This window comes from Pseudomonas sp. KnCO4 (assembly GCF_045344305.1).
In the GTDB taxonomy this organism is placed as follows: Bacteria; Pseudomonadota; Gammaproteobacteria; order Pseudomonadales; family Pseudomonadaceae; genus Aquipseudomonas; species Aquipseudomonas anuradhapurensis.
This window is the reverse complement of the sequence record NZ_CP174199.1, coordinates 5,034,809-5,149,342: the sequence shown is the minus strand read 5'-3', so window position 1 is coordinate 5,149,342 and position 114,534 is coordinate 5,034,809. Positions and strand designations below refer to the sequence as shown.

General features: G+C 64.1%; 97 protein-coding genes, 1 pseudogene and 2 riboswitches (2 of these 100 only partly in view). Of the genes and pseudogenes, 53 read left to right on the top strand and 45 right to left on the bottom strand.

The annotated features are described in order from the left end of the window. Nucleotides 1–2,159 carry the beginning of a hypothetical protein gene (locus tag ACJA3S_RS23785; RefSeq protein ID WP_406820202.1) on the bottom strand. Its footprint begins 2,566 nt before the window's first position, so the window shows 2,159 of its 4,725 coding nt (coding positions 1–2,159); its start codon is at nt 2,157–2,159; its stop codon lies beyond the left edge, outside the window. Nucleotides 2,160–2,342: 183 nt separating this feature from the next. On the opposite strand from ACJA3S_RS23785, the gene ACJA3S_RS23780 reads away from it, so the two are divergent. Both ACJA3S_RS23780 and ACJA3S_RS23775 read left to right on the top strand, forming a co-directional pair. Continuing rightward, nucleotides 2,343–2,762, top strand: a complete 420-nt coding sequence (locus ACJA3S_RS23780) for a phasin family protein (RefSeq protein ID WP_085621735.1) — start codon at nt 2,343–2,345, stop codon at nt 2,760–2,762. 10 nt (nt 2,763–2,772) lie between these two features. Next, entirely contained in the window at nt 2,773–3,561 is a 789-nt protein-coding gene (locus tag ACJA3S_RS23775) for a phasin family protein (protein ID WP_406820201.1), read from the top strand. A 121-nt stretch (nt 3,562–3,682) separates the two neighbouring features. On the opposite strand, the gene ACJA3S_RS23770 is transcribed toward ACJA3S_RS23775, so the two are convergent. The 15 genes from ACJA3S_RS23770 to gshB all read right to left on the bottom strand — a co-directional run bounded on the left by ACJA3S_RS23770 (nt 3,683) and on the right by gshB (nt 18,692). Further along, on the bottom strand, nt 3,683–4,297 hold the full coding sequence (locus ACJA3S_RS23770) for a TetR/AcrR family transcriptional regulator (RefSeq protein WP_170033208.1): 615 nt from the start codon (nt 4,295–4,297) through the stop codon (nt 3,683–3,685). Nucleotides 4,298–4,310: 13 nt separating this feature from the next. Next, entirely contained in the window at nt 4,311–5,993 is a 1,683-nt protein-coding gene (phaC, locus tag ACJA3S_RS23765; RefSeq protein WP_406820200.1) for a class II poly(R)-hydroxyalkanoic acid synthase, read from the bottom strand. A gap of 119 nt (nt 5,994–6,112) precedes the next feature. Next, a complete protein-coding gene (gene phaZ / locus ACJA3S_RS23760; protein WP_406820199.1) occupies nt 6,113–6,964 on the bottom strand; it encodes a poly(3-hydroxyalkanoate) depolymerase in 852 nt (283 codons plus the stop codon). Between the two features lie 60 nt (nt 6,965–7,024). Further along, nucleotides 7,025–8,704 carry a class II poly(R)-hydroxyalkanoic acid synthase gene (phaC, locus tag ACJA3S_RS23755; RefSeq protein ID WP_406820198.1) on the bottom strand — a complete coding sequence of 560 codons (1,680 nt, stop codon included), beginning with the start codon at nt 8,702–8,704 and terminating at the stop codon, nt 7,025–7,027. A gap of 270 nt (nt 8,705–8,974) precedes the next feature. Next, nucleotides 8,975–9,352 carry a gamma-butyrobetaine hydroxylase-like domain-containing protein gene (locus ACJA3S_RS23750; protein WP_406820197.1) on the bottom strand — a complete coding sequence of 126 codons (378 nt, stop codon included), beginning with the start codon at nt 9,350–9,352 and terminating at the stop codon, nt 8,975–8,977. 163 nt (nt 9,353–9,515) lie between these two features. Next, a complete protein-coding gene (gene hslU / locus ACJA3S_RS23745) occupies nt 9,516–10,859 on the bottom strand; it encodes an ATP-dependent protease ATPase subunit HslU (RefSeq protein WP_015272084.1) in 1,344 nt (447 codons plus the stop codon). Between the two features lie 76 nt (nt 10,860–10,935). Continuing rightward, nucleotides 10,936–11,466: an ATP-dependent protease subunit HslV gene (hslV, locus tag ACJA3S_RS23740; RefSeq protein WP_025340909.1), complete on the bottom strand. Its 531-nt coding sequence runs from the start codon at nt 11,464–11,466 to the stop codon at nt 10,936–10,938. Nucleotides 11,467–11,662: 196 nt separating this feature from the next. Continuing rightward, nucleotides 11,663–12,934, bottom strand: coding sequence for a dihydroorotase (locus ACJA3S_RS23735; protein WP_406820196.1), 1,272 nt, complete (start codon nt 12,932–12,934; stop codon nt 11,663–11,665). Further along, entirely contained in the window at nt 12,931–13,935 is a 1,005-nt protein-coding gene (locus tag ACJA3S_RS23730; protein WP_170033196.1) for an aspartate carbamoyltransferase catalytic subunit, read from the bottom strand. Before ACJA3S_RS23730 ends, ACJA3S_RS23735 begins: the two co-directional genes overlap by 4 nt. Before the next feature lie 13 nt (nt 13,936–13,948). Beyond that, nucleotides 13,949–14,467, bottom strand: a complete 519-nt coding sequence (gene pyrR, locus ACJA3S_RS23725; RefSeq protein WP_406820195.1) for a bifunctional pyr operon transcriptional regulator/uracil phosphoribosyltransferase PyrR — start codon at nt 14,465–14,467, stop codon at nt 13,949–13,951. 50 nt (nt 14,468–14,517) lie between these two features. Further along, complete coding sequence (gene ruvX / locus ACJA3S_RS23720) at nt 14,518–14,955, bottom strand: Holliday junction resolvase RuvX (protein WP_186672355.1); 438 nt, start codon at nt 14,953–14,955, stop codon at nt 14,518–14,520. Beyond that, on the bottom strand, nt 14,955–15,524 hold the full coding sequence (locus ACJA3S_RS23715; protein ID WP_406820194.1) for a YqgE/AlgH family protein: 570 nt from the start codon (nt 15,522–15,524) through the stop codon (nt 14,955–14,957). Before ACJA3S_RS23715 ends, ruvX begins: the two co-directional genes overlap by 1 nt. Before the next feature lie 124 nt (nt 15,525–15,648). Then, nucleotides 15,649–16,644 (bottom strand): hypothetical protein, encoded by a 996-nt coding sequence (locus ACJA3S_RS23710; RefSeq protein WP_406820193.1) that lies wholly within the window; start codon nt 16,642–16,644, stop codon nt 15,649–15,651. Between the two features lie 97 nt (nt 16,645–16,741). Continuing rightward, complete coding sequence (locus ACJA3S_RS23705) at nt 16,742–17,647, bottom strand: energy transducer TonB (RefSeq protein WP_170033188.1); 906 nt, start codon at nt 17,645–17,647, stop codon at nt 16,742–16,744. A gap of 91 nt (nt 17,648–17,738) precedes the next feature. Next, nucleotides 17,739–18,692 carry a glutathione synthase gene (gene gshB, locus ACJA3S_RS23700; RefSeq protein WP_406820192.1) on the bottom strand — a complete coding sequence of 318 codons (954 nt, stop codon included), beginning with the start codon at nt 18,690–18,692 and terminating at the stop codon, nt 17,739–17,741. Nucleotides 18,693–18,989: 297 nt separating this feature from the next. Between gshB and ACJA3S_RS23695 the strand changes: the two genes are divergently transcribed. The 7 genes from ACJA3S_RS23695 to ACJA3S_RS23665 all read left to right on the top strand — a co-directional run bounded on the left by ACJA3S_RS23695 (nt 18,990) and on the right by ACJA3S_RS23665 (nt 28,729). Then, nucleotides 18,990–19,391: a PleD family two-component system response regulator gene (locus tag ACJA3S_RS23695; protein ID WP_170033184.1), complete on the top strand. Its 402-nt coding sequence runs from the start codon at nt 18,990–18,992 to the stop codon at nt 19,389–19,391. Nucleotides 19,392–19,438: 47 nt separating this feature from the next. After that, nucleotides 19,439–19,804: a twitching motility response regulator PilH gene (pilH, locus tag ACJA3S_RS23690; RefSeq protein ID WP_170033182.1), complete on the top strand. Its 366-nt coding sequence runs from the start codon at nt 19,439–19,441 to the stop codon at nt 19,802–19,804. Next, on the top strand, nt 19,801–20,355 hold the full coding sequence (locus ACJA3S_RS23685) for a chemotaxis protein CheW (protein WP_406820191.1): 555 nt from the start codon (nt 19,801–19,803) through the stop codon (nt 20,353–20,355). The genes pilH and ACJA3S_RS23685 overlap by 4 nt, the downstream gene beginning before the upstream one ends. A gap of 47 nt (nt 20,356–20,402) precedes the next feature. Then, nucleotides 20,403–22,451, top strand: coding sequence for a methyl-accepting chemotaxis protein (locus ACJA3S_RS23680; protein WP_225931978.1), 2,049 nt, complete (start codon nt 20,403–20,405; stop codon nt 22,449–22,451). A 9-nt stretch (nt 22,452–22,460) separates the two neighbouring features. Then, on the top strand, nt 22,461–27,413 hold the full coding sequence (locus ACJA3S_RS23675; RefSeq protein ID WP_406820190.1) for an Hpt domain-containing protein: 4,953 nt from the start codon (nt 22,461–22,463) through the stop codon (nt 27,411–27,413). Continuing rightward, a complete protein-coding gene (locus tag ACJA3S_RS23670) occupies nt 27,406–27,879 on the top strand; it encodes a chemotaxis protein CheW (protein ID WP_170033174.1) in 474 nt (157 codons plus the stop codon). The genes ACJA3S_RS23675 and ACJA3S_RS23670 overlap by 8 nt, the downstream gene beginning before the upstream one ends. Nucleotides 27,880–28,111: 232 nt before the next feature. Then, the gene (locus ACJA3S_RS23665; protein WP_170033172.1) at nt 28,112–28,729 is read left to right on the top strand and encodes a hemolysin III family protein; all 618 of its coding nucleotides are present in this window, start codon (nt 28,112–28,114) and stop codon (nt 28,727–28,729) included. On the opposite strand, the gene ACJA3S_RS23660 is transcribed toward ACJA3S_RS23665, so the two are convergent. Then, nucleotides 28,730–29,449 carry a 16S rRNA (uracil(1498)-N(3))-methyltransferase gene (locus tag ACJA3S_RS23660; RefSeq protein ID WP_406820189.1) on the bottom strand — a complete coding sequence of 240 codons (720 nt, stop codon included), beginning with the start codon at nt 29,447–29,449 and terminating at the stop codon, nt 28,730–28,732. It abuts the gene before it with no gap. A 176-nt stretch (nt 29,450–29,625) separates the two neighbouring features. Continuing rightward, nucleotides 29,626–31,032 (bottom strand): adenosylmethionine--8-amino-7-oxononanoate transaminase, encoded by a 1,407-nt coding sequence (locus ACJA3S_RS23655; protein ID WP_406820188.1) that lies wholly within the window; start codon nt 31,030–31,032, stop codon nt 29,626–29,628. 270 nt (nt 31,033–31,302) lie between these two features. Here ACJA3S_RS23655 and ACJA3S_RS23650 point away from each other — a divergent pair, with 270 nt between their 5' ends. The 3 genes from ACJA3S_RS23650 to ACJA3S_RS23640 all read left to right on the top strand — a co-directional run bounded on the left by ACJA3S_RS23650 (nt 31,303) and on the right by ACJA3S_RS23640 (nt 34,535). Continuing rightward, a complete protein-coding gene (locus ACJA3S_RS23650) occupies nt 31,303–33,162 on the top strand; it encodes an FAD-dependent oxidoreductase (protein WP_406820187.1) in 1,860 nt (619 codons plus the stop codon). Between the two features lie 208 nt (nt 33,163–33,370). After that, nucleotides 33,371–33,922 (top strand): cytochrome b, encoded by a 552-nt coding sequence (locus ACJA3S_RS23645; protein WP_406820186.1) that lies wholly within the window; start codon nt 33,371–33,373, stop codon nt 33,920–33,922. 34 nt (nt 33,923–33,956) lie between these two features. Then, nucleotides 33,957–34,535, top strand: coding sequence for a YceI family protein (locus ACJA3S_RS23640; RefSeq protein WP_406820185.1), 579 nt, complete (start codon nt 33,957–33,959; stop codon nt 34,533–34,535). Between the two features lie 195 nt (nt 34,536–34,730). On the opposite strand, the gene ACJA3S_RS23635 is transcribed toward ACJA3S_RS23640, so the two are convergent. The 5 genes from ACJA3S_RS23635 to ahcY form a co-directional block, all read right to left on the bottom strand. Beyond that, the gene (locus ACJA3S_RS23635; RefSeq protein ID WP_406820184.1) at nt 34,731–36,605 is read right to left on the bottom strand and encodes a DEAD/DEAH box helicase; all 1,875 of its coding nucleotides are present in this window, start codon (nt 36,603–36,605) and stop codon (nt 34,731–34,733) included. A gap of 221 nt (nt 36,606–36,826) precedes the next feature. Continuing rightward, the gene (locus ACJA3S_RS23630) at nt 36,827–37,615 is read right to left on the bottom strand and encodes a substrate-binding periplasmic protein (protein WP_406820183.1); all 789 of its coding nucleotides are present in this window, start codon (nt 37,613–37,615) and stop codon (nt 36,827–36,829) included. 80 nt (nt 37,616–37,695) lie between these two features. Then, nucleotides 37,696–38,763 (bottom strand): hypothetical protein, encoded by a 1,068-nt coding sequence (locus tag ACJA3S_RS23625; protein WP_406820182.1) that lies wholly within the window; start codon nt 38,761–38,763, stop codon nt 37,696–37,698. A gap of 91 nt (nt 38,764–38,854) precedes the next feature. Continuing rightward, nucleotides 38,855–39,700 (bottom strand): methylenetetrahydrofolate reductase [NAD(P)H], encoded by an 846-nt coding sequence (gene metF / locus ACJA3S_RS23620; protein ID WP_085621759.1) that lies wholly within the window; start codon nt 39,698–39,700, stop codon nt 38,855–38,857. A gap of 161 nt (nt 39,701–39,861) precedes the next feature. Further along, complete coding sequence (ahcY, locus tag ACJA3S_RS23615) at nt 39,862–41,271, bottom strand: adenosylhomocysteinase (protein ID WP_170033154.1); 1,410 nt, start codon at nt 41,269–41,271, stop codon at nt 39,862–39,864. A gap of 20 nt (nt 41,272–41,291) precedes the next feature. Further along, a riboswitch (S-adenosyl-L-homocysteine riboswitch) is annotated at nt 41,292–41,388 on the bottom strand. A gap of 178 nt (nt 41,389–41,566) precedes the next feature. Between ahcY and ACJA3S_RS23610 the strand changes: the two genes are divergently transcribed. Then, the gene (locus ACJA3S_RS23610; RefSeq protein ID WP_009399312.1) at nt 41,567–41,968 is read left to right on the top strand and encodes an acyl-CoA thioesterase; all 402 of its coding nucleotides are present in this window, start codon (nt 41,567–41,569) and stop codon (nt 41,966–41,968) included. A 32-nt stretch (nt 41,969–42,000) separates the two neighbouring features. Here ACJA3S_RS23610 and ACJA3S_RS23605 read toward each other — a convergent pair whose 3' ends face one another. Continuing rightward, a complete protein-coding gene (locus ACJA3S_RS23605) occupies nt 42,001–43,236 on the bottom strand; it encodes a sodium:proton antiporter (RefSeq protein ID WP_170033152.1) in 1,236 nt (411 codons plus the stop codon). Between the two features lie 253 nt (nt 43,237–43,489). On the opposite strand from ACJA3S_RS23605, the gene ACJA3S_RS23600 reads away from it, so the two are divergent. Together ACJA3S_RS23600 and ACJA3S_RS23595 are read left to right on the top strand one after the other, a co-directional pair. Continuing rightward, complete coding sequence (locus ACJA3S_RS23600) at nt 43,490–44,323, top strand: EamA family transporter (RefSeq protein WP_406820181.1); 834 nt, start codon at nt 43,490–43,492, stop codon at nt 44,321–44,323. A gap of 28 nt (nt 44,324–44,351) precedes the next feature. Further along, complete coding sequence (locus ACJA3S_RS23595) at nt 44,352–44,738, top strand: MAPEG family protein (RefSeq protein ID WP_170033148.1); 387 nt, start codon at nt 44,352–44,354, stop codon at nt 44,736–44,738. A gap of 109 nt (nt 44,739–44,847) precedes the next feature. On the opposite strand, the gene ACJA3S_RS23590 is transcribed toward ACJA3S_RS23595, so the two are convergent. Beyond that, entirely contained in the window at nt 44,848–45,999 is a 1,152-nt protein-coding gene (locus ACJA3S_RS23590) for a murein transglycosylase A (protein WP_406820180.1), read from the bottom strand. A gap of 119 nt (nt 46,000–46,118) precedes the next feature. Here ACJA3S_RS23590 and ACJA3S_RS23585 point away from each other — a divergent pair, with 119 nt between their 5' ends. Then, nucleotides 46,119–46,577, top strand: coding sequence for a c-type cytochrome (locus tag ACJA3S_RS23585; RefSeq protein WP_406820179.1), 459 nt, complete (start codon nt 46,119–46,121; stop codon nt 46,575–46,577). Nucleotides 46,578–46,647: 70 nt separating this feature from the next. Here the strand turns inward: ACJA3S_RS23585 and ACJA3S_RS23580 are convergent, their stop codons facing one another. The 4 genes from ACJA3S_RS23580 to ACJA3S_RS23565 all read right to left on the bottom strand — a co-directional run bounded on the left by ACJA3S_RS23580 (nt 46,648) and on the right by ACJA3S_RS23565 (nt 51,221). Then, on the bottom strand, nt 46,648–47,040 hold the full coding sequence (locus tag ACJA3S_RS23580) for a DUF1090 domain-containing protein (RefSeq protein ID WP_406820178.1): 393 nt from the start codon (nt 47,038–47,040) through the stop codon (nt 46,648–46,650). A gap of 132 nt (nt 47,041–47,172) precedes the next feature. Then, entirely contained in the window at nt 47,173–48,873 is a 1,701-nt protein-coding gene (gene ligB / locus ACJA3S_RS23575) for an NAD-dependent DNA ligase LigB (protein ID WP_406820177.1), read from the bottom strand. Between the two features lie 146 nt (nt 48,874–49,019). Then, nucleotides 49,020–50,210 (bottom strand): methionine adenosyltransferase, encoded by a 1,191-nt coding sequence (gene metK, locus ACJA3S_RS23570; protein WP_003249375.1) that lies wholly within the window; start codon nt 50,208–50,210, stop codon nt 49,020–49,022. A gap of 18 nt (nt 50,211–50,228) precedes the next feature. Beyond that, nucleotides 50,229–51,221: an ArsR/SmtB family transcription factor gene (locus ACJA3S_RS23565; protein WP_406820176.1), complete on the bottom strand. Its 993-nt coding sequence runs from the start codon at nt 51,219–51,221 to the stop codon at nt 50,229–50,231. Nucleotides 51,222–51,448: 227 nt separating this feature from the next. On the opposite strand from ACJA3S_RS23565, the gene tkt reads away from it, so the two are divergent. The 10 genes from tkt (at nt 51,449) to ACJA3S_RS23515 (ending at nt 61,880) form a co-directional block, all read left to right on the top strand. Then, nucleotides 51,449–53,446: a transketolase gene (gene tkt / locus ACJA3S_RS23560; RefSeq protein ID WP_406820175.1), complete on the top strand. Its 1,998-nt coding sequence runs from the start codon at nt 51,449–51,451 to the stop codon at nt 53,444–53,446. A 154-nt stretch (nt 53,447–53,600) separates the two neighbouring features. Beyond that, nucleotides 53,601–54,662 carry an erythrose-4-phosphate dehydrogenase gene (gene epd / locus ACJA3S_RS23555; protein WP_406820174.1) on the top strand — a complete coding sequence of 354 codons (1,062 nt, stop codon included), beginning with the start codon at nt 53,601–53,603 and terminating at the stop codon, nt 54,660–54,662. A 12-nt stretch (nt 54,663–54,674) separates the two neighbouring features. After that, entirely contained in the window at nt 54,675–55,838 is a 1,164-nt protein-coding gene (locus ACJA3S_RS23550; RefSeq protein WP_406820173.1) for a phosphoglycerate kinase, read from the top strand. Continuing rightward, a complete protein-coding gene (locus tag ACJA3S_RS23545) occupies nt 55,838–56,089 on the top strand; it encodes a hypothetical protein (protein ID WP_170033128.1) in 252 nt (83 codons plus the stop codon). Before ACJA3S_RS23550 ends, ACJA3S_RS23545 begins: the two co-directional genes overlap by 1 nt. A 161-nt stretch (nt 56,090–56,250) precedes the next feature. Further along, the gene (locus tag ACJA3S_RS23540) at nt 56,251–56,580 is read left to right on the top strand and encodes an MliC family protein (protein ID WP_170033126.1); all 330 of its coding nucleotides are present in this window, start codon (nt 56,251–56,253) and stop codon (nt 56,578–56,580) included. A 100-nt stretch (nt 56,581–56,680) separates the two neighbouring features. Next, complete coding sequence (fba, locus tag ACJA3S_RS23535; protein WP_170033124.1) at nt 56,681–57,745, top strand: class II fructose-bisphosphate aldolase; 1,065 nt, start codon at nt 56,681–56,683, stop codon at nt 57,743–57,745. Nucleotides 57,746–57,991: 246 nt separating this feature from the next. Next, on the top strand, nt 57,992–60,118 hold the full coding sequence (locus ACJA3S_RS23530) for a putative bifunctional diguanylate cyclase/phosphodiesterase (protein WP_406820172.1): 2,127 nt from the start codon (nt 57,992–57,994) through the stop codon (nt 60,116–60,118). Between the two features lie 39 nt (nt 60,119–60,157). Then, nucleotides 60,158–60,658 carry a M48 family metallopeptidase gene (locus ACJA3S_RS23525; RefSeq protein ID WP_406820171.1) on the top strand — a complete coding sequence of 167 codons (501 nt, stop codon included), beginning with the start codon at nt 60,158–60,160 and terminating at the stop codon, nt 60,656–60,658. A 12-nt stretch (nt 60,659–60,670) separates the two neighbouring features. Beyond that, nucleotides 60,671–60,967, top strand: a complete 297-nt coding sequence (locus ACJA3S_RS23520) for a helix-turn-helix domain-containing protein (RefSeq protein WP_170033118.1) — start codon at nt 60,671–60,673, stop codon at nt 60,965–60,967. A gap of 175 nt (nt 60,968–61,142) precedes the next feature. After that, entirely contained in the window at nt 61,143–61,880 is a 738-nt protein-coding gene (locus tag ACJA3S_RS23515; RefSeq protein ID WP_406820170.1) for a substrate-binding periplasmic protein, read from the top strand. 29 nt (nt 61,881–61,909) lie between these two features. Here ACJA3S_RS23515 and yccS read toward each other — a convergent pair whose 3' ends face one another. The 8 genes and pseudogenes from yccS to ACJA3S_RS23475 form a co-directional block, all read right to left on the bottom strand. After that, nucleotides 61,910–64,093, bottom strand: a complete 2,184-nt coding sequence (gene yccS / locus ACJA3S_RS23510) for a YccS family putative transporter (protein ID WP_170033114.1) — start codon at nt 64,091–64,093, stop codon at nt 61,910–61,912. Nucleotides 64,094–64,176: 83 nt separating this feature from the next. Then, nucleotides 64,177–65,358, bottom strand: coding sequence for an NAD(P)/FAD-dependent oxidoreductase (locus ACJA3S_RS23505; protein ID WP_406820169.1), 1,182 nt, complete (start codon nt 65,356–65,358; stop codon nt 64,177–64,179). Between the two features lie 135 nt (nt 65,359–65,493). Next, entirely contained in the window at nt 65,494–66,831 is a 1,338-nt protein-coding gene (gene dbpA / locus ACJA3S_RS23500) for an ATP-dependent RNA helicase DbpA (RefSeq protein ID WP_406822300.1), read from the bottom strand. Nucleotides 66,832–66,943: 112 nt separating this feature from the next. Then, nucleotides 66,944–68,371, bottom strand: coding sequence for a multidrug transporter subunit MdtD (gene mdtD / locus ACJA3S_RS23495; RefSeq protein ID WP_406820168.1), 1,428 nt, complete (start codon nt 68,369–68,371; stop codon nt 66,944–66,946). A gap of 127 nt (nt 68,372–68,498) precedes the next feature. Beyond that, nucleotides 68,499–69,818, bottom strand: coding sequence for a TldD/PmbA family protein (locus ACJA3S_RS23490; protein ID WP_406820167.1), 1,320 nt, complete (start codon nt 69,816–69,818; stop codon nt 68,499–68,501). Further along, nucleotides 69,815–71,260, bottom strand: coding sequence for a TldD/PmbA family protein (locus ACJA3S_RS23485; protein ID WP_406820166.1), 1,446 nt, complete (start codon nt 71,258–71,260; stop codon nt 69,815–69,817). The genes ACJA3S_RS23490 and ACJA3S_RS23485 overlap by 4 nt, the downstream gene beginning before the upstream one ends. A 31-nt stretch (nt 71,261–71,291) precedes the next feature. Then, nucleotides 71,292–73,094 carry an acyl-CoA dehydrogenase gene (locus tag ACJA3S_RS23480; RefSeq protein WP_406820165.1) on the bottom strand — a complete coding sequence of 601 codons (1,803 nt, stop codon included), beginning with the start codon at nt 73,092–73,094 and terminating at the stop codon, nt 71,292–71,294. A 148-nt stretch (nt 73,095–73,242) separates the two neighbouring features. Continuing rightward, nucleotides 73,243–73,446 (bottom strand): annotated as a pseudogene (locus ACJA3S_RS23475) (transposase); the annotation flags it as partial. 200 nt (nt 73,447–73,646) lie between these two features. Between ACJA3S_RS23475 and ACJA3S_RS23470 the strand changes: the two are divergent. Both ACJA3S_RS23470 and ACJA3S_RS23465 read left to right on the top strand, forming a co-directional pair. Further along, the gene (locus ACJA3S_RS23470; protein WP_406820164.1) at nt 73,647–74,081 is read left to right on the top strand and encodes a hypothetical protein; all 435 of its coding nucleotides are present in this window, start codon (nt 73,647–73,649) and stop codon (nt 74,079–74,081) included. 500 nt (nt 74,082–74,581) lie between these two features. After that, entirely contained in the window at nt 74,582–74,845 is a 264-nt protein-coding gene (locus ACJA3S_RS23465; RefSeq protein WP_406820163.1) for a DUF3077 domain-containing protein, read from the top strand. Nucleotides 74,846–75,023: 178 nt separating this feature from the next. On the opposite strand, the gene putA is transcribed toward ACJA3S_RS23465, so the two are convergent. Then, the gene (gene putA / locus ACJA3S_RS23460; RefSeq protein WP_406820162.1) at nt 75,024–78,977 is read right to left on the bottom strand and encodes a trifunctional transcriptional regulator/proline dehydrogenase/L-glutamate gamma-semialdehyde dehydrogenase; all 3,954 of its coding nucleotides are present in this window, start codon (nt 78,975–78,977) and stop codon (nt 75,024–75,026) included. Nucleotides 78,978–79,045: 68 nt separating this feature from the next. Here putA and ACJA3S_RS23455 point away from each other — a divergent pair, with 68 nt between their 5' ends. The 10 genes from ACJA3S_RS23455 (at nt 79,046) to ACJA3S_RS23410 (ending at nt 90,203) form a co-directional block, all read left to right on the top strand. Then, complete coding sequence (locus tag ACJA3S_RS23455; RefSeq protein ID WP_406820161.1) at nt 79,046–79,228, top strand: hypothetical protein; 183 nt, start codon at nt 79,046–79,048, stop codon at nt 79,226–79,228. A gap of 106 nt (nt 79,229–79,334) precedes the next feature. Continuing rightward, nucleotides 79,335–80,813, top strand: coding sequence for a sodium/proline symporter PutP (gene putP, locus ACJA3S_RS23450; RefSeq protein ID WP_406820160.1), 1,479 nt, complete (start codon nt 79,335–79,337; stop codon nt 80,811–80,813). A gap of 185 nt (nt 80,814–80,998) precedes the next feature. Beyond that, nucleotides 80,999–81,835, top strand: a complete 837-nt coding sequence (locus ACJA3S_RS23445; protein ID WP_170033092.1) for a 23S rRNA (adenine(2030)-N(6))-methyltransferase RlmJ — start codon at nt 80,999–81,001, stop codon at nt 81,833–81,835. A 235-nt stretch (nt 81,836–82,070) separates the two neighbouring features. Then, the gene (locus tag ACJA3S_RS23440) at nt 82,071–83,828 is read left to right on the top strand and encodes a carbamoyltransferase (RefSeq protein WP_406820159.1); all 1,758 of its coding nucleotides are present in this window, start codon (nt 82,071–82,073) and stop codon (nt 83,826–83,828) included. Continuing rightward, on the top strand, nt 83,812–84,942 hold the full coding sequence (locus ACJA3S_RS23435) for a glycosyltransferase (protein ID WP_406820158.1): 1,131 nt from the start codon (nt 83,812–83,814) through the stop codon (nt 84,940–84,942). The genes ACJA3S_RS23440 and ACJA3S_RS23435 overlap by 17 nt, the downstream gene beginning before the upstream one ends. Next, nucleotides 84,942–85,838: an antimicrobial resistance protein Mig-14 gene (locus ACJA3S_RS23430; RefSeq protein ID WP_406820157.1), complete on the top strand. Its 897-nt coding sequence runs from the start codon at nt 84,942–84,944 to the stop codon at nt 85,836–85,838. The genes ACJA3S_RS23435 and ACJA3S_RS23430 overlap by 1 nt, the downstream gene beginning before the upstream one ends. After that, a complete protein-coding gene (locus ACJA3S_RS23425) occupies nt 85,835–87,238 on the top strand; it encodes a PIG-L deacetylase family protein (RefSeq protein WP_406820156.1) in 1,404 nt (467 codons plus the stop codon). The genes ACJA3S_RS23430 and ACJA3S_RS23425 overlap by 4 nt, the downstream gene beginning before the upstream one ends. A gap of 46 nt (nt 87,239–87,284) precedes the next feature. Further along, a complete protein-coding gene (locus ACJA3S_RS23420) occupies nt 87,285–88,241 on the top strand; it encodes a glycosyltransferase (RefSeq protein WP_406820155.1) in 957 nt (318 codons plus the stop codon). A 59-nt stretch (nt 88,242–88,300) separates the two neighbouring features. Then, nucleotides 88,301–89,074, top strand: coding sequence for a glycosyltransferase family 2 protein (locus ACJA3S_RS23415; protein ID WP_406820154.1), 774 nt, complete (start codon nt 88,301–88,303; stop codon nt 89,072–89,074). A 37-nt stretch (nt 89,075–89,111) separates the two neighbouring features. Then, nucleotides 89,112–90,203 (top strand): glycosyltransferase, encoded by a 1,092-nt coding sequence (locus ACJA3S_RS23410; RefSeq protein WP_406820153.1) that lies wholly within the window; start codon nt 89,112–89,114, stop codon nt 90,201–90,203. Nucleotides 90,204–90,206: 3 nt separating this feature from the next. Here ACJA3S_RS23410 and ACJA3S_RS23405 read toward each other — a convergent pair whose 3' ends face one another. Then, a complete protein-coding gene (locus ACJA3S_RS23405) occupies nt 90,207–90,812 on the bottom strand; it encodes a toluene tolerance protein (protein WP_406820152.1) in 606 nt (201 codons plus the stop codon). 101 nt (nt 90,813–90,913) lie between these two features. Here ACJA3S_RS23405 and ACJA3S_RS23400 point away from each other — a divergent pair, with 101 nt between their 5' ends. From ACJA3S_RS23400 to hldE, 3 genes are all read left to right on the top strand, one after another. Then, nucleotides 90,914–92,089, top strand: coding sequence for an O-antigen ligase family protein (locus tag ACJA3S_RS23400; RefSeq protein ID WP_406820151.1), 1,176 nt, complete (start codon nt 90,914–90,916; stop codon nt 92,087–92,089). A gap of 15 nt (nt 92,090–92,104) precedes the next feature. After that, entirely contained in the window at nt 92,105–93,913 is a 1,809-nt protein-coding gene (gene msbA / locus ACJA3S_RS23395) for a lipid A export permease/ATP-binding protein MsbA (RefSeq protein ID WP_200626336.1), read from the top strand. Nucleotides 93,914–94,043: 130 nt separating this feature from the next. After that, the gene (hldE, locus tag ACJA3S_RS23390) at nt 94,044–95,465 is read left to right on the top strand and encodes a bifunctional D-glycero-beta-D-manno-heptose-7-phosphate kinase/D-glycero-beta-D-manno-heptose 1-phosphate adenylyltransferase HldE (RefSeq protein ID WP_170033072.1); all 1,422 of its coding nucleotides are present in this window, start codon (nt 94,044–94,046) and stop codon (nt 95,463–95,465) included. Nucleotides 95,466–95,597: 132 nt separating this feature from the next. On the opposite strand, the gene ACJA3S_RS23385 is transcribed toward hldE, so the two are convergent. The 4 genes from ACJA3S_RS23385 to ACJA3S_RS23370 all read right to left on the bottom strand — a co-directional run bounded on the left by ACJA3S_RS23385 (nt 95,598) and on the right by ACJA3S_RS23370 (nt 99,095). After that, on the bottom strand, nt 95,598–96,566 hold the full coding sequence (locus ACJA3S_RS23385) for a metal ABC transporter ATPase (RefSeq protein WP_406820150.1): 969 nt from the start codon (nt 96,564–96,566) through the stop codon (nt 95,598–95,600). Nucleotides 96,567–96,618: 52 nt separating this feature from the next. Beyond that, nucleotides 96,619–97,431, bottom strand: a complete 813-nt coding sequence (locus tag ACJA3S_RS23380) for an aldo/keto reductase (RefSeq protein ID WP_406820149.1) — start codon at nt 97,429–97,431, stop codon at nt 96,619–96,621. Further along, nucleotides 97,428–98,603, bottom strand: a complete 1,176-nt coding sequence (locus ACJA3S_RS23375) for an NAD(P)/FAD-dependent oxidoreductase (RefSeq protein WP_406820148.1) — start codon at nt 98,601–98,603, stop codon at nt 97,428–97,430. The genes ACJA3S_RS23380 and ACJA3S_RS23375 overlap by 4 nt, the downstream gene beginning before the upstream one ends. Nucleotides 98,604–98,762: 159 nt before the next feature. Continuing rightward, on the bottom strand, nt 98,763–99,095 hold the full coding sequence (locus ACJA3S_RS23370; RefSeq protein WP_170033064.1) for a multidrug efflux SMR transporter: 333 nt from the start codon (nt 99,093–99,095) through the stop codon (nt 98,763–98,765). Between the two features lie 87 nt (nt 99,096–99,182). Between ACJA3S_RS23370 and ACJA3S_RS23365 the strand changes: the two genes are divergently transcribed. Both ACJA3S_RS23365 and waaA read left to right on the top strand, forming a co-directional pair. Then, a complete protein-coding gene (locus ACJA3S_RS23365; RefSeq protein ID WP_406820147.1) occupies nt 99,183–100,073 on the top strand; it encodes a LysR family transcriptional regulator in 891 nt (296 codons plus the stop codon). A gap of 11 nt (nt 100,074–100,084) precedes the next feature. Next, a complete protein-coding gene (waaA, locus tag ACJA3S_RS23360) occupies nt 100,085–101,353 on the top strand; it encodes a lipid IV(A) 3-deoxy-D-manno-octulosonic acid transferase (RefSeq protein WP_406820146.1) in 1,269 nt (422 codons plus the stop codon). 169 nt (nt 101,354–101,522) lie between these two features. Here waaA and ACJA3S_RS23355 read toward each other — a convergent pair whose 3' ends face one another. Next, nucleotides 101,523–102,956, bottom strand: a complete 1,434-nt coding sequence (locus ACJA3S_RS23355) for a TolC family outer membrane protein (RefSeq protein WP_170033058.1) — start codon at nt 102,954–102,956, stop codon at nt 101,523–101,525. A gap of 159 nt (nt 102,957–103,115) precedes the next feature. After that, a riboswitch (TPP riboswitch) is annotated at nt 103,116–103,222 on the top strand. 155 nt (nt 103,223–103,377) lie between these two features. Here ACJA3S_RS23355 and thiC point away from each other — a divergent pair. Together thiC and cytX are read left to right on the top strand one after the other, a co-directional pair. Beyond that, on the top strand, nt 103,378–105,258 hold the full coding sequence (gene thiC / locus ACJA3S_RS23350) for a phosphomethylpyrimidine synthase ThiC (RefSeq protein ID WP_170033056.1): 1,881 nt from the start codon (nt 103,378–103,380) through the stop codon (nt 105,256–105,258). 175 nt (nt 105,259–105,433) lie between these two features. After that, nucleotides 105,434–106,717 carry a putative hydroxymethylpyrimidine transporter CytX gene (gene cytX, locus ACJA3S_RS23345; protein WP_170033054.1) on the top strand — a complete coding sequence of 428 codons (1,284 nt, stop codon included), beginning with the start codon at nt 105,434–105,436 and terminating at the stop codon, nt 106,715–106,717. Here the strand turns inward: cytX and ACJA3S_RS23340 are convergent. Next, entirely contained in the window at nt 106,686–107,432 is a 747-nt protein-coding gene (locus tag ACJA3S_RS23340; protein WP_170033052.1) for an RsiV family protein, read from the bottom strand. The genes cytX and ACJA3S_RS23340 overlap by 32 nt on opposite strands. Nucleotides 107,433–107,616: 184 nt before the next feature. Here ACJA3S_RS23340 and ACJA3S_RS23335 point away from each other — a divergent pair, with 184 nt between their 5' ends. The 8 genes from ACJA3S_RS23335 to parC all read left to right on the top strand — a co-directional run. Continuing rightward, a complete protein-coding gene (locus ACJA3S_RS23335) occupies nt 107,617–108,234 on the top strand; it encodes an NUDIX domain-containing protein (protein WP_406820145.1) in 618 nt (205 codons plus the stop codon). Beyond that, nucleotides 108,225–108,677: a DUF1249 domain-containing protein gene (locus tag ACJA3S_RS23330; RefSeq protein ID WP_114170587.1), complete on the top strand. Its 453-nt coding sequence runs from the start codon at nt 108,225–108,227 to the stop codon at nt 108,675–108,677. Before ACJA3S_RS23335 ends, ACJA3S_RS23330 begins: the two co-directional genes overlap by 10 nt. A gap of 85 nt (nt 108,678–108,762) precedes the next feature. After that, a complete protein-coding gene (gene cpdA / locus ACJA3S_RS23325; RefSeq protein WP_406820144.1) occupies nt 108,763–109,563 on the top strand; it encodes a 3',5'-cyclic-AMP phosphodiesterase in 801 nt (266 codons plus the stop codon). Between the two features lie 177 nt (nt 109,564–109,740). Further along, complete coding sequence (locus ACJA3S_RS23320) at nt 109,741–110,349, top strand: YqiA/YcfP family alpha/beta fold hydrolase (RefSeq protein ID WP_406820143.1); 609 nt, start codon at nt 109,741–109,743, stop codon at nt 110,347–110,349. 34 nt (nt 110,350–110,383) lie between these two features. Further along, the gene (gene parE, locus ACJA3S_RS23315; protein WP_170033045.1) at nt 110,384–112,288 is read left to right on the top strand and encodes a DNA topoisomerase IV subunit B; all 1,905 of its coding nucleotides are present in this window, start codon (nt 110,384–110,386) and stop codon (nt 112,286–112,288) included. Next, nucleotides 112,285–113,271: an esterase-like activity of phytase family protein gene (locus ACJA3S_RS23310; protein ID WP_406820142.1), complete on the top strand. Its 987-nt coding sequence runs from the start codon at nt 112,285–112,287 to the stop codon at nt 113,269–113,271. The genes parE and ACJA3S_RS23310 overlap by 4 nt, the downstream gene beginning before the upstream one ends. Further along, on the top strand, nt 113,268–113,786 hold the full coding sequence (locus tag ACJA3S_RS23305) for a TIGR02281 family clan AA aspartic protease (RefSeq protein ID WP_406820141.1): 519 nt from the start codon (nt 113,268–113,270) through the stop codon (nt 113,784–113,786). Before ACJA3S_RS23310 ends, ACJA3S_RS23305 begins: the two co-directional genes overlap by 4 nt. Nucleotides 113,787–113,796: 10 nt before the next feature. Further along, nucleotides 113,797–114,534 carry the 5' end (the start) of a DNA topoisomerase IV subunit A gene (gene parC, locus ACJA3S_RS23300; protein WP_406820140.1) on the top strand. Its footprint extends 1,521 nt past the window's final position, so only the first 738 of its 2,259 coding nucleotides appear in the window; its start codon is at nt 113,797–113,799; the stop codon falls past the right edge of the window.

Genomic DNA, 114,534 nt, shown 5'->3' with positions numbered 1-114,534 from the left:
AACAGCCCGGACCAGAATACCGTTGCGCTATTGAACACCGCCCATGCAGCCTTTTTCGCCAGTGCCCATCGCTCCTGCGCGTTGGACACGCTGCGGGTGGATGCGACCTGCAGGATGGCTTCGACCCTGGCGTCAAGCAGGTGGCTGTCGAGGTTTTCTGTCCAGGCCTCGAACGAGGCATCCACCGGCCGCCTGAGGTTGTCCAGAGCGGTAGCTGTCAGCGCCGAGTTGACGCCGAACAGGTGCGCCAGGCTAGACAGCTTGGGGTGCAGGTGGGGGAAGTTGAAGCCATCGTTTTCATACACCTCGCGAGCTTCTTCATTCAGCCAGTGCAGGACACTGCGCTGCAGCTCGCCCTCTTTGCGGATAGCAACCATCAGCGACGCCAGGCTGGTGAATTCCTGCAGCGTCTGGTCGGCATAGAACGGTCGATACAGGATCCAGCTGTGCAGGCCCGGCAGTTCGATGACGAACATGCCATGCGCCCGATCGCTTGCCGAGGCGCCGGGCGCGCAGCGAAAGGCCAGTGGGGCGATACGCGGCTGTGCGAGGTTATCGCCAATACCTGCGCAGAAGTTCAACAGTGCCCGCCGAGCGTTTTCGCTGAGTTGCCCGCTGATACTGGCCTTGAGCACGCTGAAGCGCAGCCCGGAACGCCATTCCCAGGCGTACTGCCTGATCCGTTGCGCCCTGCGCGGCTGTACCTCGACCTGCTCCCGCAGAAAGCCCGGGTATGAGCCACCAATATCCACCTGGTGAATCAACTTGTGTACCTGATCGATGCTCAACCAGCTGTCAGCCGGGGCGCTGACCCGGGTCATGACTTCGTTCACCGGCAGGCGGGCGACAGCCAGGCTGGTCAGGCTCTCGTGGCGCAGGAACAGGTATTGCGGGTTTTGCGCAGGTGAGTTCGGGATCTGTTGGGCTACGCTGATCAACACCGTGTCGGGATCGTAGGCGGTGTTGTTGGGATAGGTAGCCTGAATCTGTTCGCGTAGCCGGCGGTTGGCATAGCGCTCGATGGTCTCGATATCGTCAAGTGAGGTCGCGCCCTCGCTGTGGCCTTGACGGGCGGTGAGATCAAGCAGAGCGGCGTGGTATTCGAAGCGGTCTGCGGCTGTCGCGCCGGCAAGCCAATCCGGCAGCTGGAGGGTGGGCAGGTTTTCGACCAGATTGGCCTGCTGCAGAAAGTGCAGTGATGGGTCGCTGACCCGTGCATAAGCATCTTCCATTTCACCGAGTGTCTGCAGGTGGCCAAGGTTCAGGCGGCGGATATCGTCGAGGACCACATTGAGCATTTGCCTGGCTTGGTAGGCAAACGGGTCGCCTTCCAGCGCGGTACGCGACCAGGTCAGGCGGTCGAAGTGATAACGATCAGCCATTTCGTCCTGTAAGGCGGCCGAGAATGCTGCCTGGTCCGGGTAGCTCCGAATGGTGCCGCAGGGTTTGCACCACAGCAGCTGGCGAGCACCGCGTGTCGTGCTCAGCAGCAGGTCTGGCACTGGCCGCTCGAAGGTCTGCCGGCCAACGCCGAACGCGAGCCGCATGGCGCTGATCGTGATGCCGGTTCGAGTGCCATCGAGCATGGCGTACAGCGTGGCTTTCGCATCTGCATCGAGGCCTTGGCGCTGCACATTGCCGAGCATTGCAGCCTTGATCAGCAGCTCAAGCCAATGCAGGCGGGATACCCCCGAAAGCGGGTCCAAGCCGCTCCAGTAACTGACCTGAGCCTGCTGAAACGCCTCTGTCAGGGTATCCAGAAGGCCATCGAGATCGCTGGACACCTTGTACATGTCCAAGGTTATCCCGGGCTGGGCAATGCTGTCGGCACCCTGTGGCTGGGCGAGGAAGACCTGTGGCGGGCTGATGCTCAACGCGTCCGAAGCCTTCAACTGCAGGTGTTTGCCGGTACGGAAGTGTTCCAGTAATGCATCCAGCAGCAAGGGTTGCCGGGCGGGTTCGTCTGGGCCGGCTGGGGCCTGGAGAATGTGGAAATCATCAAGCGATGCCAGCTGCGGATGATTGCTGCGGATATACGGGTAGCGGTCGACGAGGGCATTGAAGCCCTGCAGGGACAATACCTCGCGCAGGCCCGGGCGCTTGTCGAAGCAGCTTGCTACCCGTTGTCGGAAGGTGGCTATGGGGGTGGAATCGGTCATGGCATCGGGCTCCAGTCAAGTGGGGGCCCGGCAGGCTAGGCGATACGGCGTTCGCTGCTGCGGTAAATGTATGGGTACGCCGTGCAGCTTAGGGTGAGGTTTCTAATTTTTATCCCTACCTTGTGCTCAAGCCCAACCTCCATGGGCGGTTCCTCCTCCACTCATGAGCATGAGGTACAGAGCATGGCCAAGGTGACTGTGAAGAAAAAGGACGACGCCCCGGGTACGTTGGGCGAGGTACGTGGCTACGCGCGCAAGATCTGGCTGGCGGGTATCGGCGCCTATGCACGCGTGGGCCAGGAAGGCTCCGACTACTTCAACGAGCTGGTCAAGGCCGGTGAAGGTGTCGAGAAACGCGGCAAGAAGCGTATCGACAAACAACTGGATGCGGCCAACAACCAGATCGATGAAGCGACCCAGGCCGTTAGCCGCGTCCCTGGGCGGGTCGAAATTCAACTCGATAAAATCGAAAAAGCTTTCGACGCACGGGTAGGGCGCGCCTTGAATCGCCTGGGCATTCCGTCTAAACATGACGTTGAGGCGTTGTCCATCAAGCTTGAACAGCTGCATGAGCTGCTTGAGCGCGTCGCGCACAAACCATAAGGAGAGCAGGATGGCTGGCAAGAAGAACACCGAGAAAGAAGGCAGCTCCTGGGTCGGCGGGATCGAGAAGTACTCCCGCAAGATCTGGCTGGCGGGGCTGGGTATCTATTCGAAGATCGACCAGGACGGCCCGAAGCTGTTCGACTCGCTGGTGAAGGATGGCGAGAAGGCCGAGAAGCAGGCGAAGAAAACCGCTGAAGACGTGGCGGAAACCGCCAAGTCGTCGACCACCTCGCGCGTGTCTGGCGTCAAGGACCGTGCGCTGGGCAAGTGGAGCGAACTCGAAGAGGCTTTTGACAAGCGCCTGAACAGCGCCATCTCGCGCCTTGGCGTGCCGAGCCGCAACGAGATCAAGGCGCTGCACCAGCAGGTGGACAGCCTGACCAAGCAGATCGAGAAACTGACCGGTGCTTCGGTCACGCCGGTCTCGTCGCGTGCTGCCGCCAAGCCGGCCGCGAGCAAGGCCGCAGCCAAGCCACTGGCCAAGGCAGCAGCGGCCAAGCCAGCTGCCAAGACCGCGGCGGCCAAGCCGGCAGCGGCAAAGCCAGCAGCCAAGACGGCAGCGGCGAAACCTGCAGCCAAGCCAGCGGCAGCCAAGCCTGCGGCAAAACCGGCGGCAGCCAAGCCAGCGGCAGCGAAGAAGCCAGCAGTGAAAAAGGCAGCGGCGAAACCGGCAGCCGCGAAACCGGCAGCACCTGCTACCAGTGCTGCGCCAGCTGCAACCGCCGCCCCGGCACCTGCCGCCGCCCCGGCCAGCAGCACGCCGTCGGCAGCCAATGGCAGCGGTACCCTGATCTGATACCGCGCCACCTGCTTCGCGGGCTCGCCCGCTCCCACAAGTATCGCGCCGATCATCTGGTCAGCGCAGGCCGTGTGGGAGCGGGCTTGCCCGCGAAGGCCTTGGTGCCGAAACACCAGGCCTACCCCTCCAGATAGCGCACCGCCAACTGCTCTGCCGCCGCCCGCGCCTGGGCCTGCAGATGCGGCGCCACCAGCATCATCACCTGGTACACCACGATACCCACATCCCCCTCGCGCCCCAGCACGCGCTGATAGTCCAGCGAGAACATCAGGGTCAGGGTGATCTGCTCCACCAGTTGCCCCAGCGCCTGGGTCTCGCTTTCCACCTGCCCCTGGCCCTTGAGGCTGGCCAGCAACGCTGCCAGCGTACGCTTGAGCGCGTTGATCAGGCTGCGCATGCCGCGCGCCAGCTTGGGCAGGCGCCCGGTCAGGTTCGACAGGTCCTGGAACAGGAACCGGTATTGCGCCATGTGTTCGACAATCAGGTGCAGGAACAGCCAGTAGTCTTCGGCGTCCAGGCGCACCTCGAGCGGTGGGTCGAGCAAAGGCATCAACGCCTCTTCGAAGCGCTCGAACAGGCCCAGGACCAAGGGCTCCTTGCCGTGGAAGTGGTAATACAGGTTGCCTGGGCTGATGCCCAGTTCGTTGGCAATTTCCAGGGTGGAAACGTTCGGCTCACCTTGCTGGTTGAACAGTTGCAAGGCGCATTCGAGGATTCGGTCGCGAGTCTTCATCCCGGCGGCATGCTCAGCGGGTCATCACGTAGGTACCCGGTGCGGGCCCCAGCGGTGGGTAGGTGGCATTGCCCAGCTCGCTGCGCGGTGCCTTGAGCGGGCCGGAGCGCGGGGTGATCCAGTCCAGCCACAATGGCCACCAGCTGCCTTCGCTGCGCTTGGCATCGTGGAACCAGGCGCGCGGGTCGCCGGGCAGCTTGGGGTTCGCCAGGTAGTAGGCCTTGGGGTTGCCCGGCGGGTTGATGATGCTCTGGATGTGCCCGCTGTTGGCCAGCACGAAGCGCCGGTCGCCGCCCAGCAGCAAGGCCGAGCGGTACACCGCGTCCCACGGGGTGATGTGGTCGTTGCTGCCGGCTACGGTGAAACTGTCCAGGTCGACCTGGTGCAGGTCGATGGGCGTACCGCACACCTCCAGACCGGCCGGGTGGGTCAGCGGGTTGAGCTTGAAGAAGTCCAGCAGGTCGCCATGCAGCGCAGCGGGCAGCCGCGTGCTGTCAGTGTTCCAGTAGAGGATGTCGAAGGCCGGTGGCGTCTTGCCGAGCAGATAGTTGTTGACCCAGTAGTTCCAGATCAGGTCGTTGGGCCGCATCCAGGCGAATATCCGTGCCACCTCTGCGCCGTCCAGCACGCCACGCTGGTAGGAGCGGCGCTTGGCGGCCTCGATGGTCTGCTCGTCGGCGAACAGGCTGGCGGGGCTCTCGAACTTGCTGTCCAGCAGGCTGACCAGGTAGGTGGCGCTGCGCACCCGGCGCAGCTGGTGCCTGGCCTGCAGGTGGCCTTGCAGCGCGGCCATGGTCAGGCCGCCGGCGCAGGCGCCCATCAGGTTGGGGTCGCGATTGCCGCTGATGCTGCGGCAGGCGTTGAGCGCCTCCTCCAGCGCTTGCACGTAGCTGGACAAGCCCCATTCGCGATGGCGCGGGTCGGGGTTGCGCCAGCTGATCATGAATACCTGCAGGCCGCTCTTGAGCATGTATTGCACGAAGCTGTTGGTCGGGCTCAGGTCGAAGATATAGAACTTGTTGATTTGCGGCGGCACCACCAGCAGCGGGCGTGCATGTTGTTTTTCGCTCATCGGCTTGTACTGGATCAGCTCCAGCAAGTCGTTGCGAAACACCACCGCGCCAGGTGTGGCGGCCAGGTTGCGGCCCACCTCGAAGGCGCGCTCGTCCACCTGGCGGGGCAGGCCGTCGTTGTGGCGCAGGTCGTCGAGCAGGTGGGCCACGCCGCGGACCAGGCTCTGCCCGCCGGTATTGAACAGCTCCTTGACCGCCAGCGGGTTGAGCAGCGAGTTGCTGGGTGCCAGGGCGTCGTTGATCAGATTGAACAGAAAGTGCGCCCGCGCCCGGTCATCGTCGTCCAGGTAGCTTTCCTCGATCCACAGGCGGGTCTGCTTCTGCCAGGCCAGATAAGCCTGCAGGCCGCGGCGGTAGAACGGATTCTGGCTCCAGGTAGGATCGTTGAAGCGTGGGTCGCGCGGGTTCGGCTGGTGAGGCGTGTCGCCCAGCAGTACGCGACCCAGTTGGCCGCCCAGGGCCAATAGATGATGGGCGGTATGCAGCGGGTGGCGCAGGCCATGGCGGCTGACATTGCGCAACGTCGACAACAGGTCACGCCCGCGCAGGCCGAGGATGGCGTTCTGCACATTCATGCGGGTGGCGGGAAGCGTTGGCGTTCCTTTGGCCGGTTTGTCTTTCATGGCAACACTCCCTCGTCTGAGCCGTTTCGCTGTCGATACCTTCGCGGGCATGCCCGCTCCCACAGGTTCAGCGCCGTCCCAGTGGGAGCGGGCGCGCCCGCGAACAAGGCCGCATCGATCTACCCGCCCGAAGCCGGGCGAGGGTGCATGACGGCGCGCTGTCGTTCTTGCTGAAGGAAACCCATGATGATCGGGGCGATGGCCTCGGCTCGGGTGATCAGGAACAGATGACCGTCGTCGATAATGTGTAGCTGGGCATTGGGAATCCGCCAGGCCAACAGGCGCATGTTGATCAGCGGGATCAGCGGGTCGTCGTCACCGGCCAGTACCAGGGTTGGCTGCTGGATCTTGTGCAGCCAGTGGATGCTGGTCCAGCCAAGCCCGGCGAACAGTTGCCAGTAGTAACCCATCTTGCCCCCGGAACGCACCTTGGCGGCATGCTGCATGGCCAGGTCTGGATCACGCCGGAAGCCACCGCCATAGATCAGCGGCGCAATGCGGATAACGTGCGACGGTTGTACGTAGCGACGCGGGCTGGCCATCATCCACAGCACCTTGGGCTTGCCTGGCACCATCACGGCACCGGCGGCGGTGGCGGCGAGCACCAGCTTCTTGCAGCGCTCGGGGTAGTCGTGGGCGAACTGTTGGGCCAGGGCGCCGCCCCAGGACACGCCGATGACGTTGACCTGGCCGTAATCGAGGTAATCCAGCATCCGTGCCGTGAGCTTGGCCAGCCCGGGGAACCGGTACGGGTGGCGAGGCGTTGACGAACCACCGACCCCGGGTACATCGAAGGCGATGACTTCCAGGTCCGGATCCAGTGCTTCGATGAACGGGAACACCAGCTCCAGGTTGGCGCCGATACCGTTGAAGATCAGCAACGGCGTCAGGTGCGGCTTGCCCGGGCGGACGGCGGTACGGATGGACTGGTTATCCAGCTCTACAGTCCTGAAGATATAGGGTTGCGGCATGCGCATGACTCTTGGGTGAATGAACACCGTGGCGCCCGCAGGTGGCCACGGCGCTGCAGCTCAACGCTCGTGAACGTAGGTCCCCGGGGCGGCCTCTCCGGCGGCGTAGGCCCGGTTGCCCAGGCGCGTCGGCGCCTTCTTCAGCTCACCGGCCCGCTCGGCCAGCCAGCTTTGCCAGTGCAGCCACCATGAGTCGGCATGCTTGGTGGCATTTTCCTGCCAGGCCAGCGGGTCACCCGGGCGGTCGGCACCGGTCATGAAGCGCGCCTTGGGGTTGCCCGGCGGGTTGAGGATGCTCTGGATATGCCCGCTGTTGGATAACACGAATTCGATCTTGCCGCCGAACAGGTGCGCCGAGCGGTAGCACGACTGCCACGGGGTGATGTGGTCAGCGGTGCCGGCCACGCTGAAGATGTCGCATTGCACCTGCTTCAGGTCGATCGGTGTGCCACACACTTCCAGGGCATTGGGGCGGGTCAGCGGGTTGCTCTTGAACATTTCGATCAGGTCGCCATGGAAGGCGGCCGGCAGGCGCGTGGTGTCGTTGTTCCAGAACAGGATGTCGAACACCGGCGGCTCGTTGCCAAGCAGGTAGTTGTTGACCCAGTAGTTCCAGATCAGGTCGTTGGGGCGCATCCAGGCGAACACCTTGGCCATCTCGCTGCCTTCGAGCACGCCGGCCTGGTAGGAGTGGCGCTTGGCGGCCTCCAGGGTCTGCTCGTCGACGAACAGCGCCACCTGGGTATCCACGGTGGTGTCCAGCACGCTTACCAGCAAGGTCAGGGCATTGACCTTGTTCTCGCCAAGGGCGGCATAGTGGCCCACCAGCGCGGTGCAGGTAATACCGCCGGAACAGGCGCCGAGCATGTTCAGGTCCTTGCTGCCGGTAATCGCCAGCACTGCGTCGACGGCTTCCTTGAGCGCATCGATATAGGTCGACAGGCCCCATTCGCGCTGGGCCTTGGTCGGGTTGCGCCAGCTGATGATGAAGGTCTGTTGCTGCGAGCGCAGGCAATGGCGCACCAAGCTCTTTTCCGGGCTCAGGTCGAACACGTAGAACTTGTTGATCTGCGGCGGCACCACCAGCAGCGGGCGGGTGTGTACCTGCTCGGTGATCGGGTTGTATTGGATCAGCTCCAGCACATCGTTGCGGTACACCACGGCACCTTCGCTGGTGCCCAGGTTCTTGCCCACTTCGAAGGCATCCATGTTCACCTGGCTGGGCATGCCACCGTTGTTGACCAGGTCCTTGGCCAGGTTGGACAGGCCGTCCAGCAGGCTCTTGCCGCCGGTTTCGAAGAAGCGCTTGACCGCCGCGGGGTTGGACAGGGTATTGGTCGGCGCCATGGCCTCGGTCATCAGGTTGATGACGAACTGGCCGCGGCTGATGTCCTGGGGCGACAGGTCGCTGCTGCCGATCCAGTCCTGCAGCTCCTTGCGCCAGGCCAGGTAGGTCTGCAGGTAGCGGCGGTAGAGCGGGTTGTGGCTCCAGGCCGGGTCGTTGAAGCGACGATCATCGCTTTCCGGGGCCAGGCTGGATTTGCCCAGCAGCACATTCTTCAGCTCCAGGCCGAAGTGGGCCACATGCTTGGCGCTGTGCAGCGGTTGGCGCACGGCCTGGCGCAGCACGGTACGTGCCGAACTCAACAGGTCCTTGCGACGAATACCGATGACCGGGTTCAGCCCCAGGGTGTTTTCCGAGGCTTGCCGCTGCAGCTCATCGTTGTTCTTGTTACTCATCTACGACGCTCCGTTGTCCTGAGACGAGTACCGGTTTGCTGTGACGGGTGCACAGTGCTGAGCCCGGTACTGCTACTCGGGTGACCAGTGATAAGGAACAGCGGTGCTGCGAGGGTGCTGATTACCTGCAAGGTGATGCAGTTAACTTGCCACTCCCCATTGGTTACCCGACTTTCATGTAATGCGCAAGACAGCCCTTCATTGGGCTGTCTGTAGGGCATTCAAACAGATGATTTTAGAAAATGCGCTCTAAACCCCAGGGCCCTTGCGCTAGAGCATCAGTTTGACCACCGACTCGGCGGGGTCGCGGGATTTGCCGGCCTTGTGCAGCTCGTCGAGGTACTCGGCCCACAGTTGTTCCTGGCGCAGGCACAGCTGTTCGAGGTATTCCCAGGTGAACAGGCCGCTGTCATGGCCGTCGTCGAAGATCAGTTTCAGTGCATATTGGCCGGCAGGCTCCAGGCCATTGAGGCCGACGTTGATCTTGCCGAACTGCAGGATGGGGTTGCCGTGGCCCTGGACCTCGGCGGAGGGGGAGTGCACGCGCAGGAATTCGGCGGGCAGGTGGTAGACCTCGCCGGGGGCGTAGGTGAGGCTGAGGGTTTTCGAGGCTTTGTGCAGGTTGATGGCGGTGGGCAGGCGGGCCATGGGCAGAATCTCTCGGGAGCTGATGAAGCAAGCTTCCAGCTTATGATGGAGGGATTCAAGGGCCTCTTCGCGGGCACGCCCGCTGCCACAGGATCATCACATGCTTTGGGTCTGTGGTGAGCCTGTGGGAGCGGGCGTGCCCGCGAAGCAGTCGACGCCGTTTTTACAGGATGTAACGCGACAGGTCTTCGTTCTGCGCCAGCTCACCCAGGTGGCTGTTCACATACGCCGCGTCGATCTGGATCGGCGCTTCGTCATGGGTGCTGGCCAGGTCGCCGGCACTGAACGACACCTCTTCGAGCAAACGCTCGAGCAAGGTGTGCAGGCGGCGGGCACCGATGTTCTCGGTCTTCTCGTTGACCTGGTAGGCAATTTCGGCCAGGCGCTTGATGCCGTCGGCGAGGAACTCGATGTTCAGGCCTTCGGTCTTGAGCAGGGCCTGGTACTGTTCGGTCAGCGACGCGTGCGGTTCCTGCAGGATACGCTCGAAGTCTTCCGGGGTCAGGGCCTTGAGTTCCACGCGGATCGGCAGGCGGCCTTGCAGCTCGGGCACCAGGTCGCTCGGCTTGCTCAGGTGGAACGCACCCGAGGCAATGAACAGGATGTGGTCGGTCTTGACCATGCCCAGCTTGGTATTGACGGTGCAGCCTTCGATCAGTGGCAGCAGGTCACGCTGCACGCCTTCGCGGGACACGTCGGCGCCGCCAACGTTGCCGCGCTTGGCAACCTTGTCGATTTCGTCGATGAACACGATGCCGTGCTGCTCGACCGCTTCCAGGGCTTTGGCCTTGAGTTCTTCCTCGTTGACCAGGCGGCTCGCTTCTTCATCGCGAACCATCTTCAGCGCTTCCTTGACCTTCAGCTTGCGGGCCTTGCGCTTGCCTTTGCCCATGTTGGCAAACAGGCTCTGCAGCTGGTTGGTCATTTCTTCCATGCCGGGCGGCGCGGCAATTTCCACGCCTACGGCATCGGCCACTTCGATCTCGATTTCCTTGTCGTCCAGCTGGCCTTCGCGCAGGCGCTTGCGGAACAGCTGGCGGGTGTTGGAATCGGTGCTGGTCTGCGCGGCTTCCTCGGCAAAGCTGCTGACCCGCGCCTGCGGCAACAGGGCATCGAGGATGCGATCTTCGGCGGCGTCTTCGGCGCGGTGGCGCACGCGGATGATTTCTTGCTCACGGAGCATTTTCAGCGCGGCATCGGCCAGGTCGCGGATGATCGACTCGACGTCGCGGCCGACGTAGCCCACCTCGGTGAACTTGGTGGCTTCGACCTTGAGAAACGGCGCGTTGGCCAGCTTGGCCAGGCGGCGGGCGATTTCGGTCTTGCCGACGCCGGTAGGGCCGATCATCAGGATGTTCTTCGGCGTCACTTCGGCACGCAGTTCGGCAGGCAGCTGCATGCGCCGCCAGCGGTTGCGCAGGGCAATGGCCACGGCGCGCTTGGCGTCATCCTGGCCGATGATGTGGCGGTTGAGTTCGTGGACGATCTCGCGGGGGGTCATGGACATGATCAGTTGGGGCCTTGGGCAGATGAGTCAGCGTGGAAAAGCCCCCGCACCGGGCGGGGGCGCCAGAACAGCTGAATCACTCGGCCAGGTCCTGCTCCTCGATGGTCAGGTTGTGGTTGGTGAAGACGCAGATGTCGCCAGCGATGTTCAGGGCGGTCTCGGCGATTTCCCGGGCGGAAAGGTCGGTCTTGTTCAGCAGGGCGCGTGCAGCGGCCTGGGCGTATGCACCGCCGGAACCCATGGCGATCAGGCCGTCTTCGGGTTCGACCACGTCGCCGTTGCCGGTAATGATCAGCGAAGCATCCTTGTTGGCTACCGCCAGCATGGCTTCCAGGCGGCTCAGGGAACGGTCGGTACGCCATTCCTTGGCCAGTTCGACGGCAGCACGGACCAAGTGACCCTGGTGTTTTTCCAGCTGGCCTTCGAAGCGCTCGAACAGGGTGAACGCATCGGCGGTGGCGCCGGCGAAGCCCGCGATGACCTGGCCGTGGTACAGGCGCCGCACCTTCTTGGCGTTGCCTTTCATCACGGTGTTGCCGAGGGATACCTGGCCGTCGCCGCCCATGACGACTTTGCCATTACGGCGGACAGAAACGATGGTGGTCAAGGGGAGAGTCTCCACGCAGCGGGGCGAAAGTGCCTGATGCAGACTCATATGGGGGTGGGGGGAAGGATTTCAACCGTAGGGGATGAATGGTCGCGCTTGGCAGGGGGCACCGTGCAAGGGCATTCGCGGGCATGCCCGCTCCCACAGGAGACAGTGATCTGCTGTGGGAGCGGGCATGCCCGCGAATGGCTTTTACTCAGGCCTCGTGGCAGACATGCCCGTCGACCAAGGTATAACGCACCGCGCCCGGCAGGCAGTGGCCGATGAACGGGCAGTTCTCGCCACGCGAGAACCACTGCTCGCCAGCCACGGTCGAGGCTTGCGGGTCGAACAGCACCAGGTCGGCGGCGCCGCCCACCTTCAGCTCACCGGCCGGCAGGCGCAGGGCCGCTGCCGGGCCGCTGCTCAGGCGTGCCAGCAGGGTCGGCAGGTCGAGCAGGCCGTCTTGCACCAAGGTCATGGCCAGTGGCAGCAGCAGCTCGACGCTGCTGATGCCAGGCTCGGTCGCCCCGAACGGGGCCAGCTTGGCGTCGCGCTCGTGTGGCTGGTGGTGGCTGGAAATCGCCTGGATCACCCCCGACTTCACCGCCTCGCGCAGGCCGTCACGGTCGGCGGCGGTGCGCAGCGGTGGTTGCACGTGGTAGAGGCTGGAGAATTCACGCAGCGATTCGTCGGTGAGGATCAGCTGATACAACGCGACATCGGCAGTGACCGGCAGGCCCAGGGCCTGGGCTTGGGCGATCAGCCGCGCGCCGCGGGCGCTGGTGATCTGGCTGAAGTGCGCACGTACGCCAGTCTGCTCCACCAGCAGCAGGTTGCGCGCCAGGGCCACGGTCTCGGCGGTTTCCGGGATGCCCGGCAGGCCAAGGAAGCTGGCCATGGCACCTTCATGGGCCAGGCCGCCCTGGGCCAGGTCGCGGTCCTGGGAGTGGAACACCACGGTCAGGTCGAAGGTGGCAGCGTATTCCAGGGCGCGCGCCAGGGTACGGTTGTTGGGGATTTCCTTGAGGCCGTTGCCGAAGGCCACGCAGCCGGTGTCGCGCAGGGCCACCAGTTCGGCCAGCTGCTCGCCTTCCAGGCCCTTGGTCAGGGCACCGATCGGGTAGACCTTGCTGTTGGCGGCCTCGCGGGCGCGGTCAAGGATCAGCTCGGCCACCGCCGAGGTGTCCAGCACCGGCTTGGTCTGCGGTGGGCAGCACAGGCTGGTGACGCCGCCGGCCACGGCAGCACGGGTTTCACTGGCGATGTTGCCCTTGCGGCTGTAGCCAGGCTCGCGCAGCGACACGCCAAGGTCTACCAGGCCTGGTGCGGCGACCAGGCCGGCGGCGTGGATCGTGCGGCTGGCGCTGAACCCGGCCGGGGCGGCGCCGATGGCGGCAATGCGGCCGCCGTCGAGGTGCAGGTCGGTGACCTGGTCGAGGCCACTGTTCGGGTCGATGACCCGGGCGCCGAGAATACTGACGGTCACTGGGCGTTCTCCTGGTCGAATTGACGTTGCGCGTTCTGCCCGCTCATGGCCATGGACAACACGGCCATGCGCACGGCGATGCCGTAGGTGACCTGGTTGAGGATCACCGAATGCTTGCCGTCGGCCACCGCCGACTCGATTTCCACGCCGCGGTTGATCGGGCCGGGGTGCATGACGATGGCGTCGGGCTTGGCGCCGGCCAGGCGCGCGGTAGTCAGGCCGAACAGGCGGTAGAACTCGCCTTCGCTGGGCAGCAGGCCGCCGGCCATGCGCTCACGCTGCAGGCGCAGCATGATCACCACGTCGACGTCTTTCAGGCCTGCGGCGAGGTCGGTGTAGACCTTCACCCCGTACTGCTCGATGCCAACGGGAATCAGGGTTTTCGGGCCGACCACGCGGATGTCCGGGCAGCCCAGCGCCTTCAGCGCGAGCATGTCGGAGCGGGCTACGCGCGAGTGCAGGATGTCACCGACGATGGCCACCGACAGGTTCTCGAAGCTGCCCTTGTGGCGACGAATGGTGAGCATGTCGAGCATGCCCTGGGTTGGGTGCGCATGGCGGCCGTCACCGCCGTTGATCACCGCAACTTCGGGGCACACGTGCTCGGCGATGAAGTGCGCGGCGCCGGAGTCCGAATGGCGTACCACAAACATGTCGGCGGCCATGGCTTCGAGGTTGCGCAGGGTGTCGAACAGGGTTTCGCCCTTGCTGGTCGAGGAAGTCGACACGTTCAGGCTGATCACGTCGGCCGACAGGCGCTGGGCTGCCAGTTCGAAGGTGGTACGGGTACGGGTCGAGTTCTCGAAGAACACGTTGCACACGGTCTTGCCGCGCAGCAACGGGACTTTCTTCACGGCCCGGGCACCGACTTCGAGGAAGGAGTCGGCGGTGTCGAGGATCTCGGTGAGCAGTTCGCGGGGCAAACCGTCGAGCGAGAGGAAGTGGCGCAGCTGGCCCTGATCATTGAGCTGCAGCGGGCGCTTGGCGTCGATTGGCGTCATCGCGAGGGGACTCTTAAAGGGCGGAAGCGTTGGCGAGGTCCTGGCGCTCGAGGGCGAGCGGTGCGGGTCCGGTCAATTTTACCCGTTCATGGGCCGCCAGCGACAGGGTGGCGCCGAGCACATTCGGGCGGATTGGCAGTTCGCCGGCATCCAGGTCCAGCAGGCAGACCAGGGTGACGCTGGCCGGGCGGCCGTAATCGAACAGTTCGTTGAGTGCGGCGCGAACCGTACGGCCGCTCATCAGCACGTCATCCACCAGCACCAGGTGCTGGCCCTCCACCTCGAACGGCAGTTCGGATGGCCGCACCTGCGGGTGCAGGCCGTTCTGGCTGAAGTCATCGCGGTAGAACGAGACGTCCAGGGTGCCCATCGGGCTGCTGTCGCCCATGGCTTCCTGCAGGGCCTGGGCGACCCAGACGCCGCCCGTGCGGATACCGATATAGCGTGGCTCGGTAATGGCCCGGCGGGCCAGGTGGGCGCGAAGGTCGACAGCCATCTGCCGAATCAGCTCGGCGGGATTGGGTAGGCTCATTGCGGGCTCCTAGGAAGGGTGCGCCGGGCGGGGCCCGGCGGCAAAGATGATCAGGTGTTGGCCTCCAGCCAGCCTTGCAGCAACAAGGCGGCGGCAATGGCATCGACCGGGTTGTCACGGTAGCTGCCGCGCTGGCCGCCACGGGCCATGCGCTCGCCTTTGGCCTCGAAGGTGGTGAGGCGCTCGTCGTGGGTATGTACCGGCAGGTTGAAACGGCCATTCAGGCGGCGGGCGAACTTTTCGGCGCGGGCGCTCATTTCGCTGGGGGTGCCATCCATGTTCAGCGGCAAGCCGACGACGATGGCATCAGGCTTCCACTCGGCAATCAGCTTTTCTACCTGGGCCCAGTCCGGCACACCGTTCTGCGCCTTCAAGGTGCACAGTTCGCGGGCCTGGCCGGTGACTACCTGGCCGACGGCCACGCCGATCTGTTTGCTGCCGTAGTCGAAGCCCAGCAGCAGGCGTGGTTCAGGCTGCAGTTCGGCCATCAGGCGTGGCCCGCCTGGCTGGTCAGCAGGTTCAGGTTGATGCCCAGGCTGGCGGCTGCGGCTTCCAGGCGCAGGTCGCTGGCCAGGCCGAAGATGATTGCCGGGTCGAACGGGCAGTTGAGCCAGGCGTTGTCGGCAAGCTCGGCTTCCAGCTGGCCCGCTTCCCAACCGGCATAACCCAGGGTAATCAGGCTCTGCTGCGGCCCCACGCCTTCGGCGATGGCGAACAGCACATCCTGCGAAGTGGACAGTGACAGGCCCTGCAGTTCGACCGTGGCCTGGTAGCTGCATTCGCTGCTATGCAGCACGAAGCCACGGTCGGTCTGTACCGGGCCGCCTTGGTAGATCGGCACCTGCAGGGTGCTGGCCGGCGGCGCTTCGTCCGGGCGCAACTGTTCGAGGATGTCGGCCAGGTTGAGTTCCTGTGGCCGGTTCACCACCAGGCCCATGGCACCATGGGCGTTGTGCTCGACGATGTACGTGAGGGTCTGGGCGAAGTTCGGATCGGCCATGTGCGGCATGGCGATCAGGAACTGATGCTTGAGGTAGCTCGGCGTGAGGTTTTTCATGGAGGATAGTGTGGCGCCAGCTGGCGAGGCTGACAAGGTGCCCGAAAGGTAGAGCGCTGGTCGGCGGCTCTACCTGACGTAGCACCCACTTGCTGGGGTGCACTCTGGCATTCAGCGCCCCGGCTCAAGCCGCTTGGAACCCTTCGATGTCGCTGATCACCAATTTCACGGTCGCTGCATTATCGTGTGCAAATTCCAGCTCTCCGTGGCCCTTGAAGGATTTACCCTCTTCGAGGGAGGTGATGATTACTTTTCCTCTTGTCGCATTGATGCCTTTCTCACCCATACCGCCTGGCGAACTGGCACTCAAGATGACGGCGTAGCCGTTACTACCATCGGCAGTGACGGGGTATTCGCCGATGGCAAGGGGGCGGGTGCTGAAGAAATACAGGGTAAGCACTTTATTTCCCTGCAATTCGATCGGGAAGTGGCAGGTGAACGCGTTGAAAGGGGGGTGGATATTGATAAAGCTGGGGCCTGTGGCCTCAAGCTTCCCACCAATAGTGCCCGTCATGGTGACGCTGGAGTTGTTTTTGTTTTGGGCAAATGAGGCGTTCAGCGCGTCGGGCGTGTTGGCTGGTTTTTCATGTTTCGAAGAAGCAACGCTGATGCCAGGGGCATGGGTTTCAGACGCTTTCAAGGCGTCGATATTTACGTTGATCTGGTTATCAGGGTCGTTGTCTTGACGATTTTTGTAGGTGAGCGTGGCCGCTCCCTCGAATGAGCGTTCGATTAAATTGCCCTGAGCATCTTCCTTTTCTGCGACATCAGTAATCGAAAGTTCGCCGCAATGTACCATCAGCCCCTCGAGGCTTTTACTGTCTGGCCGCATCTGCCCGCAAGTGGCAAAGAACCCATCGCTAAGGCTTCCCTCGTCGATAGGGCGAATATCGTACTGGCCCTTTTCGAGTGGCGATAGGAAAGAACCCAGCGAAATAGCGGGAACTTCTTCGTTCTTGTTCTCCGCACCCTCGAAGAATTTGCAGTTGAGAGCGGTGTAGGTGTTCAGCAGATCCGTGTGGCCAGTGCTGCCTGCGAATCGTCCTTCGAGGGTTGCCCTCATGCTGACGCCCGCTTGTTCCTGCGCTTGTTTCTGATTGTTACGATCTTTCGATTCCATCATGACACCCCAATGTGTTGTGGTCGCGTGTCATGAGGCGCTTCTGCCAGGGCGTGGGCAACTGGCAGATATGCCAGTTGCCTGTCCATGAATCCAGTCAGTTGCTGGAAAGCCGGTCCCCGCGGGCAAACCGCCAGGTACGGATGATCTCCAGCCGGTCGAACTCGGCGAGGTCGCCGGTAAACGGCGCGAATGGCGCCGCCAGCCGCACGATGCGCTGGGCCGCCTGGTCCAGCACCGGCTGCCCCGACGATTCCAGCACCAGCACTTCGTACAGCGAGCCGTCGCGGTTGATCGACACCATCATGCGCAAGTTGCCATAAATTTGCTGCCGACGTGCTTCTTCGGGGTAATTGAGGTTACCCACCCGCTCCACTTTCTTGCGCCACTCTTCCTTGTACCAGGCGCCCTTGTCGCGCATGGTCGATGCGGCATTCAGGCGGTGGATGCGCGGGCGCTTGGCATACATCTGCTGTTCGTTGGACAGCTCGGCTTCGAGGCTGGCGATCTGGCTCGACAGCTGCGAACTGTCGAACTCTGGCGTGGCGGCCGCAGGTTTTGGTTGCGGCTTGCTTTCCTTGGGCTTGGGTTCGACCTTCTGCGCTTTCGGCGCCTTGGTCGCCACGGCGGATTTTTCCGGCACCGGCGGGGGCGCCACTTCGGGCTTGGCCGCAGGCGGCGGGGTGACCTTGTTGATCTTGCTGTCCTGGAACGGCGCCACCTCGGTGGTGGTGGGCACCGCCTTCTTGTCCAGGGTGCCGCTACCCTGCTGGTTGTCCTGGGCCTGGAAATCGGCCTTTTCCGGCCGCTTCTCGCTCTTGAACGAGGCCAGGGTGATGTCCATGGTCTGGCGGATTTCCGCCGGCTTGACCACGGTGAAACCCACGCCAAGGATCAGCGCCAGGTGCACCAGGGCAGCCAGGAACAGGGTAAAGCCAAGCCGATCCACCGGGCGAACGCGCGGTGGCAGCAGGTCGGCAGGGATGTCGGCAGGCAGCGTCATCAGGTATCCAGCAACCGCAGGGCGGGGCAGCAGCTCAGTCGAAAAGGACCGGCATCATACCCCACTCCGCGCATTTGCTCCGCGTCGGCGGTCAGCGCGCCTTGAGCTTGCGATCAATGGCGTCCATCAGCTTGCCGCCAATGTCGGTGTTGTACGCCGCGTCGATCTCGCGGATGCAGGTGGGGCTGGTGACGTTGATTTCGGTGAGGTAGTCGCCGATCACATCCAGGCCGACGAACAGCAGGCCCTTTTCGCGCAGGGCAGGGCCGACCTGGGCGGCGATCCAGCGGTCGCGCTCGGTCAGTGGGCGCGCCTCGCCACGGCCACCGGCAGCCAGGTTGCCACGGGTCTCGCCGCTGGCCGGGATGCGCGCCAGGCAGTAGTCGACCGGCTCGCCGTCGATCATCAGGATGCGCTTGTCGCCATCCTTGATCTGCGGCAGGTATTCCTGGGCCATGATCTGCTGGTTGCCGTGCTGGGTCAGCGTTTCGAGGATCACCGACAGGTTGGGGTCGCTCTTGCGGTGGCGGAACACCGAGGCGCCGCCCATGCCGTCCAGCGGCTTGAGGATCACGTCGCCGCGGCTGTCGGCGAACTCGCGCAGGATGTCGACACGGCGGCTGACCATGGTCGGCGCCATGCACTGCGGGAACTGCGTGGCGAACAGCTTTTCGTTGCAGTCGCGCAGGCTCTGCGGGCGGTTGACCACCAGCACACCTTCGCGCTCGGCCTGTTCCAGCAGGTAGGTGCTGTAGACGAACTCCATGTCGAAGGGCGGGTCCTTGCGCATCAGCACCACGTCCAGCTCGGCCAGTGCGCTGTCCTGCTCCTCGCCCAGCTCGAACCAGCGGGCCGGGTCGGCGAACACCTTCAGCGGGCGCATCTGCGCGCGGGCCTGGCCGGCACCCAGGTACAGGTCGCGCTGCTCCATGTAGAACAGGCTCCAGCCGCGTGCCTGGGCGGCCAGCAGCATGGCCAGCGAGCTGTCCTTCTTGTAGGAGATGGACGCGATGGGGTCCATGACAATGCCGAGGCGAACGCTCATGGGGTGGTTCCTCTTGGCGGCGCGTGGCCGCGGTAGATCGAAAGTAAAGTGGCTCAGGGTGGCGCCGTGAACGCCGCTGGTCAAGGGGCGCGGTAGATGGAACGGGCACCCGGAGTGTGCTAAAAATGCCTGGCATAGCGCTGTGCAACAGGCCTTTGGGGCTGCTGCGCAGTCCTATCGCGACGCAAGGCCGCTCCTGCAGGAGATCGCGGTCCCTTGTAGGAGCGGCCTTGCGTCGCGATAGGGGCGCGCAGCGGCCCTACGATTTCCGCATTATCAGCGACGGTAGCCCAACAGATGGAACAACCCCTGAAGGTGATGGTGATCGACGATTCGCGCACGATCCGCCGCACCGCACAGATGTTGCTCGGTGAAGCGGGCTGCGAGGTGATCACCGCCAGCGATGGTTTCGATGCCCTGGCCAAGATCGTCGACCACCAGCCCAGCATCATCTTCGTCGATGTGCTGATGCCGCGCCTGGACGGCTACCAGACCTGTGCGGTGATAAAGCACAACAGTGCCTTCAAGGACACCCCGGTGATCCTGCTGTCGTCACGCGATGGCCTGTTCGACAAGGCCCGCGGCCGGGTGGTCGGGTCCGACCAGTTCCTGACCAAGCCGTTCAGCAAGGAAGAACTGCTCGATGCGATCCGTGCCCATGTGCCCGGTTTTGCCGCAACCCAACAACACGCACCCTGACCGCGCCCCGCCATGGCACGGTCTTTCTTTCCTGATGGGGAAACAGCATGGCCCGAGTTCTGATTGTCGACGACTCGCCGACAGAGATGTACCGATTGACCGGATGGCTGGAAAAGCACGGCTTCCAGGTGCTCAAGGCCAACAACGGTGCCGATGGCGTGGCCCTGGCCCGGCAGGACAAGCCAGACGCGGTGCTGATGGACATCGTCATGCCCGGCATGAACGGTTTCCAGGCCACCCGCCAGCTCAGCAAGGACCCGGAAACCAGCGCCATCCCGGTGATCGTGGTGACCACCAAGGACCAGGAAACCGACCGGGTCTGGGCTACGCGCCAGGGCGCTCGTGACTTCCTCACCAAACCGGTGGAGGAGGACGCCTTGATCGCCAAGCTCAAAGAGGTGCTGGGGGCTTGACCACCCGCCCGCAGGGCGCGTCGCTGACCGCCTTTGAGTTGTTGCTGGACATCGACCGGCGCTGCCGCCTGCTGGTCGCCGACCAGCCGCCGCAGGACCAGCGCCTGCAACAGTGGAGCGGCATCGGCTTCCGCATTGCCGGGCAGTGGTTCGTGGCGCCGATGGGCGAGGTCGCCGAGGTGCTGCGCGAACCGCGCAGTAGCCGTGTCCCCGGCGTGCAGCCGTGGGTGTGCGGGGTGGCCAACCTGCGTGGCCGACTGCTGCCGGTGATGGACCTGAGCAGCTTCTTTGGCCTGGGCCAGGCCGCCCCGGGCAAGCAGCGGCGGGTGCTGGTGCTGGACCACGATGACCTGTTCGTCGGCCTGCTGGTAGACGAGGTGCTGGGCCTGCAGCACTTTGCCCTGGACAGCCTGCAGCTGGCGCCGCCGCAACCGCTGATCAGCGCCGCTGCGCCCTTCGTGCAGGGGCACTTCCCGCGTGAACGCAACTGGGCGATCTTCAGCCCCTTCGCCCTGGCCCAGGCGCCGGGCTTTCTCGATGTGGCGTTATAGGACCTGCGAACGTGAACAAGCCTGCCCCTCCCGTCACCGCTACCACCGTGACCCCACGTACCCGCAGCATTGCGCAGATCACCGTACTGTTCCTGATCCTGATCCTGTCGATCATCCTGCTGTTCGCCAACTTCGCCTACCTCAACACCCAGTCCAACTACGACAAGCAGTACATCGGCCATGCCGGCGAATTGCGCGTGCTGTCGCAACGTATCGCCAAGAATGCGACCGAAGCCGCCACGGGCAAGGCCCTGGCGTTCAAGCTGTTGTCGGACTCGCGCAACGATTTCGAACGGCGCTGGGGTTACCTGCGCGAAGGTGACAAGTCCACCGGCCTGCCACCGGCGCCGCCGGCGGTGCGTGACGAGATGGAAGCGGTACGCCGTGACTGGGAAAACCTGCGCCGGAACACCGACACCATCCTGGCCAGCGAACAGACCGTGCTGTCGCTGCACCAGGTGGCGGCGACCCTGGCCGAGACCGTGCCGCAGCTGCAGGTGGAATACGAAAAGGTGGTGGAGATCCTGCTGCAGAGTGGCGCCCCGGCCAGCCAGGTGGCGGTGGCCCAGCGCCAGCTGCTGCTGGCCGAACGCATCCTCGGCTCGGTCAATACCGTGCTGGCCGGCGACGACAGCGCAGCCCAGGCGGCCGATGCCTTTGGTCGCGATGCCGGGCGCTTTGGCCAGGTGCTGGAGGGCATGCTCAACGGTAACGCGGCAATCCAGGTGACTCGTGTCGAGGATGCCGACGCCCGCACGCGCCTGGCCGAAATCGCCGAACTGTTCCAGTTCGTCGCCGGCTCGGTGGACGAGATCCTGGAAACCTCGCCCGAGCTGTTCCGTGTACGTGAAGCCGCAGGCAACCTGTTCAGCCTGTCGCAAACCCTGCTCGACGAGGCCTCGCACCTGGCCAACGGCTTCGAGAACCTGGCCGGCGGGCGTACCCTCGACACCGTCGGCGGCTACATCCTCGGCTTGCTGGCGCTGGCCTCGATCATCCTCATCGGCCTGGTCATGGTGCGCACCACCAACCGCCAGCTGCGCGAGACGGCGGAAAAGAACGAACGCAACCAGCAGGCGATCATGCGCCTGCTCGATGAAATCGAAGAACTGGCCGACGGCGACCTGACCGTGACCGTGTCGGTAACCGAAGACTTTACCGGCGCCATCGCCGATTCGATCAATTATTCGGTCGACCAGCTGCGCGACCTGGTCGCTACCATCAACCACAGTGCGTTGCAGGTCGCCGCCGCCGTACAGGACACGCAGAACACTGCTCGCCAGCTGGCCAAGGCCTCGGAACACCAGGCCGAGCAGATCAGCGAGGCGTCCGAGGCAGTCGGCGACATGGTCGAGTCGATCGACCGGGTTTCGGCCCACGCCTACGAGTCGGCGAAGGTGGCCGAGCGCTCGGTGGCGATCGCCAACAAGGGCAACGAGGTGGTGCACAACACCATCAACGGCATGGACAACATCCGCGAGCAGATCCAGGACACCGCCAAGCGGATCAAGCGCCTGGGCGAGTCCTCCCAGGAAATCGGCGATATCGTCAGCCTGATCGACGACATTGCCGACCAGACCAACATTCTTGCCCTCAACGCGGCGATCCAGGCTTCGCTCGCCGGTGAAGCTGGCCGGGGTTTTGCCGTGGTCGCCGATGAAGTGCAGCGCCTGGCAGAACGTTCATCTTCGGCCACCCGGCAGATCGAGGCGTTGGTACGTACCATCCAGGCCGATACCAACGAGGCGGTGATCTCCATGGAACAGACCACCGCCGAAGTGGTACGCGGTGCGCGCCTGGCCCAGGATGCAGGCGTTGCCCTGGCCGAGATCGAAGGGGTTTCGCAGAACCTCGCCGACCTTATCCACAGTATCTCAGACGCTGCCCAGTTGCAGACTTCGTCGGCCGGGCAGATTTCCCACACCATGGCGGTGATCCAGCAGATCACCGCCCAAACCTCCGCCGGCTCCAGCGCCACTGCCGACAGTATCCGCCACCTGGCTCGCATGGCCAGCGAGATGCGTCGTTCGGTGTCCGGGTTCACCCTGCCGCCACCTGCAGAGCCCATGACGAGCCCTAGTGAAGCGCCGCGCTGAGGAATGCCAATGGCCGTAGCTGCAATAAGCCCCGAACGCCACGATACCGTGGCGCTGGCCTGGACCAAGGCCGCCATCCTCGACTGCCTGGCCCAAGCGCGCCAGGCGCTGGAGCGCTTTGCCGGGGAACCGGGCGAGCTGTCGATGCTGGCCTTCGTGGTCGACAACCTGCACCAGGTGCACGGTTGCCTGCGCATGCTCGAACTGCGCGGCGCCACCCGCCTGGCCGAGGAGCTGGAACTGTTCGCCAAGGCCTTGGCCGAAGGCCAGGTCAGCCCCCGGGGTGATTGCCTGGGCGCTTTGTTTCGTGGCCTGGAGCAACTGCCGTCGTACCTGGAACGCCTGCGCGGTGCCCGCCACGACCTGCCGCTGGTGATGCTGCCGCTGCTCAATCAGTTGCGCGCCTGCCGTGGCGAGGAACCGTTGGCGCAGGCCAGCCTGATCAGCGGCGCCACGCAGCGCTTTGCCGGTGCCGACGACCTGGCCAACCTCGACCTGTCGCTGGGTAACTGGCGTGAGCAGATGCAAGCCGGGCCGGGCCGCGATGCTCTGCGCTCGGTGGTGACCGCGCTGTGTGACGACCTGATGCGGATCAAGGAACGCCTGGACCAGTTCGTGCGTGGCGACCGCCAACACAACGAGCAGCTCGATGCTCTACTGGCACCGTTACGCCACGTGGCCGACACCTTGGCCGTGCTGGGCTTCCAGCAGCCGCGCCGGGTGATCATCGACCAGGTGCTGACGCTGCAGGCGCTGGCCCAGGGCGAGCGAGCAGTGGATGACGCGGTGTTGATGGACGTGGCGGGGGCGCTGCTGTACGTCGAGGCCACGCTGAACGGCATGGTCGGCCCACTGGAGGAGAACGGCCAGGGCGGCCTGCCGGGCTCGGACCTGGCCGAGATCCGCCAACTGGTGCTGAACGAGGCGCTGAATGTGCTGCAACAGGCCAAGGACCTGATCGGCGATTGCCTGGAGTCCGGTTGGCCACGGCAACGCCTGCAGCCCTTGCCGGGGTTGTTGCAGCAGGTTCGCGGGGCGCTGGCGATGTTGATGCTGCCGGCCGTGGCCGAGCTGTTCGAAGGCTGCGCCAGTTATGTACAGCGCTGGCTGCAGCACCTGGAGGTGGAGCCGCCCGCCGATGAGCTGACGCACCTGGCCGAGGCCCTGAGCGCAGCCGAATGCTACCTGCAGTGGCGAGTGGCCGACCCGTTGGCGGATGCCCAGCCGTTCATCGACATGGCCCGCGCCAGCCTGGCGACGCTGGGCGTGCAGTGTACCCAGGTCGATGCCACTGCAAGCCACGAGGGTAGCGCCGATGGCATCGATGACGAGCTGCGCGAAGTGTTTCTCGACGAAGCGGGTGAATTGCTGCCGGAAATCGAGCGCCACTGGCTGCGCTGGCGGGCCGACAACCAGCAGCACGAGGCATTGAAGGAAATGCGCCGCGCGCTGCATACGCTCAAGGGCAGTGGCCGCATGGTCCATGCCGAGGCGGTGGCCGAGCTGGCCTGGGGCGCCGAGCATCTGCTCAACCGGGTACTCGAGGGCCGCAGCGTGCTCAGCCCGGAAGGCGTGGTGGCCTTGCAGCGGGTGTTCGTCCACCTGCCCGACCTGCTGGCCGACTTTGCCGCCGGCCAGTTGCCGCAACTGAGCGAAATCGAGCAACTGGCCGGGCACCTGCATGCCCTGGCCGAAAACGCTGCGCCGTTGGCAGCGGACCTGGGCGGCCTCGACCCGCAACTGCTGGACATCTTCCGCAGCGAGGCGCAGGGCCACCTGGCCAGCCTGGATGCGTTCCTGCGCGATGCCGGCGACCACGACACGCCGGTCAGCGATGGCCTGCAGCGCGCCTTGCACACGCTCAAGGGCAGCGCCGCCATGGCCGGCGTCATGCCGGTGGCCGAACTGGCCACTGCCTTCGACCGCCTGGCACGTGAATACAAGGGCCACCAACTGCCGCTGCAAATGGCCGAGATCGAATGGCTGGAAGCCGCGCGCTCGCTGTTTCACCTGGGCCTGGCGCAACTCGACAGCACGCCGCTGGCAGCCATCCCCGGCGCCGCCGAGCTGATCGAGCAGGTCGGCCAGGTGGTGGACCAACGCCTGGCCAGCCTGCATGGCGACCCGCAGCATGCGCGGCGCAGCAAGCGTGACCCGCAGCGGGTGGCCAGTTTCCTGGCCCAGGCCATGGACATCCTGCTGGATGCCGAATCGTTGCTGTCGCGCTGGCGCCAGCAGCCCGGCCAGCGCGACCCGCTGGACGCCCTGCTCGACCAGCTCACCACCCTGGGCCACGCGGCACACCTGGCCGACCTGCGGCAAATGGACGATGTCTGCGAGGCTCTGCTCGACCTGTACGGTGCCGTGGAGGAGGGCAGCCTGCCCGCCGATGCGCGCTTCTTCGCCCAGGCCCAGCAGGCCCATGAAGCCCTGCTGGACATGCTCGACGAGGTGGCCGCCGGGCAGGACATTGCGCCCCGCGCCGAGCTGGTCGACAACCTGCGTAATCTGCTGGACCAGGCCCTGGCGCCGGAGGCCACTGGCCTGGTTGGCATCGACACGGTCACGCCGCTGCACCCGGACATGGACCTGGGCGCTACCCTGGGCCTGGGGCTGGCGCACAAGCCTGTGCCACCGGCTGCGGCGGAGCCGCTGGTCGAAGAGCCGGAAAGCCCTGGCGCAGAGCTGCTGGAAGTGTTCCTTGAAGAAAGCTCGGACATCGTCGAGAGTGCTGCTGCGGCGTTGGCCCGCTGGCAGGCCGACCCGCGCAGCAGCGTCGAGGTGGACAACCTCCTGCGCGACCTGCACACCCTCAAAGGTGTGGCACGCATGGTCGAGATAGCGCCAATCGGCGACCTGGCCCATGAGCTGGAGTTTCTCTACGAATTGCTGGCCGCGGGACGCCTGCCGCCGAGTGCGCCGCTGTTCGCCCTGTTGCAGAACTGCCATGACCGCCTGGCGCACATGCTCGATGCCGTGCGCCTGGGCCAGCCGCTGCATGCCGCCACGGCGCTGATCGACTACATCCGCAACTTCAGCAGCGCGGCGCTGACCGACAGTGCTGCGGGCCAGGGGCCGGTCGGTGCCGCTGCCAGCGAGGCGCCAGCGGCGGTACCGGAGCGGGCGCCAGGCGACATGGTCAAGGTCGATGCCGAGCTGCTCGACGAGCTGGGCAACCTGGCCGGTGAACACTCGATCATCCGTGGGCGCATCGAGCAGCAGGTCAACGATGCCCAGTTCACCCTCAACGAGATGGAAACCACCCTCGAGCGCATGCGCGACCAGCTGCTGCGCCTGGACATCGAGACCCAGGGGCGGATTTCCAGCCGCCAGCAGTTCGAAGGCGATGCCTATGACGACTTCGACCCCCTGGAGATGGACCGTCATTCGCAGCTGCAGCAGCTGTCGCGGGCCCTGTTCGAGTCCGCCTCGGACCTGCTCGACCTCAAGGAAACCCTGGCCCAGCGTGCCCAGGAAGCGCACAGCCTGCTGCAACAGCAGGCGCGGGTGAACAGCCAGTTGCAGGAAGGCCTTACCGCCACCCTGATGGTGCCCTTCGAGCGCCTGGTGCCGCGCTTGCAGCGCGTGGTGCGGCAGGTGGCCAGCGAGTTGGGCAAGCAGGTCGAACTGGTGGTCGGCAATGCCGAGGGCGAGCTGGACCGCAGTGTGCTCGAACGCATGGTGGCGCCGCTGGAGCACATGCTGCGCAATGCCGTCGACCATGGCCTGGAAAGCCGGGAAATGCGCCTGGCTGCCGGCAAGCCGGAGCAGGGCACCATTCACCTGAATTTACTGCACGAAGGCGCCGACATCGTCATCGAAATGACCGACGACGGTGCCGGCGTGCCGCTGGAAGCGGTGCGACGCAAGGCCATCAAGCGCGGCCTGCTGGACCCGCAGGCACATTTGAGCGATCACGAAATCCTCCAGTTCATCCTGCGGCCGGGCTTTTCCACTGCCGAGAAGATCACCCAGATTTCCGGCCGCGGCCTGGGCATGGACGTGGTCCACGAAGAGGTCAAGCAACTGGGCGGCTCGATGAGCATCGAATCGGCCCCAGGCAAGGGCGCGCGCTTCCTGATTCGCCTGCCGTTCACCGTGTCGGTCAACCGTGCGCTGATGGTGCATCTGGGTGAAGAGCAGTACGCCATCCCGCTCAACACCATCGAGGGCATTGTCCGCGTGCCGCCCGCTGAACTGGCGGCGTGCTACCAACTGGACGTGCCACGTTATGTGTACGCCGGCCACGAATACGAGTTGCGTTATCTGGGCGAACTGCTGCAAGGCATGCCGCGCCCGGCCTTGCTGGGGCAAAGTGTGCCGCTGCCGGTGCTGCTGGTACACTCCCAGGAACAATCGTTCGCAATCCAGGCTGACGCCCTGTCGCCCAGCCGCGAAATCGTGGTGAAGAGCCTGGGGCCGCAGTTTGCTGCGGTTGCCGGCTTGTCGGGGGCGACATTGCTGGGCGATGGCCGTGTGGTGCTGATTCTCGACCTGTTGGGCCAGTTGCGTGGCCAGCAGCGGCGCCTGGCACGCCTGCCGGGTGGCGGTGCGGCCCAGCGCCAGGTCTTCGGGCCGGCGCCGCGGCGGGCCTTGCTGGTGATGGTGGTGGACGACTCGGTAACCGTGCGCAAGGTCACCAGCCGCCTGCTCGAGCGTCATGGCATGAGCGTGCTGACGGCCAAGGACGGGGTCGATGCCATGGCCCTGCTGGAAGAGCACCGCCCGGATGTGCTGCTGCTGGATATCGAGATGCCACGCATGGACGGTTTCGAGGTGGCCACGCGCATCCGCCGCGACGAGCGGCTGAAAGACCTGCCGATCATCATGATCACCTCGCGCACCGGGCAGAAGCACCGCGACCGAGCCATGGCCATCGGCGTCAATGAATACCTCGGCAAGCCGTATCAGGAATCGGTCCTGCTGCAGAGCATCGCCCACTGGAGCCAGGCCCATGCTTGAACTGATCGCCGGCCAGCGCAGCAGCCTGACCGGGCTGTTGCTGCCGTTGGGTGACCGTACCCTGGTGTTGCCCAATGTCGCGGTGGCTGAGTTGAGCGGCCAGCGCAACGTGCTGTGCCAGCGCGGCGAACCGGCCTGGCACCTGGGCTGGATCGACTGGCGCCAGCAACGCCTGCCGCTGATCGGCTTCGAGGCCGCCTGCGGTGGCGAGACCCCCTGCGGCGAGCGGGCCCGTGTGGTGGTGCTGAACGCCCTGGGCGATACCGGCCTGCGCTACCTGGCGCTGCTGCTGCAGGATATCCCGCGCTCGTGCAAGCTCGACAGCCAGCTGAACTATGTGGACGTGGCCCTGGGCCGCCTGGAACTGGCCGCAGTGCAGGTGGGCGAGCAGGTGGCGCGGGTACCGGACCTGGTCGGGCTGGAGCGGCTGGTGCGTGACGCTGATCTGCAACCTGACCTTGGTTAGGATGTGAAGCAAAGCGCTTGGTCGTTTGGCTGACACGGTCGTTGTAGGAGCGGCCTTGTGTCGCGAAAGGGTCGCGAAGCGGCCCCAGGATCTTTGCCACGGCATAAATTGCAGGGGCTGCTCCGCAGCCCTTTCGCGACACAAGGCCGCTCCTACAGGAAGCGTGTGAGCCTGACAGGGCCGGAACAGGCTGGCGCAGGAACCCAGCCCACCGCAGGAGGTCTGTGTTTGCATGTACTACGGTGAACGCTTCAACGCCTGGACTCACCTGGTCGGTGCTGTCCTGGCCTGTATCGGTGCCATCTGGCTGATCGTGGCCGCGGGCCTGCAAGGCGACCCATGGAAGATCGTCAGCTTTTCCATCTACGGCAGCACCCTGCTGTTGCTGTACAGCATCTCTACCCTGTACCACAGCACCCGTGGGCGGGCGAAGGTGATCATGCGCAAGCTCGATCACTTGTCGATCTACCTGCTGATCGCCGGCAGCTATACGCCGTTCTGCCTGGTCAGCTTGCGCGGCCCGTGGGGCTGGAGCCTGTTCGGCATCGTCTGGGGGCTGGCGGTAATCGGCATGCTGCAGGAGATCAAGCCGCGCTCCGAGGCGCGCATCCTGTCGATCATCATCTATGCGGTAATGGGCTGGATCGTGCTGGTGGCGGTGCAGCCGCTGCTGCACGCGCTGGGCACTGCCGGCTTCGCCTGGCTGGCTGCCGGCGGTGTGTTCTATACCGTCGGCATCCTGTTCTTTGCCTTCGACAGCCGCTTCCGCCACTGGCACGGCATCTGGCATCTGTTCGTGATTGCCGGCAGCCTCATGCACTTCGTGGCGGTGTCGTTCTATGTGCGTTAGCTAGAAGTCGCCCCACAACTGCTGCGCCACCGACAGGGCTACCACGGGCGCGGTTTCGGTACGCAGCACCCGTGGCCCGAGGCGCGCGGCGTGGAAGCCAGTGGCTTTGGCCTGGTCGACCTCTGCCTCGCTCAGGCCGCCCTCCGGGCCGATCAGGAAGGCCAGCGTGGCCGGCCTGGCATGGCTGGTGAGGGGTTCGGCGACTGGGTGCAAAACCAGTTTCAGGTCGGCCTTGGCACTGTTCAACCATTCGCCCAGGGTTACCGGTGGGTGGATGACTGGCAAGGTTGAGCGACCGCACTGTTCGCAGGCACTGATCGCTACCTGGCGCCAATGGGCCAGGCGCTTGTCGGCGCGTTCGTCCTTCAGCCGCACTTCGCAACGTTCGCTGACGATCGGGGTGATTTCATTTACCCCCAGTTCGGTGGCCTTCTGGATCGCCCAGTCCATGCGCTCGCCGCGGGACAGCCCCTGGCCGAGATGGACATGCAGCGGTGAATCGGCCTGGCCGGCAAGGGCCTGGTCGAGGCTGACGCGCACGGTTTTCTTGCCCACTTCGAGCAGCTGGCCACGGTACTCCTGGCCGCTGCCGTCGAACAGCTGCACGGCGTCGCCGGGGGCCATGCGCAGCACGCGGCCGATGTAGTGGGCCTGGGCTTCGGGCAGGTCGTGCTGGCCGAGGCTCAGGGGGGCGTCGATGAAGAAGCGGGACAGTCTCATGGGGTGCTCGTAGGAAAGAGTGTACTCGTCCCTTGTAGGAGCGGCCTTGTGTCGCGAAAGGGCCGCGCAGCGGCCCCGGCGGTTTGTACATCACCGCTGAACTACTGGGGCTGCTACGCAGCCCTTTCGCGACACAAGGCCGCTCCTACAAGGGGTGTGCGGTCAGGTCTGCAAGCCTAGCCCGGGTCGCGGAAGTCGGGGTGGAAGTTGGCCGGTACCGCCACGCTGACGCTTTCACGGGTGGCGATGTCGATACCCTCGCTGGCCACTTCGGCGAGGAAGTCGATCTGCTCCGGGGTGATCACATAAGGCGGCAGGAAGTACACCACGCTGCCCAGCGGGCGCAGCAGGGCACCACGGGTCAGGGCATGCTCGAATACCTTCAGGCCGCGTCGCTCCTGCCACGGGTAGGCGACCTTGCCGGCCTTGTCCTTGACCATCTCGATGGCCAGGGCCATGCCGGTCTGGCGGATTTCGGCGACATGGGCATGCTCGGCGAGGTGTGCGGTGGCACTGGCCATGCGCGCAGCCAGGCCCTGGTTGGCTTCGATCACGTTGTCCTGCTCGAAGATGTCCAGCGTCGCCAGTGCGGCAGCACAGGCCAGCGGGTTACCGGTATAGCTGTGCGAGTGGAGGAACGCGCGCAGGGTCGGGTAGTCGTCGTAGAACGCCTGGTAGACCTTGTCGGTGGTCAGGCATGCGGCCAGTGGCAGGTAGCCACCGGTCAGGGCCTTGGACAGGCACAGGAAATCCGGGCGGATGCCGGCCTGCTCGCAGGCGAACATCGTGCCGGTGCGGCCGAAGCCCACGGCGATCTCGTCGTGGATCAGGTGCACGTCGTAGCGGTCGCAGGCCTCGCGCAGCAGCTTGAGGTACACCGGGTGGTACATGCGCATGCCGCCAGCGCCCTGGATCAACGGCTCGACGATTACCGCACTGATCGAGGCGTGGTGTTCGGCCAGGGTCTGCTCCATGGCCTGGAACATGTTGCGCGAATGCTCCTCCCAGCTCATGCCTTCGGGGCGCAGGTAGCAATCGGGGCTGGGCACCTTGAGGGTGTCGAGCAGCAACGCCTTGTAGGTTTCGGTGAACAGCGGCACGTCGCCGACCGACATCGCCGCGATGGTTTCGCCATGGTAGCTGTTGGTCAGGGTTACGAAGCGCTTCTTGCCTGGTTTGCCGACGTTCTGCCAGTAGTGGAAGCTCATCTTCAGCGCCACTTCGATGCACGACGAACCGTTGTCGGCATAGAACACCCGGTCGAGCCCGGCCGGGGTCATGGCCACCAGGCGCTCGGACAGCTCGATCACTGGCTGATGGCTGAAACCGGCCAGGATCACGTGTTCCAGCTGGTCGACCTGATCCTTGATGCGCTGGTTGATACGCGGGTTGGCGTGACCGAACACGTTGACCCACCAGCTGCTCACCGCATCCAGGTAGCGCTTGCCTTCGAAGTCTTCCAGCCACACGCCTTCGCCGCGCCGGATCGGGATCAGCGGCAGCTGCTCGTGGTCTTTCATCTGGGTACAGGGGTGCCACAGGACCTTGAGGTCACGTTGCATCCACTGATCATTGAGGCCCATCGGCACTTCTCCTGGCTTGCGGCTTGGTTCGACCGCGTAAGCCTAAGCAATGCCGCAGGGCAGGACAACCGCTGCGGTTCAACGGCGCTGCGGGCCGCCGCTTTCGAACGTGCCGGTGACCGCGCGACCGGCAAAAAAGTGATCTGGCAAAGGCACTTGATGTCGCTGTGCTGGCAGGGCCGACGGACCTGACGTATTCTTAACGCATTTCTCTCGGGGCCTTCCTGCCTCTACTCGTTACTGTAACCCCCTGACTCGGAGTTCGCCGACATGGCTGCTGCTTGGGTGCGCCTGTGCGCGTTGGTATTGATTGGTGTGTCCAGCGGCGCCGCGCTGGCAAAGGACAAGACACCTTCGGCGATCGTCGTGGGTGGTGGCCTGGCGGGCCTCACGGCCGCCTATGAGCTGCAGAACAAGGGCTGGCAGGTAACGCTGCTGGAAGCCAAGCCAGGCATGGGCGGGCGCTCGGGCCTGGCCACCAGTGAGTGGATCGGCAATGCCAAGGCGCAGCCGGTGCTCAACCAGTACCTTGACCGTTTCAAGCTTGAAACACTGCCGGCACCTGAATTCGTGCGCACCCCCGGTTACCTGATCGACGGCGAGTATTTCAGTGCCACCGACCTGGCCAGCAAGCAGCCGGCCACTGCCGAGGCCATCAAGCGCTACGAGAAAACCCTCGACGACCTGGCGCGGTCGATCGACGACCCGCTGAATCCGCAAGCCACCAGTACGCTGTTCGCCCTCGACCAGATCAACGTCTCCACCTGGCTGGACAAGCTGCAACTGCCGGCCACCGCCCGCCAGCTGATCAACCAGCAGATCCGTTCCCGTTACGATGAACCGTCGCGCCTGTCGCTGCTGTACTTCGCCCAGCAGAACCGCGTTTACCGTGGCGTCAGCGACCGTGATCTGCGGGCTGCGCGCCTGCCGGGTGGCAGCCCGGTGCTGGCCCAGGCCTTCGTCAAGCAGCTGAAGACCATCAAGACCAATTCGCCAGTAACGGCCATCGTCCAGGACAAGGACGGCGTCACGGTCAAAGTCGGCAGTGTCGGTTACCAGGCGGATTACCTGGTGATGGCCGTGCCGCTGCGCGCCCTGGCCAAGATCCAGATGACCCCGAGCCTGGACAACCAGCACCTGGCAGCGATCAAGGGCACCAACTACGGCTGGCGCGACCAGCTGATGCTCAAGTTCAAGAAGCCGGTGTGGGAAAGCCGTGCGCGCATGTCCGGCGAAATCTTCAGTAACGCCGGCCTGGGCATGCTGTGGATCGAGCCGGCGCTCAAGGGTGGCGCCAACGTGGTGATCAACCTGTCGGGCGACAATGCCCGCTTGCTGCAGGCGTTCGGTGACAAGCAGATGGTCGACCAGGTGCTGATCCGCCTGCACGCGTTCTATCCGCAAGCCCGTGGTTCGTTCACTGGCTACGAGGTCAAGCGTTACAGCACCGATGCCGGTACCGGTGGTGCTTACCTGGCCTATGGCCCGGGGCAGATCAGCAAGTACTGGCGCTTGTGGGAGCGCCCGGTGCAGCGCATCACCTTTGCCGGTGAGCATACCGACGCGCTCTACCCAGGCACCCTGGAAGGTGCCCTGCGCAGTGGCCAGCGTGCGGCGAGCCAGGTGCAGGACCTGCTGGCAGGCAAGTCGTTCGACCCGGCCAAGGCGGCACCGGTGGCTGCAGCTGCAGCAGGCGCCGTGGCGGCCAAGCAGAGCAAGGGTGGGTTCTTCTCCAATCTGTTCGGTGGTTCTGCCGACAAGGGCGACAAGGCCCCCGCCAAAGCCGAGGCGAAAGAGGTCGAAGAGGCCAAGCAGGACAAGCCAGGCTTCTTCTCGCGGCTGTTTGGCGGGGCGGACAAGCCTGAAGTGAAAGCCGAGCCGATTGCCAAGGCGGAACCGGTGTCGCCGACACCTGCTCCAGCGCCGCAAGTTGCACCGGCCCCGGTAGCGCCAGCACCTGCGCCAGTGGCCAAGGAAACGCCGGCCAAGCCTGCGGCAACCAAAGCCACACCCGCCAAACGTGCACCCGTGCACAAGCCAGCTCGCAAGCCTGCCGAAACCAGGAAGGCCACTGCCAAGTCCGCGCCTGCCAAGAAAGCCGTAGCCGATACCCAGGCCAAGGCCGGTTGATTCGTTGATTGTGCTGACCCTATCGCCGGCTCGCCGGCGATAGGCCGTACAGGCAGCGCTGACTTCCCCTTTATCGTTAATGTTTCCTTAATGGGAAGCTTTCACAATAAATATCGGATTTCTCGATAATCCAGAGCAATTTTTTCCGCTTTTCTTCGATACGTTTCGCGATAGTCTGTGCACAGCTTTCACGGAGAAACAGGTCAACATGCAACTGCGCAATTCACCTTCTCGCTACGGCGTGGTCAGCATCGTCATGCACTGGGGCGTGGCTCTGGCGGTCTTCGGCTTGTTTGGCCTGGGCCTGTGGATGGTCGGTCTCGACTACTACAGCCCTTGGCGCAAGGCTGGCCCAGACTTGCACAAGAGCATCGGCCTGGTCCTGCTGGCGGTGATGCTGCTGCGGGTAGTCTGGCGTTTCATCAGCCCGCCGCCACCGGCACCGGCCAGCCACGACGCATTCACTCGCCTGGCCGCCAAGCTGGGGCACCTGGCGCTGTACGTCGGGCTGTTCGCGGTGATGATCGCCGGCTACCTGATCTCCACTGCCGACGGCGTGGGTATACCGGTGTTCGGCCTGTTCGAAGTGCCGGCACTGGTCAGCGACCTGCCTGACCAGGCCGACCTGGCTGGGGTGATTCATCTCTGGCTGGCCTGGGGCCTGGTGATTCTTGCCGTACTGCATGCCCTGGCAGCGCTCAAGCACCATTTCATCGACCGTGACGCGACCCTGACCCGCATGCTGGGCCGCAAAGCTTGACTCTCAACCTCAATTGCATAGGAAGGAAGTAAGGATGTTGAAAAAGACTTTTGCCGCTCTGGCGCTCGGTACCGCACTGATCTCCGCCGGCCAGGCCATGGCTGCCGAGTACAAGATCGACAAGGAAGGCCAGCACGCCTTCGTCGACTGGAAGATCAGCCACCTGGGCTACAGCTTCATCCACGGTACCTTCAAGGATTTCGACGGCAACTTCACCTGGGACAGTGCCAAGCCTGAAGCCAGCAAGATCAACGTCGACCTGAAAACCGCCAGCCTGTGGTCGAACCACGCCGAGCGTGACAAGCACATCGCCAGCGCCGACTTCCTCGACGTGAAGAAGTACCCGGAAGCCAAGTTCGTCTCCACCAGCGTCAAGCCGACTGGCGACAAGACTGCTGACGTGACCGGCGACCTTACCCTGCATGGCGTGACCAAGCCGGTGACCTTCAAGGCCACCTTCAACGGCGAAGGCAAGGACCCATGGGGTGGCGAGCGTGCCGGTTTCAATGCCACCACCACGCTGAACCTGAACGACTTCGGCATCAAAGGGCCGGGCGCTACTTCGCAGACCCTGGACCTGGATATCAGTCTCGAAGGTGTCAAGCAGAAGTAATTCCGACCTGCTGAAGACCGAGGGGCCGCTTTGCGGCCCTATCGCGACACAAGGCCGCTGCTACAGGGTTATGAGCTGCGCCCCAGATGTTGGAAACCTGTCCACCATCTGGGGCGCAGCTCATTACGTTATTCCTGTAGGAGCGGCCTTGTGTCGCGATAGGGCTGCGAAGCAGCCCCTCGGTATTTCTTTCTGTCAGCCCTTGCGGGTCAGCAGTGCCGGGCGCTCACCGCGCGGACGGCTTGGCAGGTCATCCAGTTGCTCCGGCGTCGGGTAACGGTCGAGCTTGGATTCCTTGCGGATGATCACCGGTTGTTTCTCCGGCTGGCGCGGGTTGCGCACGGCCGGCTCTTGCCGGGTTACATCATCGCGGGCGGGACGGCCACGGCCAGCGCCGCCATCACGACGGGCACCGCCACCGTTGTTGGCGCGGGCCGGGCGTTTCTCGCCGCCACCGCCGCTGCGCTGCTGGCCGCCGGTACGACCTTGGCCGCCGCTGTTACTGCGCTGGCCGTTGCCTTGGCCGGCATTGCCGCCCGGGCGGCGATTGCGACCCTGGCCCTTGCCGTTCTGGTACGGGCTGACATAGTCGGCGCGGTTGCCGAAGTTGTCGATTTCGTCGTCCAGGAACTCTTCCGGGTCGCGGTCGGCAGGCACTTTCGGCACGCTGGTGCTGGCTTGTTGCTGCTGCTGGCGTGGCTTCTTGTCGCGGGGTTTGCGCGGCTGTTGCTTGTCACCCGCCTTGTCCTTCTCGGCCGGCTTGTCCGCAGCCTGCTGCTTGGCCTTGCCCTTATCCTTGCCCTTGTCCTTGCGGCCGCCGTTGGCGTCTTTGCCGCCTTCGCCACGGGCCTGCTGGTTACGCCCGCCACGGCCGTTGTTCTGCGGGCGCTCGCGTACTTCAGGCTTTTCCGCTTCTACCTGGCTGGCGTCGAAGCCCATCAGGTCGCCGTCCGGGATCTTCTGCTTGGTTACCCGTTCGATGCTCTTGAGCAACTTCTCTTCATCCGGCGCGACCAGGGAAATGGCCTCGCCCGAGCGCCCGGCACGGCCAGTACGGCCGATACGGTGAACGTAGTCTTCCTCGACATTCGGCAGCTCGAAGTTCACAACGTGGGGCAACTGGTCGATGTCCAGGCCGCGGGCGGCGATGTCGGTAGCGACCAGTACCCGCACACTGTTGGCCTTGAAGTCGGCCAGGGCCTTGGTGCGGGCGTTCTGGCTCTTGTTGCCGTGGATCGCGGCAGCGGTCAGGCCGTGCTTTTCCAGGTATTCGGCCAGGCGGTTGGCGCCGTGCTTGGTGCGGGTGAACACCAGCACCTGCTCCCAGGCGCCGAGGGTGATCAGGTGCGCCAGCAGCGCGCGCTTGTGGCTGGCGGGCAGGCGATAGATGCGCTGCTCGATACGCTCGACGGTGGTGTTCGGCGGGGTCACCTCGATCCGCTCCGGGTTGTGCAGGAGCTTGTCGGCGAGGTCGGTGATGTCCTTGGAGAAGGTGGCCGAGAACAGCAGGTTCTGGCGTTTGGCCGGCAGGCGGGCAAGCACCTTCTTGACGTCATGGATGAAGCCCATGTCGAGCATGCGGTCGGCTTCGTCGAGTACCAGGATTTCCACATGGGCCAGGTCAACCTTGCCTTGGCCCGCCAGGTCAAGCAGGCGACCCGGGCAGGCGACCAGGACGTCGACACCCTTGGCAATGGCCTGGATCTGCGGGTTCATGCCGACGCCGCCGAAAATGCAGGCGCTGACCAGTGGCAGGTCGCGGGCGTACACCTTGAAGCTGTCGTGGACCTGGGCGGCCAGTTCGCGGGTCGGGGTCAGGACCAGCACGCGGGGCTGGCGTGGGCCATGGCGCTGCGACTTGTCGGGGTGGCCGGCCGGGAACAGGCGCTCAAGGATCGGCAGGGCGAAGCCGCCGGTTTTACCAGTACCTGTCTGTGCAGCGACCATCAGGTCGCGGCCTTGCAACACGGCGGGAATCGCCCGCTGTTGCACCGGGGTCGGCTGGGTATAGCCCGCAGCCTCGATAGCGCGGACAAGAGCCTCGGAGAGACCGAGGGAAGCAAAGGACATGGGCAATCCTGTTCTCGTGTGGGCTGGGCCCGTGTGGGATGTTCTGCCTGGCGCGACGGGCATCGGTGGGATGCGATCGCGTCCGGTCCAGCTGGGCTTTCACTGCACATCCAAGTAACGGAGGGTGGACGCTAAAAGGTGCGTCGATGCCGATCGGGATGCCTGTTGCGAGGCCGAGCGTCCGGGCGTGAGCCGGGCGGGAAGGCCCGAGTATAACAGAGCTATCGCGCTGTGCTGCTTTCCTGCTGCTCAACGGTGTTGGGAATGTTTCCGATGTCGCCTGTGTAACGCTGGCTGATTGCTGCGTAGGCCGGTTCCTGCTTGAAACGCCGCAGTTCTTCGGCAAAGGCCCGGGCCAGCAACTCGCGCCCAGGCTTGCGTACCAGGGCCAGATACTGTGCCTGGCGGTTGATCACCAGCGGCAATACCTCGACTTGCTGTTGCAGGCCAAGATGCTGCAGCAGGTAATGGCCGACCCTGCGGTCGGTGACTGCCAGGTCGATGCGGCCCAGGACCAGCTTGCCGAAGTTGGCTTCGTGGGTAGGGGCGGCTTCGCGTTTGAAGTAGGTGGCCTCATTGAACGCTGCACCATAGCTGTAGCCGGGCGAGGTGCCGACGGTGAAGCCGGCGAGATCGCCCAGCTTGCTGACTGGATGACGACGTGCACCGGCCTGGAACAGGACGAACTCGACATCCGACATAGGCTCGGCGGCATAAACCAGGTAGGGCTGGCGTGATTCGCTCTGGAAGACGTCGAGGATGCCGTCGGCCAGGCCTTGCTCGACCATTGCCAGGCAGCGCTTCCACGGCAGGATCTGCACCTCCACCTCGATGCCGAGACGTGTGAACACCTGGGTGGTGACTTCGTAGTCGATACCGCGCAGCTGGCCGTCCTGTAGATAAACATAGGGTGCCCAGTCATCGGTCACCAGGCGCAGGCGCTCGCCCAGGGCCAGGGGACTCAGGCAGGCGAACAAGAGGATCCACAACAGACGAGCGAGGTACGACATGGCCGGAGATTACAAGCTCGGTCTGTGCAAAACCAGCACTCCCGCCATCCAAATTGAGCGAGGCCACGCCTGCAGGCAGCTCAGCCCCGCGAAGACCGCAGCAGATGCGCCTCGATGTCCTTGCGCCGCTCGCCTAATGTCAGGCGCAGCCCCGGATGGCGCAGGCATTGGCGCAGTTGCTCGGGCTGCATGTGGCCATGACGGGCATTGAGGTTTTCCAGGGCCTTGTCCCACCAGGCCGGCGCACAGGCGCGATCGAACTCGTTGGGGTAGTGGTAGCAGCCATACAGCAACTCGCGGGCGAACTGGCGTTCGTGGCTGGGCAGGGTCATGCTCAGTGCCTTGTAACCCAGGCGTTGCAGGGCCGGTGGCCGTGGCAGCTGGTCATTGACCAGGTGCACGTCAGCCAGCGCGGCGTCGCTCAACGGGTCATGGCCATGCTTGCGCAGCCAGGCCTGGATCTTGGCGCGGAACTGCGCCTTGCGACTCCAGTAGTGGTGGATGACGTCGGTGCATTCGGCCAGCTCCAGCGTGCGGTAGGCCGCCACCGCCAGGCAGAACTCCTCGAGGGTATAGGCCTCGCGAGCCAGCGGGTGGAACTCGTCCATCATGGCGATGGAGCGGTCCAGGGCACCTGCATCCTGCGCCGTGAGGCCGATCACCCCGGAGTTGACCAGCGGCATCTGGCAATCGGCAAGGCCACGGGACTCGAGGATGGCCAGCAGGTTCTTGTACAGCAGGCATTTCTGGTTGCTGCCATAGCGTGCGCCGATGGCATTGCATAGCAGGCGCCCCGGGGCTACCCGGGCGAACAGTTCCAGCGGTGACTTGCGGAAGAACGTGTCGGTGTCGATCAGCACTGCCAGTGGGTGTTGCTGCAGCACTTGGCGCAGCAGCACATGCTTGCTGCGAAAGTGATACCCGTGAGGGGCGTTCCAGGCCTGGCGCGTGGCTTCGTCGAGCACGTGTACGCTTACCGGCAGGCCGGCATAGGGCTGCGGGTTGTCGGTGTAGACCTGGATGCCCATGGCTTCGCCTGCTGCGCTGTCCAGGTGGGCCAGGGCGCTGATGATGCTGAAGCAGGCTTCCTGGTGGTAGGTCGCCGGGCCAAAAGCCAGGTAGACGAGCTGTGGATGCGAGTGCTGCATGGCAGGCAAGACCTGTGTAACCGAAAAAAAATAAGGCTTTAGTCTATGACCAAAGCCTTAATCGGTTATTAAACAGGTTTTGCAAAAAGTTTCAGCGCGGCAGCTTCAGATTGTTCCAGATGGCCAGGCTTGGTTCGGCCTGGTTCAAGGTGTAGAAGTGCAGGCCCGGTGCGCCGCCTTGCAGCAGTTGTTCGCACATGCGGGTGATCACTTCTTCGCCGAATGCCTGGATGCTGGCGGTGTCATCGGCATAGGCTTCCAGCTGCTTGCGGATCCAGCGCGGGATCTCGGCGCCACAGGCGTCGGAGAAGCGTGCCAGTTTGCTGTAGTTGGTGATCGGCATGATGCCGGGCACCACCGGGATATCCACGCCCAGCTTCTGTGCGCGCTCGACGAAGTAGAAGTAGCTGTCGGCGTTGAAGAAGTACTGGGTAATGGCGCTGTCGGCACCAGCCTTGACCTTGTGCACGAAGTTGGCCAGGTCGGCCTCGAAGTTGCGCGCTTGTGGGTGCATCTCCGGGTAGGCGGCCACTTCCAGGTGGAAGTGGTCAGCGGTTTCCTGGCGGATGAACTCGACCAGGTCGCTGGCGTAGCGCAATTCACCACTGGCCATGCCCATGCCCGAAGGCAGGTCGCCACGCAAGGCGACGATGCGCTTGATGCCGGCAGCCTTGTACTCGGCCAGCAGGGTGCGCAGTTCGGCCTTGGTGTCACCCACGCACGACAGGTGCGGCGCGGCGGGTACCTTCACTTCGCTTTCCAGCTGCAGCACGGTGTTCAGTGTGCGGTCGCGGGTCGAGCCACCGGCACCGTAGGTGCAGGAGAAGAAGTCCGGGTTGTAGGCGGCCAGCTGGCGGGCGACGCCCATCAGCTTTTCGTGGCCGGCGTCGGTCTTGGTCGGGAAGAACTCGAAACTGTAGCGGCGTTCCTGGGACATCAGACGTTCCTCTAGCAGCCAGCCTCAAGCAGCAAGCTGCAAATGGAAGCCAGAACGGTGATGGCCGATCTGGCTTGGGCATCGTTCAACAAGTTTGAGCCTGGGCTGCAGGCGGCATGGGGTGTTTTCGCACCTGTCTGCCGCTTGCAGCTTGCCGCTTATTAGTAGCGGTAGGCGTGCGGCTTGAACGGGCCTTCTACGGTAACGCCGATGTAGTCGGCTTGCTGCTGGGTCAGCTGGGTGACCACGCCGCCAAAGCCGCGGACCATTTCCAGGGCCACTTCTTCGTCGAGCTTCTTCGGCAGCACTTCAACGGTCAGGCGTTCGGCTTTCTTCTCGGCCGACAGGTCGGCGAACTTTTGCTGGAACAGGAAGATCTGTGCCAGTACCTGGTTGGCGAACGAACCGTCCATGATGCGGCTTGGGTGGCCAGTGGCGTTACCCAGGTTGACCAGGCGGCCTTCGGCCAGCAGGATCAGGTAGTCGTCGTTCTGTGGGTCGAAGCTGCCGGCGCCGGTGCGGTGGATCTTGTGCACCTGCGGCTTGACCTCTTCCCAGGCCCAGTTCTTGCGCATGAAGGCGGTGTCGATCTCGTTGTCGAAGTGGCCGATGTTGCAAACCACGGCGCGCTTCTTCAGGGCCTTGAGCATGTTGGCGTCGCAGACGTTGACGTTACCGGTGGTGGTCACGATCAGGTCGATCTTGCCCAGCAGGGCCTTGTCGATGCTGGCTTCGGTGCCGTTGTTGATACCATCGATGAACGGCGAAACCACTTCGAAGCCGTCCATGCAGGCCTGCATGGCGCAGATCGGGTCGACTTCGGTGACCTTGACGATCATGCCTTCCTGGCGCAGGGACTGGGCCGAGCCCTTGCCCACGTCACCGTAGCCGATCACCAGGGCCTGCTTGCCCGACAGCAGGTGGTCGGTACCACGCTTGATGGCGTCGTTCAGGCTGTGACGGCAGCCGTACTTGTTGTCGTTCTTGCTCTTGGTGACCGAGTCGTTGACGTTGATCGCCGGGACTTTCAGCTCGCCCTTGGCCAGCATGTCCAGCAGGCGGTGCACGCCAGTGGTGGTTTCTTCGGTGATGCCGTGCACGCGCTCCAGTACCTGCGGGTACTTCTTGTGCAGCAGTTCGGTCAGGTCGCCACCGTCGTCGAGGACCATGTTGGCATCCCATGGCTGGCCATCCTTGAGGATGGTCTGCTCCAGGCACCACTCGTATTCTTCCTCGGTTTCACCTTTCCAGGCGAACACCGGGATGCCGGCGGCGGCAATGGACGCGGCGGCCTGGTCCTGGGTGGAGAAGATGTTGCACGACGACCAGCGTACTTCGGCACCCAGGGCAACCAGGGTTTCGATCAGCACGGCGGTCTGGATGGTCATGTGGATGCAGCCCAGGATCTTCGCACCCTTGAGCGGTTGCTCGGCCAGGTACTTGCGACGCAGGCCCATCAGTGCAGGCATTTCCGATTCGGCGATGATGGTTTCGCGACGGCCCCAGGCGGCCAGGGAGATGTCGGCGACTTTGTAATCGGTAAAACCAGCAGGCATGTTTGCAGCGCTCATGAGAGCCTCCATTCGTAATGTGCGAATGGGCGCCGTTGTGCGTTGAGCGTCCGCGGGAGCGGACAACGCCCCATCCGAGCCTGACAGGCCTAGCCTGCTGCAGCGCCCCTCGGACGGGTGGCGGGCATGGCACCGCTGTGGGCAACCATGTGAAGCGGCGGAGATTATAGCCGCGCCGGCTGGCTTGCCCAAGGTTTTCTGTCGATTAATCGCGACGATAGTCGATGTTCAATGGAGCGACAGCGACCGCTCTGCCATCATTGCTACACCGTAGCCAAGCAGGTCAGGAGTACAGATGAACTTTCACACCCGCAAGTGGGTTAAACCCGAGGACCTCAACCCCAATGGCACGCTGTTCGGTGGCAGCCTGTTGCGCTGGATCGATGAAGAGGCGGCGATCTACGCCATTGTCCAGCTGGGCAACCAGCGCGTGGTGACCAAGTACATATCGGAAATCAACTTCGTCAGTGCCTCGCGCCAGGGCGACATCATCGAGCTGGGCATCACCGCCACCGAGTTCGGCCGCACCTCGATCACCCTCAAGTGCGAAGTGCGTAACAAGATCACCCGCAAGGCCATTCTCACGGTCGACAAGATGGTCTTCGTCAACCTGGGCGAAGACGGGCTGCCAGCGCCTCACGGGCGCACCGAGATCAAATATATCCAGGACCAGTTCCCGGACTCGGCGGTGGAGTGACGATTTCGGGGCTGCAAAGCAGCCCCGAAACCTCATGGCTGGGCGCTGACCTTGCGCACCACCCGGCCAATGCTCAAACCCTGCACCAGGATCGACGACAGCACCACGATGTAGGTGATCGACAGCAGCAGGTCACGTTCCTCGCCCAAAGGCAGCGACAGCGCCAGGGCCACCGACACCCCACCGCGCAGGCCACCCCAGGTCAGCACCCGTACCGTGCCCTTTGGCACCGGGCGCCAGCGCCGCAGCAGGACGATCGCCGGGGCCACGGTCAGCAGCCGCGACAGCAGCACCGCCAGGGCCAGCACGCCACCGGCTGCCAGGTGCAGCCAGTTGAACGGCAGCAGTAACAGCTCCAGGCCGATCAGCGCGAACAGCAGGGCATTGAGCATGTCGTCGATCAGCTCCCAGAAACCGTCCATGTAGCGGCGGGTCATGTCGTTCATCGCCAGGTTGCGCCCCAGGTTGCCGATGATCAGGCCGGCCACCACCATGGCGATCGGCGCCGAAACGTGCAGTTCGTAGCACATGGCCGAGCCACCGATGACCAACGCCAGGGTCAGCATCACTTCCACCTGGTACTGCTCGACGCTCTTGATCATGCGGTAGGTGGCGTAGCCGATCAGGCCGCCGAACACTACTCCGCCGATGGCCTCGCGGGCGAACAGGATCGCCGTGTCGGTCATGCTCGGGGTTTCGCCCAGGCGGATGATGCCGAGCAACACGGTGAACACCACCACTGCGGTGCCATCGTTGAACAGCGATTCGCCGACAATGGTGGTCTTGAGCGGCTTGGAGGCATTGGCGGTACGCAGCGCGCCAAGCACCGCGATCGGGTCGGTGGGCGAGATCAGGGCACCGAACAACAGGCAGTAGATCAGCGGCACCTGCCAGCCGAACAGGGCGAACACCCAGTGCGACAGGTAGCCGATGACCACGGTGGCGATCAGCACGCCGACGGTGGCCAGCAGGCCGATCGGCCAACGGTAGCTGCGCAGGTCGGCGAGGTTGACGTGCAAGGCGCCGGCGAACAGCAGGAAGGCCAGCATCCAGTGCATCAGCAGGTCGTTGAAGTCGATCTGGTTCATCAGCCCTTCGACGCGTGCTTCCAGGCCGGGAAAGCCGATCAGGCTCAGGCCCTGCAGCATCAGGGAGAACAGCAGCGCCGTAACCATCACGCCAATGGCGGGGGGCAGGCCGATGAAACGGTAATTCACATAGGTGAGAAGGGTGGTGAGGCAGATAAACGCGGCAACTAGTTCAAGCATCCCGAATCCTGTAACAGTGGCTTCCAAGTCATAACCCGAATGGCTCGGGCAGTTCTTTGATGATCTGGCGAGGGCTTCGGGGCACAGTATTTGACCAGAATTGCTGGAAGCGTTCCGGGTGTTTACAGCTGGAGGGTGCAATTATGGCGGCGAGGTGCAGGTCACGATATTTCCAGCGCCGAACACATCCCAGGCAACCCGAACCCCAACGCTATATATTCATCCCTCGACAACGTCACAAGGACCCAACGGTGTGCTGGCAACTTCCCTGGTACTGATCGCCGCCTTGCTGCATGCGACCTGGAATACCCTGATCAAATTCAGTGGTGAGCGCCTGCTGGTGATCGCCAGCATGGACACGGTGGCACTGGCCTTCGCGGTGTTTGCAGTGGCCTTCGCCGAGGTGCCGCCGGCCAGCGTCTGGCCTTGGCTGCTGGCGTCGGCGTTGGCCGAGCAGTTGTACCGCTTCCTGCTGATCCAGGCCTATCGCGTCGGCGATCTGGGGCTGGTCTACCCGCTGATGCGCGGGCTATCGCCCCTGGTGGTGCTGGCACTGACCCTGGCCTTTGCCGGCGAATCGCTGAGCCAGCAGCAGATCATCGGCATCCTGCTGATCCCCTGCGGCATGGCCTGCCTGTTGTGGCAGGGCGGTGGCGGTGAGCGGCTGCCCTGGTCGATGCTGCCGGTGGTTGCCCTGATCGGCCTGTGCATCGGCTGCTACACCTGGTTTGACGGCCAGGCCGTGCGCCTGTGGGGCAAGCCCTGGGACTACCTGGTGTGGCTGACATTGCTCAGCGCCTGGCCGTTCCCCTTGCTGGCCAGCGTGGCGCGACGAGCGCCGTTCGTGTTGTTCTGGCGCCTGCAGTGGCGCCTGGGGCTGGCAGTCGGGCTGTGCGTATTGCTCAGTTACGCCCTGGTGCTGTGGGCCATGCACCTTGGCTCGGTGGCTGAAGCGGCGGCACTGCGGGAATTGAGCGTGATCCTGGTGGTAGTGCTGGGCATGCGCTACCTCAAAGAACCTTTTGGCCGGCCCAGACTCCTAGCTTGCGGGCTGGTGTTGGCCGGCATGTTGATAATGAAGCTTTGACCTCAAGACTGAACAAGGAGTCCTGCCTATGACCGTTGCCCTGTGGTGCATTCTGATCGCCTTGGTACTGCCACCCCTGTGCGGCCTGGTCGCCAAGGTGAGCAGTGGCCGCTTCGGCCTGAAAGACAACCACGATCCGCGCGCTTTCCTGGATACGCTTTCCGGCCTGCCACGCCGCGCGCATGCCGCCCAGCAGAACAGCTACGAGGCTTTTCCGGCGTTTGCCGCAGCGGTGCTGGTGGCCGATATCGTCGGCAATGCCGAGCAGGTGACTCAGGATGTGCTGGGGGTGATGTACATCACCAGCCGCTTGCTCTACATCATCTGCTACCTGGCGGACTGGGCCGTGCTGCGCTCGTTGGTATGGTTTGCCGGCATGGCGATGATCGTGGCGTTTTTCGTGGTTTCCATCTGAAAACTGATGCGGTCCCGGTGGGCGCGGCTTCTGCCGCGACCAGCGGCAAAGCGGTGCCCTGCACCGTGCGGTCTTTTCGCGGGACCGCTCCCACCGGGCACGCGTAACCTCAGGGAGCCTTGGGCACCTCAGGCAACGGCTTGCCCTTGGGCCACAGCATCCAGATCTGCCCTTGCTGCTTCATGTTCCCGGCCAGTTCCCCGGCTTCCGGCCCGGTGCCCCAGAACAGGTCGGCCCGCACCTCACCCGTAATTGCCCCTCCGGTATCCTGAGCCGCCACCGGTCGTACCACCGGGGTTGCGTCCGGGCGGGTGGTGGATAGCCAGAGCAGGCTGCCCAGCGGAATCACCTTGCGGTCGATGGCTACGCTGTACCCAGCGGTCAGGGGCACGTTCAGAGAACCACGTGGGCCTTCGTTGCTGTCGGGGCGGGTGCTGAAAAAGACGTAGCTGGGGTTGCTGGCAAGCAGCTCCGGTACCCGCTGCGGGTTGGCCTGGGCCCAGGCGTGAATGGCGCCCATGCTCACTTCTTCCTTTTTCAGCTGGCCTTGTTCCACCAGCCAGCGCCCGATCGGCCGGTATGGATGGCCGTTCTGGTCGGCGTAGCCCAGGCGCAGCTGGCGGCCGTCCTCCAGTTGCACCCGACCGGAGCCCTGCACCTGCAGGAACTGCAAGTCCATAGGGTCGGTCAGCCAGGCCAGCACCGGTGCCTTTACGCCGTTGCGGTTGATGACCTCGGCGGTGTCGTAAGGCTTGAGTACCCGCCCGTCGAGGCGACCACGCAGGCGCTTACCCTTGAGCTCGGGGTACACGCTGGCCAGGTCGACCACGATCATGTCATCAGGAACACCGTAGACCGGCACATGGTTGCTTGCCGATTGCTTGAGGCTGCCGGGGTAGACCGGTTCGTAGTAGCCGGTAATCAGGCCGTGGGCGTTGTTTTCGGCGGAGCGCAGGCCGTATACCTCCAGGTTCTGCTCAAGGAATGTACGCACCTGGGCGGCGCTGGCGGTGGCACTGCCGGCGGCTTCGCAGGTGGCCGCCCACACCGGGTCGCGCACGAGCTTCTCGCAGCCGCTGCGCCAGACATAGAAGCCGGCTAGCAAGTCTTCGTCGCTGACTGCCGGCAGGTCTTTCCAGGTGGCCGGGACGTAGGTGGCAATGGCGTGGGGCTCCGGCCTGGCGTTCTCGCCGCCGTTGCAACCGGCCAGCAAAGCCAGCACCGGGAGCGTCCAGGCCAGATGGCGCAGGGCTGATTTCATGTGTGTATTCCTGTCATGGGCAAAGATGAAAATTCGCCCCTGTTTTTCATGTGGCTATTGGTGTTTGGCCTGTGGCCGGCGATACTGGCCGCCCCTTTGCGTAGGCCGAAGTGAGTGCGATGTTGAAGCGATTGACCGTTGTTCTGCTGGCAGCATTGGCCCTGGGCGGTGCCTTGAGTGGTTGCGACCGGGTCGACCCCAATTCGCCATTGGGCAAGCGCAAGGTGATCTTCAAGGACATGCTCAGAACCAGCGAAGACCTGGGCGGCATGTTGCGTGGCCGGCTGCCTTTCGACGGGGTGAAGTTCGCCGCTGGTGCTCAGCAACTGGACAACCTCGCGCGCCAGCCCTGGCAGCACTTTCCACAGGTGCGTGATGCTGGCGACAGCAGCGCGCGTGCCGAGGTATGGGAGCGCCAGGCACGTTTTCATGACCTGGCCCGGCAACTGGAGGGCGTCACTGGCGAACTGGTCGATGTCACCCGCAACCAGCCGCTCGACGCTGCGCAATTGAAGGCGCCGATGGACAAGGTCGAGGCGGCGTGCAAGGCCTGTCATAGCGAATTTCGTAACCATTGATGGCTTGCAAGGCTCTGGCTGCAAGCGCGACACAAGGCCACGCCTGCAGTGATCGCGTTTGTCGCCGGCCTTAGCGGTCCAGGTCTTCCACCGCTTCCTGCAGTTCCTTGCGCGACTCGGCCAGCTTGTCCTTGCGCTTGTTGATCTTCTCGGAATCGCCTTTCTTCTCGGCCTTTTTCAGGTCCTTTTCGCGCTGCGCCACTTCGTGACGGGCTTCGAGCACTTTCTGCTCGCGTTCCTTGCGCAGGCCGGCATCGGTGCAGTTGTCGACCCCACGCAGCGCCTCTTCCAACCCCGATACCTGGCCGCTGTTGCCTTGGTCACGGGCAATTTTCAGCTGGTTCTCGATGGCGCTGCGCTTGGCCGCGCAGCCGGTCAGGCCGGCATCCGGCTGGGCAGCCTGCGCGGCGCCAGCGGCCAGGCCAATTGTCGCCAGCAGGAAAAGGGTCGAAATACGTTTCATGAAAAGCCTCCTTGACGGGGCGGGGCAGCAAAAGTTGGGGGAAATCCTGCCTTGGTTTTGCTCATTTAGAAACCCTTGTTACGCCTTTCTGGTGGAATCTCGGAATGGTCCTGCAGGTAAATGGGTAAAAATTCATTGCCCGATGCCCTGGTCCTCGACCCGAAACCCGTCGATGCCGGCCATGCCGAGCTGGCTGGCGATGCTTTGAACCTCGTGGCCGGTGAAGAATTCCACAAGCTGTTGCCCGCGCTTTTCGCCGATACCGGGCAAGGCTTGCCATTCGGCGGCGGTGCGCGCAGCCAGGTCGGGCCAATTGCCGGTCACCGCCAAGCCTGCTGGTGTGGGGGCACCAAGCGCACGCAGCCATTGGGCAAAGGGCCGTGAGCGGGCTTGCGCGAAACTGCCCAGCAACTGCGCCGCCGTGGCGTCGCTGATCCCCGCGACCCGGCCCAGGCGCTCGGCGTCCAGATGCAGCCAGTCGGTCATCGACGTCACCAGCCCGGCGGCCACCAGACGGCGCCAGGTGCCAGGGCCCATGCGCGGCAGTGCCAGCCCGTGTTTGCCGCTGAGCCAGGTGAGGCGGGCACTGAACTGCTCCTCACAGCCTGCTACGGCCTGCCAGCAACTCTGCGCATGATACTGGCCGGGCTGCGGCGCGGTGACTGGCTGGCGCTCTACGGCGCGGTGCACCACCTGTTCCAGGCGCGGGATGGTCAGCCCGGCAAGGCTCACCGCGACCTGGTCACCGGGGCGTATGTCGAGGCGCTGCCAACGTGCCAGCGAGCCCAGGCTTACCTGGGTGATACGCCGGTCATCGAGGGTGACTGGCAGCACCTGCAGCACCGGCGTAACCCTGCCGGTGCGGCCGATGCGAAAGCGGACTTCGCGAACTTCGGCCAACGCCTGCAGGTAAGGGTACTTCCAGGCTGCGATCCAGTAGGGCGCCCTGGCCTGCCAGCGCTCGGCGGGCGGCCGGTTGCCCTGGCGCAGGATCACACCATCGCTGGCGAACGGCAGGGCGGTGCGGTACCAATGATCGCGCCAATGTGCGACATCCTGCGCAGTGTCGATGGCGACGCTGTGATCCTGGCCTTCGGGAAAGCCCAGTTGTGCCAGCTGTGCAAGGCGCTCGGCCTGTTGCTCGGGACCTTGTGGCCAGTCCCAGACGAACAGGCCGATGCCATTGCCCTGCTCATTGCTCAACACCTTGCGCGCCAGCAGCCCGGCCACCGTACCGCGGGCGTTGGCGCTGCCCGCCCGGGCTTGTACATGCGCGTCCAGGCGCCAGTACAGTTCGCCCTGCAGAAGCAGGTCCACGGGCTGCGGCAGCTGCCGGGTGATCGCGCCCAGGCTCGGGATGTGGCGGCTCCAGTCATGCCCCTGCACCCCATCGCCGCGGCTGATCAATTGCACCAGGTGGCCCTGTCGGTAGACAAGGGTGACGGCTACGCCATCGACCTTGGGCTGTACCCACACCCCACGCTTGCCGGCCAGCCAGCGGACCACGGCCTGCTGGTCGGGCAACTTGTCGACCCCGGTATGCGGTACCGGGTGGGGGACGGGCCCGCGGGCACTGGCCAGGGGCGATGCAGTGGGCGCCAGGCCAAAGCACTGCTGCAGGTGGGCCAGGCGCTGGCGGCTCTGGTCGTATAACTCATCGGCCACCAGCGCAACGCCCTGGCGATGGTAGTGGTCATCCCAGCGGGCGAGCGTACTGCGCAACTGGGCGGTTTCAGTGGCGGCTTGCTCCGCGCCCCAGTCGGGGCACTGACCAGCCCGCGTCAGCGGGGCCTGGAGTATCAACAGCAGGGTAAACAACAGCATGAGTGGCATGGCCAGCATCCTTGCATGGCGTGTGGGAGCCCTCAGCCTAGGCAGGCCAGGTGCGCGACGCCACGCAGGGTTTGTCAGCCGATATGTCACAAAAAAGCCCCTGCCGATCAATCGGCAGGGGCTTTCGTCCAGCGCTGCAGGAAAAGTTACAGGCCGGCAGCGTCACGCAGCGACTGGGCGCGGTCGGTACGCTCCCAGGTGAAGGTGGTGAAGGTGTCGTCGCCGACAGTCTTCTGCTGCGGGGTGCGGCCGAAGTGGCCGTAGGCGGCGGTTTCCTGGTACATCGGGTGCAGCAGGTCGAGCATGGTGGTGATGGCGTACGGACGCAGGTCGAAGCACTCGCGCACCAGCTGGATGATCTTGTCATCGGAGACCTTGCCGGTACCGAAGGTGTTGATCGAGATGGAGGTCGGCTGGGCCACGCCGATGGCGTAGGAAACCTGGATCTCGCAACGTTCGGCCAGGCCGGCGGCGACGATGTTCTTGGCCACGTAGCGGCCGGCGTAGGCGGCGGAGCGGTCGACCTTGGACGGGTCCTTGCCGGAGAACGCGCCACCACCGTGGCGGGCCATGCCGCCGTAGGAGTCGACGATGATCTTGCGCCCGGTAAGGCCACAGTCACCCACCGGGCCACCGATGATGAAGTTGCCGGTCGGGTTGATGTGGTACTGGGTGCCTTTGTGCAGCAGTTCGGCCGGCAGGGTGTGCTTGACGATCAGCTCCATCACGGCTTCCTGCAGGTCTTTCTGCGAAACCTCAGGGTTGTGCTGGGTCGACAGCACCACGGCGTCGATGCCGACCACCTTGCCGTTTTCGTAACGGCAGGTGACCTGCGACTTGGCGTCCGGGCGCAGCCATGGCAGCAGGCCGGACTTGCGCGCTTCGGCCTGGCGCTCGACCAGGCGGTGCGAGAAGCAGATCGGTGCCGGCATCAGTACTTCGGTTTCGTTGCTGGCATAGCCGAACATCAGGCCCTGGTCACCCGCGCCCTGGTCTTCCGGCTTGGAGCGGTCCACGCCCTGGGCGATGTCCACCGACTGCTTGCCGATGATGTTCATCACGGCGCAGGTGGCGCCGTCGAACCCGACGTCGGAGCTGTTGTAGCCGATATCGATGATGACCTTGCGCACCAGGTCTTCGAGGTCGACCCAGGCCGAAGTGGTGACTTCGCCGGCGATGATGGCAACACCGGTCTTGACCAGGGTTTCGCAGGCTACGCGGGCGTATTTGTCCTGGGCGATGATGGCATCAAGGACGGCGTCCGAAATCTGGTCGGCGATCTTGTCCGGATGCCCTTCGGACACGGACTCGGAGGTGAAAAGGGAGTATTCGCTCATCTCGAAGGTTCCTGAAATTTACCGATGGTGTATGTCGCCAGCCGTCCGCTGAAAATGGCGGACCTGGATCTGGAAACCGTTACGCAAGCCCACGTACAGGCTGTCCCCCGGGGCCAGCCCGGCTGCCGTGGCCCAACGGGCCAGGTCGTCCTGTTCAAAACCGAGCCAGAGGTCGCCGCAGGCTTCCCGCGCCCAGCCCTGGTCATGGCTGCACAGTTCGGTGACCAGCAGGCTGCCGCCTGCCTTCACCCGTTTGGCCAGCTGGCGCAGGGCCAGGGCCGGATCGCTGAAATGGTGCAGGACCATGTTCAGCACAACGCAGTCGGCTTCCACATCCGTTGCACCCAGTGCATCGGCCAACTGCAGGTTTACATTACCCAGACGTTCACGTTCGCAGACCTGGCGTGCCAGTTCGAGCATGGTCGGGCTGTTGTCCAGCGCGGTAACCCGGGCAAAGCGGCGTGCCAGGTCTGGCAGGAAACCGCCGTCACCGGGGCCGACCTCCAGGGCACTGGCGGCCGGGTCGAAATTCAGCTTGTCGAGCAGCGCCAGCAGGCTTTCGCGGTACTGCGGCAGGCCGGCGATCAGGTCCTGCTGGGCGCGAAACTTCTCTTCCACACGCAGGAAGAAATCCTGGCTGGTGGCGGCACGACGTTGCTGTACCTGGGCAATGCGCGCTTGCACCTCAGCTGGCAGGGCCAGGTCGTCGACCTCTTCGAGCAGTGCCGCATGCAGCCTGCCGCCCAGGCGCAAGCTGTCGGGCAGGGCGCGGCGGTAGAAGATGGCGTTGCCTTCGCGGCGGGTGGCGACCAGCTCGGCCTGGGCCAGCACCTTCAGGTGGTGGCTCATGCCCGATTGGCCAACGTCGAAGATCTGCGCCAGTTCCAGCACGCCGAACGAGTCGTTGGCCAGGGCGCGCAACACGTTCAGGCGCAACGCGTCGCCACTGGCTTTGCACAAGGCAGCCAATGCTTCGCATTGCTCGGGGATCAATTGCGCACGAAGGTTCATGGGGCGGCAGTCTAGACAGGCATCGTTGCCCTAGCAAGGGCAATATCAAAAAGTTTTGATATTGGGTGATGAGCGGGACGGTTCGCCCGGTTTTGCCCCGATTTGAAGCCCGATCACAGGAAAATCCCCCGACTGCGACCATACGTCATTGCCCCAAGCCCCCCCAGTGGGCGAAAATGGCCGCCTTTTTCGTGACACCACCTATTCAAGCCCCCAGGAGATCAGCGATGCCCAGCCGTCGTGAACGTGCCAACGCCATTCGTGCCCTCAGCATGGATGCCGTGCAAAAGGCCAACAGCGGCCATCCAGGTGCCCCCATGGGCATGGCGGATATCGCCGAAGTGCTTTGGCGCGACTATCTGAAGCACAACCCGAGCAACCCGAATTTCGTCGACCGCGACCGCTTCGTACTGTCCAACGGCCACGGTTCGATGCTGATCTACTCGCTGCTGCACCTGACCGGCTACGACCTGTCGATCGAAGACCTCAAGGCCTTCCGCCAGCTGCACAGCCGCACCCCGGGCCACCCGGAATACGGCTACACCCCGGGCGTCGAGACCACCACCGGCCCGCTCGGCCAGGGTATCGCCAACGCCGTGGGCTTCGCCCTGGCGGAGAAAGTGCTGGCCGCCCAGTTCAACCGTGACGGCCACACCATCGTCGACCACAACACCTACGTGTTCCTTGGCGACGGTTGCATGATGGAAGGCATTTCCCACGAAGTCGCCTCGCTGGCCGGTACCCTTGGCCTGAACAAGCTGATCGCCTTCTATGATGACAATGGCATCTCCATCGACGGCGAAGTGCACGGCTGGTTCACCGATAACACCCCGGCGCGCTTCGAAGCGTACAACTGGCAGGTGATCCGCAATGTCGACGGCCATGACGCCGACGAGATCAAGACCGCCATCGAGACCGCCCGCAAGAGCGATCGCCCGACCCTGATCTGCTGCAAGACCATCATCGGTTTCGGCTCGCCGAACAAACAGGGCAAGGAAGACTGCCACGGCGCACCACTGGGCAACGACGAAATCGCCCTGGCGCGCAAAGAGCTGAACTGGAACCACGGCCCGTTCGAAATCCCGGCCGACATCTACGCCGAGTGGGACGCCAAGGCCGCCGGTGCCAAGGCTGAAGCCGAGTGGAACCAGCGTTTCGAGGCCTATGCCAAGGCTTACCCAGAGCTGGCTGCCGAGTTCCAGCGCCGTGCTGCCGGCGAGCTGCCGGCCGACTTCAGCGAGAAGGCCCAGGCCTACATCAATGAAGTGGCGGCCAAGGGCGAAACCATCGCCAGCCGCAAGGCCAGCCAGAACGCCCTGAATGCCTTCGGCCCACTGCTGCCCGAGTTCCTCGGCGGTTCGGCTGACCTGGCCGGTTCCAACCTGACCCTGTGGAAGGGCTGCAAGGGTGTCGAAGCCAACGATGCCAGCGGCAACTACGTGTTCTACGGTGTGCGCGAGTTCGGCATGACCGCCATCATGAACGGCGTTGCCCTGCACGGCGGCCTGGTGCCTTACGGCGCGACCTTCCTGATGTTCATGGAGTACGCCCGCAACGCCGTGCGCATGTCGGCGCTGATGAAGCAGCGCGTAATCCACGTCTATACCCACGACTCCATCGGCCTGGGCGAAGACGGCCCGACCCACCAGCCGATCGAGCAGCTGACCAGCCTGCGCAGCACGCCGAACCTGGACACCTGGCGCCCGGCCGACGCGGTGGAATCCGCCGTGTCCTGGAAATACGCCCTGGAGCGCAAGGACGGCCCTTCGGCACTGATCTTCTCGCGCCAGAACCTGCAGCACCAGGCGCGTGACGCCCAGCAGATCGCCGCCATCAGCCGCGGCGGCTACGTGCTCAAGGACTGCGCCGGCGAGCCTGAGCTGATCCTGATCGCCACCGGTTCGGAAGTGGGCCTGGCGGTTCAGGCGTTCGACAAGCTGACCGAGCAAGGCCGCAAGGTGCGTGTGGTTTCGATGCCGTGCACCAGCGTGTTCGATGCCCAGGATGCCGCCTACAAGCAGTCGGTATTGCCGCTGGAAGTGGGGGCGCGCATTGCCATCGAAGCCGCCCATGCCGACTTCTGGTACAAGTACGTTGGCCTGGAAGGTCGCGTCATCGGCATGACCACCTACGGTGAGTCGGCCCCGGCCAGTGCGCTGTTCGAGGAGTTCGGCTTTACCCTGGACAACATCCTGGGCACCGCCGAAGAGCTGCTGGAAGACTGATTCAGACTGTGCGAGGCGAGGGCGTTGCCCTCGTTTCGCGACGCAAGGCCGCTCCTACAAGGTATGGCGTACACCGTACCCTGTAGGAGCGGCCTTGTGTCGCGATGGGCCGCAACGCGGCCCCAACAGCCATCATGCGTTAGCGAGCCAACGAATGCCCCACCCGCGTCCCTACAAAGTTGCACTCAACGGTTATGGCCGTATCGGCCGCTGTGTCCTGCGCGCGCTGTTCGAGCGGGGGGCGAAGGCCGGTTTCGAGATCGTCGCGCTGAACGACCTGGCCGACCAGGCCAGCCTGGAATACCTGACACGCTTCGACTCCACCCACGGGCGTTTTCCCGGTGAGGTGAAGGTCGATGGCGACTGTCTGCATATCAATGGCGATTGCGTGAAGGTAATGCGCAGTGCCACCCCGGAAGGCATCGACTGGGCCGCCCTGGGCATCGACCTGGTGCTGGAGTGCTCCGGCGCCTACCACACCCGCGCCGATGGCCAGCGCTTCCTCGATGCCGGTGCACCGCGGGTGCTGTTCTCGCAGCCGATGGCCAGCGAGGCCGACGTCGACGCCACCGTGGTCTACGGCATCAACCAGGCCTGCCTGACCGGCCGCGAGCGCCTGGTGTCCAACGCCTCGTGCACCACCAACTGCGGCGTGCCGCTGCTGCGCGTGCTGGACCAGGCGTTCGGTATCGAGTACGTGCAGATCACCACCATCCACTCGGCAATGAACGACCAGCCAGTGATCGACGCCTATCATCACGAAGACCTGCGCCGTACGCGTTCGGCCTTCCAGTCGGTGATCCCGGTGTCCACTGGTCTGGCGCGTGGCATCGAACGCCTGCTTCCGGAACTTGCCGGGCGAATCCAGGCCAAAGCGGTACGCGTACCGACCGTCAACGTCTCGTGCCTGGACATCACCCTGCAGACTGCCCGTGATACCAGTGCGGCCGAGGTCAACCGGGTGTTGCGCGAGGCGGCGCTGGAAGGCCCGCTGAAAGGCTTGCTGGCCTATACCGAGTTGCCGCACGCCAGCTGTGATTTCAACCATGACCCCCATTCGGCGATCGTCGATGCCAGCCAGACCCGTGTTTCCGGCCCGCGCCTGGTGAACCTGCTGGCCTGGTTCGACAACGAATGGGGGTTTGCCAACCGTATGCTCGACGTTGCCGAACACTATCTGCACGTCGTCCACCCCACCCGCAACAAACAGCCCTGAAGGACTGCATTCATGACCGTGTTGAAGATGACCGACCTCGACCTGCAAGGTAAGCGCGTACTGATCCGCGAAGACCTCAACGTGCCTGTGAAGGACGGTGTGGTTGCCAGCGATGCGCGTATCCTGGCAGCGCTGCCGACCATCAAGCTGGCCCTGGAGAAGGGCGCGGCGGTAATGGTCTGCTCGCACCTGGGCCGTCCGACCGAAGGTGAATTTTCGGCCGAGAACAGCCTCAAGCCAGTTGCCGACTACCTGAGCAAGGCCCTGGGCCGTGAAGTGCCGCTGGTTGCCGACTACCTCGAGGGTGTCGAGGTCCAGGCCGGTTCCCTGGTGCTGTTCGAGAACGTGCGCTTCAACAAGGGCGAGAAGAAGAACGCCGACGAGCTGGCGCAGAAGTACGCCGCGCTGTGCGATGTGTTCGTCATGGACGCTTTCGGTACCGCCCACCGCGCCGAAGGCTCGACCCACGGTGTCGCCAAGTTCGCCAAGGTCGCCGCTGCTGGCCCGCTGCTGGCAGCCGAGCTGGATGCCCTGGGCAAGGCCTTGAAAGCCCCGGCCAAGCCGATGGCCGCCATCGTTGCCGGCTCCAAGGTGTCCACCAAGCTGGACGTGCTGAACAGCCTGAGCGCAGTCTGCGACCAGCTGATCGTCGGCGGCGGCATCGCCAACACCTTCCTCGCCGCCGCTGGCCACCCAGTGGGCAAGTCGCTGTACGAGCCTGACCTGGTCGACACGGCCAAGGCCATCGCTGCCAAGGTCAGCGTGCCGCTGCCGGTCGACGTGGTGGTTGCCAAGGAATTTGCCGAAAGCGCCGAAGCCACCGTCAAGGCCATTGCCGACGTTGCCGCCGACGACATGATCCTGGACATCGGCCCGCAAACCGCGGCCAACTTCGCCGAGCTGCTGAAGTCGTCGAAAACCATCCTGTGGAACGGCCCGGTCGGTGTGTTCGAGTTCGACCAGTTCGGCAATGGCACCCAGGTGCTGGCCAAGGCCATCGCCGATAGCGCGGCATTCTCCATCGCTGGCGGCGGTGACACCCTGGCGGCGATCGACAAGTATGGCGTTGGCGCCGATATCTCCTACATTTCTACCGGTGGTGGCGCCTTCCTCGAGTTCGTCGAGGGCAAGGTCCTGCCGGCCGTGGCAATTCTGGAAGAGCGGGCCAAGGCCTGATGACGTCGGCGCTTGGCAAAGGGAGTGGCCTGATGGTCAAGCAATTGCCTGTGATGATGCTGGCTGGCCTGCTGAGCGCCTGCGCTGGCAGCCCGGCCTCCGACAGCGACCCGGCGCAACCGCCCAAGGGCGGCTGCTACCAGTCCGAGTGGCAAGCCGAGACCGTGCCGGTCATCAGCAAGCGCGTGGGCCCGGAAGGCCTGGAAAAGTACGACGAAGACCACCAGCGCAAGGCGCCGGGTTGCCCTTGATCGGGTAACAGGCAACCTGAAGGCTGATTTGTGGTCTTGAGCTAGGGGCCGCTGTGCGGTCCTTCGCGGGCTTCCCGCTCCCACAGGTACAGCGCGCTTGACCTGTGGGAGCGGGCAAGCCCGCGCAGGGCTGCACAGCAGCCCCAAATCGAGGAAGCTGAATGAAAGCGCTTTTGGCCGTGACGGCCCTGGCGACACTGGCAGGATGCTCGCTGCTGCAGCCGGCGCAACCCGCCCCGGCGGATGACTGGACCCGTTGGGTCTGCGACAGCCAGGCTGAAGTGCTGTGGCGCTTCGCCGATGCGCAACGTGACCAGGTTGATGTGCGCCTGGGTGGCGGTGACCAGGTCTACCGGCTCAAGGCCGAGCCCGGTGCATCGGGTGCGCTGTACAGCGATGGCATGCTGGCCTTCCATACCAAGGGCGAAGAGGGCCTCGTGTACTGGGTGGCGACCAACGATCTGATTGGGCGGGGCTGCAAGGCACCGTGACTGGCCGGGCCGCGAGGGTGGCCCACACAACTTGAACAGCAACCGCCCCTGCGGCAGGCTTGCACGAAACAAACGACGCTTGTCGGGAGAGAGATACACCATGGCACTCATTAGCATGCGCCAGATGCTGGACCACGCCGCCGAGTTCGGTTACGGCGTACCAGCTTTCAACGTCAACAACCTCGAGCAGATGCGCGCCATCATGGAAGCGGCCGACAAGACCGACTCCCCGGTGATCGTCCAGGCTTCGGCCGGTGCGCGCAAATACGCCGGCGCGCCGTTCCTGCGTCACCTGATCCTGGCTGCCATCGAAGAATTCCCGCACATCCCGGTGTGCATGCACCAGGACCACGGCACCAGCCCTGACGTCTGCCAGCGTTCGATCCAGCTGGGCTTCAGCTCGGTGATGATGGACGGCTCGCTGGGTGAGGACGGCAAGACCCCGACCGACTACGAGTACAACGTTCGCGTTACCCAGCAGACCGTGGCCATGGCTCACGCCTGCGGCGTTTCGGTAGAAGGCGAGCTGGGCTGCCTGGGTTCGCTGGAAACCGGCATGGCCGGTGAAGAGGACGGCATCGGCGCCGAAGGCGTGCTGGACCACAGCCAGATGCTGACCGACCCTGAAGAGGCTGCGGACTTCGTCAAGAAGACCCAGGTCGACGCCCTGGCGATTGCCATCGGTACCAGCCACGGTGCCTACAAGTTCACCAAGCCACCAACCGGTGACGTACTGGCGATCGACCGCATCAAGGAAATCCACAAGCGCATCCCCAACACCCACCTGGTGATGCACGGTTCGTCCTCGGTGCCGCAAGAGTGGCTGGCGATCATCAACCAGTACGGCGGCGACATCAAGGAAACCTATGGTGTGCCGGTCGAGGAAATCGTCGAAGGCATCAAGTACGGCGTGCGCAAGGTCAACATCGACACTGACCTGCGTCTGGCTTCCACCGGTGCCATCCGCCGCCACATGGCCATGCACCCGAGCGAGTTCGACCCACGCAAGTTCTTCGCCGAGACCGTGAAGGCCATGCGTGACGTGTGCATCGCCCGCTACGAAGCTTTCGGCACCGCCGGCAATGCCTCGAAGATCAAGCCGATCTCCCTGGAAGGCATGTTCCAGCGCTATGCCAAGGGCGAACTGGCCGCCAAGGTCAACTGATCGACTGGCAACACGGAAAACCCGCAGAAATGCGGGTTTTTCTTTTTTCGCGTTTAGAACATTGCTGCTGCCGTACAGGCTCGGCCCACAGGCGCTGGATAAATCAGGGCGAACCGACCGTTAGTCGGCTACGGTACAGTTAAGTCCCTGATAGCGTTCTGATTGCATTGCGTGTTATTCGCGTAGAGCTAGAGTACTAATGGATCCAAGTGTATTTTGAAGTCGGTCACATAATCGAGAAGCAGCATGGATGGCGCTCACGCTCTACCACAGCCACTGGATGGCAATTCGGTTCTCCTGGTGGTAGACGATTACCCCGAGAACCTCATCAGCATGCGGGCCTTACTGGCCCGTCAGGATTGGCAGGTGTTGACGGCAAGTTCGGGTATGGAAGCCTTGAACGCATTGCTCGAACACGAAGTCGATCTGGTCTTGCTGGATGTACAGATGCCGGAAATGGACGGCTTCGAAGTCGCCCGGCTGATGCGCGGCAGCCAGCGTACCCGGTTGACGCCGATCATCTTCCTCACCGCCAACGAACAGTCCGAAGCGGCCGTGCTCAAAGGCTATGCCAGCGGCGCCGTGGACTACATGTTCAAGCCGTTCGACCCACAGATCCTCAAGCCCAAGGTCCAGGCCCTGCTCGAGCAGCAGCGCAACCGGCGCATGCTGCAACGCCTGACCCGCGAGCTGGAAGCGGCCACGGCGTTCAATGCGTCGATCCTGGAAAACGCCGCCGAGGGGATCCTGGTGGTGGATGCGCAGGGCATCATCAGCTTTGCCAACCCGGCCATATCCAACCTGTTGTCCACGCCGGTAGCACAGCTGCAGGGCGCCTGCCTGCTCGATCTGGTGCAACTGGCCAATGCCAGCCTGTGGGAAGACTCGGGCTTCTACCAGGCCTACCTGGGCAGGCAGATTTTCCGCGTGCATGATGCCCAACTGCGCACCTCTGGCGGTGAGCTGTTGCCAGTGGCGTTGTCCTGCGCGCCGCTGCCGGTCGACCAGCAGGCCATGGTGGTGACGGTGCTGGACATGTCGGTAGTGCGCAACCTGCACCAGCAGCTGGAGTACCAGGCCGTGACCGACCCGCTAACCGGCCTGCTCAACCGCCGCGGTTTCTACCAGGCCGCCGAAGGCGTGCTGTTGCGCAACGAGCGCTCGGACAAGTCGCAGGCGTTGATGTACATGGACCTGGACGGCTTCAAGCGTATCAACGACTCACTTGGCCACGACGCCGGTGACCGGGTGTTGCGCTGGGTTGCCGAGCAGCTCAAGGACTGCCTGGGCAGCGAGGCGCTGCTCGCGCGCATGGGCGGTGATGAATTCACCGCGCTGTTCGACGGCCTGCCCTACCCGGAGCAGGCCGGGCGGTATGCCGAGCGGCTGTTGGAACGCGTGTCCATCAGCCACGAGGTGGACGGCTTCGACGTATGCCTTGGGGTCAGCATCGGCATCGCCACCTACCCGGACTGCGGGGCCAACGTCGAGGGCCTGTTGCGTGCTGCCGATGCGGCGATGTATGCGGCCAAGCAGGCGGGGCGCCAGCAGTACCGCTTCTACGACCAGGAACTCAATGGCCGGGCGCGTTCCCGACTGATGCTCGAAGACAGCGTGCGCGCGGCCATCGAGCAGCAGGACTTCACCCTGGTGTACCAGCCGCAGGTCGCTTTCGCTGACGGTCACCTGCGCGGCTTCGAGGCATTGCTGCGCTGGCAGCACCCCAGTGTTGGCGATGTACCGCCGGGGTTGTTCATTCCGCTGCTGGAGGAAGCGCGCCTGATCAACCGCCTTGCCAGCTGGATCTACCGTCAAGGTGCAGCCCAGCGCCAGGCCTGGTGCCAGCGCTTTGCCGCAGACCTGGTGCTGGGTATCAGCCTGAGCCGTGCGCAATTCGTCATGCCGGGCCTGGTCGAGGAATTGCAGCGGGTAATCCAGCTGTACCAGCTGGACCCGACGCAGCTGGAAGTGGAAGTGGCGGAAACTTCGTTGATGTACAACATCGATGCGGCGGTGAAACAGATCCACCGCTTGCGCGAACTGGGTGTACGGGTAGCGCTGGACGATTTTGGTGCTGGCGACTGTTCGTTGCGCATGTTGCGCGACCTGCCGATCGATACGCTCAAGCTCGACCGCCACCTGGTGGCGCGCCTGCCCGACTCGGCGATGGATGCCGCGCTGGTGCGCAGTGTTATCAGCCTGTGCGCCGACTATCGCATCACGGTGATCGCCGAAGGCGTGGAAACCCCGGTTCAGGCGGCCTGGCTGAAGGCCAATGGTTGCCAGTACGTGCAGGGGTTCCTGGTGGCTTACCCGATGACTGCAGCGGATGCCAGCAGTTTCCCGGCGATTTTCTCCTGGCCCAAGCCTTGATTGGCTAGAATCGGCATTCGCCATACCGAAAGCCGTGCCATGACTGTATTACGTTACCTGCAAGCCTACCCCCCGCACCTGCAGCAGCAGGTGCGGCAGATGATCGACAGCGGTCGCCTGGGCGAGTATCTGCAGCGCCGCTACCCTGACCGCCATGATGTACAAAGCGACAAGGCGCTGTATGGCTATACCCAGGACCTGCGCCAGCAATACCTGCGCAGCGCGCCGAACCTGGACAAGGTGCTGTTCGACAATCGCCTCGACCTGACCCACCGGGCCCTGGGCCTGAATACGGCGGTGTCCAGGGTGCAGGGCGGCAAGCTCAAGGCGAAGAAGGAAATCCGCATTGCCTCGCTGTTCAAGGAGGCAGCGCCGCAGTTCTTGCGCATGATCGTGGTGCACGAACTGGCACACCTGCGCGAGCGTGATCACAACAAGGCGTTCTACCAGCTCTGCCAGCACATGGAGCCGGACTACCACCAACTGGAATTCGACCTGCGCGTCTACCTGACCTATCGGGAGCTGCCGGGCAACTGTTAAGGACCATGCAGCATGGAAGTGAGCAAGACCAAGAGCAGCTTCTACCGGCGCCTGTACGTGGCCTGGCTGATCGACAGCCAGACCGCAACCAGCGTGCCCGCCCTGATGGAGGCTACCGGCATGCCACGGCGCACCGCCCAGGACACCATCGCCGCCCTGGCCGACCTGGATATCGTCTGCGAGTTCGAGCAGCAGGCAGGCGCGCGCAATCACGCCGGGCACTACCGTATTCATGACTGGGGGGCAATCGACAAACAGTGGATCATCCGCCACCTGCGGCAGATTCGCGAAGTGCTGGGTTACCCCTGAACAATCCGCGCCGTATGCGCAATGTTGCCTGCCGGATATGGGCTTCGGCCAAAATAGAGGCTAAATGACACTATTGGCCGCTGTCCTGTGCACGCGCTTTGTGTAATCTCATCGGCAGTTGCAACGAAAACCGCCCTGACAATGTGTGCTCCCTCATTGCAAAAAGGACTTGAGCATGCGGCCACTGCTATGTGTTCTGGGATTACTGGCAATGATGCTGGCAACTCCCGCCCTGGGTCTGGACAAGCTGCGCCTGGTGGCAGACAACTGGCCACCGTTCACCGACGCCGGTATGCCGGGCGGCGGCCTGGCGACCAGTATTGTCACTACCGCGCTGACCAGGGCCGGCTATGCCAGCGAGTTCGAAGAGGTGCCGTGGGCGCGGGCGTTGCTTGGCATAGGCGAAGGGCGCTACGACGTGCTGATCAACGCCTGGTACAACGATTCGCGCGAACGTATCGGGCAGTTTTCCTCCGCCTACCTGAATAACCGCATTCGCCTGCTGCAGCGCAAGGGCGAGGCGTTCCGCTATGAACGCCAATCCGATTTGTACCCCTACAGCATTGCCGTGGTGCGCGGATACGCCTATTCCCCGGAGTTCGACAATGACACCCAGCTGCGCAAGGTGCCGGTGCGCAACTTTTCCTCGGCGGTGCGCATGTTGGCAGCAGGGCGGGTGGACCTGGCCGTGGAGGACGAGTACGTGGCTCGGTACAACCTGGAGCGCGAACCGCAGGAGGTGCATGATGGGGTAATGCTGGTACAGCGGCCCTTGGGCGAAAATACCCTGCACATCCTGGTGAGCCTGAAGCACCCCGAGCATGCCCGGATCGTCGAACGGTTCGAACGCGCGATTACGGCGATGAAGGCCGATGGCAGCTATGCGCGGCTGCTGCACCAGTATGGGTTCTGACCTCTGGCGCCTGTGCAAGCCGCACAAGATCAGCCCGGCGCACCTTCCTTGATCAGGTGCGCTGCCAAGGTCCGCAGGGGCGCCAACTGCCGGCAGATCAAGGCCAACTGCGTCTGTACCAGGCGTTGGTGTTCGTCCAGCTCTTCCGGCATCTGTTCCAGGGTATTGGCCAGCGCCTCTTCGGCGTCACTGTGAATCGCCACCGGCGACCGCGCGGCCAGGCCATTGGCGATCTCGTCCAGGCTGCTGGCCAGGCTTTGCCCGGCACCTTCGATCAATTGTTCCTGCACCTCCGCCGGCAAGGCGGTATCGCGGTGCGCGCCCAGCCCGGAGAGGTAGCTGAGCAAGGTATGCGACAGCACCAGGAAGCGGAAACCGACGTCGGCTTCCTTGCGGAAGTGCCCCGGCTCCATGAGCATGTTGGCCAAGGTGGTGGACAGTGCCGCGTCGGCGTTGTGGGCGTTACGCCGGGCCAGGCGGTAGGCCAGGTCGTCGCGCTTGCCGTGGGCGTACTGCTGCATGATCTGGCGCAGGTACACGCTGGCGCAGGTCAGGGTATTGGCCAGCACCTTGTTCAAGCGTCGCCCCTGCCAGTCGGGCAGGAACAGGAATACCGCAAGAATGGCGATCAGGCTGCCCACCAGGGTATCGAACAGGCGTGGCAGGAACAGGCCGTAACCGTCGCCGATCTGGTTGAAACAGAACAGCACCATCAGGGTGATGGCTGCCGTGGCCAAGGTATAGCGGGTGGTGCGGTTGACGAAGAACACCACCCCGGCGACCACGGCGAACAGCGACTGCACGACCGGGTTGGGAAACAGGTCGAACAACGCCCAGCCGACGGTAAGGCCGAAGGCGGTACCGACTATCCGCTGCCCCAGCTTGCGCCGGGTTGCACCGTAGTTGGGCTGGCAGACGAACAGGGTGGTGAGGATGATCCAGTAGCCTTGGGTCGGGTGGATCAGGTGCACCATGCCATAGCCGATCGACAATGCCAGCGGCAGGCGCAAGGCATGGCGGAACAGCAGTGAGGTCGGGGTCAGCTGGGTGCGCAAGCGCGTCCACACGTCCTTCAGCGAACGTGGCGAGCGGTCGAGCAGGCTGCTGTCGCTGGCATCGGCCAGGCTGTCCGGGTTGCTGGCGGCACTGAGCAGGCGGTCCAGCGTCGCCAGGTTGGCCGCCAGCGCCCTCAGCGAGCGCAACAGGCCGCGCCAGGCCGGGTTGCTCTGGATGCGCAGGTGTTCCAGCGAGGCGTTGAGGTCTTCGAGGGCTTCGGGATAACCGCTGGCCAGGACGAACGGCTGGCGCAGGCGGATCGAACGGGCCAGCTCCTGGCAGGACGAGCCCTGTTTGCGCAGCAGGCGTTGGCAGCGGAACATCACGTCGCTGTGGAAGAACGCCTCGGTCAGGGCGTTGTACGGGTAATGCGAGGCGCTGACCCGCTCATGGATGTCCTGAGCCAGGAAGTACAGCTTGAGGTAGCGGCTGACCTTGGAGTTGGGCTGGCTGTTGCCGACCCGGTGCAGGATGATTTCCTTGGCCGTGTTGAGGGCCGCCACCACCTTGCCGTTCTGCTGTGCCAGCTCCAGGCGCCGTGCTTCGATATCGAGGGTGCGGATGGGCTCGAACAGGCTGGCCTTGAGCTTGAGGTAGCTGCCCAGCTCGAAGAACAGCTTGGCCAGGCTCTGCTGCACCGGCTGGTTGGAAAACAGCGCCTGCCACAGCACCGACAGCAGCCCGTACCAGGCCGCACCTGCCACCAGCAGCAACGGTTCGTGCCAGAAGTCGGTAACCAGGCCGCCGCGCTGGTCCACACCGATCATGGTGTAGACCGAGGTGATCAAGGTCGCCGAGGCGATGGCGCCGTAGCGCTCGCCCAGCGCCCCGAGCATGGTCAGGCTGAAGGCGGCGACCGCCAGGGCAATGACGAAGATCCAGGGGTAGGGGAACAGCAGCTCGACTGCCAGCGCGGCGATCGCGAAACACACCAGGGTAACGGCCAGGGCGCTGAGGCGGCCCTGCCAGCTGTCATCGGTTTCCGCCAGGGCGCTGGCGATGATGCCGAGGAACAGCGGGATCAGCAGGGCCATCTCGTTCTGGTACCAGCACAGGGCCAGGCTGCCGGTGAGGGCGATGGTGACCCGGATGCTGTAGCTGAACTTGTCTTGGCCCCACAGGCGACGCAGTGACTGACGGAACGAGCTCGATGACATGATGGCCTGCTGGGCAGTGAGCGATTGAATGCATGGCGGCACGGTCAGCAAGAAGCGTTCCGTGCTGCTGAATGGATTCTACTCTACACGAACTGCGCAGCGGCATTGGCGGAGGCCCAGGCCCACTGGAAATTGAAACCGCCCAGGTGGCCGGTCACATCGAGTACTTCACCGATGAAATACAAGCCAGGGCTCTTCAGCGACTCCATGGTCTTGGACGACACTTCGCGGGTGTCCACCCCACCCAAGGTCACCTCGGCGGTGCGGTAGCCCTCGGTGCCGGCCGGTACTACCTGCCAGTTCGCCAGCTTGCCGGCGATCTGCGCCAGTTCTGCCGGGGTGTACTGCTTCATGGGCCTGGACTCGAACCACTGCTCGGCCAGCAGGTTGGCCAGCTTGCGGGTGAACACCTCGCCCAGCACGGTCTTCAGTTCGGCGTTGGCGCGTTCGGCCTGCATCTGTTGCAGCCAGGCCAGTGCATCGCGGTCGGGAAGCAGGTTGATCTCGAGCGTGTCACCGGCCTCCCAGAATGACGAGATCTGCAGGATCGCCGGGCCGCTCAGGCCACGGTGGGTGAACAGCAGGTTCTCGCGGAAGCTGGTGCCGTTGCAGCTGGCGGTGCAATCCAGCGAGGTGCCGGACAGCTCGGTGCACAGTGCCTTGAGTTGGGGCTCGGTGATGGTGAATGGCACCAGGCCGGCGCGGGTCGGCAGCAGGGTGTGGCCGAACTGGCGTGCCACCTGGTAGCCGAAGCCGCTGGCACCCAGGGTCGGGATCGACAGGCCGCCGGTGGCGATCACCAGCGACTGGCAGGCAAACTGGCCAGCGCTGGTCTGCAGCAGGTAGCCGCCTTCGGTCTTCTCGATCTGTTCGATGCTGGTGTGCATGCGGATCTCGGCACCAGCCTCGTCGCATTCGGCCAGCAGCATGTCGAGGATGTCGCTGGCCTTGTTGTCGCAGAACAGCTGGCCGAGCTTTTTCTCGTGGTAGGCCACGCCGTGCTTGCACACCAGCTCGATGAAGTCCCACTGGGTATAGCGGGCCAGGGCTGATTTGCAGAAATGGGCATTTTGCGAGAGGAAGTTGCCGGGCTCGGTGTACAGGTTGGTGAAGTTGCAGCGCCCGCCGCCGGACATGAGGATCTTCTTGCCCGGTTTGTTGGCGTGGTCGAGTACCAGCACCCGGCGGCCGCGACGGGCGCTGAGCTGGGCGCACATCAGGCCGGCGGCGCCGGCGCCGAGGATGATCACGTCGGTGGAGTGCACGGTGTTACCTCTTCAGGATTGCGGGGGCTGCTTTGCAGCCCTTGCGCGACACAAGGCCGCTCCTACAGGAGTTTGCGATCCCCTGCAGGAGCGCCCTTATGTCGCGAAAGGGTCGCAAAGCGGCGCAAAATCAGGTCAGACGATGCGGACTTTCAGGGAGCGCCCCTTGATCTTGCCGCTGTTCAGGCGCTGCATGGCCTGCTTGGCCAGCGGCCGCTCCACGGCAACAAAGGCCTGGAAGTCAAAGATTGCAATCTTGCCCACCTGCTTGCCCGGGATCCCGGCGTCGCCGGTCAGCGCGCCAAGGATGTCGCCCGGGCGCAGCTTGTCCTTGCGCCCGGCGGCGATGCACAAGGTGCTCATCAGCGGCAGCAGCGGCTCACCGCCCTTGCTCTTCAGGCTGTCCAGCTGGTCCCAGCGCAGCGGGCTTTTCTGCAGCGCTTCGATGGCCTGGGCGCGGTGGCCCTCGGCAGGTGCCACCAGGCTGACCGCAATACCTGTTTCGCCCGCGCGGCCAGTACGGCCCACGCGGTGTACATGGATTTCCGCGTCACGCGCCAGCTCGACGTTGATGACCATGTCCAGGCCGTCGATGTCCAGGCCGCGTGCTGCCACGTCGGTGGCCACCAGCACCGAACTGCTGCGGTTGGCGAACATGGTCAGCACCTGGTCGCGGTCGCGCTGTTCCAGATCGCCGTGCAGGGCCTGGGCAACGATGCCCTTGGCGGTCAGGTGGGCGACCACGTCCTCGCACTGCTGCTTGGTGAAGCAGAACGCCACGCAGGACTGCGGGCGGTAGTGGCCGAGCACGCGGGTGACGGCCTCCAGGCGTTGTTGCGGGTCGATCTCGATGAAGCGCTGCTCGATCTGGTTGTCGGTATGCAGGCTCTCGACCTTGACCTGTTGCGGGTTGCGCATGAAGTCGGCGGCCAGTTGCTTGATGCCGGCCGGGTAGGTGGCCGAGAACAGCAAGGTCTGGCGGCGCGACGGGGTCTTGCCGATGATGCTGGCGATGGCGTCGAAGAAACCCATGTCGAGCATGCGGTCGGCTTCATCCAGCACCAGGGTGTTCAGGCCGTCGAGTACCAGGGTGCCCTTGTCCAGGTGCTGCTGGATGCGCCCCGGGGTGCCGACGATGATGTGCGCGCCATGCTCCAGCGAAGCGATCTGCGGGCCCAGCGAAACGCCGCCGCACAGGGTCAGGATCTTGATGTTGTCCTCGGCGCGGGCCAGGCGGCGCAGCTCCTTGGCCACCTGGTCGGCAAGCTCGCGGGTGGGGCACAGCACCAGCGCCTGGCAGCCGAAATAGCGCGGGTTGATCGGGTTGAGCAGGCCGATGCCGAAGGCGGCGGTCTTGCCGCTGCCGGTCTTGGCCTGGGCGATCAGGTCCTGGCCCTTGAGGATGACCGGCAGGCTCTCGGCCTGGATCGGCGTCATCGAGGCATAGCCGAGGGCGTCCAGGTTGGCCAGCATGGCAGCGGACAGCGGCAGGGAAGCAAAGGCGGTGGAGTCGGTGGTCACGAGGCGGGCCTGCGTTGCGAAGCGAAAAATGCCGCATAGTCTACCAGCCTCGTGGCCATTCGCCCTACGACTCCATGTGTTGTTCCGGACGACGGGCACGCCTTCCGTCCGTCGGCGCCAGCTGCAGGAAGATCGCCGCCGCGAGCATGGCCATCACGCCAATGGTCACGAAGGTCAGCTGGAATGCGCCCAGGGTGGTTTCCACACCCTCGGCGCTGCCGGCAGCGGTGAAACCACCCAGCAGCGCACCGGCACAGGCCACGCCCAGGCTCAAGGACAGCTGCGCCACCACCGACAGCAGGCTGTTGCCGCTGCTGGCGCTGGCGTCGTCAAGGTCGATCAGGGTCACCGTGTTCATCGCCGTGAATTGCATCGAGTTGACGGCTCCAAGCAGGCCGAGCTGAAGCAGCAATACGGCATAAGGGGTTTGCTCGTCGACCAGGCCGAGGCTGGCCAGCAGCACGCCCAGCAGCAAGGTGTTGCCGGTAAGAATGATGCGGTAGCCAAGGCGTTCGATCAGCGGCCGGGCGATGGACTTGGCGAGCATGGCCGCCGCGGCCAGCGGAATCATGCTCATGCCGGCCTGGGCCGGCGAGTAGCCCAGCGCCACCTGCAGCAGCAATGGCACCAGGAACGGCAGGGCGCCACTGCCCAGGCGGGCGAACAGGTTGCCGAGGATACCGATGGCAAAGGTGCGCACGCGGAACAGGCTGGGCGAGAACAGGGGCTCCGGGTCGCGCCCAGCGCGTAGCCAGTAGGCCGCCAGGCAGGCCATGCCGGCGAACAGCAGCAACATCACCCGCAGGTGTGGCAGGTGCAGTTCACCCAGGCCCTCCATGGCGATGGTGATCAGCACCATCGCCGCGCCAAACAGCAGGAAGCCCGGGCCGTCGAAGGTCGTGCGTTCGGCGCCGCGCAGGTCGGGGATGAACTTCCACACGGCATAGCAGCCGACCAGGCCGACGGGCAGGTTGAGCAGGAAGATCCAGTGCCAGCTGAGAATCTCCACCAACCAGCCGCCGACTGTCGGGCCCAGCAGCGGGCCGAGCAGGCCGGGAATGGTGATGAAGCTCATGATGCGCACCAGCTCGGTGCGTGGATAGGCACGCAGCACCACCAGCCGCCCGACCGGCAGCATCAGCGCACCGCCCAGGCCTTGCACCACCCGGGCAAAGATCAGGAAACCGAGGCTGTTGGCCGCTGCGCACAGCAGCGAGCCGAAGCTGAACAGCAGGATGGCGCTGAAGAAGATGCGCTTGGTACCGAAGCGGTCGGCGATCCAGCCCGAGGCGGGGATCAGCAGGGCCACGGTGAGCATGTAGGCGACGATCACGCCTTGCATGCGCAGTGGGTCTTCGGCCAGCGAGCGGGCCATGGCCGGCAATGCGGTATTGAGGATGGTGCCGTCCAGGGACTGCATGAAGAAGGCGATGGCCACCACCCAGGGGATCCAGCGGGCGGTAACGGGGTCCAGCGGGGTGCGTTCGGGCATGACTTCCTCGTTTGTCAGTACCGGCCCTTTCGCTGGCACGCCCGCTTTCACCGGTAGCGCATCGCATTCGATGAGGGTGCAATACCGGTGGGAACGGGCGTGCCCGCGAAGAGGCCGGTGGTGTCTATCACAATGTCAGAGTCAACCCTTTGACCAGCGCCCCCGGCAAATGACTCGACCCGGTACTGCGCTGCCCATAGGTGCTGGTCGACAGGATCATCTCGCGTTCGCGGGTCAGGTCCTCCAGCTGGCTGCCGAGCAGGCTGTACAGGCTGTCATCGAAGCGCATGGTGCGCACCGGCCCCTGGATCTGCCCATTTTCCACCCAGAACGTGGCGAAGCGGGTCAGCCCGGTCATCCGCGCTGCCGGCAGGTCGGAGTAGTTCAGGTACCACAGGTTGCTGATGTACAGCCCGGTGCCGAGCCGCTCAAGCACCTGTTCGCTGGGCAAGCCACCTGGTGCAAGGCTGAGCGCGCATGGCGATTCGTAGCTGTCGGCGCCATTGGCCAGCAGCTCGAATTCAGCCGAGCTGCGTGCGCTGACCAGCCGTTGCCGTGCCTCGCCTTGCTGGATCAACGGCACGTCCAGGCGCGGCGAGCCTTCATCGGAGAACGCCGGGCTCAGTGAGCCGCTGACCTGCTCGCTGAAACTCACCAGCGGGCTCAGCCGCGCATCGCCGTTGTAGAGGCGCTGCAGGGCGCTGTTGCCGGTGGCCAGGGCCTGCGCAGAAAAGCCGCCCCAGCACAACATGCCAGCGATTTCGTCCATCGCCGCCGGGGCCAGGTAAGCGCGGTAGCTGCCAGGCTTCAGGGTTACTGCTGGGCGGCCGAGGAAGCCCAGTTGTTCGCGTGCCTGGCGCAGGCGCGTGGTGAAGTCGTCAGCGCGCCACAGCTGCCCTGCGTAGTTGGCCTTCACCGCCTCGCCATTTGCGTGGAACAGGCTCCAGTCGACGTTGAAGCTGTTGGCCTGATGCCAGCCGAAGGCCCCGAACGAGCTGGCGAAGCCCCGGCAGATGGGGCCGGCGGCATAGATGCCGACCAGGTCCAGGTCGCCGGCTTCGCGTTCGAGCAGGGCCAGTACTTCCTGCAGTTCGGGCAGCGGCTGTTGCTGCTGGCTGTGGCTGTGCCAGGCGCTTTGGTCCACACGCAGGTATGGGTCGACGGCCAACAGCGGCAAGGTCTGGCGCAGTTGCTCAAGGGCAGTGTCCAGGCGCTGGCTATCGAGTAGCGGGTCACCACTCAAGGTCAGCTGTTGCTCCGCCTGACGGCCATCGCGGATCAGGCGCAGTTGCGCACTGGCCTGGCTCACTTCGCCGGCCTGGCGCACCTTGGCGTGATTGAAGCGTACGAACTGCGACTGCTCGGCACTGTAGCCGAGGGTGAACTGCTCGCCCGTCTGCAGGGCTTTGTTCAGCTCCGCCACCAAGTTTTCGAAAGCGTTCTTCACGAGGCGTCTCCTCCGAATACATCGATCTGGCGGAACACGCAGGCTGGCGAGGCGTGACCAACCCGTACCACCTGGTTGGGTTCGCCCTTGCCGCAATTGGGTGTACCCAGCACCTGGAAGGTACTGCGATCACCGACCGCCGCCAGGTTACGCCAGAAATGTGCGGAAATGCCGCGGTAGTTGGGGTTCTTGACGATGCCCTTGAGTTCGCCATCCTCGATCAGCTGGCCCCATTCGCAGCCGAACTGGAACTTGTTGCGCGCGTCGTCGATGGACCAGGAGCGGTTGGTGCGCATCAGGATGCCTTGCTCGATGCCCTCGATCAGCTGGCTCAGCGACTTGTCCCCCGGCTCGATGTTGAGGTTGGCCATGCGGTCGATCGGCGCACGGTTCCAGCCGCAGGCGCGGCTGTTGGCCACGCCGTCGAGGCCGGAGCGGAACTGCGACAGCGCACCGCCCAACGGGCGCAGCAACAGGCCGTCGCGGATCAGGAACTGCTTGCTGGCCGGGGTCCCGTCGTCATCGAAGCTGTAGCTGGCCAGCTCTTCGCCGATGGTCGGGTCGAAGGTCACGTTCAGCAGGCTGGAGCCGTACTGCAGGTGGCCGAAATCGCTGGTTTTGACGAAGCTGGTGCCGGCGTAGTTGCGCTCGTCGCCGAGGATGCGGTCCAACTCCAGCGGGTGGCCGATCGATTCGTGAATCTGCAGCATCATCTGGTCCGGCATCAACAGCAGGTCACGCGGGCCGCTGGGTGTGTTCGGCGCCAGCAGCAGCTGCAGCGCCTCGTCTGCTACCCGGCGGGCGGCGCCGACCAGGCCGCAGCGCTCGATGACCTCGAAGCCGCCCTGCTGGCCGAAGTTGTCACGGCCCAGGCTGCGGCTCTGGCTGTCCTGGCCGTCGCTGGCGGTGACCCCGACGCCGGGGAACAAGAAGCGTTGCGCATGGCGCAGTTGCGCGCCGGCCGAATTCAGGTAGGTCTGCTCGACCAGGCTCATGCCCAGGCTGGCTTGCCAGTCCACCAGGCGGTTGTCCTTGGGCACGCTGGCCGATTCTGCCGCGAGCAGGCCAAGGCAGTCGGCAAGGGAGGGCACAGGCTGGTCGAAGTTGGGCGAAATGTGGTCATGCTGGGCACTGGTCACTGCCTGCCCGCGCAGGTCCAGCAGGCTGTGGCGGGCGATCTGCCGGGCCAGTGCCTCGGCTTGCTCCAGCGCGCGTTGCAGGCCGGCCTGGGACAGGTCGGCGGTGGCGGCATAGGCTTCCACGCCGTTGATCCGCACGGTGAGCATGGCGCCTTCGTCCTGGCTGAACAGCGGTGGCTCAGCGACATTGCGGCGTACCGACAGGGCCTGGTGCGACTGTTTCACATGACGCAGGGAAAACAACTCGGCCGTACTGCGCAGCGCGGTAAAGCGCTGGCGCAGCAGGGCGCTGGAATCGAACATTCGGAAGCCTCCGTGTACACGGTGGCTCCCCCTAGAACCACCCGTCTTGCATGGCGAGGCAGGTATCGTCGCGCGCCTCGAGCAATGCCAGCTCATTATGGCAGCCTGGTACTTCCCAGGTCAGGAAATAACGCGCGGCCTGTAGCTTGCCGAGGTAGAAGTCGCGGTCGGTGGGGTTGTCTTTCATTAACCCGAGGTCGGCGTGGATCGCCTGCTCCAGCCAGCGCCAACCGATCACGCAATGGCCGAAGGCCTTCAGGTATAGCGCCGAGTTGGCCAAAGCATTGGTGATCTTGCCCTGGGCCAGGTCGCCGAGCAGGGCCAAGGTTACGGCTTGCAGGCGGGTGACCAATTGTTCCAGTGGCTGGCGCAGCAGGTCGAGGTTGGGGTGATGGCTGGCGCGCTCGCCGGTGGCGGCGATCAGGCGGATCAGTTGCTTGAGCCCAGCACCGTTGTGCTGTGCCAGCTTGCGGCCTAGCAGGTCAAGCGACTGGATGCCCTCTGTGCCTTCATGGATGGGGTTCAGGCGGTTGTCGCGATAGTACTGCTCGACCGGGTATTCACGGGTGTAGCCGTGGCCGCCAAGAATCTGGATCGCCAGTTCGTTGGCCTTGAGGCAGAACGTCGAAGGCCAGGACTTGACGATCGGGGTGAGCAGGTCGAGCAGCTCTTGCGCCTGTTTACGGGCGCTTTCATCGGCGGCGGTATGGCTGTCGTCGAACAGGCGAGCGGCGTACAGGCCCAGGTCGAATGCACCTTCCACATAAGCCTTCTGGGCCAGCAGCATGCGCTTCACATCCGTGTGCTCGACAATCGGCACCGCCGGGCTGTGCGGGTCCTTGTTGTCCGGTAGCCGGCCCTGCGGCCGCTGGCGGGCATAGTCCAGCGAGTACAGGTAACCGGCGTAGCCGAGCATCACTGCGCCCATGCCAACGCCGATGCGCGCTTCGTTCATCATCTGGAACATGCAGGCCAGGCCTTGGTGCGGCTGGCCGACCAGGTAGCCGACGCACTGGCCGTTGTCGCCGAAGTTCAGCGCGGTGGACGTGGTGCCACGCCAGCCCATCTTGTGGAACAACCCGGCCAGCAGCACATCGTTGCGTGGGCCGCGGCTGCCGTCCGGGTTGACCAGGTACTTCGGCACGATGAACAGCGAGATACCTTTCACCCCGGGCGGGGCGTCCGGCAGCTTGGCCAGGACCATGTGTACGATGTTTTCCGACAGTTCGTGGTCGCCGCCGGAAATGAAGATCTTGTTGCCCTTGAGCCGGTAGCTGCCATCACCGGCAGGCTCGGCACGGGTGCGGATATCGGCAAGCGAAGAGCCGGCATGGGGTTCGGTCAGGGCCATGGTGCCGAAGTAACGGCCCTCGATCATTGGCTGCAGGAACAGGCGCTTCTGTTCTTCGCTGCCGAAGCTTTCGATCAGGTTGGCTGCGCCCATGGTCAGGAACGGGTAGGCCGTGGTGCCTGCGTTGGCGGCCTGGAAGTGGGCGAAGCAGGCCTGTGAGACCAGGCTGGGCAACTGCATGCCGCCGACTTCGAAATCGCGGTTGGCGTTGAGGAAGCCGGCTTCGAGGAAGGCGTCGATGGCAGGTTTCACTTCCGGGATCAGTTCGGCGCGGCCGTCCACATAGCGCGGCTCGTTTTCGTCGGCCTTGCGGTTGTGCGGGGCGAAGAACCTTTCGGCGATGGTGCGGGCGGTGGTGAGCGCCGCATCGAAGGTTTCGCGGCTGTGCTCGGCAAAGCGCGGGCGCTGGGTCAAGGCTTCGGCGTCGAGTACTTCGTAGAGTTCGAAGGCCAGGTTGCGGGGGCTGAGCAGGGTCTCGGGCATGGTCGCGGTCCTGAGGTGGGATGCTGCGAGTCTAGGCGGACAGAGTGGCGTGGGGGGAGGTTAATAGGTTTGGGTGATGTGGCTTGAGAAAGTGTAATGAGGCCTGCGGTTTGGCATCCGTACCGGTGCTGCTCTCCATGACACTCCAATCGATCAAGCCTTCCTCATTCAATCTCAGATGCAAGCGTTTGAGCATCTGATCGAACGTCCCCAGATTTCGCCAGCCGCGAAACCGTTGATACACCGTTGTCCAAGGGCCGAAGCGCTCTGCCATGTCTCGCCACGCAGCGCCCGAACAGAGCATCCAAAGCACGCCATCAAGCATCAGGCGGTCGCTCAGGCGGGGCCGCCCCCCGACTATGGGAGGGCATTACAAAACCTCAGCGTTCGCAGTGCGGCAATTGGGTTTCTCGGATTTCGTACGGAACCTAGTACGGTGTTCCGCACGGTTTTGTTAAAAACTCAACTGTCATTTTTGCCAGTTGTGCTTGATGTGAATGGCGCTACTGTAAGAGTGTTTGTTAAGTTAACTTTAATCAAAGAGGTGCGAACATGTCAGTCAAAGTGCCGGATCTTAGACTTTTTGGGCTTAAGTCGATTTTTTCACGCGATAAGTTGGATTATGCGGAACAGCGCTTCACCGGAAAGTTGACGCGTCCAGATGGATCCGTTTTAGATATAAACAGTGACAAAGCCTTTGTTGATTATGAATGGGATAAATATATACAGGTGGTAGGAGATATCGGGCCGCAGAGCTATTTTGTGTTCAATATTCCGCCCGCTCTCAAGGATGGAGAGTACTCTGCTGACGAGAGTGGTGTGTTGGTGGCGGGGCCGATCGATGGAATGCTGATGAGCTGGGAGGGTAAAGTCGGCATTTATCGGAAAGACAGATTTGTTGTGAGGTTTTCAGGAGAATCAACAATGGGGTATAGGATGGAGGATCTTCGCATCGATTTGAAAAATTACATGCCAGTCGAGGTCTGAGCTTTTGCGTGTCAGTTCTTGGTGTGCTGGCCGGCATGCCAACCAAAAAGAAAAGCTTGCATGAAAAGGGAGAGCCGAAACTCTCCTTTTTCATAAACCCTCAGCCGTTCTTTCTGCGCCTGTGAGATCGAGCGCCCGCGCGGCGCATCGCCGGAAAGCCGGCTTCCACATTTGTTTCGAGCCAGTATCTCCTGTCATTTGCTGCCCGCTTTGTTTGTTCCCTTCGATATTGAAGGTGTCGCTTGTGTTTTTCTGCCAGCCCCACCGCATTGCGGTCAGCCTCGCTGGACCTTTTTATCCCCACGATCCCCTTTTCTGTGAAGACAGCCCGATGCCTGCTGTAAGGCTTTGTTGATATGTCGTCTGAGCGGGCCCTTTCGCGGGCATGCCCGCTCCCACAGGTACGGTGCAAGTCTTGAAGCCTGTGGTGATCCTGTGGGAGCGGGCGCGCCCGCGAAGAGGCCCGGCCAGGCAGTCGAGAATTATCAGGGGACTGAACAATGACAACAGAAGACAGCCAATTCACCGTCGGCAAGACCACGTTCTACCAGGGCGAGAATGGCACACATCCGCTGTTCCGCATCGAGCCGGGTATCCCGTGCAGGGATGCTCGCGAGCAGTCTTCGAAGTTGATGGGGTATGTCCGTGAATTGACCATTACCGGGCTGATGGATGAGAAACCGATGATGATCTGGGCTGCCCATTACCTGAGTGCGATGGCCAAGGCACTTATGGATGATGCTGAGTTGGGGATGAAGCAGTGAGGGTTTGGCTTCAGATCGTGTGAACGCCTCAATGTGTGCGCCACAACGTTTTCTGCGCCTATGAAATCGAGCGCCGCCCGCGCGGCGCTCGATCTCACAGGCGCCAAACGGCTCGAGACATGCGCGCATAAAAAAAGGAGAGCCGAGGCTCTCCTTCTTTTTCAACAACCCTCAGCCATCAGCCAATGGTCATCAGGCTGGCGTTACCACCCGCCGCCGCAGTGTTCACACTCACCGCCCGCTCGATCACCAGGCGCTCAAGCGCAATCTGATGATCGCCGCTGGACAGCCCGTGTACACCGACGATCGCCCCGGCACGCTTGGCCACCTGCTGGCACACGCCGCGCAGCTGGTCCGAGTCGCCATGGTGGATCACGGCGTCGAACGCCACTTCGTCCTTGCTCCAGTCCGCCACCAGCTTGACCTTGGCCTGCAGCTCTTTCGGCAGGCGAGCGCGCAGGGCCTTGCCAGGTTCGCCATCTACCCACACCGCCGAGCTACCTACAGCCAGCACTGCGGCGAACTGCGCCAGCAGGTCGGCTTCGTTGTCAGCCAGGCACAGCACGTGCTCACGCGGCAGGATGGTATAGCTGTTGCGCTCGCCGGTCGGGCCTGGCAGCAGGCGGGCAATGCCGCTCTGCGACTGGCCGGCAAACTGGCTGCACAGCGCGGCCAGGTCGGCATGCTGGTTGCTCTCGGCCCAGGCTTTCAGGCCGTGCAACGGCTTGATCAACTGCTCGTGCAGGCTGCGGTCCGGCTTGCCTTCGCCGTCCTGCTGCTGGAAGTGACGGCCAATCGCGTCGGCCGGGCGGGTCGACAGCAGGCGGTACAGGTACAGCGGGCCGCCGGCTTTCGGGCCGGTGCCGGACAGGCCTTCACCGCCGAACGGCTGCACGCCCACCACCGCACCGACGATGTTGCGGTTGACGTACATGTTGCCGGCATTGGCGGTTTCCACCACCTTGGCGATGGTCTCGTCGATGCGGGTGTGCACGCCGAGGGTCAGGCCGTATCCGGAGTTGTTGATCTGCTCGATCAGCTGGTCGAGGTTGCGGCGGTTGTAGCGCACCACGTGCAGCACCGGGCCGAAGATCTCACGCTTCAGTTCGTCGAAGCTTTCCAGTTCGATCAGGGTCGGCATGACGAAGGTACCGCGCTTGATCTCGGCGGCATCGGCAATCGCCACCTGGTAGACCGGGCGGCCTTTTTCACGCATACCCTGGATGTGCTTCTCGATACCAGCCTTGGCTTCGGCGTCGATCACCGGGCCAATGTCCACGGCCAGGCGGTCCGGGCTACCCAGGCGGCTTTCGGCCATGGCGCCCTTGAGCATTTCGATCACGCGGTCGGCGGAGTCTTCCTGCAGGCACAGCACGCGCAGTGCCGAGCAACGCTGGCCGGCGCTGTCGAAGGCCGAGGACACCACGTCGATCACCACCTGCTCGGTCAGCGCCGAGGAGTCGACGATCATCGCATTCTGGCCACCGGTTTCGGCGATCAGCGGGATCGGCCGGCCCTGGTTGTCCAGGCGGCCGGCGACGTTGCGCTGCAGCAGGCGGGCGACTTCGGTGGAGCCAGTGAACATCACGCCCTTGACGCGCTCGTCACCGACCAGGCCGGCACCGACGGTTTCGCCGCGGCCTGGCAGCAGTTGCAGCACGCCTTCCGGAATGCCGGCTTCCAGCAGCAGGCGCACGGCCTGGGCGGCGATCAGCGGGGTTTGCTCGGCCGGCTTGGCCAGCACCGGGTTACCGGCGGCCAGGGCCGCGGCCACCTGGCCGGTGAAGATCGCCAGCGGGAAGTTCCACGGGCTGATGCACACCACCGGGCCCAGTGGGCGGTGGGCGTCGTTGCTGAAGTCGTTGCGTGCCTGCACCGCGTAGTAGCGCAGGAAGTCTACCGCTTCACGCACTTCGGCAATGGCGTTGGCGAAGGTCTTGCCGGCTTCGCGGATGAGCAGGCCCATCAGCGGCTGGATCTCGGCTTCCATCAGGTCGGCGGTGCGTTCCAGGATGGCAGCACGTTCGGCTGGCGGGGTGGCCTGCCAGATCGGTGCGGCATTCAATGCGCACTGGATGGCGTTGTCGACGTCGGCGACAGTGGCTTCCTGCACATGGCCGACCACGTCGCGGTGGTCCGCCGGGTTCAGCACGGCGACGGCAGCGCTCTCGCTGGCGGCGCAGGCCAGCAGCGCGGCGGCTTTCCAGTCGTTGTGGGCAGTGGCCAGCATGGCGCAGGACAGCGACGCCAGGCGGTGTTCGTTGGCCATGTCGATGCCGGCCGAGTTGGCCCGCTCGCTGCCATACAGCTCACGCGGCAGCGGGATGCGCGGGTGCGGCAGGCCGATGCTGCCTTCCTGGGTGCCCATGCGCTCGATGCTGGCGACCGGGTCGGCGACCAGTTCCTGGATGGAGATGGAATGGTCGGCGATGCGGTTGACGAACGAGGTGTTGGCGCCGTTTTCCAGCAGGCGGCGGACCAGGTAGGCCAGCAGCGTTTCGTGGGTGCCGACCGGTGCATAGACACGGCACGGGCGGTTCAGTTTGCCTTCGGAAATCTTGCCGACCACCTGCTCGTACAGCGGCTCGCCCATGCCGTGCAGGCACTGGAACTCGTACTGGCCCGGGTAGTAGTTCTGCCCGGCAATGTGATAGATGGCCGACAGGGTGTGGGCGTTGTGGGTGGCGAACTGCGGGTAGATGGCTTCAGGCACGGCCAGCAGCTTGCGGGCGCAGGCCACGTAGGACACGTCGGTGTACACCTTGCGGGTGTAGACCGGGTAGCCTTCCAGGCCTTCGACCTGGGCGCGCTTGATCTCGCTGTCCCAGTAGGCGCCTTTCACCAGGCGGATCATCAGGCGGTGGCGGCTGCGCTTGGCCAGGTCGATGACGTAGTCGATCACATAAGGGCAGCGCTTCTGGTAGGCCTGGATGACGAAGCCGATACCGTTCCAGCCGGCCAGCGAAGGTTCGAAGCACAGGCGCTCGAGCAGGTCGAGCGACAGCTCCAGGCGGTCGGCTTCCTCGGCGTCGATGTTCAGGCCGATGTCGTACTGCTTGGCCAGCAGGGTCAGCGACAGCAGGCGCGGGTACAGCTCTTCCATCACCCGCTCGTACTGGGCGCGGCTGTAGCGCGGGTGCAGGGCCGACAGCTTGATCGAGATACCCGGGCCTTCATAGATGCCACGGCCATGGGAGGCCTTGCCGATCGAGTGGATGGCCTGCTCGTAGGACGCCAGGTACTTCTGCGCGTCATGCTCGGTCAGTGCGGCTTCGCCGAGCATGTCGTAGGAATAGCGGAAGCCCTTGGACTCGAAGCGGCTGGCGTTGGCCAGGGCTTCGGCGATGGTTTCGCCAGTGACGAACTGCTCGCCCATCAGGCGCATGGCCATGTCGACGCCCTTGCGGATCATCGGCTCGCCGCTCTTGCCGATAATGCGGGTGAGCGAGGCAGTGAGGCCGGATTCGTTGTGGGTGGAGACCAGCTTGCCGGTCAGCAGCAGGCCCCAGGTGGCGGCGTTGACGAACAACGACGGGCTGTTGCCCAGGTGTGGCTGCCAGTTGCCGGTGCTGATCTTGTCGCGGATCAGCGCATCACGGGTGCCCTTGTCGGGGATGCGCAGCAGGGCTTCGGCCAGGCACATCAATGCCACGCCTTCCTGGGACGACAGCGAGAACTCCTGCAGCAGGCCCTGGACGATACCGGCACGGCCCCCGGCGCTCTTCTGGTTACGCAGTTTTTCCGCAAGGCCGGCGGCCATCTTGTTGGTCGCCTCGGCCAGCGGGGCGCTCAGGCGAGCCTGCTCCAGCAGCATCGGCACCACTTCCTGCTCGGGGCGGCGATAGGCGGCGGTAATCGCCGAGCGCAGCACCGACTGCGGCAGGATGCTCTCGGCGAACTCGAGGAAGCACTGGTGGCTGTGGTCGGGCTGGATTTCGCCGGCGTCGTCGGCCAGGTTGCTGGCGTGACCGTTGAGTTCGGTCAGGGTGGCACCACCCTCGAGCTTCTCCAGGTAGTTGAAGATCGCTTGCTTGATCAACCAGTGCGGCGTGCGGTCGATGGACTGCGCAGCTGCCTTGAGTCGCTCACGGGTCGGGTCATCGAGTTTGACCCCAAGGGTGGTCGTCGCCATTTCTTATCCTCGTTATTGCCACGGCTGTGGCCTAAGCTGGCGCCAAGAGTAGCTGTAGGACAATTCGGGTGCAACCAGGTGCAACCCTAATTTTCGATGAAAAAGGTGCAACTCGTCAGCTGGTCGGTCGCGGATCTATAAAAGGCCTGTTTTCGGTGCGTTTTCTTCTGAAAACCGGCCTGATTGCTCCAAAAAGGAGAAAAAAATCGGCTTTATCGGAAAATGCGCTGGCAGGTGCAACTTGCCGGTGAAAAATGGTTGCACCCGCTTCGCGTTGTTGCATAGCATTCGCCGCCTGGGTGCAACCGCCATGGCTGCGGTTGTGCATGAGATAAAAACAAACGCCAGGGCACACATATGGGCAACCCACTAACGATCACGTTCGTGATCTACATCGCAGCAATGGTGCTGATCGGCTTCGCGGCCTATCGCTCCACCAAGAACCTTTCCGACTACATCCTTGGCGGTCGCAGCCTGGGCAGCGTGGTTACCGCGCTTTCCGCCGGTGCTTCCGACATGAGCGGCTGGCTGCTGATGGGCCTGCCGGGCGCCATCTATTTCTCTGGCCTGTCCGAAGCCTGGATTGCCATCGGCCTGACCGTCGGTGCCTACCTCAACTGGTTGTTCGTTGCCGGCCGTCTGCGCGTGCAGACCGAGCACAATGGCGATGCGCTGACCCTGCCGGACTACTTCTCCAGCCGTTTCGAAGACCACAGCGGCCTGCTGCGGATCATTTCGGCCATCGTGATCCTGGTGTTCTTCACCATCTACTGCGCTTCCGGCATCGTCGCTGGTGCCCGTCTGTTCGAGAGCACCTTCGGCATGCCGTACGAAACTGCCCTGTGGGCCGGTGCGGCGGCGACCATTGCCTACACCTTCATTGGTGGCTTCCTGGCGGTGAGCTGGACCGATACCGTGCAGGCGTCGCTGATGATCTTCGCGCTGATCCTCACCCCGGTGATCGTGCTGATTTCCACCGGCGGCTTCGATCAGACCTTCGCCGCTATCGAGGTGGTGAACCCGGCTCACTTCGACATGTTCAAGGGCGCGACCTTCATCGGCATCATTTCGCTGATGGGTTGGGGGCTGGGCTACTTCGGTCAGCCGCACATCCTGGCGCGCTTCATGGCCGCCGACTCGGTTAAATCGATTGCCAACGCCCGCCGTATCTCCATGACCTGGATGATCCTGTGCCTGGCCGGCACCTGCGCCGTGGGCTTCTTCGGTATCGCCTACTTCTCGGCTCATCCTGATCTGGCCGGCCCGGTCACCGAGAACCACGAGCGTGTGTTCATCGAGTTGGCCAAGATCCTGTTCAACCCGTGGGTCGCCGGTGTGCTGCTGTCGGCCATCCTGGCCGCCGTCATGAGCACCCTGAGCTGCCAGCTGCTGGTGTGCTCCAGCGCCCTGACCGAGGACTTCTACAAAGCCTTCCTGCGCAAGAACGCTTCGCAGGGCGAACTGGTGTGGGTCGGTCGCCTGATGGTCCTGGCCGTGGCCCTGATCGCCATCGCCATGGCCGCCAACCCGGAAAACCGTGTGCTGGGCCTGGTGGCTTACGCCTGGGCCGGTTTCGGTGCCGCATTCGGCCCGGTGGTGCTGATTTCGGTGCTGTGGAAAGGCATGACCCGTAACGGCGCGCTGGCCGGTATCGTGGTCGGTGCGCTGACCGTGATCCTGTGGAAGAACTTCGACACCCTCGGGCTGTACGAGATCATCCCGGGCTTCCTGTTCGCCAGCATCGCCATCGTCGTGGTGAGCAAGCTGGGCAGCCCGTCGAAAGCGATGGTGCAGCGCTTCGAGACTGCTGATGCGGCGTACCACGCTGACAAGTAACACCCGCTGAATCGGCGGCGCCTGCTTCGCGGGCCTGCCCGCTGCCACAGGAACTCCACAGCATTTGAGATCTGTGCAGGCCGTGTGGGAGCGGGCAAGCCCGCGAAGCAGCCCCCGCCGATCGACAGCCAGGCCTGACTCCGCCTGCAAGGCAAGGTAAACTTGCCACCCCCGCAGGAGTTGCCATGAATTATCGTCACGCCTTCCACGCCGGCAATCACGCCGACGTCCTCAAGCACATCGTGCTGACCCGCCTCATCGCCCTGATGTCGCGCAAGGAGCAGCCGTTCGCCTACATCGATACCCACGCAGGGCTCGGCCTGTACGACCTGCAAGGTGACCAGGCAACCCGCACCGGCGAATACCTGGAAGGGGTGGCCCGCTTGTGGAACCGCGATGACCTGCCGGCCATGGCCGCTGACTACCTGCGCATCATCAAGCGCCTGAATGCCGATGGCGAACTGCGCTATTACCCTGGTTCGCCCGAGCTGGCCCGCCGCCTGATGCGCCAGCAGGACCGCGCCCTGCTCAACGAGAAGCACCCCGAAGACGGGCCGCTGCTCAAGGAAAACATGAAGAAGGACCCGCGCGTGGTCGTGCACCTGGGCGAAGGTTGGCATGTGCCGCGCGCCCTGCTGCCGGTGCAGGAAAAGCGCGCGATCATGCTGATCGACCCGCCGTTCGAACAGGCTGATGAATTGAAGCGCTGCACCACGGCGATGAAAGAAGCGATCAGCCGCATGCGCCAGACGGTCGCGGCCATCTGGTATCCGATCAAGGACCAGCGTTCGCTGACCCGTTTCTACCAGGACCTGACCAGCACCGGCGCACCGAAACTGCTGCGGGTCGAGCTGTACGTGCACCACCAGGACAGCCCGCAGGGCCTCAACGGTTCCGGCCTGGCCATCGCCAACCCGCCGTGGGGCCTGGAGGAAGAACTGCGCGAGCTGCTGCCATGGCTGGCCAAGGAGCTGGCGCAGACCGCCGGCAGTTTCCGCATGGACTGGCTGATCGCCGAGTAGGCTGCGCTGCGATCCCGGTAGGAGCGGCCTTGTGTCGCGATGGGCCGCAAAGCGGCCCTGGCAATTTTTCCTGCGAAGCTGAAAACCTGGGGCCGCTTTGCGGCCCGTTCGTGACACAAGGCCGCGCCTACAACGACCGCGCAGTTCGTGATGTTTGCGTTATAATCCCGCCCTTTAGCCGCCACCCGCCCAATGGGCCGCTGGCGCATTTCTACCGAATGAAGAGGCTGATCCCTTGGCATTGACGATTCTTGGCCTGTCCGGCGCCCTTAGCCATGACCCTTCCGCGGCCCTGTACATTGACGGCAAGCTGGTTGCCGCCGCCGAAGAAGAGCGCTTCGTGCGTGACAAGCATGCGAAGAACCGCATGCCCTACGAGTCGGCGAAGTTCTGCCTGGAGCAGGCCGGCATCAAGCCATCCGATGTCGACGTGGTAGCCATCCCGTTCGCCCCGATCAGCCTGTTCGGCAAGGCACGCTGGCACTACGCCAAGCGTTACTGGTACGCCCCGGACCGGGCCCTCGACGCCATCCTGATGGGCAACCGCCGCTACAAGCGCTACCGCAAGAAGATCGTCTGGTGCCTGGAGCAGCTGGGCTTCGACCCGAAAAAGGTCAAGATCGAGCCGGTCGAGCACCACCTGGCCCACGCCTCCAGCGCCTACCACTGCTCGGGCTTCAAGGAAAAGACCGCGATCCTCGGCATCGACGGTAAAGGCGAGTACGCCACCACCTTCTTTGGCTACGGCGAGAACGGCAAGATCCACAAGATCAAGGAATTCTTCGATCCGGACTCGCTGGGTGGCCTGTACGGGGCAATCACCGAATTCCTCGGCTTCGAGATGCTCGATGGCGAGTTCAAGGTCATGGGCATGGCGCCGTATGGCGATGCCAGCAAGTACGACTTCTCGCGCCTGGCCAGCTTCGAAAACGGCGAACTGGTGATCAACACCGAATACGCCAACGTGATCGGCCTGCGCCGCTATAAAGAGAAGGGCAAGGGTTTCTACTTCTCGCCAAAGCTGATCGAATGGCTGGGCCCCAAACGCGAAGGCGACATCGCCGACGAGCCCTACATCCATTACGCGGCCAGCATGCAGGCGCTGTTCGAGAAAATCGCCCTGCAGATGATCGACCATTACCTGGGCGACACCCTGCGGGAAACCGGCAAGCTGGCCTTCGCTGGCGGCTGCGCGCTGAACGTCAAGCTCAACCAGAAGATCATTGCCCGTTCCGATGTGAAGGAACTGTTCGTGCAGCCGGCCTCCGGTGATGCCGGTACCGCCGTGGGCGCTGCTGCCTACGTGTCCCATGCCCGTGGCGTGCCGGTCGAGAAGATGGAACACGTCTACCTCGGCCCGTCGTACTCCAACGAGGACGTGATCGCCGCCTGTGCCCGCCACCCGAACGCGCCGAAGTGGCGCAAGCTCGACGACATGCCGCAGCGCATCGCCCGGATCATGGTCGATGGCAACCCGGTGGCCTGGTTCCAGGGCCGCATGGAGTTCGGCCCGCGTGCCCTGGGTGGCCGTTCGATCATCGGTTGCCCGAGCGTGCCGGGTGTGGCCGACCGCATCAACGAGCAGATCAAGTTCCGCGAGCGCTGGAGACCTTTCTGCCCGTCGATGCTCGACACCGTCGCCCCGCAGATGATCAAGGTCGACCACCCGGCGCCGTTCATGACCTTCACCTTCGAAGTGGCTGAAGAGTGGAAGACCCGCGTGCCGGAAGTCGTGCACGAGGATGGCACGTCGCGGGCCCAGGTGCTCAAGCGCGAATACAACCCGCGCTACTACGACATGATGAAGGCGTTGGAAGACCTCACTGGCAACGGCGTGTCGCTCAACACCTCGCTGAACCGCCGTGGTGAACCGATGATCTGCTCGCCGACCGACGCCTTGAACATGTTCTTCGGCTCGGACCTGCAGTACCTGATCATGGAGGACATCCTGGTGGTGAAGGACGGCGCAGCCCTGTATGACCAGCCGCTCTGAACCGCGCATCCTGCAGTTCTGCCATGGCTATGACGGGCCGTTCCTGGACTGTGCCCGTCAATACGCCAGCCTGTTCCAGGGGCATGGCTACCAGGTGACCACGGTATTCCTCACCGGTGCTGCCGACCCGCAAGTGGCGGCTGGCTGTGCGTCGGACGAGGTATTGTTCCTCGAGTTCAGCTCCAAGGCCGTGCGTGGCCTGAAGCTCGGCGCTATCCGCGCGTTGCGGCGGATAGCGGCCGAGCGCAATTTCGCCTTCTGCATTGCCCATCGTTTCAAGCCGATCTATGTGGCGCTGCTCGGTACCGGCCTGCCGGTGATTGGCGTGCACCATGCCTTTGGCGACTATCAGCGCAAGGGCCGCCGGCTGTTCGCCAACCTGTTCAGCAAGCGCTTGAGCCTGCTCGGGGTATCGGACGCCGTGCGTGATGACATGCGCCGCTGCCTGCCGCAGTGGCCGGCAGAGCGTATCCAGACCCTGTACAACCGCATCGATATCGACGCCCTGCAAGCGGCACTGGTGCCGCGCGCCGAGGCCCGCCAGGCCCTGGGCCTGGATGCGCAGGCATGGATAGTCGGCAATGTCGGGCGCCTGCACCCGGACAAGGACCAGGCCACCCTGTTGCGTGGCTTTGCCGAAGCGCTGCCGGGGCTGCCGTCTGGCGCACGCCTGGCGATCCTCGGCAAGGGCCGCCTGGAGGCCAGGCTCAAGGCGCTGGCCGCCGAGCTGGGCATTGCCGGGCAGGTCGACTTCCTTGGCCAGGTGCCGGACGCGCGTCACTATTTCCAGGCGTTCGACGTGTTCGCTCTCAGTTCCGACCATGAGCCGTTCGGCATGGTCCTGCTCGAGGCCATGGTTGCCGGTGTGCCGGTGCTGGCCACTGCCTGTGGCGGTGCGCGCGAAGTGGTCGAAGGCGTTGGCGTGCTGTTCCCGCTCGGCGATGCCGGGCAGCTGGCCCAAGGCCTCAAGCACCTGGCCGGGCTCGATGTGGCGCAGCGCCAGGCCTGTGCCGAACACATGCTGCAGCGCCTGCGTGAGCGTTTCTCCGACCATGCGGTGCGCGAAGCCTTCTGGCAGCTGCCGCAAGTCCGCTCTCTGGTAGGGAAGGCTTGATGCTCAACCGTATCCAGGCCTTCCGCGAACGCGGTTGGCAAGCCATCGACGCCAAGGCCTACGCCGAGGCATGGGCCCGCTTTGGCGGCAGCGTCGCTACCCATCCACTGGTGGTCGAACAACTGGCCGACCTGGCGCAGCTCCCGGTGCGTTACCTGGGATGGCACCAGGCTGGCGTGCTGAAGGCCGCCATCCCGGCCTGGGGGCACCACCTGGCGCTGTCCAAGGATGTGCTCAAGCGCAGCGGCAAGAAAGCCCTGTTCGACTTGGGCAATGCCGAAATCATCCTGCCGGCGGCGGCCGATGCCGCAGCGCCGTTGCGTCATACGGCGCGTTACCTGTCCGAACTGAACCAAGGCCGCTTCAGTGGCCTCAAGGCGCAGAAGGAACAGCTGGCCATGGCGCGTGCGCCAGAAGACTTGTCGAAGAAGTTCCGCTACAACCAGCGCCGCGAGCTGCGTCTGCTGGAAGAGGCGGGCGGCATGGTGCGTCCGATCGGTGACTTCAGCGCGCAGGAGATTGCCAGCATGTACTGCGACCTGTTCCAGCGTCGCTGGGGTTTCCCGGCTACCGGGGCCGAGCGCATGGCCGATGTGCTGGAGCGCCTGCGCGAGCTGCTGATCGGTTCGGTGTTGCTGCTGGATGGCAAGCCGATTGCCATCCAGCTGGTGTACCGCGTCGAAGCGCCGGAGTGGATCAGCGTCGAGTACATCAATGGCGGTGTCGACCCGGAAACCAAGGCCTTCAGCCCCGGTAGCGTGTTGAGCTTCCTCAACACCCAGGCTGCCTGGGAGGACGCCCGGGCGCGCAACAAACCGCTGCGGTTCTCGTTCGGCCGTGCCGACCGCGAGTACAAGGACCGCTGGTGCAACCCTGTGCCGGTGTATCAGGCGTGAGCCGCAAGCAGCAGTTGCTCAAGCGCCATCGGCGCAACAAGCGCCTGGGCTTGCTGGTGGGCCTGGTCGCGCTGGTCGCCCTGGGTGTATTCAGCTGGTGGTGGCTGCCGCTGCTGCTGTTGCCGCTGTTGTGGGCGGGTCACGAAGCCTGGTTTGCCGACCATCTGTTCTATGCGCCTGGCGAGGACTACGCCTACGACTTCGGCGATCAGGCCCGGGCGGTTGTCGCCAGCCTGGACGGTGGTCTGCTCAAGGCCGACTGCGTGCTGCAAGGCAACGAAACCCTGGTTCTCGAACTGCGGGTAAAAAGTAGCTGGGTGGGGCGTTTCTTCGACCCGACCGTCGAACTGCTGGCCGGTGGTCAGGGCGACCGGCAAACCTTCGAGCGCGGTGTCGATGGTATGCGTTTTCTCAACCTGACCGGCCTGGCCGCGCCTTTGCAAAGCGGCTCGTTGCGCCTGCGTGGCCGCCATTGTCGCTTGCTCGGCCAGCCGCGCCTGTGGATAACCCCAGCGGTTGAATTGCAGCGGCGGCGCGTGATGGTGATTGCGCCGCATGCCGATGATGCCGAGCTGGCCGCTTACGGCCTCTACAGCCAGGCCGACGAAGCCTGGGTGGTGACCCTGACCGCCGGTGAAATCGAGGCTGAGCACTACCAGCAGATGGGCCTGGCCAAGGCCGAGGCTGCACGATTGAAGGGCCGCCTGCGGGCCTGGGACAGCATCGCCGTGCCACGCTGGGCCGGTGTGCCGGAGTCGCGTTGCGTGCAACTGGGCTATTTCTGCCTGCAACTGCCTGCCATGCAGGCCGCGCCAGACCAGCCGGTTGCCTCTCGTGAGGCCGAGCTCGCCGATGTCCGTGTATTCCGCCAGTTCAACCCGTTCCCGCTGCCGGCCGACGGCGATGGCGCGCCGACCTGGCACAACCTGCTTGCCGACCTGCGGGCCTTGCTGGAAATGGCCAAGCCGCAGGTGCTGGTGATGCCGCACCCGCAGCTCGACCCGCACCCTGACCACGTCTGCGCCCAGGCCGCAGTGCTGGAAGCCTTGCAAGGCCTGGCCTGGCAGCCGCAAACCCTGCTTTGCTATGCCAACCACCTACATGACAACGACCGCTGGCCGATGGGCAACAGTGGCGATGGCGTCGCCTTGCCACCGCAGTTGCGCGCTGATCAGGCCTGGGCACCCTGCAGCCTGGTGCTGGACCAGGCGACCCAGCGCGACAAGGCCATGGCCCTGGGCATGATGCACGACCTGCAGCCGCCCGCGCCGTTCAAGCGCCGGGTCCGCCGCTGGTTGCAGCGTTGGCTGGCCGGGCGGCGGCCATCGCCTTACGGGGAGAACGAATTCTTCCGCAAGGCCGTGCGCCGACATGAACTGTTCTGGCGGCGTGAGCTGTAGCTTCCCCATGGTTGACCGCGATGGCGCAGAGCGCCCAAGGAAAGCAATGAAAGTCCTATTTCTGGTGCAGAAGGAACAGCGGGCGATTCTTGACCGCCTGTACGATGGCGTCGCGGCCAACTGCGAATGCGATCTGCGCTGGCTGACCAGCGAAGACCAGCGCAACCTGCGCCGCTATTTCAAGCGGGAAGTGCAGGTCGAGCGCTATGACCGCATCGTGTTCTTCCTGCGTTTCAAGCAGGAGATTCGCCAGGCGGCGTTCATCCGCACGGTGCCGAACCTGGTCATCCTCGAGCATGACGCCTACCAGAACTACATCCCGTGCAAGTACACCGGCAAGTTCAGTGCGCACTACCGTAAGCTGCCGTGGGCGCGAGTGATCAGCTCTGGCTACATGGTCAGCGAGCGCCTGCGCCAGGAAGGTTTCGATGCCGTGTTCGTGCCCAAGGGCTACGACGAGCAATTGCTGAGTGACCAGGGGCGTGAGCGTGACATCGAACTGGCCTTTGTCGGCAGCACCAACAGCGTGGCCTACAGCGGCCGCAAGGCGCTGCTGGACGAGCTGGGCCGGGTCGAGAACCTGGTGGTGACCCGCACCAAGTCGGGTGAGGACTACTGCAACACGCTCAACCGCATCCGCTTCTTCGTCAGTGCCGACGTCGGCATGGGCGAATACATGATCAAGAACTTCGAAGCCATGGCCTGTGGCTGTGTGTTGCTGGCGTACGACCAGGGTGAGGAAGAAAACCGCGCGCTGGGCCTGCAGGACATGCACAACGTGGTGTTCTATGACAGCATTCCGACCTTGCAGGAAAAGCTCCGCCGCTTGCGCGCGGAACCTGAACTGGCCCGGCGGATTGCTGAAAATGGCCGCCATCTGGCGGTTTCCCGTTTTAGCTTCGCCGCAGTTGGACGTAGCATCGTCGACCATATGCGCCCGGCGCTCAGGCCTCACCCACCGTTGTCTGCATGGCAGCGGTTGCGTCTGACGCTGGGGATCTAACCGAACATTTTTCGGTCCTAGACAGCGAAAATCGACAGTCGCTACGTGGAGGGAGTCCGGTGCGCTTTTCAAATGAGAGTGATGTCACGCTTGTCGTGACCAGCTGTGGGCGGTTCGATCTGCTCAAAGATACCCTTGAGAGTTTCGACCGTTGCAACACCGCGCCGATTCGTGAGGTCTTCATCACCGAAGATTCTGGTGACGAAGCCGTGCATGGCGCTGTGCCGGAGCACTGGAAACCGCACTGCAAAGTGTTCGTGAACCAGCCCAAGCTTGGCCAACTGCCGTCTATCGACCTGGCCTACAGCCACGTCAGGACACCTTATATCTTCCATTGCGAGGACGACTGGCATTTCTATCGCCAGGGTTTCGTCGAAGATTCCCGCGCCATTCTTGAGCTCCGTCCGGACATCCTGCAAGTATGGCTGCGCAGCCATGCCCATGATCTGGCTGTGCACAGCCCCTATATTCGTCTGGGCGAGCGCTTGTCGATCGGCGGCGTACCCTGCTACCCGTTGCTCTCCGACAAGGCCGAATGGCAGGCGTTTTCACTCAACCCGGGCCTGCGCCGGTTGAGCGATTACCAGCGCTGCGCGCCATATGCCGCCTATGCCGGGGAAAAGGCCCTTTCCCGTCGTTACGCGGAGCTGAACCTGTCTGCCGTGACCCTGGAGGGTGATGCCGTGCTGCACACGGGATGGGGTAATCACGTGACCTTGCCCATCGAAGTGGAACGCAAGGCCAGGCGCCGTCAACGTGATCGGGTGAAACTGGCATTGACGTTGGTTGCGGGTGCCTTGATCGGGGCAGGTATCAGCCTCCTGGTTCAATGATGTCGCTGTCCCACCTAACATGAGCGGGAGAGGACTCATGAACATCGTCAATGTGATGTGGGCCGGCGGAGCGCCGTACATGTCCATCCACAAGGTGCATCGGCAGGTGCTGTTGCACGCTGGCGCCGATGTCCAGATCAGTAACTGGTTACTGCTTGGCAGTGGGCTTTGTTGCGGGCTTGGGTCGACCCGCGAATGGCACCTGCCGTCACGTGCGCTGAAAGGGCGGCACCTCTGGCGACTGCTGCGTCCATGGCTGCGCATGCGCCTGCACAAGGCGCTGGTGGCGGCGCAGGCGGACATCCTCCTGCTCGACGGTGTAGGGGTGGCGCGCCTGCTGTTGCCGACCTTGCAGCGGCTGCCGCAGGTGCGGGCCAAGGTGCTGTTCCACGGCGAGACGCGCCTGGATGCCCGTGACGTGCGCCTGTTGCGCATGCTGCCCGCCGAGCGCCTGAGTGTTGCGGCGGTTTCGCAGACCCTGGCCGAGTCGCTGCAGCGTGACCTTGGCAGGCCGGTGCAGACCCTGCGCATGGCGCTTGATCCGCAGGCTTTCGCTGCGCCGTTGTTGAGCCGGGAGGCGGCCAGGCAAGCCCTGCAATTGCCTCAGGCAGCTGGGGTGATGCTGGGGGCCGTAGGGCGACTGGTGCACAGCAAAGGTTTCGAGATGCTGATCGAAGCGTTCGCCAAGGCCAGCGCGCATCAGCCGGGCCTGCAATTGACGATCGTCGGCGCTGGGCCTCTGCACCGGGTATTACAGGCCCGTATCGACGCCCTGGGCCTTGTCGGCCGTGTTCATCTGTGCGGGCACCGCGACGATCTGCAACAGTTGTATCGGGCATTTGATTGGCTACTGATACCTTCGCGCTCCGAAGGCCTCGGGCTGGTGGTGCAGGAAGGCGTCATGGCCGGTGTGCCGCTGGTATGCAGCGACCTGCAAGTGTTTCGCGAGCAGTTGGGAGATACCGGTGGTTACCTGCCGGTTGGTGATGAGCAGGCCTGGGCCGAGGCGATCGAGCGCTGCGCCTCGCTCGATGGCCCCGCAGTTGCCGAACAGCAACGCCAGGCACTTGCCCCCGAACAGGCCTGGCAAGCATTCTGCACCGGTTCCCACAGCCTGTTGCGCAACTGATGCTCAGCGGGCGAGCAATGCCGCCTCGAAGGCGGCGAGAGGGAACCGCTCGCCGAGCTTTTCCCGTTCGATATAGCGCACCATGTGCTGGACGTTGCGCCGGATCATGCGCGCCGACAGCGGCGGGCGCAGGAAGCGCATGTCAGCCACGTCGATCAGCCCCAACTGCTGGTCGGGCGTGACCACTACATTGCCCAGGTGCAACGAGCGGAAGTACACCCCGCTGCGGTGCAACTGGTGAATCAACTCGATCAGCCGCGGCAGGTAAACGTCCCAGCTGAACCCTTCATCACGCGACATCTGCAACAGGGTGCGCCCCGGCAGCGGCCGATACAGTACGGCGGTGCGGCCTGGCAGGTCGAGCTTGTGCTGGCTGATTACCTGCAGGGTGGGAATACCCATTTGCGCCAGGCGTGCGGCGTTGTCGACGAAGCGTTGCGAGTAGGGACGCAGCAGTGCAGATGAAATTAGCCGCTTCCTGCGAAAAACCTTGAGGAAATTACCATCCGCGAGCAGGTAGACTTTCGCACCATGGCTATCTGCCTCTAGCACCTGGGCGCCTAGTGTCAGCTGATCGAAGTCGACCTGGTTGAGCCGGGAGCATTGCATGAAAAGAGCCTTGTCATCGGGCGAACGAAATGACCGGCAATAATGCCGAAAATAATGTTGTTGCACCATTGGATGGTGTATTTGATTCATCGGGGGAAAGGATGTTGTATCAGAAAAACTGGGCAAAGGCCTGGTTGGGCTTGGGTCTGGTCTGGTTCCTGGCAGCGATTGCCCTGGCGCCGAGCAACAAGATCTATCAGCAAGGCCTGGTGTTGTTCCTGTGGTTGCCGACACTGGTCCTGGCATGGTCTGCCAGGCAGGTACTGGTGCAGGCCTGGAAGCGTCAGCCCGCTTTATGGGGGAGTGTGCTGTTGCTGTTGGCGTGGAGCGCGCTGAGCCTGGCATGGTCGGTGGGCGAAGAGCCGGGACGTGAGGCCAAGCGCCTGCTCTACATTCTGGTCTTCCTGTTGGCGTTCCCGTTGCTCGCGCAGCTTGGCCAGGCACGCATCCGCCAGTTGCTGCTGGTCGGTAGCGCTCTACTGGCCGTTGCTGCACTGGTTTCGGTGGTTCATTTCTACGCCATGCAGGGCTACCCTTTGCTGGCTCGCCTGCAAGGCATCGGCGAAATATCGCACCCGATCCTGGGCGCCTACGTCATCGGTTCGGCCGTGCTTGTCCTGCTGTACCAGCCGCCACGGCAGCGCGGCCTGCAACTGGCGTGGCTGGCGGCCCTGGCTTGTCTGGGGCTGTTCGTCATGCTCAGCCAGAGCCGTGGGGCCGTGCTGGCCCTGGCGCTCACGGTGATTCTCGCCCCGCTGTGGTTCCGCGATCGCCACAGCCGGGTGTTTGCCATGCTGGCCGCCCTTGCCACCGGCCTGGCCTTGTATTTCCTGTATGACCTCATCGCCCACCGTGGCTCGTCCTACCGGCCGGAAATCTTCCATTCCGCGATCGACATGATTGCCGCGCATCCCTGGACCGGCCTTGGCTTGGGGGCGGCCTATGACGTGACGGTCGGCAATAGGCACTTCGACCATACACACAACATGTTCACCCATGTCGCTGTTGAGCTGGGCCTGCCCGGCATGCTGCTGTGGGTCATGGTATGGCTGTACACGCTGGGTGAAATCGTACGGGCACGTGGCACCCTGTTCGGCAAGGTCCTGCTCGGTTTCTGGGTGTACTCGACCCTGGCCATGCAGTTCGATGCCGCCAGCCTCACCGGTACACCGCGTGCCGAATGGTTCATCAGCTGGCTGCCGGTGGGGCTGGTCATGTTGCTGCCATGGGGGCGTGCCGAAAATGATGCCTGTGGTAAAATTCGCGGTTCAACCTGAACAGCGAGCTCGATAATGGCCGAAACACCGCGACCGGCGGAACACACCTCCAGCCTGAAGATCTACTTCCGGCTGTTGAGCTATGTGAAACCCTATGTCGGCATTTTCCTGCTGAGCATCATTGGTTTCGTGATCTTTGCCTCGACCCAGCCCATGCTGGCCGGCATTCTTAAGTATTTCGTCGATGGGCTGAGCAACCCCGAAGCGGTGTTGTTCCCCAACGTCCCCTACCTGCGCGACCTGCAACTGCTGCAGGCGGTGCCGCTGCTGATCATCCTGATCGCCGCGTGGCAGGGCCTGGGTTCGTTCCTCGGCAACTACTTCCTGGCCAAGGTGTCCTTGTGCCTGGTGCACGACCTGCGCGTGGAATTGTTCAACAAGTTGCTGGTACTACCCAACCGCTACTTCGACAACCACAACTCCGGGCACCTGATTTCGCGCATCACCTTCAACGTGACCATGGTCACCGGTGCGGCCACCGATGCGATCAAGGTGGTGATCCGTGAAGGCCTGACGGTGGTGTTCCTGTTCGCCTACCTGCTGTGGATGAACTGGCACCTGACCTTGGTGATGGTTGCCATCCTGCCGGTGATCGCGGTAATGGTCAGCGTCGCCAGCAAGAAATTCCGCAAGCAGAGCAAGAAGATCCAGGTGGCCATGGGCGACGTGACCCATGTCGCCTCGGAAACCATCCAGGGCTATCGGGTGGTCCGCAGCTTTGGCGGCGAAGCCTACGAGGAGCAGCGTTTCGCCAAGGCCAGCCAGAGCAACACCGACAAGCAGCTGCGCATGACCAAGACCGGTTCGCTGTACACGCCGATGCTGCAACTGGTGATCTACTCGGCCATGGCTGCGCTGATGTTCCTGGTGCTGTTCCTGCGCGGTGAGTCCACTGCCGGTGACTTGGTCGCCTATATCACCGCCGCCGGCCTGCTGCCCAAGCCGATTCGTCAGCTTTCCGAGGTCAGTTCGACCATCCAGAAGGGCCTGGCCGGTGCCGAGAGCATCTTCGAGCAACTGGACGAAACGCCTGAAGTGGACACCGGTACCGTCGAGAAGGAGCGGGTGGAAGGGCGCCTCGAAGTGCGCAACCTGAGCTTCACCTACCCAGGCACCGAGCGCGAAGTGCTCAGCGACATCAGCTTCGTCGCCGAGCCTGGGCAGATGATCGCCCTGGTCGGCCGCTCGGGTAGCGGCAAGTCGACCCTGGCGGCGTTGATCCCGCGCTTCTATCACCACGACCAGGGGCAGATCCTGCTCGATGGCGTGGAGATCGAGAACTACCGCCTGCGCAACCTGCGTCGCCACGTTTCGCAGGTGACCCAGCACGTCACCCTGTTCAACGATACCGTGGCCAACAACATCGCCTACGGCGACCTGGCCGGGGCACCGCGTGCCGACATCGAAGCTGCTGCGGCCGACGCCTATGCCAAGGAGTTCGTCGACCGCTTGCCGAAAGGCTTCGATACCGAAGTGGGCGAGAATGGCGTACTGCTCTCCGGCGGCCAGCGCCAGCGCCTGGCCATTGCCCGGGCATTGCTGAAGAACGCACCGCTGTTGATCCTCGACGAAGCCACCTCGGCGCTCGACACCGAGTCCGAGCGGCATATCCAGGCTGCCCTGGACCATGTGATGCAAGGCCGTACCACGCTGGTGATCGCCCACCGCCTGTCGACCATCGAGAAGGCCGACCAGATCCTGGTAATGGATCAGGGCCGTCTGGTCGAACGCGGCACCCATGCCGAGTTGCTCGCGGCCAATGGCCATTATGCCCGCCTGCATGCCATGGGCCTGGATGAGCCGGCCAAGGCCGATATCACCTGAACCTTCGTTGATCGGGGCCGTCACGGCCCCGATTGTCACGGGAATTTTCCTGGGCTGATATGGCCGTAAAGCCGTCGCCAACCCTGTGCTAATATCCTGCCCCTGTTCATTATTTCCATATGGGTTGCCCATGAAGTTGTCCATGCCGCGTTTCGATCAAGCCCCGGTACTGGTGGTCGGCGATGTCATGCTCGACCGCTACTGGCATGGCGGTACTTCGCGTATCTCGCCGGAAGCGCCAGTCCCGGTGGTCAAGGTCGATCAGATCGAGGATCGCCCCGGCGGCGCGGCCAACGTTGCCTTGAACATCGCCGCCCTGGGTGCACCGGCGGCGCTGATCGGCGTCACCGGCCAGGACGAGGCCGCCGACAGCTTGGCCAACAGCCTGCAGGCTGCCGGCGTGCGCTCGGTGTTCCAGCGCATCGCGCACCAGCCGACCATCGTCAAGCTGCGGGTCATGAGCCGTCACCAGCAGCTGCTGCGCATCGATTTCGAAGAACCGTTCGCCACCGACCCGCTGTCGCTGGGCGCCGAGGTCGACAACCTGCTCGAAGGCGTCAAGGTGCTGGTCCTGTCCGACTACGGCAAGGGCGCACTGAAAAACCACCAGAGCCTGATCGAGGCGGCCCGGGCCAAGGGCATTCCGGTGCTCGCCGACCCCAAGGGCAAGGACTTCTCCATCTACCGTGGCGCCAGCCTGATCACCCCGAACCTCAGCGAGTTCGAGGCCATCGTCGGCCGTTGCGCCGATGAGGCCGACCTGGTCGCCAAGGGCCTGCAGCTGCTGCAGGATCTGGACCTAGGGGCCTTGCTGGTGACCCGTGGCGAGCACGGCATGACCCTGTTGCGCAGCGGCCAGCCGGCGCTGCACCTGCCGGCGCGGGCGCGGGAAGTATTCGACGTGACTGGTGCCGGCGATACCGTCATCTCCACCCTCGCGGCAGCCATCGCTGCCGGTGAGGACCTGCCGCACGCGGTGGCCCTGGCCAACCTGGCGGCGGGTATCGTGGTCGGCAAGCTGGGTACGGCGGCGATCAGCGCCCCTGAGCTGCGCCGGGCCATCCAGCGTGAAGAAGGCTCCGAGCGCGGTGTGCTGGGCCTGGAGCAACTGCTGTTGGCGATCGACGACGCGCGGGCGCACAAAGAGAAGATCGTCTTCACCAACGGTTGCTTCGACATCCTGCATGCCGGGCATGTCACCTACCTGGAGCAGGCCCGTGCCCAGGGTGACCGCCTGATCGTCGCGGTCAACGACGATGCCTCCGTCAGCCGCCTGAAAGGGCCGGGCCGGCCGATCAACAGCGTCGACCGGCGCATGGCCGTACTGGCCGGGCTGGGCGCGGTGGACTGGGTGATCAGCTTCCCTGAGGGTACCCCGGAGAACCTGCTGAGCCAGGTCAAGCCCGATGTACTGGTCAAGGGTGGTGATTACGGCATCGACCAGGTGGTGGGCGCCGATATCGTCAAGGCCTATGGCGGTACCGTGAAGGTGCTGGGGCTGGTCGAGAACAGCTCGACCACGGCGATTGTCGAGAAGATCCGCAAGCACTGACCTGCCCTTGGGGGCCGCTTCGCGGCCCATCGCGACACAAGGCCGCTCCTACAGGGGCTGCGCAACGCCCAGGTTTGCGCGATCCCCTGTAGGCCTTGTGTCGCGATGGGCTGCGCAGCAGCCCCCTGGATCCTACTTGTGCAGCGAAGTCCGCGCCCGCGCCAGCAGCGCCCGCGCCTTGTCACCAAAGCGCTGCAAGTGCGAGGCCCGCACCGGCTTGCTTTCCACTAACCCCTGCTGCTTCACCCAATCCTTCCAGCGCACCCGCTCTTCCTTCACCACCCAACCCTCCTGGTGAGCAAAACTCTCAGCCAGGTGTAGCCCCCGCGTGCTTGCCGGTACCAGCTCATCCTTTTTCAGCGTATACAGCTCGGCCAGTGGCTGGCCGTCCTGCAAAGGCATCAGGTACAGGTCCGGCCGTTTGCGGTTGAGCCGCGCCACCAGTTGGTCACCTTCGAGCCGCTCATCGACGTGGAACAGGCTGAGCTTCTTGGCCTCCCGAGGTACCTGCAGGCGCATGTCATAGATCAGCTGCAACGAAGCGGTGGGCAGGTGTACATAGGCTCGTGGCCGCTCCAGCAGCATCAGCTTGCCGCAATGCACCGGGCGCGCAGCGCCGGACTGCGGGGTCAGCACAAAGTGTGGGTTTTCACGGTAGTGCAGGGCTGCGGCGTAGGGCACCGGCAGCCAGGTATCGTTGAAGCGCCCGCCCAGCCAGCCTTCCGGGGTTTCCAGCAGGCATTCCTCGGCCACTTCCTGCACCGCAGTATGCAACGGCAGGTTCAGTTCCTGCGCCGGCACGTAACCGGAAATCAGCTTCAGCACCACATCGCCACGGTCTTGCCGGCGCTGGCGTACCAACACCCAGTAGTCACGGTTCTGCCAATGCAAGGTCAGTCGCACCGACACGCCCAGGTTGGCCAGTTCCACCACGAAGCGCTGCGCATCGGGCAACTGGATGGCCTTGCGCCGCTGTTGGGTCTGGGCGAAATTCAGCGGCATGCCGATGCTCTGGTAGATCAGCCCCTCGGGTGTAGCCTCGACATGCAGCGGCAGGGTCTTGAAGTTGCTCGGGTTCTTGCGGATCAGCGTACGCGCCACGAGGCTCCTCCTTGCGTCGGGTCAGTCTCCAGGCCAGTAGGCCAGGGGCAACTCAATGCCGGCCCAGAATACGGGCGACGGTCGCCACGTTATGGGCCAGGTGCAGCGGATTGATGGTGCCGACGATAGCACTGCTGACACCCTGATGGGCAAACAGCAGCTCGAAGCTGGCTTGCACCGGGTCCACCCCTGGGGCCAGGCAGATATGCCCGCTGGCCAAGGCCTTCTTCACCAGAATGGCCTTGCCGTGCTCGGCAGCGTAGTCCAGCACCGGGCGTTCTGCCTGCTCGTTGAGGTTGTAGGTGACCATGGCGCAATCGCCTTGCTCCAGCGCCTTCAGGCCGCCGGCGACAGTCTTGCCGGACAGGCCATAGCCGAGGATCTTGCCCTCCTGCTTGAGCTCGGCGAGGGTCTGGTACACCTCCTGCTGTTCGAGTATGGCCAGGTCGTTGCCGTCGGAGTGCACCAGCACCAGCTCGATGCGGTCGGTTTCCAGGCGCTGCAGGCTGCGCTCCACCGAACGGCGGGTGTGGGCAGCACTGAAGTCGAAGTGTGACTGGCCGTTGTCGAATTCTTCGCCGACCTTGCTGACAATCACCCATTCATCACGCTGGCCGCGCAGCAGCGGGCCCAGGCGCTCTTCGCTGCGGCCGTAGGCAGGTGCGGTGTCGATCAGGTTGATACCCAGCTCGCGGGCCTGGGCCAGCAGCAGGCGGGCGTCGTCATCACCGGGGATGGTGAAGCCGGTGGGGTACTTGACGCCCTGGTCGCGGCCCAGCTTGACCGTGCCCAGGCCCAGCGGCGAAACCTTGAAGCCAGTGCTGCCCAAGGGGCGGTGGAAGTCGTGCAGGGTTGGCAGGCTCATGGCAGCAGTTGCTCCCAGGCCGGTATGCCCAGTGGTGGGCGTGGCAGGTCGGCCAGGTCCGCCTGGGCCTGTGGGCGGATGCCGTCACGCTCCAGGTGCGCGATCACCCGGTCGCTGAAGTCCGGCGCCAGGGCCAGCTTGGTCGGCCAGCCGACCAGCAGGCGTTGCTGGTCGGCGAGGAAGGCGTTGTCGGGGCGCACCAGGCCCGATTGTGCTGGTTCCGCGCGGCTGACCCGCAGGGTGGCCCAGCGCACCTGGCTTTGGTCGACCCATGGCAGCAGGCTGGCGATTTCCTTCTGTGCCGCCGCGATTTGCGCCGACGGCTCGCGGGCCACGCCATCGGCTTCGGCCAGGTCGCCGCCCAGGTACCACACCCACTGGCCATCGGCGGCGGGATGGGTGGTGACGGTCACCCGCGGCTTCGGCCCGCCACCCAGGCAGTGGGCATAAAGCGGCTTCAGGCTGGCGCCTTTGGCCATGACCATGTGCAGTGGGCGGGTCTGCATGGCTGGCTGGTTCAGGCCCAGGGCATGCAGCAAGTCTTCGGTGCCAGCGCCAGCGCTGAGCACGATGCGCTGGGCGCGGATGTCGCGGCCATCCACGCACAGGCCGGCCAGCTCGTCAGCCTCGCGCAACGGTTCGATGCGCTCGCCGGCCAGCAGGCTGTCACCCGCCAGTTCGGCCAGGTTGGCCAGCAGGCTGGGCACGTCGACGACCAGTTCGGCCAGGCGATAGACCTTGCCCTTGAAGGCGCGGTCCTGCAGTGCCGGTGGCAATTGCTCGCCCTTCACCAGGTCGACCCGGCCGCGCACGGCCTTGCTGGCGAAGAAGCTGGTGAGGTTGCCGGCCAGGGTGCCTGGCGACCACAGGTAGTGGGCGTCGGACAGCAGGCGGGTATGGGTTAGGTCCAGCTCGCCGCTGCCATTCAGCGCTTCGCGCCAGCGCCGCGGCATGTCGGCGATGGCTTCCGAGGCACCGGTGAGGGCGCCGTGCAGGGCGTATTTAGTACCGCCATGGATGATGCCCTGGGACTTGATGGTTTGCTCGCCGCCAAGGCTGGCGCGCTCCACCAGCACTGTCGAATAGCCCAGGCGGCGCAGGCGGGCATTGAGCCAGAGGCCTGCGACCCCGGCGCCGACGATCAGCACGTCAGTGGAAATGGCGGATGGCATGGCGGTACCTCGAAGATTGGGACAGCTGGCAAGTATACAGGGTATACCTGCGAGGGCCCTATCGCCGGCCAGCCAGCCCACAGGGGGGGCGTTGGCCCAGCGGCCTGCGCTACCCCTGTGGGAGCTGGCTTGTCGGCGACAAGGCCCTCGCAGGCGGCATCAATGCCCAGCCGTCTTCGAAAACAGCTGGATCACCACCACCCCACCCACGATCATCGCCATGCCCAGCATGGCCGGCACATCCAGCTTCTGCCCATAGATCACCAGCGCCGCCACACTGATCAGCACGATCCCCAGCCCCGACCAGATGGCATAGGCGATCCCTACCGGAATGCTACGGACCACCAGGGTCAGCATCCAGAACGCGATGGCGTAGCCAATCACCATCAGCAACAGCGGCAGCGGCGTGCTCAGGCCTTTCACCGCTTTCATCGAGGCGGTGGCAATGACTTCGGCGCAAATGGCGATGGCGAGGTAGGTGTAGGCATTCATGACGGGATCCTCCGGTAACAGGCCGCAGATTCTAGACTCACCCTGGATGGGGTAAAGTCATTACCTATCAACAGTGGAGATAGGTCGATGGCCGAACAGTGGAACCTCGAACAGTTGCGCACGTTCCTGCGGGTCGCCGAACTGCGCTCGTTCTCGGCCGTGGCCCGCGAACAGCGCAAAGCCCAGTCGGCGATCAGCAGTGCGATTGCCATGCTTGAGGCCGACCTCGGGGTCACCTTGTTCGAACGCAGCAGTGGGCGCCAGCCCAAGTTGACCGAAAACGGCAGCGCCCTGCTGCTGGATGCCCGTGAACTGTTGCGCCAATGCGAGCGCCTGGATGGCCGCGCGCTGGCGCTGATGCGTGGGCAGGAGGCCTTGCTGCGGGTGGCCCAGGACGAAGCCATGCCCTACCAGCCGGTCATCGACAGCCTCGACGAACTGGCCAGCCGCTACCCGTTCCTGGAAGTGCAACTGGCCAGCGGCGCGCAAGGCGATGTCGCGCGCAAACTGGTGGAGCGACGTGCCGACCTGGGGCTGTTTTTCAATCACGAAAGCATCCCGGCCTCGTTGGACCGGCGTGCCTTGGGCAGCGTGGAAATGGTCACCGTCTGCGCGGTCGGCCATCCGTTGGCAGGCGAAGGCCGGGTCACCCGCCAGCAACTGGCCCGCCATCGGCAGTTGCTGATCACCCCGCAGCAAAGTGGCTACCCGGGCGGTGAGGCGATCAGCCCGCAGGTGTGGCGCGCCGACAGCTTCTACGCCATGGCCGAACTGTTGATGCGCGGGCTGGGCTGGGCCTGGCTGCCGCGACACGTGGTGCAATACCCGACCTACCAGGCACACATGGTCGAGCTGGACAGCGAGTGGCGACCACCGGCCCTGGTGGCCGAGCTGGCCTGGCGCCGCGACGAGCCCTTGGGCCCGGCCGCACAGTGGCTGGCCGAGCGCTTTGCAGTGCACCTGCGCGCGATCGGGTAAACTCCGCCGCCATGAACAGAACACTCTATACCTTGCTGTTTCACCTGGGCCTGCCGCTGGTTGCGCTGCGCCTGTACCTGCGCGCGCGCAAGGCGCCGGCCTATGGCCAGCGCATCGGCGAGCGCTTTGCCTGCAAGCTGCCGGCCATGCGCCAGGGCGGCATATGGGTGCATGCCGTTTCGGTGGGCGAGAGTATCGCTGCGGCGCCGATGGTGCGTGCCTTGCTCGAGGCCTACCCTGGGCTGCCGATTACCCTGACCTGCATGACGCCCACCGGTTCCGAGCGTATTCGCGCCCTGTTCGCCGACGAACCACGCGTGCAGCATTGCTACCTGCCGTACGACCTGCCTTGGGCGGCCGGGCGTTTCCTCGACCATGTGCGGCCGAAGCTGGGCATCATCATGGAAACCGAACTGTGGCCCAACCATATCCACCAGTGTGCCCGGCGTGGCATCCCGGTGGCCTTGGCCAACGCGCGTCTTTCCGAGCGTTCGGCCCGTGGCTATGGGCGCTTCGCCAAACTGACCCGGCCGATGCTGGCCGAGATGAGCCTGATTGCCGTGCAGACCGAAACCGAGGCCCAGCGCTTCCGTGAGCTGGGCGCGCGCCCCGAGTGCGTGCAGGTCACCGGTTCGATCAAGTTCGACCTGAAGGTAGACCAACAACTGCTGCCACAGGCCAGGGCATTGCGTGGACAGTGGGGGGCCGAGCAGCGCCCGGTGTGGATCGCCGCCAGCACCCACGAAGGTGAGGATGCCTTGATCCTGCAGGCGCACCGGCAGTTGCTGCAGGTACACGGTGATGCGTTGCTGATCCTGGTGCCGCGCCACCCTGAGCGGTTCGCTGCGGTGCACACGCTGTGCAGCGAACAGTTCAGCTGCGTGCGTCGCTCGGCCGGTACTCCGGTCGATGCGCAGACGCAGGTGTTGGTCGGCGACACCATGGGCGAGTTGCTTTTCCTCTATGCATTGGCCGACATTGCCTTCGTTGGCGGCAGCTTGGTAGCAACCGGTGGGCACAACCCGCTGGAGCCCGCAGCGCTGGCCCTGCCGGTGCTGATGGGCCCGCACGTGTTCAACTTCCTCGAGATCAGCGCCATGTTGCGCGAGGCGGGGGCGTTGCAACAGGTGGACGATGCCGACGGTTTGGCCGAGGCCGTGCGCCGGTTGATTGAGCTGCCGCAGGATGCCCAGCGCATGGGCGAGGCGGGCAGGGCGGTGATGCAGGCCAATCAGGGGGCGTTGCAGCGGTTGCTCGATGGCCTTGGCAACCTCATCTGATCTGCGCATAGATCTTCACAGCGCTGCGATTCCTGTAGAAGCGGCCTTGTGTCGCGATGGGCCGCGCAGCGGCCCCGAGTACAGCCAACCCGGTCCATCTCAATGACCGAATGTGCTCCCCCGGGGCCGCTGCGCGCCCCATCGCGACACAAGGCCGCTCCTGCACGCTTCAGGGGCGCCGTTCGAAGTTCTTCGCCGCCGCCGCAGCCAGGTCCGGCGGCAGGAAGTCCTTGTCCGGGTTGTAGTCCGGTTTCAGGTACTGCTTGAGGTCCTGCAGGTCCTGCGGGCTCAGGGTGCCGGCGGCCTGCTTCAGGCTCAGGTTGTCGAGAATGTAGTCATAGCGGCTGTTGTTGTAGTCGCGCACCGAGGTATACAGCTGGCGCTGGGCGTCGAGCACGTCGACGATGTTGCGAGTGCCCACCTGGTAGCCGATTTCGGTGGCTTCCAGTGCGCTCTGGTTGGAGATGATCGACTGCTTGCGCGCCTGCACCTGTTCCACATCGGTGTTCACCGCGCGATGCAGGTTGCGGGTGTTTTCCACCACCTGGCGGCGCAGGCTCTCGCGTTGCTGCTCGCTCTGGCTCAGGCGCTGGTAGGCCTCGCGCACCTGCGAGCTGGTCAGGCCGCCGCTGTAGATCGGGATATTCAGCTGCAGGCCGACGCTGGTCTGCTCGACATCACCGCTGTAATGCACCCCAGGCAGGGAAGGGTTGGTGAAACCGAGGCTGTCGTTATCACCTTTCTGGTACTTGGCCACCGCATCCAGCGTCGGCGCATGGCCAGCCTTGCGCTGGCGCAGCGTCTCCTCGGCAGCGGCAACCGCATAGTTGGTCGCCAGCAGGTTGAGGTTCTGGCGCCCGGCCGTCTCGACCCAGGCCTTGGCGTCGTTCGGGGTCGGTACCTGCACCGGCAAGGTGTGGACAACACCCTGGATCGATGTGTAATCACGGTTGGTCAGCGTCACCAGGGCCTCGAAGGCATCCTGCACCTGGCGTTCGGCAATGATCCGGTTGGCGCGTGCAGTGTCGTAGCTGGCCTGCGACTGGAGGACATCGGTCTTGTCCGACAGGCCGACATCGAAGCGCTCGTTGGACTGGTCCAGCTGGCGCTTGAACGCGGCTTCCTCGGCCTTGGTGGCAGCCAGGTTGTCCTGGGCCCGAAGGACGGCGAAGTAGTTCTGTGCAGTTTGCAATATCAGGTTCTGCTCGGTGGCCGACAGCTCCAGTGCCGCTTGTTCGTTGACGGCCTCGGCGGCCTGCAGCTGGAACCAGCGGTCAGCGCGGAAGATCGGTTGGGCCAGGGTCGCGCTCCACGAGTTGCCGCTGCGGTTGGAGGTCATCGACGGCTCATCCAGCTTGGTGCGGGTGTTCATCATCTCGGCACCGGCCGACAGGTTTGGCAGCAACCCGGCACGCGCCTGCGGCACCACTTCGCGACGGGCGCCATAATCGGCGCGGGCTGCGGCCAGGTCAGCGTTGTTGTCCACCGCTTCCTGGTAAACGCTGACCAGGTCGGTTTTCACTGTAGAGGGCACGTCCGCTGCCCAGACCACTCCGTTGGACGCACAAGACACGGCTATTGCCAGTGAGAGTTTGCGCAGCATAGAGGCAATCCTTGTACGAAGTTTAATTACTGAACTGTTGAGTATCGAGCGACGGGCCAGTGTAGTGCCATGCGCACCCGGCAACAATGCTCGGCGTACCTTTCATCATCCGCGCATTTACCCGCTTGGCTTTGCCGACCACTCCAGTCTAGACTGCGCATGTTCTTGTCGGGGTGCCTTGAAGCAAAGGCTGAGATCGCAAAGTTGCGGATCCCGTTGAACCTGATCAGGTTAGCGCCTGCGTAGGGAACAAGATTGCTCGCCTTCCCGGCCAGCCTCTTGTGCCAGGTCCGGGAATGTCACAGCTGCATGCAGCTTCAGGCACCCCCATATCCGGCACTGCACCCGTAAAGGGGTGCGTCCGCGCCTTTCAGGTTCACCCCGACATTCCACTGCCTGGAAGCCGTCTGGAGAGCCTGTGATGACCAAACAAGAAAAAGCGATAAACCTCAGCGAATCGGCACAAGTCGATCAGCAGTCCGTGCAACCCTTCCCGCGTTCGCGCAAAGTGTATGTCGAAGGCTCGCGCCCTGACATCCGCGTACCCATGCGTGAAATCAGCCTGGACGATACCCCGACCGATTTCGGTGGCGAAGCCAATGCCCCGGTGCTGGTCTACGATACTTCGGGCCCGTACACCGACCCCAACGTGGTCATCGACGTGCGCAAGGGCCTGGCCGATGTGCGTTCGGCGTGGATCGAAGCGCGCGGTGATACCGAACGCCTGGACGGCCTGAGCTCCAACTTCGGGCAGCAGCGCCTGAACGATGCCGAGCTGGCCAAGCTGCGTTTCGCCCACGTGCGCAACCCGCGCCGTGCCAAGGCCGGCGCCAACGTCTCGCAGATGCACTACGCCCGCCAGGGCATCATCACCGCCGAGATGGAATATGTGGCCATCCGTGAAAACATGAAGCTGCAGGAGGCCCGCGCCGCTGGCCTGCTGAACGAGCAGCACGCCGGCCACAGCTTCGGTGCCAATATCCCCAAGGAAATCACTCCCGAATTCGTTCGCCAGGAAATCGCTCGTGGCCGCGCGATCATCCCGGCCAACATCAACCACCCCGAACTGGAGCCGATGATCATCGGCCGCAACTTCCTGGTGAAGATCAACGGCAACATCGGCAACAGTGCCCTGGGTTCCTCGATCGAGGAAGAAGTGGCCAAGCTGACCTGGGGCATCCGCTGGGGTTCGGACACGGTCATGGACCTGTCCACCGGCAAGCACATCCATGAAACCCGCGAGTGGATCATCCGCAACTCGCCGGTGCCGATCGGCACCGTGCCGATCTACCAGGCCCTGGAAAAGGTCAATGGCGTAGCCGAAGACCTCACCTGGGAGCTGTTCCGCGACACCCTGATCGAGCAGGCCGAGCAGGGTGTGGACTACTTCACCATCCATGCCGGCGTGCTGCTGCGTTATGTGCCGCTGACCGCCAAGCGCGTCACCGGTATCGTCAGCCGCGGTGGCTCGATCATGGCCAAGTGGTGCCTGGCGCATCACAAGGAAAACTTCCTGTACACGCATTTCGAAGAGATCTGCGAGATCATGAAGGCCTACGACGTCAGCTTCTCGCTGGGCGACGGCCTGCGCCCGGGCTCGATTGCCGACGCCAACGATGCTGCGCAGTTCGGTGAGCTGGAAACCCTCGGTGAACTGACCAAGATCGCCTGGAAGCACGACGTGCAGTGCATGATCGAAGGCCCCGGCCACGTGCCGATGCAGTTGATCAAGGAAAACATGGACAAGCAGCTGGAGTGCTGCGACGAGGCGCCGTTCTACACGCTCGGCCCGCTGACCACCGATATCGCCCCAGGCTACGACCACATCACCTCGGGCATTGGTGCCGCGATGATCGGCTGGTTCGGTTGCGCCATGCTCTGCTACGTCACTCCCAAGGAGCACCTCGGCCTGCCGAACAAGGATGACGTGAAGACCGGCATCATCACCTACAAGATCGCCGCGCATGCTGCCGACCTTGCCAAGGGCCATCCGGGCGCGCAGATTCGTGACAATGCCTTGTCCAAGGCGCGCTTCGAGTTCCGTTGGGAAGACCAGTTCAACCTGGGCCTGGACCCGGACACCGCCCGTGCCTTCCACGACGAGACCCTGCCGAAGGAATCGGCCAAGGTCGCGCACTTCTGCTCGATGTGCGGGCCGAAGTTCTGTTCGATGAAGATCACCCAGGAAGTACGTGAATACGCTGCCAAGATCGAGACCGTGGACGTGACGGTCGAGCAGGGCATGCGCGAGCAGGCCGAGCGGTTCCGCCAGGAAGGCAGCCAGCTGTACCACAAGGTCTAAGCCGCAGTGCTAACCCTGTAGAAGCGGCCTTGTGTCGCGATGGGCCGCGAAGCGGCCCCGGCAATTTCAGTCGCGAGGCTGAAAGCCCGGGGCCGCTTTGCGGCCCTTTCGCGACACAAGGCCGCTCCTGCCACGACCGCGTCCAATCAAATTACCTTGCCGAGTGCCTGCAAGCATGACATCACCCAGCCAATTCTCCCCCGAACACCCGGTCCCCACCGCCCAGCGCATCTTCGGCGCCCGCGACCTGTTCTCGCTGTGGTTCTCCCTGGGCATCGGCCTGATGGTGTTGCAGGTCGGCGCCATGCTGGCGCCTGGCCTGGGCCTGGCCAGCGCGATGCTGGCGATTGCCCTGGGCACTGCTGTCGGGGTGTTGCTGCTGGGCGCCGCCGGGGTCATCGGTAGCGATACTGGCCTGTCGGCCATGGGCACCCTGAAACTCAGCCTGGGCGGCTACGGCGCGCGCTTGCCGGCACTGCTGAACCTGTTGCAACTGGTAGGCTGGGGCGCGTTCGAAATCGTCGTCATGCGCGATGCCGCCAGCCTGCTGGGCGCGCGCGCATTCGGCGACGCCAGTGCCTGGAACAGCCCGATGCTCTGGACCCTGTGCTTTGGCGCCCTGGCCACCTTGCTCGCGGTCAGCGGGCCGCTGGCGTTCGTGCGCAAGGTGTTGCGCGCCTGGGGTATCTGGCTGCTGCTGGGCGCCTGCCTGTGGCTGACCTGGAACCTGTTCGCCAAGGCCGACCTGGCCGAGTTGTGGCAGCGTGCCGGCGACGGCTCGATGTCGTTGGCGGTGGGCTTCGACATCGTCATCGCCATGCCGTTGTCCTGGCTGCCGCTGATCGCTGACTACTCGCGCTTCGCCCGCAACGGCAAGCATGTGTTCGGCGGCACGGTAGTGGGCTATTTCATCGGCAACACCTGGCTGATGAGCCTGGGCGTGGCCTACACCCTGGCCTTCGCTGCCAGTGCCGAAGCCAACGCCTTGCTATTGGCCCTGGCAGGGGCTGGCATGGGCATCCCGCTGCTGCTGATCCTGCTGGACGAGGCGGAGAAGGCCTTCGCCGACATTCACTCGGCGGCAGTCTCCACAGGCGTGCTGGTGCGCCTGAAGGTCGAGCACCTGGCGCTGATCATTGGCGTGCTGTGTACCCTGATCGCGCTGCTGGCGCCACTGGCGCAGTACGAGAACTTCCTGCTGCTGATCGGCTCGGTGTTCGCACCGCTGTTCGGCGTGGTGCTGGTGGACCATTACCTGATCCGTCGTCGGCGCCTGCCGCTACAGGTACGCAACCTGCACTGGCAGGCGTTGCTGGCGTGGGTGGTGGGCGTGGCGGCTTACCATGTCATCGCCGCACAGGCGCCGGACCTGGGGGCGACCCTGCCGGCATTGCTACTGGCAGGGCTGGTGCATGGGCTGCTGGGTTTCAGCCGCGGCCGGGAAACAGCTCAGGCTTGAGTACGCCATTCAGGCGCGGGTAGGGGATTTTCAGTTCCACGTGGCCCATGGAGTAGGGCGCGATGGCATAGACCTCGTACTTCACCACCACCGCGCCGTAGGTCAGGGCGATGTGCGGCGAGTGCTTGAATGGCCAGGTCTTGATGAACTCGGCGTCCTTGTCCATGCCCACGCTCATCAGCCAGGCACGGTGCGATTCCTCGACGGTTTTCCAGAAGGTATCTTCCTGGCCGGGCAGCAGCATGTCCTGCAGGGTCAGTACCTTGTCCAGCTTGCGCGAATAGTTGATGAAGCCGCGACCGGGCATGCCGTGGGCGCCGCCGCTGTCCAGGTAGCTGGACAACTCGATGATCACCAAGCCGTCATGCTGTTCACGTACCTTGGCCTGCAGGTAGCTGCTGTTGCGCTTGTCGGCAGTGGCCAGGTATTGCTGCTCGTAGGCTTGCAGGGTAGTCGGCGTGTTGCCGTGCTGGTTGTCTTCGGTCAACTGCAGCAGGCGTTTTTCGACGATGCCGTCGAGTTTGGGCAGGGCCGGGAAGTGGATGGTGTCGATGTTCACCAGCGGGCAGTCACTTTCGCTGCAGCCGGGTTTGACATGCTCCCAGGCATCGCGCTTGACCTCGAGCGGCGCCCGGTAATTGGGCGTGAACAGGCTCTGGCAGGCGCCCAGGGCCAGGGCCAGCACGGCCACGGAAGTCAGTTTGACAAGTGTCATGGTGATCCTTGCAGAACAGGGAAAGTCGGCCTTTGACCGTCTGCGCGGCCTTCAGTTCGCCACTAAGCTAACAGAGAGCGGGCGCGCTGTCCCGACTGCGCGAACGGTAACCGGAAAGGGGTGAAACCCGCTGGCGTGCGGAGTAGGATGGCGCGATGCTGTAAACGAGGTAATGAGGATTTCCATGTCAGACACGTTGAACCCAGTGCCCAAGGCGGTCGAGATCGTCAAGCGGGAAAACTGCTTCCAGGGCTTCTACCGGCTCGACAAGGTGCACCTGCGCCACGAGTTGTTCGCCGGGGGCATGGGCCGCGAGATCAGCCGCGAACTGTTCGTGCGCCATGATGCGGTGTGCGTGCTGCCCTATGACCCGCTGCGCGATGAAGTGGTGCTGATCGAACAGTTCCGGGTGGGGGCCATGGGCAAGACCGCCAACCCCTGGCTGATCGAGTTGGTCGCCGGGTTGATCGACAAGGATGAGCAACCCGAGGAGGTCGCCCATCGCGAAGCCGAAGAGGAAGCCGGCCTGGCCTTCAGCGCGCTGTGGCCGATGACCCGTTACTTCCCGTCGCCCGGTGGCAGTGACGAGTACGTCCACCTGTTCCTCGGCCGTTGCAGCAGCGAAGGCGCGGGTGGCCTGCACGGCCTGGAGGAAGAGGGCGAAGACATTCGCGTGCGCGTATGGTCGTTTGAAGATGCCTTGCAGGCCGTGCGCGACGGGCGCGTTTGCAACGCGGCAACCATCATCGGCCTGCAATGGCTGGCGCTGAACCGTGACGAAGTACGAGGTATGTGGAAGTGAACCTGCTGCGCGAGCGTTATCGGGTCGACCTGGTCGGGCTGCAGGCAGCCTGCGAGGCCAACTACGCCCGGCTGATGCGCCTGTTGCCAGACATGCGCACCACCCAGAGCTCGCGTCGCATCGGCATGACCCAGGGCGACCAGATGCTCGGCGTACTGGTGCTCGACGTGGTGCTCGCGTGCCCGTACACCACCACCTTGCACGTGCGCCAGGAGCACAGCCTGCCATGGTTGCCGGTACCGCACCTGGAAGTGCAGGTGTACCACGATGCGCGCATGGCCGAAGTGGTCAGCGCCGAGCATGCCCGGCGCCTGCGCAGCATCTACCCCTATCCCAACGCGGCCATGCACCAGCCGGACGAAAAGGCCCAGCTCAACCTGTTCCTGGGTGAATGGCTGAGCCACTGCCTGGCCTGCGGCCACGAGCTGGCAAGCGTTCGCTGAATTGTGACGTGGTTTGGCTGCGGGTGTTTGCTCGCAACCGTTGTACCGCCATAATCCGTGCTGAATCCGTTCGAGGAGACGGCCGTTGCCGCAGCCAGATCAATCGCGCCCCGTGCATGTGGTGCAACTGACCGATGCCCACCTGTTCGCCGACCCGGCCGGCAGCATGCTGGGCCTCAATACCCGCGACAGCCTGCGCCATGTGGTAGCCCAGGTGCGCCGCGAGCAAACACTTGTCGACCTGCTGCTGTGCACCGGTGACCTGTCCCAGGATGCCAGCGTGGCGTCGTATGAAGCCTTTCGCGAACTGACCGCGCCGTTCGCCGTGCCCACTCGCTGGTTGCCAGGCAACCATGACGAGGCGCGGCTGATGGCGCAGGTTGCCCCCGAGCTGGTGCAGGCGGTGACCGATATCGGTGCGTGGCGCATCGTCATGCTCGACACGGCGGTGCCCGGGGCGACCCACGGGTGGTTGCAGGATGATCAGCTGGCGCTGCTGACAGCGGCCTTGGCGTCGGCGGGCGACCGGCACTGCCTGGTGTGTTTCCACCATCAGCCGGTGGACATCGGTTGCGCCTGGATCGCGCCGATCGGCTTGCGCAACGCGCAGGCGCTGTTTGCAATCGTCGACGCTTATCCACAGGTGCGGGCGCTGCTCTGGGGGCATGTGCACCAACCCTGGGATGAAATGCGCGCGGGTCGCCGTTTGCTGGCCACGCCGTCCACCTGCATTCAGTTCGCGGCAGGCAGCGAGGACTTCAAGGTCAGTGAAGAGCAGCCTGGGTACCGCTGGTTGCGCCTGCACGCCGACGGGCGGTTGGAGACCGGAGTGGAGCGGGCGTTGGACTTCGAGGTGAAGCTCGACTTCGATAGCCCGGGGTATTGATGACCCTGCGGCTGTTGCCCAGCCGATCGCCAGCGATGGGGCGCGCAGCGACACCGGCGCTGTTGATGAAATTGTTGCGAAATCCATGGCACTGCGTCAAAACCCGGCGAACGCGCTACACTGCGCGTCCCTGCGCCCGCATCATCAGGCGCCAAGCCACAGATTACCGGGGGCAGCATGTCGGGTTCCATCCTCTATATCCATGGCTTCAACAGTTCGCCGCTTTCGACCAAGGCGCGCCAGCTCGCGGCTGTCATGCAGCAGCTCGGCATGGCCGACCAGTTGCGCGTGCCCGCCTTGCACCACCACCCGCGCCAGGCCATCGCCCAGCTCGAAGCGGCCATCGCCGAACTGGGTGCACCACTGCTGGTAGGCAGTTCGCTCGGCGGCTACTATGCCACCCATCTGGCCGAGCGCCATGGCCTCAAGGCCCTGCTGGTGAACCCGGCGGTAACGCCGCACAAGCATTTCGACGGGTACCTCGGCACCCAGCGCAATCACTACAGCGGTGAAACCTGGGAACTGACCCATGACCATGTGCAGGCCCTGGCCGAGCTGGAAGTACCGGCGCCGGTGGACGCCAGCCGCTATCAAGTGTGGCTGCAGACCGCCGATGAAACCCTGGACTATCGCCACGCCGAACGCTATTACCGTGGCTGTGCCCTGCGCATCCAGGCTGGCGGCGACCACAGTTTTCAGGGCTTCGCCGAGCGCCTGCCGGCACTGCTGGCCTTCGCCGGCATTGCCCGTGGGCAGTATGCAGCGCTCGATTTTTCTGTATTTTGACTTTTTGCATTCACCAGACTGACGACGAGACCCCATGGCCAATCCCAGCGCTAGCGCCTATAACGCAGACGCCATCGAAGTCCTCTCGGGCCTTGACCCGGTCCGCAAGCGGCCGGGCATGTACACCGATACCAGCCGCCCCAACCACCTGGCCCAGGAAGTCATCGACAACAGCGTCGACGAAGCCCTGGCCGGCCACGCCCGTTCGGTGCAGGTCATCCTCCATGCCGACCACTCGCTGGAAGTCAGCGACGATGGCCGCGGCATGCCGGTGGACATCCACCCGGAAGAGGGCGTGTCCGGGGTCGAGCTGATCCTCACCAAGCTGCACGCCGGCGGCAAGTTCTCCAACAAGAACTACCAGTTTTCCGGCGGCCTGCACGGTGTGGGTATCTCGGTGGTCAACGCCTTGTCGACCCAGGTGCGCGTACGCGTCAAGCGCGACGGCAACGAATACCAGATGACTTTCGCCGATGGCTTCAAGGCCAGCGAACTGGAAGTGATCGGCTCGGTTGGCAAGCGCAACACCGGCACCAGCGTGTACTTCAGCCCCGACCCCAAGTACTTCGATTCACCCAAGTTTTCCATCAGCCGCCTCAAGCACGTGCTCAAGGCCAAGGCCGTGCTGTGCCCGGGCCTGCTGGTCAGTTTCGAGGACAAGGCCAGCGGCGAGAAGGTCGAGTGGCACTACGAAGACGGCCTGCGTTCCTACCTGGTCGACTCGGTCAACGAATTCCAGCGCCTGCCCGACGAGCCGTTCTGCGGTAGCCTGGCGGGTAACAAGGAAGCCGTCGACTGGGCCCTGCTGTGGCTGCCCGAAGGTGGCGACAGCATCCAGGAAAGCTACGTCAACCTGATTCCCACCGCCCAGGGTGGCACCCATGTCAACGGCCTGCGCCAAGGCCTGCTGGACGCCATGCGCGAGTTCTGCGAATTCCGCAACCTGCTGCCGCGTGGGGTGAAGCTGGCGCCGGAAGACGTCTGGGAACGCATCACCTTCGTGCTGTCGATGAAGATGCAGGACCCGCAGTTCTCCGGGCAGACCAAAGAACGCCTGTCGTCGCGCGAGGCGGCAGCGTTCGTTTCCGGTGTGGTCAAGGACGCCTTCAGCCTGTGGCTCAATGCCCACCCCGAGCTGGGCATGCAACTGGCGGAGCTGGCCATCAGCAATGCCGGGCGCCGCCTCAAGGCCAGCAAGAAGGTCGAGCGCAAGCGCATCACCCAGGGCCCGGCGCTGCCCGGCAAGCTGGCCGACTGTGCCGGCCAGGACCCGATGCGGGCCGAGCTGTTCCTGGTCGAAGGTGACTCGGCCGGTGGTTCGGCCAAGCAGGCACGCGACAAGGAGTTCCAGGCGATCCTGCCGCTGCGTGGCAAAATCCTCAACACCTGGGAAGTGGACGGCGGCGAAGTACTGGCCAGCCAGGAAGTGCACAACATCGCCGTGGCCATCGGCGTCGACCCGGGTGCCACCGACCTTGCACAACTGCGCTACGGCAAGATCTGCATCCTCGCCGACGCCGACTCCGACGGCCTGCACATCGCCACGCTGCTCTGCGCGCTGTTCGTCCAGCACTTCCGTGCCCTGGTCGAGGCTGGCCATGTGTACGTGGCCATGCCGCCGCTTTACCGCATCGACCTGGGCAAGGAAATCTACTATGCCCTCGACGAGGCCGAGCGCGATGGCATCCTCGACCGCCTGGTGGCCGAGAAGAAGCGCGGCAAGCCGCAGGTCACCCGCTTCAAGGGCCTGGGCGAAATGAACCCGCCTCAGCTGCGTGAAACGACCATGGACCCGAACACCCGGCGCCTGGTGCAACTGACCCTGGACGACGTGCAGGCCACCTGCGAGCTGATGGACAAGCTGCTGGCCAAGAAGCGCGCGGGCGACCGCAAGAGCTGGCTGGAAACCAAGGGCAACCTGGCCGAGGTCATGGTTTGATTCGGTGGCTTCTGGCTGCCTGCCTGGCGCTGCTTGCCCTGCCGAGCCTGGCGGGCAACTGGCCAGAGCTGAAGCTGAGCGGCGAACACCCGATCGACGGCATGCGCGGGGGCAACCTGTCCGGCCTGGTGGAATGCCGGGGCGCATTGTGGGGCGTGTCCGACCGCGACGACGATCGCATCTACCGCTTCGACCGGCAGGATGCGACCTGGCGTGCGCAGCCGCTGTCCTTCACCGCGCCGCCGGTGCCGGAAAGCGGCCTGCCCTGGGGCCTGAAGTCGCGCAACTGGGCGGCGTCGTATATTCGCGGGGGTGAGCTGGACTTCGAAGGCATCACCTGCGACCAGGCGGGCAACCTGTACCTGGTCAGCGAGGCCCATGCCGGCGTACTGCAGCTGCCGCTGGACGGCCAGGTGGATTGGCTGAAGATCGACCCGGCCATGGTCCGCCAGGCCCGGGCCAGCGGCATGCTGCTGAACTTCAATGCCTTGTTCGAAGGCTTGGCCATCAGCCCGGCGGGCGACCGCCTGTGGCTGGCCGCCGAACGTGAGCGGCGTGGCCTGGTGGCTATCGAGCGCCAGCAGTCGGTGTGGACCTGCGGGCGCAGCTGCGTCCTGCTGAGCGAAGCCGGGGTCGAGATGCAACCGCCGCAGATGCCCGATGCCCAGGCCCAGTCGCGTGACTTTGCCGACCTGGCCTGGTTCGAGGGCAAGTTGTTCACCCTCGAACGCAACGCCTACCGCATCTGCCGGCGTGCTGCCGACAACGGTGAAGTCGAGCGCTGCTGGTCGTTCGCTGCCGACGCGCTGGTCGAGTCGCGCCGCTATCAGCAACCGTACGGCCTGGCCGAGGCACTGGTAATCGATGCCGAAGGTGCCTGGATCGGTGTGGACAACAACAACGGCGCGCGTGCCGATGGCGAGACGCGTCCGATCGTCTGGCGTTTCGATGCACCGCAGGGCGGCTGGAGCGCCAAGCCATGAGCCAGGCACCGGGCAAGCGGGCTGGCAAGGTACTGATGATCGTCGCCTGGGCGGCGGCGCTGTTCCTTGCCACGCGCTTCTTCGGCCAATGGGAAGAGCGCCAGCGCAACCCCAATGCCCAGGTGCAATCGTCGCATGGCGAAGGTTTCATCGAAGTGCGCTTGCTGGGCAACGGCCAGGGCCACTTCGTGATGGATGGCGCGATCAACGGCCAGGTCGTGCACTTCATGCTCGACACTGGCGCCACCGACGTGGCGATCCCCGAGGCGTTGGGCCGCGAGCTGGGCCTGGAGCGCGGCAGCCCGGTGCAGCTGAGTACCGCCAACGGTCGCACCGAAGGTTACCGGACGCGCCTGGCCAGCCTGCAGCTGGGGGATATCCGCCTGCACGATGTGCGCGCCATCGTGGTGCCGGGCCTGGATGGGCAAACCGTATTGCTGGGCATGAGTGCCCTGAAACAACTTGAATTTACCCAGCGCGGCGGCACCATGCTGCTGCGCCAGAACCTGAAATGACGAGGCCCGCATGAGCGACTCACTGGAACTCAGCCTGGACGGCGTTGAACGCCGCTCGCTGGCTGACTTCACCGAACAGGCCTACCTCAACTATTCCATGTACGTGATCATGGACCGCGCCCTGCCGCACATCGGCGATGGCCTGAAGCCGGTGCAGCGTCGCATCGTCTATGCCATGAGCGAGTTGGGGCTCGATGCCGACGCCAAGCACAAGAAATCGGCGCGTACCGTCGGCGACGTGCTCGGCAAGTTCCACCCCCACGGCGACTCGGCCTGCTACGAGGCCATGGTGCTGATGGCGCAGCCGTTCAGCTACCGCTACACCCTGGTCGACGGGCAGGGCAACTGGGGTGCGCCGGATGACCCGAAGTCGTTCGCCGCCATGCGCTACACCGAGGCGCGGCTGTCGCGCTATGCCGAAGTGCTGCTCAGCGAAGTCGGCCAGGGCACCGTGGACTGGGTGCCGAACTTCGATGGCACCTTGCAGGAGCCGGCCGTGCTGCCGGCGCGCCTGCCCAACATCCTGCTCAACGGCACCACCGGTATTGCCGTGGGCATGGCCACCGACGTGCCGCCGCACAACCTGCGCGAAGTGGCCACGGCCTGTGTGCGCCTGCTTGACGAGCCCAAGGCCAGCATCGAGCAGCTGTGCGAGCACATCCAGGGGCCGGACTACCCGACCGAGGCCGAGATCGTCACGCCGCGGGCAGAAATCCTCAAGATGTACGAAAGCGGCCGCGGCTCGATC

Coding starts and splice junctions, on each gene's coding strand:
- ACJA3S_RS23305 (WP_406820141.1), top strand. CDS start 113,268: ATGAGCCAGGCACCGGGCAAGCGGGCTGGCAAGGTACTGATGATCGTC.
- ahcY (WP_170033154.1), bottom strand. CDS start 41,271: ATGAGCGCTGCAAACATGCCTGCTGGTTTTACCGATTACAAAGTCGCC.
- pilH (WP_170033182.1), top strand. CDS start 19,439: ATGGCCCGAGTTCTGATTGTCGACGACTCGCCGACAGAGATGTACCGA.
- metK (WP_003249375.1), bottom strand. CDS start 50,210: ATGAGCGAATACTCCCTTTTCACCTCCGAGTCCGTGTCCGAAGGGCAT.
- ACJA3S_RS23565 (WP_406820176.1), bottom strand. CDS start 51,221: ATGAACCTTCGTGCGCAATTGATCCCCGAGCAATGCGAAGCATTGGCT.
- thiC (WP_170033056.1), top strand. CDS start 103,378: ATGACCAAACAAGAAAAAGCGATAAACCTCAGCGAATCGGCACAAGTC.
- ACJA3S_RS23665 (WP_170033172.1), top strand. CDS start 28,112: ATGTACTACGGTGAACGCTTCAACGCCTGGACTCACCTGGTCGGTGCT.
- ACJA3S_RS23410 (WP_406820153.1), top strand. CDS start 89,112: ATGAACATCGTCAATGTGATGTGGGCCGGCGGAGCGCCGTACATGTCC.
- ACJA3S_RS23420 (WP_406820155.1), top strand. CDS start 87,285: ATGAAAGTCCTATTTCTGGTGCAGAAGGAACAGCGGGCGATTCTTGAC.
- ACJA3S_RS23335 (WP_406820145.1), top strand. CDS start 107,617: ATGTCAGACACGTTGAACCCAGTGCCCAAGGCGGTCGAGATCGTCAAG.
- ACJA3S_RS23645 (WP_406820186.1), top strand. CDS start 33,371: ATGCAACTGCGCAATTCACCTTCTCGCTACGGCGTGGTCAGCATCGTC.
- ACJA3S_RS23585 (WP_406820179.1), top strand. CDS start 46,119: ATGTTGAAGCGATTGACCGTTGTTCTGCTGGCAGCATTGGCCCTGGGC.
- ACJA3S_RS23340 (WP_170033052.1), bottom strand. CDS start 107,432: ATGACACTTGTCAAACTGACTTCCGTGGCCGTGCTGGCCCTGGCCCTG.
- phaC (WP_406820200.1), bottom strand. CDS start 5,993: ATGAAAGACAAACCGGCCAAAGGAACGCCAACGCTTCCCGCCACCCGC.
- ACJA3S_RS23610 (WP_009399312.1), top strand. CDS start 41,567: ATGAACTTTCACACCCGCAAGTGGGTTAAACCCGAGGACCTCAACCCC.
- ACJA3S_RS23655 (WP_406820188.1), bottom strand. CDS start 31,032: ATGGGCCTCAATGATCAGTGGATGCAACGTGACCTCAAGGTCCTGTGG.
- fba (WP_170033124.1), top strand. CDS start 56,681: ATGGCACTCATTAGCATGCGCCAGATGCTGGACCACGCCGCCGAGTTC.
- ACJA3S_RS23670 (WP_170033174.1), top strand. CDS start 27,406: ATGCTTGAACTGATCGCCGGCCAGCGCAGCAGCCTGACCGGGCTGTTG.
- ACJA3S_RS23525 (WP_406820171.1), top strand. CDS start 60,158: ATGACTGTATTACGTTACCTGCAAGCCTACCCCCCGCACCTGCAGCAG.
- ACJA3S_RS23635 (WP_406820184.1), bottom strand. CDS start 36,605: ATGTCCTTTGCTTCCCTCGGTCTCTCCGAGGCTCTTGTCCGCGCTATC.
- ACJA3S_RS23355 (WP_170033058.1), bottom strand. CDS start 102,956: ATGCTGCGCAAACTCTCACTGGCAATAGCCGTGTCTTGTGCGTCCAAC.
- pyrR (WP_406820195.1), bottom strand. CDS start 14,467: ATGAGCCTACCCAATCCCGCCGAGCTGATTCGGCAGATGGCTGTCGAC.
- ACJA3S_RS23715 (WP_406820194.1), bottom strand. CDS start 15,524: ATGAAAAACCTCACGCCGAGCTACCTCAAGCATCAGTTCCTGATCGCC.
- ACJA3S_RS23710 (WP_406820193.1), bottom strand. CDS start 16,644: ATGGAATCGAAAGATCGTAACAATCAGAAACAAGCGCAGGAACAAGCG.
- ACJA3S_RS23515 (WP_406820170.1), top strand. CDS start 61,143: ATGCGGCCACTGCTATGTGTTCTGGGATTACTGGCAATGATGCTGGCA.
- epd (WP_406820174.1), top strand. CDS start 53,601: ATGCCCCACCCGCGTCCCTACAAAGTTGCACTCAACGGTTATGGCCGT.
- hslU (WP_015272084.1), bottom strand. CDS start 10,859: ATGTCCATGACCCCCCGCGAGATCGTCCACGAACTCAACCGCCACATC.
- ACJA3S_RS23630 (WP_406820183.1), bottom strand. CDS start 37,615: ATGTCGTACCTCGCTCGTCTGTTGTGGATCCTCTTGTTCGCCTGCCTG.
- ACJA3S_RS23675 (WP_406820190.1), top strand. CDS start 22,461: ATGGCCGTAGCTGCAATAAGCCCCGAACGCCACGATACCGTGGCGCTG.
- gshB (WP_406820192.1), bottom strand. CDS start 18,692: ATGAGCGTTCGCCTCGGCATTGTCATGGACCCCATCGCGTCCATCTCC.
- ACJA3S_RS23730 (WP_170033196.1), bottom strand. CDS start 13,935: ATGACGCCAATCGACGCCAAGCGCCCGCTGCAGCTCAATGATCAGGGC.
- ACJA3S_RS23625 (WP_406820182.1), bottom strand. CDS start 38,763: ATGCAGCACTCGCATCCACAGCTCGTCTACCTGGCTTTTGGCCCGGCG.
- ACJA3S_RS23380 (WP_406820149.1), bottom strand. CDS start 97,431: ATGAGCCTGCCAACCCTGCACGACTTCCACCGCCCCTTGGGCAGCACT.
- dbpA (WP_406822300.1), bottom strand. CDS start 66,831: ATGCTGGCCAACCTGGACGCCCTCGGCTATGCCTCGATGACGCCGATC.
- metF (WP_085621759.1), bottom strand. CDS start 39,700: ATGTCCCAGGAACGCCGCTACAGTTTCGAGTTCTTCCCGACCAAGACC.
- ACJA3S_RS23540 (WP_170033126.1), top strand. CDS start 56,251: ATGAAAGCGCTTTTGGCCGTGACGGCCCTGGCGACACTGGCAGGATGC.
- ruvX (WP_186672355.1), bottom strand. CDS start 14,955: ATGGCCGAACTGCAGCCTGAACCACGCCTGCTGCTGGGCTTCGACTAC.
- ACJA3S_RS23545 (WP_170033128.1), top strand. CDS start 55,838: ATGACGTCGGCGCTTGGCAAAGGGAGTGGCCTGATGGTCAAGCAATTG.
- phaZ (WP_406820199.1), bottom strand. CDS start 6,964: ATGCCGCAACCCTATATCTTCAGGACTGTAGAGCTGGATAACCAGTCC.
- ACJA3S_RS23705 (WP_170033188.1), bottom strand. CDS start 17,647: ATGACGCTGCCTGCCGACATCCCTGCCGACCTGCTGCCACCGCGCGTT.
- putP (WP_406820160.1), top strand. CDS start 79,335: ATGGGCAACCCACTAACGATCACGTTCGTGATCTACATCGCAGCAATG.
- ACJA3S_RS23470 (WP_406820164.1), top strand. CDS start 73,647: ATGTCAGTCAAAGTGCCGGATCTTAGACTTTTTGGGCTTAAGTCGATT.
- ACJA3S_RS23465 (WP_406820163.1), top strand. CDS start 74,582: ATGACAACAGAAGACAGCCAATTCACCGTCGGCAAGACCACGTTCTAC.
- ACJA3S_RS23770 (WP_170033208.1), bottom strand. CDS start 4,297: ATGAAGACTCGCGACCGAATCCTCGAATGCGCCTTGCAACTGTTCAAC.
- ACJA3S_RS23430 (WP_406820157.1), top strand. CDS start 84,942: ATGCTCAACCGTATCCAGGCCTTCCGCGAACGCGGTTGGCAAGCCATC.
- ACJA3S_RS23595 (WP_170033148.1), top strand. CDS start 44,352: ATGACCGTTGCCCTGTGGTGCATTCTGATCGCCTTGGTACTGCCACCC.
- cytX (WP_170033054.1), top strand. CDS start 105,434: ATGACATCACCCAGCCAATTCTCCCCCGAACACCCGGTCCCCACCGCC.
- ACJA3S_RS23405 (WP_406820152.1), bottom strand. CDS start 90,812: ATGCAATGCTCCCGGCTCAACCAGGTCGACTTCGATCAGCTGACACTA.
- ACJA3S_RS23780 (WP_085621735.1), top strand. CDS start 2,343: ATGGCCAAGGTGACTGTGAAGAAAAAGGACGACGCCCCGGGTACGTTG.
- ACJA3S_RS23775 (WP_406820201.1), top strand. CDS start 2,773: ATGGCTGGCAAGAAGAACACCGAGAAAGAAGGCAGCTCCTGGGTCGGC.
- ACJA3S_RS23435 (WP_406820158.1), top strand. CDS start 83,812: ATGACCAGCCGCTCTGAACCGCGCATCCTGCAGTTCTGCCATGGCTAT.
- ACJA3S_RS23375 (WP_406820148.1), bottom strand. CDS start 98,603: ATGCCATCCGCCATTTCCACTGACGTGCTGATCGTCGGCGCCGGGGTC.
- ACJA3S_RS23580 (WP_406820178.1), bottom strand. CDS start 47,040: ATGAAACGTATTTCGACCCTTTTCCTGCTGGCGACAATTGGCCTGGCC.
- ACJA3S_RS23370 (WP_170033064.1), bottom strand. CDS start 99,095: ATGAATGCCTACACCTACCTCGCCATCGCCATTTGCGCCGAAGTCATT.
- ACJA3S_RS23605 (WP_170033152.1), bottom strand. CDS start 43,236: ATGCTTGAACTAGTTGCCGCGTTTATCTGCCTCACCACCCTTCTCACC.
- ACJA3S_RS23480 (WP_406820165.1), bottom strand. CDS start 73,094: ATGCCCGAGACCCTGCTCAGCCCCCGCAACCTGGCCTTCGAACTCTAC.
- ligB (WP_406820177.1), bottom strand. CDS start 48,873: ATGCCACTCATGCTGTTGTTTACCCTGCTGTTGATACTCCAGGCCCCG.
- ACJA3S_RS23320 (WP_406820143.1), top strand. CDS start 109,741: ATGTCGGGTTCCATCCTCTATATCCATGGCTTCAACAGTTCGCCGCTT.
- putA (WP_406820162.1), bottom strand. CDS start 78,977: ATGGCGACGACCACCCTTGGGGTCAAACTCGATGACCCGACCCGTGAG.
- ACJA3S_RS23485 (WP_406820166.1), bottom strand. CDS start 71,260: ATGTTCGATTCCAGCGCCCTGCTGCGCCAGCGCTTTACCGCGCTGCGC.
- ACJA3S_RS23365 (WP_406820147.1), top strand. CDS start 99,183: ATGGCCGAACAGTGGAACCTCGAACAGTTGCGCACGTTCCTGCGGGTC.
- ACJA3S_RS23590 (WP_406820180.1), bottom strand. CDS start 45,999: ATGAAATCAGCCCTGCGCCATCTGGCCTGGACGCTCCCGGTGCTGGCT.
- ACJA3S_RS23695 (WP_170033184.1), top strand. CDS start 18,990: ATGGAACAACCCCTGAAGGTGATGGTGATCGACGATTCGCGCACGATC.
- ACJA3S_RS23550 (WP_406820173.1), top strand. CDS start 54,675: ATGACCGTGTTGAAGATGACCGACCTCGACCTGCAAGGTAAGCGCGTA.
- phaC (WP_406820198.1), bottom strand. CDS start 8,704: ATGAGTAACAAGAACAACGATGAGCTGCAGCGGCAAGCCTCGGAAAAC.
- mdtD (WP_406820168.1), bottom strand. CDS start 68,371: ATGCCCGAACGCACCCCGCTGGACCCCGTTACCGCCCGCTGGATCCCC.
- hldE (WP_170033072.1), top strand. CDS start 94,044: ATGAAGTTGTCCATGCCGCGTTTCGATCAAGCCCCGGTACTGGTGGTC.
- ACJA3S_RS23530 (WP_406820172.1), top strand. CDS start 57,992: ATGGATGGCGCTCACGCTCTACCACAGCCACTGGATGGCAATTCGGTT.
- ACJA3S_RS23400 (WP_406820151.1), top strand. CDS start 90,914: ATGTTGTATCAGAAAAACTGGGCAAAGGCCTGGTTGGGCTTGGGTCTG.
- ACJA3S_RS23650 (WP_406820187.1), top strand. CDS start 31,303: ATGGCTGCTGCTTGGGTGCGCCTGTGCGCGTTGGTATTGATTGGTGTG.
- ACJA3S_RS23750 (WP_406820197.1), bottom strand. CDS start 9,352: ATGGCCCGCCTGCCCACCGCCATCAACCTGCACAAAGCCTCGAAAACC.
- waaA (WP_406820146.1), top strand. CDS start 100,085: ATGAACAGAACACTCTATACCTTGCTGTTTCACCTGGGCCTGCCGCTG.
- ACJA3S_RS23520 (WP_170033118.1), top strand. CDS start 60,671: ATGGAAGTGAGCAAGACCAAGAGCAGCTTCTACCGGCGCCTGTACGTG.
- tkt (WP_406820175.1), top strand. CDS start 51,449: ATGCCCAGCCGTCGTGAACGTGCCAACGCCATTCGTGCCCTCAGCATG.
- ACJA3S_RS23445 (WP_170033092.1), top strand. CDS start 80,999: ATGAATTATCGTCACGCCTTCCACGCCGGCAATCACGCCGACGTCCTC.
- ACJA3S_RS23660 (WP_406820189.1), bottom strand. CDS start 29,449: ATGAGACTGTCCCGCTTCTTCATCGACGCCCCCCTGAGCCTCGGCCAG.
- msbA (WP_200626336.1), top strand. CDS start 92,105: ATGGCCGAAACACCGCGACCGGCGGAACACACCTCCAGCCTGAAGATC.
- ACJA3S_RS23640 (WP_406820185.1), top strand. CDS start 33,957: ATGTTGAAAAAGACTTTTGCCGCTCTGGCGCTCGGTACCGCACTGATC.
- parE (WP_170033045.1), top strand. CDS start 110,384: ATGGCCAATCCCAGCGCTAGCGCCTATAACGCAGACGCCATCGAAGTC.
- yccS (WP_170033114.1), bottom strand. CDS start 64,093: ATGTCATCGAGCTCGTTCCGTCAGTCACTGCGTCGCCTGTGGGGCCAA.